The 115,343-nt window shown below is 62.4% G+C and carries 103 protein-coding genes, 1 tRNA gene and 1 pseudogene (1 of these 105 only partly in view); 42 read left to right on the forward strand and 63 right to left on the reverse strand.

The window, feature by feature from the left end; translation table 11 throughout:
* From NKH89_RS22685 to NKH89_RS22695, 3 genes are all read left to right on the forward strand, one after another.
* Positions 1–714: the 3' end of a transglycosylase domain-containing protein gene (locus NKH89_RS22685; RefSeq protein ID WP_023718399.1), read on the forward strand. The gene continues 1,446 nt to the left of window position 1, outside the view; only the last 714 of its 2,160 coding nucleotides appear in the window; the start codon falls outside the window, past its left edge; the stop codon is at positions 712–714.
* 97 nt (positions 715–811) lie between these two features.
* Positions 812–1,396: a DUF1214 domain-containing protein gene (locus tag NKH89_RS22690; RefSeq protein WP_023718400.1), complete on the forward strand. Its 585-nt coding sequence runs from the start codon at positions 812–814 to the stop codon at positions 1,394–1,396.
* Positions 1,389–1,937 carry a DUF1254 domain-containing protein gene (locus tag NKH89_RS22695; RefSeq protein ID WP_023718401.1) on the forward strand — a complete coding sequence of 183 codons (549 nt, stop codon included), beginning with the start codon at positions 1,389–1,391 and terminating at the stop codon, positions 1,935–1,937. Before NKH89_RS22690 ends, NKH89_RS22695 begins: the two co-directional genes overlap by 8 nt.
* Positions 1,938–1,951: 14 nt before the next feature.
* Here NKH89_RS22695 and NKH89_RS22700 read toward each other — a convergent pair whose 3' ends face one another.
* Positions 1,952–2,143: a hypothetical protein gene (locus NKH89_RS22700; RefSeq protein ID WP_031193791.1), complete on the reverse strand. Its 192-nt coding sequence runs from the start codon at positions 2,141–2,143 to the stop codon at positions 1,952–1,954.
* Positions 2,144–2,330: 187 nt separating this feature from the next.
* Between NKH89_RS22700 and NKH89_RS22705 the strand changes: the two genes are divergently transcribed.
* On the forward strand, positions 2,331–3,341 hold the full coding sequence (locus tag NKH89_RS22705; RefSeq protein ID WP_023718402.1) for a DUF2336 domain-containing protein: 1,011 nt from the start codon (positions 2,331–2,333) through the stop codon (positions 3,339–3,341).
* 4 nt (positions 3,342–3,345) lie between these two features.
* Here the strand turns inward: NKH89_RS22705 and NKH89_RS22710 are convergent, their stop codons facing one another.
* From NKH89_RS22710 to NKH89_RS22720, 3 genes are all read right to left on the reverse strand, one after another.
* Entirely contained in the window at positions 3,346–3,693 is a 348-nt protein-coding gene (locus NKH89_RS22710) for a DUF1491 family protein (RefSeq protein WP_023718403.1), read from the reverse strand.
* Positions 3,694–3,787: 94 nt separating this feature from the next.
* The gene (locus NKH89_RS22715) at positions 3,788–4,555 is read right to left on the reverse strand and encodes a peptidoglycan-binding domain-containing protein (RefSeq protein ID WP_023718404.1); all 768 of its coding nucleotides are present in this window, start codon (positions 4,553–4,555) and stop codon (positions 3,788–3,790) included.
* Entirely contained in the window at positions 4,530–6,275 is a 1,746-nt protein-coding gene (locus tag NKH89_RS22720; RefSeq protein ID WP_352588876.1) for an ATP-binding protein, read from the reverse strand. Before NKH89_RS22720 ends, NKH89_RS22715 begins: the two co-directional genes overlap by 26 nt.
* A gap of 518 nt (positions 6,276–6,793) precedes the next feature.
* Here NKH89_RS22720 and NKH89_RS22725 point away from each other — a divergent pair.
* Complete coding sequence (locus NKH89_RS22725) at positions 6,794–7,162, forward strand: DUF5330 domain-containing protein (RefSeq protein ID WP_352494881.1); 369 nt, start codon at positions 6,794–6,796, stop codon at positions 7,160–7,162.
* A 113-nt stretch (positions 7,163–7,275) separates the two neighbouring features.
* Positions 7,276–7,704, forward strand: a complete 429-nt coding sequence (locus NKH89_RS22730; RefSeq protein WP_023718407.1) for a SufE family protein — start codon at positions 7,276–7,278, stop codon at positions 7,702–7,704.
* A 113-nt stretch (positions 7,705–7,817) separates the two neighbouring features.
* Here the strand turns inward: NKH89_RS22730 and NKH89_RS22735 are convergent, their stop codons facing one another.
* Both NKH89_RS22735 and NKH89_RS22740 read right to left on the reverse strand, forming a co-directional pair.
* Positions 7,818–8,243, reverse strand: a complete 426-nt coding sequence (locus tag NKH89_RS22735; RefSeq protein WP_023677844.1) for a Ros/MucR family transcriptional regulator — start codon at positions 8,241–8,243, stop codon at positions 7,818–7,820.
* Positions 8,244–8,656: 413 nt separating this feature from the next.
* On the reverse strand, positions 8,657–9,028 hold the full coding sequence (locus NKH89_RS22740; protein ID WP_023718408.1) for an SH3 domain-containing protein: 372 nt from the start codon (positions 9,026–9,028) through the stop codon (positions 8,657–8,659).
* Positions 9,029–9,143: 115 nt separating this feature from the next.
* Between NKH89_RS22740 and NKH89_RS22745 the strand changes: the two genes are divergently transcribed.
* From NKH89_RS22745 to NKH89_RS22755, 3 genes are all read left to right on the forward strand, one after another.
* Positions 9,144–11,255: a S9 family peptidase gene (locus tag NKH89_RS22745; RefSeq protein ID WP_352588760.1), complete on the forward strand. Its 2,112-nt coding sequence runs from the start codon at positions 9,144–9,146 to the stop codon at positions 11,253–11,255.
* Between the two features lie 79 nt (positions 11,256–11,334).
* Positions 11,335–11,961 (forward strand): LysE family translocator, encoded by a 627-nt coding sequence (locus NKH89_RS22750; protein WP_352483644.1) that lies wholly within the window; start codon positions 11,335–11,337, stop codon positions 11,959–11,961.
* A gap of 142 nt (positions 11,962–12,103) precedes the next feature.
* The gene (locus NKH89_RS22755; RefSeq protein WP_023718410.1) at positions 12,104–12,487 is read left to right on the forward strand and encodes an SET domain-containing protein; all 384 of its coding nucleotides are present in this window, start codon (positions 12,104–12,106) and stop codon (positions 12,485–12,487) included.
* Positions 12,488–12,499: 12 nt separating this feature from the next.
* Here the strand turns inward: NKH89_RS22755 and NKH89_RS22760 are convergent, their stop codons facing one another.
* The 4 genes from NKH89_RS22760 to NKH89_RS22775 form a co-directional block, all read right to left on the reverse strand.
* The gene (locus NKH89_RS22760; protein ID WP_023718411.1) at positions 12,500–13,450 is read right to left on the reverse strand and encodes a cytochrome c; all 951 of its coding nucleotides are present in this window, start codon (positions 13,448–13,450) and stop codon (positions 12,500–12,502) included.
* Positions 13,451–13,459: 9 nt separating this feature from the next.
* Complete coding sequence (locus NKH89_RS22765) at positions 13,460–13,903, reverse strand: c-type cytochrome (RefSeq protein ID WP_023718412.1); 444 nt, start codon at positions 13,901–13,903, stop codon at positions 13,460–13,462.
* 174 nt (positions 13,904–14,077) lie between these two features.
* Positions 14,078–14,674: a superoxide dismutase gene (locus tag NKH89_RS22770; protein WP_023718413.1), complete on the reverse strand. Its 597-nt coding sequence runs from the start codon at positions 14,672–14,674 to the stop codon at positions 14,078–14,080.
* A gap of 108 nt (positions 14,675–14,782) precedes the next feature.
* Positions 14,783–15,661, reverse strand: a complete 879-nt coding sequence (locus NKH89_RS22775) for a branched-chain amino acid aminotransferase (RefSeq protein WP_023718414.1) — start codon at positions 15,659–15,661, stop codon at positions 14,783–14,785.
* 151 nt (positions 15,662–15,812) lie between these two features.
* Between NKH89_RS22775 and NKH89_RS22780 the strand changes: the two genes are divergently transcribed.
* The gene (locus NKH89_RS22780; protein ID WP_352910009.1) at positions 15,813–16,475 is read left to right on the forward strand and encodes a haloacid dehalogenase type II; all 663 of its coding nucleotides are present in this window, start codon (positions 15,813–15,815) and stop codon (positions 16,473–16,475) included.
* A 175-nt stretch (positions 16,476–16,650) separates the two neighbouring features.
* Positions 16,651–17,475 carry a L,D-transpeptidase gene (locus NKH89_RS22785; RefSeq protein WP_352910011.1) on the forward strand — a complete coding sequence of 275 codons (825 nt, stop codon included), beginning with the start codon at positions 16,651–16,653 and terminating at the stop codon, positions 17,473–17,475.
* A gap of 341 nt (positions 17,476–17,816) precedes the next feature.
* On the opposite strand, the gene NKH89_RS22790 is transcribed toward NKH89_RS22785, so the two are convergent.
* A complete protein-coding gene (locus tag NKH89_RS22790) occupies positions 17,817–19,307 on the reverse strand; it encodes a gamma-glutamylcyclotransferase (protein ID WP_352910013.1) in 1,491 nt (496 codons plus the stop codon).
* A 347-nt stretch (positions 19,308–19,654) separates the two neighbouring features.
* The gene (locus NKH89_RS22795; RefSeq protein WP_352910015.1) at positions 19,655–21,193 is read right to left on the reverse strand and encodes a helicase HerA-like C-terminal domain-containing protein; all 1,539 of its coding nucleotides are present in this window, start codon (positions 21,191–21,193) and stop codon (positions 19,655–19,657) included.
* Positions 21,194–21,469: 276 nt separating this feature from the next.
* On the opposite strand from NKH89_RS22795, the gene NKH89_RS22800 reads away from it, so the two are divergent.
* From NKH89_RS22800 to NKH89_RS22815, 4 genes are all read left to right on the forward strand, one after another.
* Positions 21,470–22,912 carry a methylmalonyl-CoA mutase subunit beta gene (locus tag NKH89_RS22800; protein WP_352483647.1) on the forward strand — a complete coding sequence of 481 codons (1,443 nt, stop codon included), beginning with the start codon at positions 21,470–21,472 and terminating at the stop codon, positions 22,910–22,912.
* A complete protein-coding gene (gene scpA, locus NKH89_RS22805) occupies positions 22,909–25,032 on the forward strand; it encodes a methylmalonyl-CoA mutase (RefSeq protein ID WP_023718424.1) in 2,124 nt (707 codons plus the stop codon). The genes NKH89_RS22800 and scpA overlap by 4 nt, the downstream gene beginning before the upstream one ends.
* A gap of 73 nt (positions 25,033–25,105) precedes the next feature.
* Entirely contained in the window at positions 25,106–25,327 is a 222-nt protein-coding gene (locus NKH89_RS22810; protein ID WP_023718425.1) for an AbrB/MazE/SpoVT family DNA-binding domain-containing protein, read from the forward strand.
* Positions 25,324–25,713, forward strand: coding sequence for a type II toxin-antitoxin system death-on-curing family toxin (locus NKH89_RS22815; protein WP_352856185.1), 390 nt, complete (start codon positions 25,324–25,326; stop codon positions 25,711–25,713). The genes NKH89_RS22810 and NKH89_RS22815 overlap by 4 nt, the downstream gene beginning before the upstream one ends.
* Here NKH89_RS22815 and NKH89_RS22820 read toward each other — a convergent pair.
* On the reverse strand, positions 25,710–26,183 hold the full coding sequence (locus tag NKH89_RS22820; protein WP_023718427.1) for a GreA/GreB family elongation factor: 474 nt from the start codon (positions 26,181–26,183) through the stop codon (positions 25,710–25,712). The genes NKH89_RS22815 and NKH89_RS22820 overlap by 4 nt on opposite strands.
* Before the next feature lie 122 nt (positions 26,184–26,305).
* On the opposite strand from NKH89_RS22820, the gene NKH89_RS22825 reads away from it, so the two are divergent.
* A complete protein-coding gene (locus NKH89_RS22825) occupies positions 26,306–27,682 on the forward strand; it encodes a TIGR03808 family TAT-translocated repetitive protein (RefSeq protein WP_023718428.1) in 1,377 nt (458 codons plus the stop codon).
* Here NKH89_RS22825 and NKH89_RS22830 read toward each other — a convergent pair.
* Both NKH89_RS22830 and NKH89_RS22835 read right to left on the reverse strand, forming a co-directional pair.
* Positions 27,675–28,679 (reverse strand): asparaginase, encoded by a 1,005-nt coding sequence (locus tag NKH89_RS22830; protein ID WP_023718429.1) that lies wholly within the window; start codon positions 28,677–28,679, stop codon positions 27,675–27,677. The two genes, NKH89_RS22825 and NKH89_RS22830, sit on opposite strands and share 8 nt — an antisense overlap.
* A gap of 130 nt (positions 28,680–28,809) precedes the next feature.
* Positions 28,810–29,976 carry an acetyl-CoA acetyltransferase gene (locus tag NKH89_RS22835; RefSeq protein ID WP_023718430.1) on the reverse strand — a complete coding sequence of 389 codons (1,167 nt, stop codon included), beginning with the start codon at positions 29,974–29,976 and terminating at the stop codon, positions 28,810–28,812.
* Between NKH89_RS22835 and NKH89_RS22840 the strand changes: the two genes are divergently transcribed.
* Genes NKH89_RS22840 through betB form a run of 6 tightly spaced genes read left to right on the forward strand, consistent with a single transcriptional unit; the run spans position 29,975 to position 36,498 of the window.
* On the forward strand, positions 29,975–30,154 hold the full coding sequence (locus tag NKH89_RS22840; protein WP_156948046.1) for a hypothetical protein: 180 nt from the start codon (positions 29,975–29,977) through the stop codon (positions 30,152–30,154). The genes NKH89_RS22835 and NKH89_RS22840 overlap by 2 nt on opposite strands.
* Positions 30,155–30,197: 43 nt before the next feature.
* Positions 30,198–30,788: a choline-binding transcriptional repressor BetI gene (gene betI / locus NKH89_RS22845; protein WP_023718431.1), complete on the forward strand. Its 591-nt coding sequence runs from the start codon at positions 30,198–30,200 to the stop codon at positions 30,786–30,788.
* Positions 30,785–32,314, forward strand: a complete 1,530-nt coding sequence (betC, locus tag NKH89_RS22850) for a choline-sulfatase (RefSeq protein WP_352850223.1) — start codon at positions 30,785–30,787, stop codon at positions 32,312–32,314. Before betI ends, betC begins: the two co-directional genes overlap by 4 nt.
* A complete protein-coding gene (locus tag NKH89_RS22855) occupies positions 32,314–33,321 on the forward strand; it encodes a threonine/serine dehydratase family protein (RefSeq protein WP_502895882.1) in 1,008 nt (335 codons plus the stop codon). Before betC ends, NKH89_RS22855 begins: the two co-directional genes overlap by 1 nt.
* A 3-nt stretch (positions 33,322–33,324) precedes the next feature.
* The gene (gene betA / locus NKH89_RS22860; protein WP_023718434.1) at positions 33,325–34,977 is read left to right on the forward strand and encodes a choline dehydrogenase; all 1,653 of its coding nucleotides are present in this window, start codon (positions 33,325–33,327) and stop codon (positions 34,975–34,977) included.
* A gap of 57 nt (positions 34,978–35,034) precedes the next feature.
* Positions 35,035–36,498, forward strand: a complete 1,464-nt coding sequence (betB, locus tag NKH89_RS22865; RefSeq protein ID WP_023718435.1) for a betaine-aldehyde dehydrogenase — start codon at positions 35,035–35,037, stop codon at positions 36,496–36,498.
* Here the strand turns inward: betB and NKH89_RS22870 are convergent.
* Both NKH89_RS22870 and NKH89_RS22875 read right to left on the reverse strand, forming a co-directional pair.
* Positions 36,462–38,732: an AGE family epimerase/isomerase gene (locus tag NKH89_RS22870; protein WP_023718436.1), complete on the reverse strand. Its 2,271-nt coding sequence runs from the start codon at positions 38,730–38,732 to the stop codon at positions 36,462–36,464. The two genes, betB and NKH89_RS22870, sit on opposite strands and share 37 nt — an antisense overlap.
* A gap of 15 nt (positions 38,733–38,747) precedes the next feature.
* Entirely contained in the window at positions 38,748–40,262 is a 1,515-nt protein-coding gene (locus NKH89_RS22875) for a phosphomannomutase/phosphoglucomutase (protein ID WP_502895881.1), read from the reverse strand.
* 205 nt (positions 40,263–40,467) lie between these two features.
* Here NKH89_RS22875 and NKH89_RS22880 point away from each other — a divergent pair.
* Positions 40,468–40,544, forward strand: a tRNA-Pro gene (locus NKH89_RS22880).
* Positions 40,545–40,614: 70 nt separating this feature from the next.
* Here the strand turns inward: NKH89_RS22880 and NKH89_RS22885 are convergent.
* The 4 genes from NKH89_RS22885 to NKH89_RS22900 all read right to left on the reverse strand — a co-directional run bounded on the left by NKH89_RS22885 (position 40,615) and on the right by NKH89_RS22900 (position 46,029).
* Entirely contained in the window at positions 40,615–42,234 is a 1,620-nt protein-coding gene (locus NKH89_RS22885) for an ABC transporter ATP-binding protein (protein WP_023718438.1), read from the reverse strand.
* Position 42,235: 1 nt separating this feature from the next.
* Positions 42,236–43,354, reverse strand: a complete 1,119-nt coding sequence (locus tag NKH89_RS22890) for an ABC transporter permease (protein WP_023718439.1) — start codon at positions 43,352–43,354, stop codon at positions 42,236–42,238.
* Complete coding sequence (locus NKH89_RS22895) at positions 43,347–44,270, reverse strand: ABC transporter permease subunit (RefSeq protein WP_023718440.1); 924 nt, start codon at positions 44,268–44,270, stop codon at positions 43,347–43,349. Before NKH89_RS22895 ends, NKH89_RS22890 begins: the two co-directional genes overlap by 8 nt.
* Positions 44,271–44,436: 166 nt before the next feature.
* Positions 44,437–46,029 (reverse strand): peptide ABC transporter substrate-binding protein, encoded by a 1,593-nt coding sequence (locus NKH89_RS22900; protein WP_023718441.1) that lies wholly within the window; start codon positions 46,027–46,029, stop codon positions 44,437–44,439.
* Between the two features lie 373 nt (positions 46,030–46,402).
* Between NKH89_RS22900 and NKH89_RS22905 the strand changes: the two genes are divergently transcribed.
* On the forward strand, positions 46,403–46,882 hold the full coding sequence (locus NKH89_RS22905) for a TadE family protein (protein ID WP_084642568.1): 480 nt from the start codon (positions 46,403–46,405) through the stop codon (positions 46,880–46,882).
* Between the two features lies 1 nt (position 46,883).
* Positions 46,884–48,668 (forward strand): pilus assembly protein TadG-related protein, encoded by a 1,785-nt coding sequence (locus tag NKH89_RS22910; protein WP_023718443.1) that lies wholly within the window; start codon positions 46,884–46,886, stop codon positions 48,666–48,668.
* A 13-nt stretch (positions 48,669–48,681) separates the two neighbouring features.
* On the opposite strand, the gene bglA is transcribed toward NKH89_RS22910, so the two are convergent.
* The 10 genes from bglA to NKH89_RS22960 form a co-directional block, all read right to left on the reverse strand.
* Positions 48,682–50,310: a beta-galactosidase BglA gene (gene bglA, locus NKH89_RS22915; protein ID WP_023718444.1), complete on the reverse strand. Its 1,629-nt coding sequence runs from the start codon at positions 50,308–50,310 to the stop codon at positions 48,682–48,684.
* Positions 50,300–52,303: a glycogen debranching protein GlgX gene (gene glgX / locus NKH89_RS22920; protein WP_352910019.1), complete on the reverse strand. Its 2,004-nt coding sequence runs from the start codon at positions 52,301–52,303 to the stop codon at positions 50,300–50,302. Before glgX ends, bglA begins: the two co-directional genes overlap by 11 nt.
* Before the next feature lie 253 nt (positions 52,304–52,556).
* Positions 52,557–54,185, reverse strand: coding sequence for an alpha-D-glucose phosphate-specific phosphoglucomutase (locus NKH89_RS22925; RefSeq protein WP_023718446.1), 1,629 nt, complete (start codon positions 54,183–54,185; stop codon positions 52,557–52,559).
* Between the two features lie 3 nt (positions 54,186–54,188).
* Positions 54,189–55,634, reverse strand: a complete 1,446-nt coding sequence (gene glgA / locus NKH89_RS22930) for a glycogen synthase GlgA (RefSeq protein WP_352549172.1) — start codon at positions 55,632–55,634, stop codon at positions 54,189–54,191.
* Positions 55,635–55,637: 3 nt separating this feature from the next.
* Complete coding sequence (gene glgC / locus NKH89_RS22935; protein ID WP_023718448.1) at positions 55,638–56,903, reverse strand: glucose-1-phosphate adenylyltransferase; 1,266 nt, start codon at positions 56,901–56,903, stop codon at positions 55,638–55,640.
* Positions 56,904–56,938: 35 nt separating this feature from the next.
* Positions 56,939–59,152, reverse strand: coding sequence for a 1,4-alpha-glucan branching protein GlgB (gene glgB / locus NKH89_RS22940; RefSeq protein ID WP_352483653.1), 2,214 nt, complete (start codon positions 59,150–59,152; stop codon positions 56,939–56,941).
* Between the two features lie 145 nt (positions 59,153–59,297).
* Positions 59,298–61,766 (reverse strand): glycogen/starch/alpha-glucan phosphorylase, encoded by a 2,469-nt coding sequence (locus NKH89_RS22945; protein ID WP_023718450.1) that lies wholly within the window; start codon positions 61,764–61,766, stop codon positions 59,298–59,300.
* Positions 61,767–61,932: 166 nt separating this feature from the next.
* The gene (locus NKH89_RS22950; RefSeq protein ID WP_352910022.1) at positions 61,933–62,721 is read right to left on the reverse strand and encodes an ATP-binding cassette domain-containing protein; all 789 of its coding nucleotides are present in this window, start codon (positions 62,719–62,721) and stop codon (positions 61,933–61,935) included.
* On the reverse strand, positions 62,718–63,800 hold the full coding sequence (locus tag NKH89_RS22955; protein ID WP_352910025.1) for an ABC transporter permease: 1,083 nt from the start codon (positions 63,798–63,800) through the stop codon (positions 62,718–62,720). Before NKH89_RS22955 ends, NKH89_RS22950 begins: the two co-directional genes overlap by 4 nt.
* Before the next feature lie 89 nt (positions 63,801–63,889).
* Entirely contained in the window at positions 63,890–64,906 is a 1,017-nt protein-coding gene (locus tag NKH89_RS22960) for a sugar ABC transporter substrate-binding protein (RefSeq protein WP_023718453.1), read from the reverse strand.
* A 229-nt stretch (positions 64,907–65,135) separates the two neighbouring features.
* On the opposite strand from NKH89_RS22960, the gene NKH89_RS22965 reads away from it, so the two are divergent.
* The 6 genes from NKH89_RS22965 to NKH89_RS22990 all read left to right on the forward strand — a co-directional run bounded on the left by NKH89_RS22965 (position 65,136) and on the right by NKH89_RS22990 (position 70,526).
* Positions 65,136–66,365 carry an ROK family transcriptional regulator gene (locus tag NKH89_RS22965; RefSeq protein WP_352494808.1) on the forward strand — a complete coding sequence of 410 codons (1,230 nt, stop codon included), beginning with the start codon at positions 65,136–65,138 and terminating at the stop codon, positions 66,363–66,365.
* Positions 66,366–66,367: 2 nt separating this feature from the next.
* Positions 66,368–66,814, forward strand: a complete 447-nt coding sequence (locus tag NKH89_RS22970; protein ID WP_023718455.1) for an RbsD/FucU family protein — start codon at positions 66,368–66,370, stop codon at positions 66,812–66,814.
* Positions 66,811–67,734 carry a carbohydrate kinase family protein gene (locus tag NKH89_RS22975; RefSeq protein ID WP_352483656.1) on the forward strand — a complete coding sequence of 308 codons (924 nt, stop codon included), beginning with the start codon at positions 66,811–66,813 and terminating at the stop codon, positions 67,732–67,734. The genes NKH89_RS22970 and NKH89_RS22975 overlap by 4 nt, the downstream gene beginning before the upstream one ends.
* A gap of 253 nt (positions 67,735–67,987) precedes the next feature.
* The gene (locus NKH89_RS22980; RefSeq protein ID WP_352483657.1) at positions 67,988–69,130 is read left to right on the forward strand and encodes a DegT/DnrJ/EryC1/StrS family aminotransferase; all 1,143 of its coding nucleotides are present in this window, start codon (positions 67,988–67,990) and stop codon (positions 69,128–69,130) included.
* Positions 69,131–69,147: 17 nt separating this feature from the next.
* Positions 69,148–69,351, forward strand: a complete 204-nt coding sequence (locus NKH89_RS22985) for a hypothetical protein (RefSeq protein ID WP_023718458.1) — start codon at positions 69,148–69,150, stop codon at positions 69,349–69,351.
* A 155-nt stretch (positions 69,352–69,506) separates the two neighbouring features.
* Entirely contained in the window at positions 69,507–70,526 is a 1,020-nt protein-coding gene (locus NKH89_RS22990; protein ID WP_352910029.1) for an LLM class flavin-dependent oxidoreductase, read from the forward strand.
* Between the two features lie 56 nt (positions 70,527–70,582).
* On the opposite strand, the gene NKH89_RS22995 is transcribed toward NKH89_RS22990, so the two are convergent.
* The gene (locus NKH89_RS22995) at positions 70,583–71,209 is read right to left on the reverse strand and encodes a CDP-alcohol phosphatidyltransferase family protein (protein ID WP_051409644.1); all 627 of its coding nucleotides are present in this window, start codon (positions 71,207–71,209) and stop codon (positions 70,583–70,585) included.
* Positions 71,210–71,222: 13 nt separating this feature from the next.
* On the opposite strand from NKH89_RS22995, the gene NKH89_RS23000 reads away from it, so the two are divergent.
* Together NKH89_RS23000 and NKH89_RS23005 are read left to right on the forward strand one after the other, a co-directional pair.
* Positions 71,223–71,516, forward strand: coding sequence for a hypothetical protein (locus NKH89_RS23000; RefSeq protein WP_352850207.1), 294 nt, complete (start codon positions 71,223–71,225; stop codon positions 71,514–71,516).
* Positions 71,517–71,557: 41 nt separating this feature from the next.
* Positions 71,558–72,031, forward strand: coding sequence for a phosphatidylglycerophosphatase A family protein (locus NKH89_RS23005; protein WP_031193801.1), 474 nt, complete (start codon positions 71,558–71,560; stop codon positions 72,029–72,031).
* 215 nt (positions 72,032–72,246) lie between these two features.
* Here NKH89_RS23005 and NKH89_RS23010 read toward each other — a convergent pair whose 3' ends face one another.
* Both NKH89_RS23010 and NKH89_RS23015 read right to left on the reverse strand, forming a co-directional pair.
* A complete protein-coding gene (locus NKH89_RS23010; protein ID WP_352910072.1) occupies positions 72,247–72,879 on the reverse strand; it encodes an aromatic-ring hydroxylase C-terminal domain-containing protein in 633 nt (210 codons plus the stop codon).
* Positions 72,853–73,883: pseudogene (locus NKH89_RS23015) on the reverse strand (FAD-dependent monooxygenase); the annotation flags it as partial. The pseudogene NKH89_RS23015 and the gene NKH89_RS23010, both read right to left, overlap by 27 nt.
* A 60-nt stretch (positions 73,884–73,943) precedes the next feature.
* On the opposite strand from NKH89_RS23015, the gene NKH89_RS23020 reads away from it, so the two are divergent.
* The gene (locus NKH89_RS23020; protein ID WP_031193803.1) at positions 73,944–74,387 is read left to right on the forward strand and encodes a MarR family winged helix-turn-helix transcriptional regulator; all 444 of its coding nucleotides are present in this window, start codon (positions 73,944–73,946) and stop codon (positions 74,385–74,387) included.
* Between the two features lie 89 nt (positions 74,388–74,476).
* On the opposite strand, the gene NKH89_RS23025 is transcribed toward NKH89_RS23020, so the two are convergent.
* The 6 genes from NKH89_RS23025 to NKH89_RS23050 form a co-directional block, all read right to left on the reverse strand.
* Positions 74,477–75,784 (reverse strand): type II toxin-antitoxin system HipA family toxin, encoded by a 1,308-nt coding sequence (locus NKH89_RS23025; RefSeq protein ID WP_023718463.1) that lies wholly within the window; start codon positions 75,782–75,784, stop codon positions 74,477–74,479.
* Positions 75,784–76,035, reverse strand: a complete 252-nt coding sequence (locus NKH89_RS23030; protein ID WP_023718464.1) for a helix-turn-helix domain-containing protein — start codon at positions 76,033–76,035, stop codon at positions 75,784–75,786. Before NKH89_RS23030 ends, NKH89_RS23025 begins: the two co-directional genes overlap by 1 nt.
* A gap of 265 nt (positions 76,036–76,300) precedes the next feature.
* Entirely contained in the window at positions 76,301–77,479 is a 1,179-nt protein-coding gene (locus tag NKH89_RS23035; protein ID WP_352910032.1) for a hypothetical protein, read from the reverse strand.
* 56 nt (positions 77,480–77,535) lie between these two features.
* Complete coding sequence (locus tag NKH89_RS23040) at positions 77,536–78,546, reverse strand: succinylglutamate desuccinylase/aspartoacylase family protein (RefSeq protein ID WP_352910034.1); 1,011 nt, start codon at positions 78,544–78,546, stop codon at positions 77,536–77,538.
* 9 nt (positions 78,547–78,555) lie between these two features.
* A complete protein-coding gene (locus NKH89_RS23045; protein ID WP_352588801.1) occupies positions 78,556–78,900 on the reverse strand; it encodes a RidA family protein in 345 nt (114 codons plus the stop codon).
* 40 nt (positions 78,901–78,940) lie between these two features.
* On the reverse strand, positions 78,941–80,260 hold the full coding sequence (locus NKH89_RS23050) for an alanine racemase (RefSeq protein WP_352910036.1): 1,320 nt from the start codon (positions 80,258–80,260) through the stop codon (positions 78,941–78,943).
* A gap of 74 nt (positions 80,261–80,334) precedes the next feature.
* Between NKH89_RS23050 and NKH89_RS23055 the strand changes: the two genes are divergently transcribed.
* Positions 80,335–81,276 carry an amidohydrolase family protein gene (locus NKH89_RS23055; protein WP_352910039.1) on the forward strand — a complete coding sequence of 314 codons (942 nt, stop codon included), beginning with the start codon at positions 80,335–80,337 and terminating at the stop codon, positions 81,274–81,276.
* Here the strand turns inward: NKH89_RS23055 and NKH89_RS23060 are convergent.
* Genes NKH89_RS23060 through NKH89_RS23075 form a run of 4 tightly spaced genes read right to left on the reverse strand, consistent with a single transcriptional unit; the run spans position 81,250 to position 85,759 of the window.
* Positions 81,250–82,221, reverse strand: coding sequence for an ABC transporter permease (locus NKH89_RS23060; RefSeq protein ID WP_156948048.1), 972 nt, complete (start codon positions 82,219–82,221; stop codon positions 81,250–81,252). The genes NKH89_RS23055 and NKH89_RS23060 overlap by 27 nt on opposite strands.
* Entirely contained in the window at positions 82,218–83,183 is a 966-nt protein-coding gene (locus tag NKH89_RS23065; RefSeq protein ID WP_023718471.1) for an ABC transporter permease, read from the reverse strand. The genes NKH89_RS23060 and NKH89_RS23065 overlap by 4 nt, the downstream gene beginning before the upstream one ends.
* Positions 83,180–84,688: a sugar ABC transporter ATP-binding protein gene (locus NKH89_RS23070; protein ID WP_023718472.1), complete on the reverse strand. Its 1,509-nt coding sequence runs from the start codon at positions 84,686–84,688 to the stop codon at positions 83,180–83,182. Before NKH89_RS23070 ends, NKH89_RS23065 begins: the two co-directional genes overlap by 4 nt.
* Positions 84,689–84,706: 18 nt before the next feature.
* Positions 84,707–85,759: a substrate-binding domain-containing protein gene (locus NKH89_RS23075; protein WP_031193806.1), complete on the reverse strand. Its 1,053-nt coding sequence runs from the start codon at positions 85,757–85,759 to the stop codon at positions 84,707–84,709.
* A 241-nt stretch (positions 85,760–86,000) separates the two neighbouring features.
* On the opposite strand from NKH89_RS23075, the gene NKH89_RS23080 reads away from it, so the two are divergent.
* On the forward strand, positions 86,001–86,801 hold the full coding sequence (locus NKH89_RS23080; RefSeq protein WP_352483665.1) for an IclR family transcriptional regulator: 801 nt from the start codon (positions 86,001–86,003) through the stop codon (positions 86,799–86,801).
* A 237-nt stretch (positions 86,802–87,038) separates the two neighbouring features.
* On the opposite strand, the gene NKH89_RS23085 is transcribed toward NKH89_RS23080, so the two are convergent.
* From NKH89_RS23085 to NKH89_RS23100, 4 genes are all read right to left on the reverse strand, one after another.
* A complete protein-coding gene (locus tag NKH89_RS23085) occupies positions 87,039–88,481 on the reverse strand; it encodes a hypothetical protein (protein ID WP_352910041.1) in 1,443 nt (480 codons plus the stop codon).
* A gap of 9 nt (positions 88,482–88,490) precedes the next feature.
* Complete coding sequence (locus tag NKH89_RS23090; RefSeq protein WP_352910044.1) at positions 88,491–90,302, reverse strand: hypothetical protein; 1,812 nt, start codon at positions 90,300–90,302, stop codon at positions 88,491–88,493.
* A gap of 277 nt (positions 90,303–90,579) precedes the next feature.
* Positions 90,580–90,948: a hypothetical protein gene (locus NKH89_RS23095; RefSeq protein ID WP_156948050.1), complete on the reverse strand. Its 369-nt coding sequence runs from the start codon at positions 90,946–90,948 to the stop codon at positions 90,580–90,582.
* Between the two features lie 540 nt (positions 90,949–91,488).
* Positions 91,489–94,566, reverse strand: a complete 3,078-nt coding sequence (locus NKH89_RS23100) for an AfsR/SARP family transcriptional regulator (protein ID WP_156948051.1) — start codon at positions 94,564–94,566, stop codon at positions 91,489–91,491.
* A 222-nt stretch (positions 94,567–94,788) separates the two neighbouring features.
* Between NKH89_RS23100 and NKH89_RS23105 the strand changes: the two genes are divergently transcribed.
* The 4 genes from NKH89_RS23105 to NKH89_RS23120 all read left to right on the forward strand — a co-directional run bounded on the left by NKH89_RS23105 (position 94,789) and on the right by NKH89_RS23120 (position 97,814).
* Entirely contained in the window at positions 94,789–95,295 is a 507-nt protein-coding gene (locus NKH89_RS23105; RefSeq protein WP_352910047.1) for a hypothetical protein, read from the forward strand.
* A gap of 140 nt (positions 95,296–95,435) precedes the next feature.
* Positions 95,436–95,768 carry a hypothetical protein gene (locus tag NKH89_RS23110; protein ID WP_023718481.1) on the forward strand — a complete coding sequence of 111 codons (333 nt, stop codon included), beginning with the start codon at positions 95,436–95,438 and terminating at the stop codon, positions 95,766–95,768.
* Between the two features lie 464 nt (positions 95,769–96,232).
* Positions 96,233–96,799, forward strand: a complete 567-nt coding sequence (locus tag NKH89_RS23115; RefSeq protein ID WP_352910048.1) for a hypothetical protein — start codon at positions 96,233–96,235, stop codon at positions 96,797–96,799.
* Positions 96,800–96,803: 4 nt separating this feature from the next.
* A complete protein-coding gene (locus NKH89_RS23120; protein ID WP_023718483.1) occupies positions 96,804–97,814 on the forward strand; it encodes a hypothetical protein in 1,011 nt (336 codons plus the stop codon).
* A gap of 268 nt (positions 97,815–98,082) precedes the next feature.
* On the opposite strand, the gene NKH89_RS23125 is transcribed toward NKH89_RS23120, so the two are convergent.
* From NKH89_RS23125 to NKH89_RS23195, 15 genes are all read right to left on the reverse strand, one after another.
* Entirely contained in the window at positions 98,083–98,904 is an 822-nt protein-coding gene (locus NKH89_RS23125) for an IclR family transcriptional regulator (protein ID WP_352910051.1), read from the reverse strand.
* 57 nt (positions 98,905–98,961) lie between these two features.
* A complete protein-coding gene (locus NKH89_RS23130; RefSeq protein WP_352910053.1) occupies positions 98,962–100,161 on the reverse strand; it encodes an aminotransferase class V-fold PLP-dependent enzyme in 1,200 nt (399 codons plus the stop codon).
* 28 nt (positions 100,162–100,189) lie between these two features.
* The gene (locus tag NKH89_RS23135; protein WP_023718486.1) at positions 100,190–100,681 is read right to left on the reverse strand and encodes a RidA family protein; all 492 of its coding nucleotides are present in this window, start codon (positions 100,679–100,681) and stop codon (positions 100,190–100,192) included.
* Positions 100,682–100,694: 13 nt separating this feature from the next.
* Entirely contained in the window at positions 100,695–101,687 is a 993-nt protein-coding gene (locus NKH89_RS23140; protein ID WP_352483667.1) for an ABC transporter ATP-binding protein, read from the reverse strand.
* Complete coding sequence (locus tag NKH89_RS23145; RefSeq protein WP_023718488.1) at positions 101,684–102,703, reverse strand: ABC transporter ATP-binding protein; 1,020 nt, start codon at positions 102,701–102,703, stop codon at positions 101,684–101,686. Before NKH89_RS23145 ends, NKH89_RS23140 begins: the two co-directional genes overlap by 4 nt.
* Entirely contained in the window at positions 102,700–103,923 is a 1,224-nt protein-coding gene (locus NKH89_RS23150) for an amidohydrolase/deacetylase family metallohydrolase (RefSeq protein ID WP_023718489.1), read from the reverse strand. Before NKH89_RS23150 ends, NKH89_RS23145 begins: the two co-directional genes overlap by 4 nt.
* Positions 103,923–104,786, reverse strand: a complete 864-nt coding sequence (locus NKH89_RS23155) for an ABC transporter permease (RefSeq protein WP_023718490.1) — start codon at positions 104,784–104,786, stop codon at positions 103,923–103,925. The genes NKH89_RS23150 and NKH89_RS23155 overlap by 1 nt, the downstream gene beginning before the upstream one ends.
* A complete protein-coding gene (locus tag NKH89_RS23160) occupies positions 104,786–105,727 on the reverse strand; it encodes an ABC transporter permease (RefSeq protein ID WP_352910055.1) in 942 nt (313 codons plus the stop codon). The genes NKH89_RS23155 and NKH89_RS23160 overlap by 1 nt, the downstream gene beginning before the upstream one ends.
* Before the next feature lie 114 nt (positions 105,728–105,841).
* Positions 105,842–107,380: an ABC transporter substrate-binding protein gene (locus NKH89_RS23165; RefSeq protein ID WP_502896929.1), complete on the reverse strand. Its 1,539-nt coding sequence runs from the start codon at positions 107,378–107,380 to the stop codon at positions 105,842–105,844.
* 397 nt (positions 107,381–107,777) lie between these two features.
* A complete protein-coding gene (locus NKH89_RS23170; RefSeq protein WP_352910056.1) occupies positions 107,778–109,067 on the reverse strand; it encodes an ABC transporter substrate-binding protein in 1,290 nt (429 codons plus the stop codon).
* Between the two features lie 28 nt (positions 109,068–109,095).
* Positions 109,096–109,932: a carbohydrate ABC transporter permease gene (locus NKH89_RS23175; RefSeq protein ID WP_023718495.1), complete on the reverse strand. Its 837-nt coding sequence runs from the start codon at positions 109,930–109,932 to the stop codon at positions 109,096–109,098.
* Positions 109,922–110,869: a carbohydrate ABC transporter permease gene (locus tag NKH89_RS23180; protein WP_023718496.1), complete on the reverse strand. Its 948-nt coding sequence runs from the start codon at positions 110,867–110,869 to the stop codon at positions 109,922–109,924. Before NKH89_RS23180 ends, NKH89_RS23175 begins: the two co-directional genes overlap by 11 nt.
* Positions 110,870–110,893: 24 nt before the next feature.
* Positions 110,894–111,757, reverse strand: a complete 864-nt coding sequence (locus NKH89_RS23185) for a TauD/TfdA dioxygenase family protein (RefSeq protein WP_023718497.1) — start codon at positions 111,755–111,757, stop codon at positions 110,894–110,896.
* 111 nt (positions 111,758–111,868) lie between these two features.
* A complete protein-coding gene (locus NKH89_RS23190) occupies positions 111,869–112,531 on the reverse strand; it encodes a TetR/AcrR family transcriptional regulator (protein ID WP_352910057.1) in 663 nt (220 codons plus the stop codon).
* A gap of 305 nt (positions 112,532–112,836) precedes the next feature.
* Complete coding sequence (locus NKH89_RS23195; RefSeq protein WP_352910060.1) at positions 112,837–113,331, reverse strand: Lrp/AsnC family transcriptional regulator; 495 nt, start codon at positions 113,329–113,331, stop codon at positions 112,837–112,839.
* 75 nt (positions 113,332–113,406) lie between these two features.
* Between NKH89_RS23195 and NKH89_RS23200 the strand changes: the two genes are divergently transcribed.
* Together NKH89_RS23200 and NKH89_RS23205 are read left to right on the forward strand one after the other, a co-directional pair.
* Positions 113,407–114,480: a pyridoxal-phosphate dependent enzyme gene (locus tag NKH89_RS23200; protein ID WP_031193821.1), complete on the forward strand. Its 1,074-nt coding sequence runs from the start codon at positions 113,407–113,409 to the stop codon at positions 114,478–114,480.
* Positions 114,481–114,575: 95 nt separating this feature from the next.
* Entirely contained in the window at positions 114,576–115,193 is a 618-nt protein-coding gene (locus NKH89_RS23205) for a glutathione S-transferase family protein (RefSeq protein ID WP_352483668.1), read from the forward strand.
* Positions 115,194–115,343 lie beyond the last annotated feature (150 nt).

Below are 115,343 nucleotides of genomic sequence, written 5' to 3' on the forward strand. Positions count from 1 at the left end.
ATGGGCGTCGAGTCGCCGCTGGAATCACACAAGACCATGGTGCTCGGCACGTCGGGCATGACCGTGATGGACCAGGCGACGGGCTACAGCGTGTTCGCCCAGAACGGCTTTGCCGGAACCCGGCACGGCGTCAGCCAACTCTTCACCCGCACCGGCGAGGTGGTCTACGACTTCGCCAAGGATGCGCCGCCGCCGCACCGGGTGCTGTCGGAGCAGGCGCTCAAATACATGAACACCATGCTGGCCGCCGTTCCGGTGATCGGTACGGCCCGGCGCGCGGCCCTTCCAAACATCGTCGTCGCCGGCAAGACCGGCACGACCCAGTCCTACCGCGATGCCTGGTTTGTCGGCTTTACCGGCAACTACACGGCCGCCGTCTGGCTTGGCAATGACGACTTCACCGCGACCAACAAGATGACCGGCGGCACCCTGCCGGCCATGGTGTGGCAGCGCCTGATGCTCTATGCGCACCAGAATATCGACCTCAGACCGATCCCTGGCCTCGATCACCCCTTCGTCGATGCCGAAATCGCTGCCAAGGCCGAGGAAGCGGAAAAGAAGAGCGCCGAACAGGCAGCAGCCGATGCCGCCGCCGAGCGTCCGCCGGTGCTGTCCAGCCGGACCACCCAGACCCTGAAGGAACTCACCAAGCTGTTCCAGGCGGCACCCGTGCTCGACGCGCCCGCTGCACCGGAGACCCTCTCGGCGCTCTGAGCGGTCAATTCCACAGGGCCGCTTGCCACAAGCCCCCGCACCGCGATATCCCGAGCGACAGTCTTTCAGTCCCCGGCCTTCGGTTCCCCGGCTCCTCATGCTCAAGAATGCCTTCCTGACACTGCTTTCGCTTGCCATCGCCGTCGTCGGCGGTGGCGGCAGCGTCTGGTATGCACTGAAGCTGCAGGACGGCGTCGGCGCCATCAGGATCGGCCAATGGACCGCCTTCCCCGATATCGGCACGCCGACGGCGGATCCTTATTCGAAGGCCCGCGTGGCGCGCGAAGGCGTGCTGGCGCTCGGACAGGCGGAAGGACTGTCCTTCATCGCCGAGCGCGATTCCGGCGGCGAGCAACTCAAGCGGCAATGTGCCTACAAGATTGCGGGCGGCTTTCCCACCGCCCGGTTCTGGACCCTCTATGCCGCAGATCGGTCGCTTGGCGTGATCGAGACCGGCAAGCCGAGGCTGGCTGCGCTGCAGTCCTATCAAGTGCTGCGCGAGGCCGACAATTCGGTGATCATTTCCGTCGGCAGCCGCCCGGCGCCCGACAACTGGCTGCTGACCAGCGGCGCCGGCGGGATGTACTTCGTGCTCACGTTCTATGACACGCCGATCGCCAGCAGCACCGGCCTCTCGGACGTCACGCTGCCGCAGATCCAGAAGGTCGGCTGCAATGCGTAGCCTGCTGCATGCCGTGCTGCTCGGCCTGCTTGGCGGCGGCATCGTGCACATCATCGTGCTGCTGCTCGTCCCCGAGTTTTCCGAACGCGACGCCTGGTCGCGATTGGCCATGGCTTCGGATCTCTACAAGATGACCAGGCTCGACGCGGAAGCCGGCGGCGCGCCGGTGGTGAAATCGGTCGATCCGCTGTTTTATGCGGCGGCTTGCCGCTTCGACCTTGCCGAGGGGATGGTGCGGGTCAAGGCGCCGGGAAAGGTGCCGTTCTGGTCGATATCGGTCTATGACCGCGGCGGCCACAACATCTACTCGTTCAACGACCGCAGCGCGACCGCAGGCGTGCTCGACACCGTGGTGCTGACGCCGGCGCAGATGATCGAGGTCCGCAAGAATCTTCCCGCGGAACTGCAAGGGGCGATCTTCGTCGAAGCGCCGATAGCGGAAGGCATGTTCGTCATCCGCTCGTTCGTGCCCGACGACAGCTGGAAGCCGATCGTCTCGCGGTTTCTCGAACAGAGTTCCTGCGAACTGCAGGATTTTTAACCCACTTCCGATGCTCAGTGATGCGGTACCGGCAATGTCCCCGAAGGTCCCGGCTTATCGGGGCCGACCGGCCGCGTCTCGCCGGTCAGCGGCCGCTGCTCGTAGCGGACCCCGGGAAAGATGATCACCGCCGCCGGCGTTCCCGCGGTTTGTTGTGCTCGATTGGTTGCCGCCGTTCGCGGCACGAAAGACAGTACCATGCCCATGGTTCGCGTATTCCTCTCGGTTGCCCCGGAGCACAACGCAACGCCTCCATAGTCGATTAAGGAGGCAGTAGGTTAACGGAGCGCTAACGGATCGCCGCTAAATTGATCTTTGTTCTTGGGAAACGCGAAACCGGTACAGCCCGGCAGAGCGCAGTCCAGATCGTGTCGAGTGTCGGGCGTATCCTTCGTGTCAGCTTCGGATTTCAGGCAAATCGCAGCAGGAGCTGAATCGGGAAAGGCCGAGAGGCTGTTCCGCGCCGCGGTGTCGGCGTTCTGTTCGCTCACCCGACCTTCACGCCGCGAGATCGCGCAGCTCGAAGACCTGACGCTGCCGCTTTTCGACAATGTCTCGGTCGAATCGCGCCGCTACGTCGCGGCAGCCCTTTCCGAATGCGAATATGCACCCGCCGCGCTGGTGCGGCGGCTTTGCCAGGAGCGGGTCGATATCGCCGCTCCGCTGCTCATCCGCTCGCGTGCCCTCAGCGACGTCGACCTCATCGCGCTGATCGGGCGCCACGGGCTGCCGCATGCCCGTGCCATTGCCCGCCGCAAGGATCTCAATCAAACGATCGCGGATCTCATCAAAGTGCTCGAAAGGCCGACGCTGGTGCGGTCGCAACAGCAGCCGGAAACAACCGCCAAAGCCGCGTCCGAAAACGCCGAAGTGGTTGCGAGCGATGCCAACAGGCAAGAGGCTTCCGATGCCGCCGAAACAGTACGCCGCCGGTTGCGATCCATGATGCGCGCCGAGAGCGGCACCGCTATCGGTCCGTTCGTCGAGCCGCAAACCTATGTCAAGCTGCGCGAGACCGCGCTGACCGGCAATGCGGCATTCTTCCAGACAGCGCTCGCCGATGCGCTCGAAGTCGATTTTTCAACGGCGCGGACGCTCACCACGAGCCAAAATTACACACCGCTGCTGGCCGCCTTGCGCGCGCTCGACCTCAGCGAAGACAAGGCGTTCCTGATCACGGCCACCATCTATCCGACCGAGTTTCCGCACCCGCAGGCGATCCGCATCTTCCTCGACCGCTACCGCCTGCTGCACCGCGACGCGGCGTTGGACAGGCTCCGCGGCTGGAAGGCCGACACCGTGTCGAAAATCGTTCGCAAGCCCGGGCGCGTCGCCGCAAACGCCGACCTGCGCAAGCCGAACAGCGCCGATGTTGCCGCTGTCCCAAAGGCGCGTCGCGTCTGAAAAGTTACGGCAACTTGACCGAGATAAGCTCCTCAACGGGAATGGCGCCCGCCTCGACCTCGACCACCCAGATATCGGGATCGAATTTCTTCTCGCGCTCCAGCCGCGCGTCGAAGATGGCGGCATCGTCGCCCTCGCCGAGAAGGCTGAAGAAACGGTCGTCCGGCCTGGCCGAATCGTAGCTCGTCTGCGGCGCCGGCCCGAACAGCGCCATCTCCCCCAGCCTGCCCCGCGCCAGCACGAAAACCGCGCCGGCTTCCGTCGCGCCGCGCTTGACCACGGCGGCAAAGCCGCCGGCGCTGAAAACCCGACGCAACAGCGCCGATACCCACAGGTCGGTGGTTACCCGCATGGAGAATTCCTGGCCATGCGGCGGTCCTTACAGCATTGGCCGGAAGACTGTAACCGGTCTTTGCCGAGCGACCGGCGTGCGGCCGTCACGACCCTCAGTTGGTCAGGCCGATCTCGCGCATCTTGACGTAGACGATCTCGTCGGGCTCGCCGGTCTCGGGCAGGCCGAAAAGCGCCTGGAATTCCTTGATCGCGGCCTTGGTGCGTGCGCCGACGACGCCGTCCAATTGCATGTCGTCATTGCCGAAAGCTTTCAGTCCGGCCTGGATCTTGACGATGCGGGGATCAGGTGCCGCCGCATTTGCCGGTGCGGACGCTGGAATGGCGGCTGGAACAGCGGCCGTTTCGACCGGCCGCGGCACGGGATGCGGCACCACGGCCGCGGTCGTCGGCGTGGCACCCAGTTGATCCAGCAGAATGCTGTCGATCTCGCCGGAGGCATTCAATCCGACCTTCTGCTGATAGGCCTGGATGGCCTTGCGCGTATTCGGTCCGGGAATGCCGTCGACGGTGCCGGAATAGAAATCGAGATCCTTCAATATGCCCTGGACCTGCTCGACGACCGGGTCGCTCTTGATCGGCGCAGCCGCCGGACGCACGATGTTGATGGTGGTTTCGGGCTCGTCGCTGTCCGCCCGGGGAAAGCGCTCGATGCTCCTGGTGACGAAAAACGCGCCGGCGTGCGGAAAGGGCTGGTACCAAAGAGCGTTCGCCGAGACGTAGAACAGCGTCACCAGGAATGCGGTGGAGCCGCCGACCACAACTGGATTGCGCGAGATCAGGCTGCCCAGAGCCATCGCTCCGTGCTCGAAGGCATTGCCGCGGCGTTTGACCGCCTTAGGCTGTTTTGCGGAGCGACCCATTGCTCTCCCCTTTGCCACCGTCCGCTCTGGCTTTGGCCGCGGACATCGGCACCACGCCGGTCTTCTCCGCCGAGTGGCCCGTCGGGCCGTTCACGGGAAGGCTGATCGTTACCGTGGTGCCCTCGCCCGGCATGCTTTCGATCGACATGGTGCCGTCGTGCAGCGCCACCAGCCCCTTCACCAGCGAAAGCCCGAGCCCGGTGCCTTCGAACCGGCGGGTATAGTCGTTCTGTATCTGCATGAACGGCTTGCCGAGATTGGCAAAATCTTCCTCGGCGATGCCAATGCCGGTGTCCCGGACCCAGAAATGCAGCCGCGAGCCGATCCGCTTGGCGCCGATGACGACGTTGCCGCCTTCGGGCGTGAACTTGATCGCGTTGGAGACGAGATTGATCAGGATCTGCTGCACGGCGCGACGGTCGGCATTTATTTCACCTGCGTCCGGCGCGATCTGGGCCTGCAGATCAATGGCTTTTGCCTCGGCTTGCAGGCGCATCATCGACTGGCACATCTCGACCGCTTCGCGGAAGCGGAACGGTTCCGGTTCGGTCGCATAGGCGCCCGATTCGATCCGCGATACGTCGAGTATCGAGGTGACGACGGCAAGCAGGTGCTGGCCCGAATCCCGTACCAAGCCGACATATTCCTTCTGGCGCGGATCCTTGAAGGTGCCGAACATCTCGTGCAGCAGCATGTCCGAAAAACCGATGATGGCATTGAGCGGGGTGCGCAGCTCGTGGCTGACGACGGCAAGGAAGCGTCCTTTCGCCACCTCGGCCGAGGCAGCCGCTTCATTGGCGGCGGCAAGCTCCTGGCGCAGTCCGGCCAGTTCATCATTCTCGCGCAGAACGAGCGTGAAGACAGTCTCCTGCCCCGGCGCGCGCATCATCTCGAGCGAGAACGGCCGGTAATTGTCGGCCGTCACGCCGCTGTTCTGCGGCAGCCGGACGCGAAGGTCGAGCCGGCGCGACAGAGCGCCATCGCGCATATCGGCCAGCGCGCTGAGATACGGGACGCGGTCGGACAGATGGATGCGATCGAAAAGCCCGGCGCCGAAAAGCAACTCCGGCGGCAGCCTCAGCATGGTGCGCGCCTTGGTCGAGGCGTCCAGAACCTCGCCATGCGCCGCTATTCGCAGCACGACAGCGTCGATCAGGTCTTCGAGCCGGTCGCTGCCGGCAGGATCGAGCTGTGCGTTGGCGGCGCCACGAAGTGGAGCGACACGCGGAAAGAGCGTGAGCGCCCAGGCCAGTGGTACCAGCCAGTGCCATGCGGCGATTTCGGTCTGGCCGAGCGGCAAGACGGAACCGGCGAAAGGCTGCAGCAAGACTGCGACAAGGGCCGATATGGCGCCCCAGATCACGGCACGGCGCGACTGGCCGATCCACCAGGCTTCAAACGGCAGCGCCACCGCAAGCACGGCAACCGGCGAGGCCACACCGCCGGCGGCAGCGACAAGGGAACCCAGGGCAACACTGCTCACGACCAAGGCTAGTTGGCCGGCCAGAGTGATCTTACCCGATGCAGCCACCAGCAGGGCGGCGAACCAGCAAAGGCCGAACGCGGCAAAGATCGCAGCCACAGTCACGGCCGCGCCCATGCCCGACGTGACCAGCGTCACCGCCGCACCTGCGCTGAAGAAAGGAGCCGCCAGCATGACGCCAATGAACCGGCTGTGGCGGCGTCGGTCGTCCTGGCCGAGGACGGACGGATGAACCATCCGTTCGCAACCGGCGGCTATCGCGCCCGGCAACTCGGCGTATCTGGCCTTGATCGCACTCAACTCAACGCACCCGGTCGTGAACGGCCCTGCTTTGCAGGTGGCTTTTGTCGATCCGAAACTCGCATCCAGCATTTAAGGAATGGATAAGGCTGGGCCGATCGTCCCCCGGCCGGCTGCAAATATCGGGATACCGGCGGCGAAAAACCGGGGCAATTGCCGCCATAGTAAACGGAGCGTTATCCGGACCGCCCGCGCCTGGACTTGGGCCGAGGGCATCAAACTGTCGCCGGGTCAAAAAACGAGCAGGAAAAACAACAGGTTGGATGGTTACCCTTTGCTGAATAAAATCTGTGCCTTTCGAGGCAAATGAATTTCAAAACACTTCGTTTCGAATCTGCCTAAAATTTGAGGAAAACTGTTGCTTTCGGGACAAGCCGTCCTTTGCGCGTCTGTGCCAATATCGCGGTACAAGGGTTGTGCGGTTCGGATGCATGACCGTCATAAAGGACAGACAGATGGGCTTTCTGATAAGAGCTGCTTTCTGGTTTTCGCTGGTGCTTCTGGCGCTGCCGCTGGGTGTCGGCTCCGATGATGCGGGCCGCGGAAGCGTCGGGCCGCTCCAGGCGCTGTTTGCCGCGCGCGAAGCCGTCGGCGACATCGCCGGCATCTGCGAGCGCAAGCCGGACGTCTGCGAGACCGGCAAATCGGCAATGCACACCATCACCGCCCGGGCAAAGGAGACCGCCAAGATCGCGGCCGCCATGCTGGACGACAAGGCCGCTGAACCCGATACGGTGACGACCACCGGCAGCGTGCCCGAGGAAATCGTCTTGCCGGCGAAAGTCGATTTGCCGGCGAAAGTGCACTTGCCGGCAAAGAACTGAGACTGTTTCGGCCGAATCCATCGCTAAACCGCAGGGCGCCCCGCTCTCGGCGCCTGCGGCGTTTCTCCTCTTTTTCCGTGACGCGGCCGCGCCGGATGACTATATCCGGGGAAATGACCACGACGATCCAGACCATCCGCGACGACTTTTCCCTGCTCGACGAGTGGGAAGACCGCTATCGGTATGTGATTGAACTGGGTGAAGCGCTGCCGCCATTTCCCGACGAGCAACGCATACAAGCCAACAAGGTGCCCGGCTGCGTCAGCCAGGTCTGGCTGACCACCGAGCAAGGCGAGGGTGCCAATCCCGTTATTACCTTCAAGGGCGATTCCGACGCCCATATCGTGCGCGGCCTGGTTGCCATCATGCTGGCGCTGTTTTCGGGACGGCCCGCCAGCGAAATCCAGAGGACCGACGCAGAGGCAACGCTAAAGGCACTCGGACTTGACGAGCACCTGTCGCCGCAGCGCGCCAATGGTCTTCGCTCGATGGTCAAGCGTATCAAGCGTGACGCCGAGGCAGCGCTGAAGCAGACCGCCTGACCGGACGGCAATTACCAGCAGTATGAAGAACTGGCGGCCCGAGCTTGGTCTCCCCCCAATACAAAACGGCGCCCGAAGGCGCCGCTTGAGTGTCAAACCGGAAGAGCCGCTTGTCAGCGTCCCTTGCGCTTGCGACCGAGACCCATCTTCTTGGCGAGCTGCGAACGGGCGGCCGCATAATTGGGCGCAACCATCGGATAGCTCGGGTCCAGGTTCCACTTTTCGCGATACTGGTCGGGCGTCAGATCATAGTGGGTCATCAAGTGACGCTTGAGCGACTTGAACTTCTTGCCGTCTTCGAGACAGATGATGTAGTCGTCATGCACCGAACGCTTCGGATTTACCGCCGGCTTCTGCTTGTCGGCAGGCGGCTGCTCGGCGGCCCCGCCGACGCGCCCGAGAGCGGCATGGACATCGGCGATGAGGTTCGGCAATTCGCCGACCGGCACGGGATTGTTGCTGACATAGGCGGCCACCACATCGGCGGTGAGCTCGATCAGCGCGTCACTGTTTCTGGAAGGTGTTTCGGTAATATCCATGGCGTTCAGGCCCCAACGAGAATTGTTTCTGTTTGCGCCCGTTTCGATAGTTGGGCATCGCGCGAACTTGTGCAGGAAAAAGCCTCCGCGATTCGCGTCGCGCCATCTTAATGGGCCTGAGCGTCAAGTAAGTCAATTCGCTTCTTGCGCTCTATTCAGCGATACAAGTCAAATCTTTCATATTCAGCTTCACTCTTTCGTGCAGAGTGTAACTTTGCCGTTTTTTCTGGTCAGACCAGCATCGACTGACGCCGCGGCAAGCAGCCATTACACAGACGGCAGCAGGTAAATAGAGCTCAATGCTTGATCCTGCCCGCAGCATTACAGCCTGGCCGATCGGCGGATTCAGTAAAATCATAGGTTGCGAAGCGTTACTGTTGCTCGTGAGCCGTCGGCCGGAGCGGCGTGCTGCGTCACTGAAACGGGGTGATGTATTTTCCGTAGACCCAGCCGGTGACGAACTGGCCGCTCTGTGCCGGATCGTGCCAGACTTCGCACCAGCGATGGCGGATCTTCTGTTTCTGCTGCCAGTAGGTTTGGCTGGTCATGTCGAGCAGGTTTATCCCACCGGTGCATTTGCCGGTCATCTGCAGAACCGTCCCGTTGGGATAGGCGGCCTGCTTCTGCGAAGTTCCTGAAGGATATTTGCGCACATTGAGCGTGTCGCCGAACGGCACATTGGCCACTTGCCAAGCCGCAAAGGCAGTTGCATGAGATTGACCGGCATTGGCCAGGGTCATCGCAGCGACGGCGAGGGCCGCGGCAGTCCGAGAAAAAATATTCATTGTCCTCTCCTCCAGCCCGTCCTCTTGAGCCACCACGACAATAGATCGTAGCCCTTGAACCCGCGCTGATCGGCGTGTTCATTCGCCATTCAAGTAACTTCCACAGCGAGACGCAATGACCAGAACTCCAGTGTTTCCGACCGCCACCCCGCCGCAGCCGGAGAAGCGGCCGATCTTCGACACGCATCACGGCATGACGCGGACGGACGACTATGCCTGGCTGAGGGCCGTGAATTGGCAAGAGATGTTCAGGGACCCGTCGCTGCTCGACGGCCAGATCCGCGCCCACCTCGAAGCCGAGAATGCTTACCAGGCGGCGCTGATGGCCGATACGGTCCAACTGCAGAAACAGCTTTTCGCGGAAATGAAGGGACGCATCAAGGAAGACGATTCTTCCGTGCCGATGAAGGACGGGCCTTACGCCTACGGCTCCTCCTTCAAGCTTGGCGGCCAGCAGCCGCGTTATTTCCGCACGGCGCGCGACGGCGGCGACAAGCAGATCTTGCTCGACGGCGATGCCGAGGCCGAGGGCAAGCCCTATTTCCGCCTGGGCGGCGTCGATCATTCGGACGACCACCGCAAGCTGCTCTGGGCCTTCGACGACAAGGGTTCCGAATTCTACACGCTGCGCGTCCGCGATTTCGCCGGCGGCAACGATCTGACGGACAGGGTCCCCGACACCGGCGGCGGCGGTGTGTGGGATGCCGGCAATGACGGTTTTTTCTACACCCGCCTCGACCCCAACCACCGTCCTTCCAAAGTGCTGTTCCATGCGCTTGGCGATAGTCCTGAAAACGACCGGCTGATCTACGAGGAAACCGATCCGGGCTTCTTCATGGATGTCGGCGGCACACGCTCCAACGAGTGGATCATGATCGGCATCAACGACCATGAGACCTCGGAATATCGCATCATGAACGCCAACGAACCGTCCGCAGAGCCGAAGCTGGTTGCGGCACGCCAGACCGGCTTGCAGTACGACCTTGAGGAAGGCGGCGACATCTTCTTCATCCTCACAAATGCCGACGGCGCCAAGGACTTCAAGATCATGACGGCGCCGGCCCATGATCCGGTGCGCGCCAACTGGCAGGAACTGGTGCCGCACGAAGCGGGCCGGCTGATCCTTTCGGTAATCGGCTTCAAGGACCACATGGTCCGGCTGGAGCGCAAGGAAGGCCTGCCACGCATCGTCGTGCGCGATCGCAAGAGCGGCGAAGAGCACCTGATCTCCTTCGACGAGGAAGCCTTCTCGCTCGGCCTGTCCGGCTCCTACGAATACGACACCGAAATCATGCGCTTTTCCTATTCGTCGATGACGACGCCGGCGCAGGTCTTCGATTACAACATGCGCACCCGCGAGCGCGTGCTGCTCAAGACCCAGGAAGTGCCGTCCGGCCATGACCCGGAGCACTATGTCACGCGCCGGCTGATGGCGCCTGCCGCCGACGGCGAACTGGTGCCGATCTCGCTCCTCCACCACCGCGACACGCCGCTCGACGGATCGGCGCCTTGCCTGCTTTACGGCTACGGATCTTACGGCATAGCCGTACCCGCCGCGTTCAACACCAATTTGTTTTCGCTGGTCGACCGCGGCTTTGTCTACGCGATTGCCCATGTCCGCGGCGGCAAGGACAAGGGCTATGGCTGGTACGACGACGGCAAGCGGGCGAACAAGATGAATACGTTCACCGATTTTGTCGCTGCCGCCCACCACCTCGTCGCCGAACGCTATACGCAGCATGACCGCATCGTCGCGCAAGGCGGCTCGGCCGGCGGCATGCTGATGGGCGCGGTCGCCAACATGGCGCCGCAATGCTTCGGCGGCATCGTCGCCGAGGTTCCCTTCGTCGACGTGCTCACCACCATGCTCGACGCAAGCTTGCCGCTGACGCCGCCGGAATGGCCGGAATGGGGCAACCCGATCGCTTCGGCGGAGGATTACCGGACCATCGCCGCCTACTCGCCCTACGACAATGTCGCCGCACTCGACTATCCACCGATCCTGGGGCTGGCCGGCCTGACCGACCCGCGCGTCACCTATTGGGAGCCGGCCAAATGGGTGGCGCGGTTGCGCGACCGCAAGACAGGGGGGAATCCGGTTCTGTTCAAGATCAACATGGATTCAGGCCACGCCGGCGCCTCCGGCCGGTTTTCCAGGCTGGAGGAAATCGCGTTCACCTATGCCTTCGCGCTCAAGGTAACAGGCAAGGCCGAACCAGCCGCGTGAAGTCGGGGGAGAGCGGTCATTGCCTTCCGTTCCGAGACGTGGCTTTCATTCGCGGTAAGAGTTGCGGAGACGCCCACCAATGATCGATCTCGCCACATTGATTGCGTATGTCGCGGTTGTGCTTGGCTTTGTCTTCATCCCCGGTCCGGCCACCCTTCTGACCGTGGCGCGGGCCACCAGTTCCGGAACCAGGGTTGGCATCGCGACCGGCGCGGGGATCGCGGCCGGCGACGTGGTTCACACCTTCATGGCGATCGTCGGCATTTCGGCGATCATTGCCACGTCGGCGGCGCTTTTCAGCATCGTGAAGTACATCGGCGCAGCCTACCTCATTTATCTCGGCATTCGCGCGATCATCGAGAAAACGCCTGCCTATCCGGCCGCCGGCGCACTTGCGATCCCCGCTACCAAAGCATTTCGGCAGGCTGTTTTGACCGAGGTTCTCAACCCCAAGACCGCGCTTTTCTTCCTTGCATTTCTTCCGCAGTTCGTGCGGCCTGAAAACGGATCGGTGATGCTTCAACTGGCGACATTGGGCGTGATCTTTGTTCTGTTGGGCCTCATCAGCACGCTGGTTTTCGCCGTGGGTGCGGGCGGCCTCGGTGCATTCCTGCGCCGAAACCCGACGGTGCTGAGATGGCAAGGCAAGGCTGTCGGCGGCATCTATTGCGCCTTGGGCATCCGGCCGGCGCTGCAACAGCGCTAGGACCTCGACAGGCGACGCCGTATGAGGCTTCGGATAATGGGCAGGCACAGCTGATTTTCCGCTCGCAATTGCAAAGGCCGCGCGCTACCCAGTGCGCGGCTTTTCACAGCCGCGCCAACACACAATCACCCAGGGATCTGCCATGTTGCTCGTCGATGTCTATCTCGACAAATCGCCCATCCAGGGCATCGGCGTCTTTGCCAAAAACCACATTGCCCGCGGCACGCTGGTCTGGAAGCTCGACCCGAAATACGACCGGCGCATCGAGGTGGAGACCTACGAGCGGGAAACCGGGCCGGTCAAAACCTATCTCGACCGCTACGCCTATCCGGACCGGCGCGACCCGAATTACATCGTCTTCGAAGCCGACGATGCGCGCTACATGAACCATGCCGACAGCCCGAATTGCGACGTCTCGCAGCCGGAGGAGACCTATGCCTTGCGCGACATTGCGCCCGGCGAGGAAATGACCTGCGACTACAATCACTTCTTCGAAACCGGCTTCGACTTCCTCGGCGACCGCTGACCCAACGGCCCGTCAGCTCGCCGGCTTCTTGCGCGCCGGATAGCCGTTGGGATGCGGCGGCACGGCTTTCAGATAGGCGGCGATCGCCGCGCGGTCCTCCCGGGTCAGCACGGCCATGTTCCGTTGCACGTCGACCATCGCGCCGCCGACCGTATCGAAGTCCGGCGTGAAGCCGGTTTCGAGATAGTTGGCGATGTCGGCTTCCGACCAGTCGGCGATGCCGCCCTCGCCCGACGTGATGTTGGGCACGATGCCGCTGCCTTCCGCGGCCGCGGCGCCTGCCAGCCACTGGCTCTTCCTGGTACCGCCGGTAAGGTCCCGCGGCGTGTGGCATTCGCCGCAATGGCCGGGGCCTTCGACCAAATAGCGGCCGGCCTGCACCGGCTGTGGCGTGCCTTCGGGAAAGGAAACGACCGGCTTGTCGCTCAGATAGAGCAATTTCCACAGACCAAGGCCGCGTCGGACGTTGAAGGGAAACCCCAGCGAATTGGCGGGTGCCTTGCCGGCGACCGCGGGCAAGGTCTTCAGGAACGCATAGAGATCGGCAATGTCGGCCGGCTTCATGCGCGCGTATGAAATATAGGGAAATGCTGGATAAAGATGCTCGCCCGACGGCGACACGCCCTTCAGCATGGCGTTGGCAAAGTCTTCGACCGACCAGGCGCCGATGCCGTCCTTGGTATCCTGCGAGATATTCGGCGGCACGAAGGTGCCGAATGGCGTCTTGAGCTCGAGGCCGCCGACCAGCTGAAGGCGAGCGTCGCCTTGCGAGCCAGGCTTGGCATGACAGGATGTGCAGCCGCCAGCGTAGAAGATGCGCTTGCCCCTGTCAGCGTCACCGGGGCCAAGCTGCGCCAGCGTGGCGGCACCGAGCCTGACCGGAGCCGACAGGAACCAGCCGGCAATCGCGGCGACGCCGCCCAGAACGAGGGCGGCGCCGACGAGTTTCTTCAGCAAGGGCATTGCCCGCTATCAGCCTTTTTTCACCCTGTAGCTTTGATGACAGTTGCCGCAGCCGCCGCCGATGGTGTTGAACTGTGCCTTCAACGCGTCGGCATCCGCAGGTGCCGCGGCGACCGCCGCCTTGACGTCGGCGAGGTACTTGCCTTCAGCCGTCTTGAAGCCGGCCATGTCCTGCCAGATCTTGGGAGACGCCGTGGTGTCGCCGATGTCGCTGCCCGCCGGGAACAGCGCGTCGACGCCGGCATGGAATTTCTCGGCATTGGCCTGCAGTGCCTGCAACGCCGTCAGCACCGAAGCTGCGTCGTAGGGCGTCTCGCCCTTGACCACTTTCGACAAGCCGGCGGCGATCTTGCCACGTTCCTTCATCAGGGCCTGCCGGTCAGCGACCGGGTCGGCAAATGCCGCCGAACCGGCGAAGGCGAGCATCGAGATGGCGAGGATAAGCTTTCTCATTCACTTGGCTCCATGTTGAAGGCAATTCAGGGTGCGGTCCCACCCCGATGACAAACGGCAAGGATGGCTTAAAAATTCCGACGCTTCGCCTCACGCTTGCGTGAAATTTTTGCAACTGTCGTTCTGATGCTGAAAAAGAAAAGCCCCGGTTCTGCCGGGGCTTTCTGGAACGGATCAGGCCTTTTCGTAGAGTTCGAGCACATAGTCCCAGTTGATGAGACTGTCGACGAAGGCTTCGAGATATTTCGGCCGGGCGTTGCGATAATCGATGTAGTAGGAATGTTCCCAGACATCGACGCCAAGGATCGGCGTCGCGCCATGGACGAGCGGGTTCTCGCCATTCGGCGTCTTCGAGATCGCCAGCTTGCCGTCCTTGACCGAGACCCAGGCCCAGCCCGAACCGAACTGGGTGGTGCCGGCGGCGATGAAGTCGGCCTTGAACTTGTCGTAGCCGCCAAGATCGCTGTCGACCGCTTTTTGCAAGGCGCCCGGCAGCTTGTTGCCGCCGCCGCCCTTCTTCATCCATTTCCAGAAATGGATATGATTGTAGTGCTGGGCGGCATTGTTGAAGAGCCCCGCATTCTTGCCGAAGGACTGTTTGACGGCCTCTTCGACCGACAAATCGCCCAGGCCCGCCTCGGCGGCCAGCTTGTTGCCGTTGTCGACGTAGGCCTTGTGGTGCTTGTCGTGATGATATTCCAGCGTTTCCTTGGACATATAAGGCTGCAAAGCCTCGTAATCATAGGGCAAGGCGGGCAATTCAAAAGCCATCGGTCGTACTCCCTCGTGGAAAAATCCGGTGTCGATACCGGACTAACATAGGACTGGATTGGTCTGGAACAACTCCGGAAACGAAGCGCCGGGCCGCTTTTTAGCGGGTCAGCCGGGCGAAGTCGAATGCGCCCATTCCCAATAGAGTTCGCGCGCCTTCTTGGCCACCGGCCCGGGCTGCAGATTGCGATCCTCGATACGGGTGACCGGCACGACTTTCGAGTGGTTTCCGGTCGAGAAGATTTCGTCCGCCTCCAGGAAATCGCGGATCGACAGCGTCTTTTCCGTCGTCGTGAAACCGTACTCGCCAAGCAGGGCCATGGTGCGCGCGCGAGTGATGCCGGACAGGAAGGTGCCGTTCGGCGCCGGCGTCAGGACATGGCCGTCCTTGACCAGGAAAATATTCGAGGTCCCGGTCTCGGCGACATTGCCCAGCATGTCGAGCACGAGCGCATTGTCGAAGCCGCGCATCTTGGCTTCGAGGATGGCCCTGCCGTTGTTGGGATAAAGGCAGCCGGCCTTGGCGTTAGTCGGCATGGTTTCGATTGTCGGGCGGCGGAACGGCGACACCGTCACCGAAAAACCCGCTGGCGAGATCATCGGCGATTCATAGAGGCAAAGGCAGAAACGCGTCGAGGCCGGGTCGGCCGGCACGCCCATATAGCCGCCATGCTCGGCCCAATACATCGGCCTGATGTAGACCGCTGTGTTGCCGTCGAACTTCTTCAGCCCGTCCCAGGTCAGGCCGACGATCTTGTCGGTGCTCATCGTCGGTTTCAGGCCGAGCGCGATCGCCGAGGCGTTCACCCTTGCTGCATGGCGATCGAGGTCGGGAGCGACGCCCTCGAACCAACGGGCGCCGTCGAACACGCTGGTGCCGAGCCACATGGCATGGCTGCGCGGCCCGAGGATGGCGACGTTGCCCTCATACCAGTCGCCGTCGACGAAGGTCCATGTCGCGGATTGCGCCGCAGTCGCCAGTGTCATTGCCAGGTTCCGTTCGATGCTTGTTGCGGCGCATTGGAAGATGCTTTGGCGGCCGCCGTCAACCGGTTTGGCTGAGATTTGTTGAGGCCAGCGGGCTGGCGGACTGCAATCAGCGCTTGCGCCTTGCCTTGCGCAGCCTCAAAACTGTCGCATGCACCATGCAGCTTACGTTTTCGACGCCTATGGCACGCTGTTCGACGTGCACGCGGCCGTGCGCCGTCACGCCGACCAGATCGGGCCGGACGGCCAGTTGCTGTCCGAGATCTGGCGCGCAAAGCAGCTGGAATATTCCTGGGTGCGGACGCTGATGGGGGCCTATGCCGATTTCTGGCAGCTCACCGAGCAGGCACTCGATTTCGCCCTGCGCAAGGTTCCGTCCGCCGATGCCGGGCTGAAGGCGAAGTTGCTCGAGGCCTATTGGCGGCTGGACTGCTATCCGGAGGTGCCGGCCGTGCTCAAGGCGCTCAAGGCATCGGGGGCAAGGCTGGCGATCCTGTCCAACGGTTCGCCTGAAATGCTGGGGGCGGCCGTCAAGTCCGCCGCGCTCGACCAGGTCCTGGACGACGTCTTTTCCGTCGACAGCGTCAGGCGCTTCAAGACCGACCCGTCGGTCTACGACATAGTCACCACGGGCTGGCGCCTCTATCCAGGCGCTGTCTCTTTCCAGTCCTCCAACCGCTGGGACGTTGCCGGCGCCACCAAATTCGGCTTCCGGACGGTGTGGATCAACCGCGCCAATCACCCAGAGGAATACCGGGATTTCCCACCGGCCCTGATCCTGCCGTCCCTTGAAGGTCTGGTTGCCGCGGTTTGACACCGGAAATGTTGCGTCGGCGCAACAGTGGCGATCCGGTCACAGCTTTGCCTTTGTTTGTCCACCCTGCGGCCAGAATTGGAACCGCCTATCGCGCCGGGCATTGCTCGGGCAACCGCGCACAACCGGGCGCATTCATGCTTTGTTGCGATTTGAGACTTAAAAAAAGGCAATCATGTTCACACCCCCATCGTCCTCTCTGCGCCTTAGCCGTCGCGGTTTCCTCAACGCCGCAGCCCTTGGCGCCGCCTCGGTCGCGGTCTCCAGTTGCACCACGCTGTCGCAACAACCGGTCGAGCCACCGCCGCCGACCTATGTCGAGCCGGCGCTCGGCGACTATGTGACGATGTATGGGCCGATGTCGGATGGCGGCTTCGAGCTGCCGGCGATACCGGTCGACAAGATCGACCCGCAGTTCCTGCGCCAGATCGTTGACGATCCGACCGGGCAGCAGCCGGGCACCATCGTCGTCGACACCACCAATCACTTCCTCTACCTGGTGCGCCCGGGCGGCCAGGCGATCCGCTACGGCGTCGGCCTCGGCCGCGCCGGTTTCGAATGGTCGGGCGATGCCGTGGTCCAATGGAAGCAGAAATGGCCGAAATGGACGCCGCCGGACGAAATGATCTCCCGGCAGCCGGAGTTGAAGCCGTACAGCGCCGATAATGGCGGCATGCCCGGCGGGCTCAAGAACCCGCTTGGCGCGCGGGCGCTCTATCTCTTCCAGGGCAACCAGGACACGCTCTACCGCTTGCACGGTTCGCCGGAATGGCGGTCGATCGGCAAATCGGTGTCGTCGGGCTGTGTTCGCCTGATGAACCAGGACATTATCGATCTCTACGACCGTGTGCCGAACAAGACCCCGGTCGTGGTGACGGCCGACATCGGTCAGCCGATGGTGGCGACAGCAAACCGCAAAGCCATCCCGATCGACGCCGGCGTGCCGGAAGGATCGATCCTGCTCGGCCCGATAAAATCGATCACAAATTCGATCTTCTGAATTGGTCGAAAGCGCGCGGGCGGGATCTTCCTCGCTCCTGCTGATTTTGCTGCGCGTTGGCTTGCCCGTGCCGGTGCCCGCCTTCAGGTCCGATGTTTACGCCGAGCAGCGGATTTTGCCGCGCTCTGTGCAGACGCCGCCGGTGGACAGCTCATGACCCAAATACGTCTTCCGCAGGCCAGGTCGGATGACCGCTTTGCGCCGCGATGCCGGCAGCAACGACGTTGATTGCGGTTGCCCAAAAGCAGACATCTGAATGCGGCGTCGCGTTGGACGCGTTGCGCTATAAGCGGACATCGGGTCCGCAGTCTGGACCGGGAACTCGCACCGACACCACAGTCTCACCGACCGAGACTTCCGAGCGTGGCCCGCTGCTTATTGTCCCGTGTCTTGTCGGGATCTTCGATCGCCTCAACCGACTGGATGTATTCGGCAATATACTCCGGCGACAGGGCGTGTTCCCTGCCACCTGCAAGGACAAAGTCCTTATACCAGCTATAGGGTTTGAGACTGTCGTCGATGTAGTCGGGGGTGGCGAGATAGGTAAGGACCTTTCGCCTGCGACCTTTGGCGTTAATGACCGTGACCGTCGCATGCTCGTAGCCGCTTCCGACGCCTTCGGCCTTATCTAGCTCGGCACGTTCGGCAGGATCGAAGCTGAACAGGACTCCGATCACGCTATTCTCATTGCCAGTGGCTAATGCGTTGCACTTCCCGGACTTGTCCACGCTACGTTTATGAAAACGGAGCGCATGACCCGGCAAGGTAGCGATGCCGAGTGGCTTGCAGCTCGGCATGCGTTCGCGCAGCCGGGCGGTCGACATGTTGGACCCGTAGGCAAAATAGACGACGTGCTCTGGGGGGCCGGTCTCTGTGTTCTTCAGCGCCTCGATGGTGGGATTTCCCGGCCTCAGGATCGTGCGTAGCGGTACCGTCATTATGCTGCACTCTTCGGTTTCTTCGCCTTCGCGTGTGATGATGGGCTGTCCATCCTGGAGGTCGAGGATTGGAACCGGCCTGCCGGCCCATCCGCAGTCGGCGCAGCGCGGTCGTTCCCAGAGTATACCGGGTGCCTCAGTATTCTCGCCATGTTCGGGTTCGAGATGCGGCGAGCCGCAGTTCGGGCATTCCCGAGGCACCCCGCGTAATTCGCGAATGATCAATGATGTCGCCATGCCGATGGCGTGTTGGATCAACGAGTGCGCCATCTCGGCATCAATCCAGGTGGCCGACTTTGAATGCGTCAGCCAGTTTGAAAACGTCCATGCGGACTCAAGCGCACTCTTGAGGGCCCCGCGACGCTCTTTGTTGGTGTCGCCCGGCAGAAGATCGTTGCAGATGATCTCCGTCCACGCGCGGAAGTTCGCACGTTGTGGCGGTGTATCTGTCCATATTGCCGAGTCCTGCGCGACGCCGATCAGTTCGAGAAGCGCCTCACGGCAGCGGACGCCTACGGCCTGATAGTCCGCGAGATTATGCGCCTGTGTCACGGCGGTGCCGGCTTCTTCCATCTTCTCGAATACGGGACCGAACGGGAGTATGCGTAGATCGTCTTCCTGTTGTTTTGCCGTACGCGGGATGCGAAGCATCAGGCCAATATGGAAGGTCAGAGCAAGGTCCATATTTGGGAACTGCTCCTGAGAGTAGAGGTTTGTGCCGCCGGTTATGACCCACCAGCGATCCTTGTTGGTGTGAATGTCCCACACGTCGTGACGGGTATTCAGGACGACTTCCGAGTAGACCTTCTGCATAAAGGTCACTTCGAGGTCGGGCGCCTGCCATTCAAAGTATTCTCGGACTTCCTCGACCTCCTCTTCGGTAACTTTCAACATGATCGTCTCCCGCGAAGGCTCGTCGCGCCGCGCTGCAAAGGATTGCGAAAGCCTCAACAATAGCCCGATGTCGCTAACTTTCAAAATCCGGCACGGCTACGCGGGATGTCCGCTTTGGGCTAATTCTGAGACGTTGTTCCGACCGGATTCAGCGTCCCTTGCCCCTTGCGGAGGTGCTGGAACCTGCCGGTCCGCTTCCGGCCCCGATCAAGACCTTCGGCGCATCGCCGCCAAGCGGCCGCTCTTTCCGCATAGCCCCTGTCCGCTGTCCTCCAGATCTGGCTACTGGCGCTTGATGCCAAGACAGAAGTTGCCAACACTGATCCCGCCCTTCGGTCCGATGCCCCTCACCGCCCCCTGGACAGGCTCCCCAAAATCCCGCGGACGATCGCCCGTCCGACCGACGAACCGACCGAGCGCACCACCGACTTGATTGCCGCCTCCGCCACCGTCTGGCGGTTGGATGGCCGCGGCGCCCGCCGGCCACCGCTGGGCTGAGGAGCGGGATCGTCATTGCCGAAGCCGGGAATGGTCCAGCGCGAACGGCCGCTCTCCTGCTGCTGCGCTTGTGCCTCCTGGGCGTCCTTGGCCTTTTTTTGCAGCATCTCGAAAGCCGATTCGCGATCGACGGTCTGGTCGTACTGTCCCGAAACCGGGCTCTCAGTGATCAGCTTGCGGCGCTCTTCGGGCGTGATCGGGCCAAGCCGCGAGGATGGCGGGCGGATCAGCGTGCGCTGTACCATGGACGGCACGCCCTTGGCTTCCAGCGTGGAGACGAGTGCCTCGCCGGTGCCGAGCTGCGTGATCACGGTTGCACAGTCGAAATCGGGATTGGGCCTGAACGTCTCGGCCGCCGTCTTGACGGCCTTCTGTTCGCGCGGCGTATAGGCACGCAGTGCGTGCTGCACGCGGTTGCCCAACTGCGCCAGCACCGTTTCAGGGATATCCAGCGGATTTTGCGTGACGAAATAAACGCCGACGCCCTTCGAACGGATCAGCCGGACCACCTGTTCGACGCGGTCGATCAGCACCTTCGGCGCGTCGTCGAACAGAAGATGCGCCTCGTCGAAGAAGAAGACCAGCTTCGGCTTGTCCGGGTCGCCGACCTCGGGCAGTTCCTCGAACAGTTCCGACATCAGCCACAGAAGGAACGTCGCATAGAGCCGCGGATTCATCATCAGTTTGTCGGCGGCGAGCACGCTGATGGCGCCGCGTCCATCGCGCGTGGTGCGCATGATGTCGGCGATCCGCAATGCCGGCTCGCCGAAGAAATTGGCAGCGCCCTGCTGCTCCAGGACCAGCAGCGTGCGCTGGATGGCGCCGACCGAAGGTTTCGTCACATTGCCGTAGCGGGCGCCGATCTCTTCGGCGCGGTCGGCGATGTTGGCAAGCAGTGACTGCAGGTCCTTCAAGTCGAGCAGCAAAAGGCCTTCCTCGTCGGCGATGCGGAAGGCGATGTTCATAATGCCTTCCTGCGCCTCGGAGAGGTTCATCAGCCGCGACAGAAGCAGCGGCCCCATCTCCGAGATGGTGGCGCGGATCGGGTGACCCTGCTCGCCGAACAGATCCCAGAAGATGACCGGAAATTCCTGGAACTCATAGGGATCGAGCTTGACCTGCTCGGCCCGCTTGACCAGAAAATCCTGCGCTGTGCCCATCATGGCGATACCCGACAGATCGCCCTTGATGTCGGCGCAGAATACCGGCACGCCGGCATTGGAGAAACCCTCGGCCAACATCTGCAGGGTCACCGTCTTGCCGGTGCCGGTCGCGCCGGTGACCAGGCCGTGACGATTGCCATATTGCAGCAAAAGCCGTTCCGGCCGCTGATAGCTGTCGTCCGGCTTGCGGCTGGCTCCCATGAAGATACCGGTGTCGTCGGCCATGTGTCCGGTCTCCGCAAACCTATAGGGTTGAATGCCCTGATCCCCTTGAAGAAAAGGGAGGCCCGCCGCAGGTATAGTGAGGCCATTGCGCAGCGACAATGGGCATCGTCGAAAATGGCTTTTGGAGCTTGCGGAACCTGCCCATGTTTGGCAATCGGTTGACGGTCACCGTCACGGAAGGCGAGTTGCACGGCATGTGTGCTGCATTGTGATATGGGACCGGGGACCGTAGACTGACATAGTAGGCTGACACGGCCACTAGAACGAGGAGAACGGATGGGCGCCGGTGCCTTGACCCATGATGCCGACCTTCCGAGCGCCGACCGGCAACGATGGCTGGCGCTGGCGGAGAAGGCGCTGGCCGGCGGTTCCTTCGAGGAAAAGCTCGTCTCGCATACGGACGACGCCATCCGCATCGAGCCGCTCTACGAGCGTTCGGTGACCGTCGAGCCTGTCGTGCGCGCCAACCCGGGATCACCGTGGATCGTCAGCCAGCGTATCGACGATCCGGACATAGGCCGCGCCAGGGCGCAGGCGCTGGAAGACGTCGCGCAGGGTGCTACCGGACTGTCGCTTGTCTTCGAAGGCGCGCCGAACGCCTTCGGCTATGGCTTGCCGAGGACGGCCGAGGCGCTGGAGAGCGTGCTCGACGGCGTGCCGCTCAACCGCATCCAGATCCGCATCGATGCCCATCCCTGGAGCCGCGCCGTGGCCGACTGGCTGGTGGCGTTCTTGACCAAGCGCCGCTCCGACCCGGCAAAGCTCAACCTCTCCTTCGGCATCGATCCGGCGGCGATATTTGCCGGGACCGGCAGGCTGCGCATGTCGATCGAAGCTTTGCAGGCATCGATGCCGCAGTCGCTCGCACATTTCTTTTCGATGGGGGTGCCCGGCGTGCTGCTGGAAGCCGACGGGCGGGTGTTCCACAATGCCGGCGCAACCGAGGCGCAGGAGCTTGGCACGATGCTCGCCTCGGCAGTCTCCTATTTGAGGCTGTTCGAGAAGGCGCGCCAGCCGCTTGTCTATGCGGCGCCGCATATCGGTTTTGCGCTCAGCGTCGACCAGGACCAGTTCGTGTCGACGGCCAAGGTCAGGGCGTTGCGGAGACTGTGGGCGCGTGTCCAGGAGGCCTGCTCGATACCGCCCTCCACCGCCAGCATCCATGCCGAAACCTCCTTCAGGATGATGACGGCGGCCGACCCGGAAACCAACATCCTGCGCACCACCATCGCCGCTTTTGCCGCTGCCGCCGGCGGGGCGGATTCGATCGCCATCCTGCCGCATACCATCGCGCACGGCCTGCCCGCGGGTTTTGCACGCCGCGTTGCCCGCAACGCGCAACTGATCATGGCCAATGAAAGCCACATCGACCACGTCGCCGATCCGGCTTGCGGTTCGGGCGCCGTCGAAACCCTGACTGCGGAGCTCTGCGCGGCGGCCTGGCAGGAGTTCCAGCAGATCGAGGCGGAAGGCGGCGTGCTGACCAGCCTCGAACAAGGCCACGTCCAGAGACGCGTGCAGGCAGCTTCCGCCCGCCGCAACGCTGCCTACCAGGCGGGCGAACGGGCGATCGTCGGCACGACGCTGCACCCGTCGAAAACCGAGCGTCCGGTCGAGACGCTGGCGGCGGAGCGGCGGCCAGCCTTCACCGAAGGCGTTGCGGTGTGCGAGCCGCTGTTTCCGATCCGCATCGATCAGTCGATCGGAGCCGTACCATGATCCCCGATTTCAGCCAGATCGGCTGGTCGCCGCCACGGCGGGCGCCGGTCGACGTCAAAGGCCAGCGGATGACGCCGGAAGGCATCGCCGTCAAGCATCTCTACAACCAGGGCGATCTCAAGGGCTTGCCGCATCTCGATACCTATCCGGGCCTGCCGCCCTTCATGCGCGGCCCCTATCCGACGATGTATGTCCAGCAACCCTGGACGATCCGGCAATATGCCGGCTTCTCGACGGCCGAAGAGTCCAACGCCTTCTACCGGCGCAACCTTGCCGCCGGCCAGAAAGGCCTGTCGGTCGCCTTCGATCTCGCCACGCATCGCGGCTACGACAGCGACCATCCGCGCGTCGCCGGCGATGTCGGAATGGCCGGCGTCGCCATCGATTCCATTCTCGACATGCGCCAGCTGTTCGAGGGCATCCCGCTTAACGAGATGACGGTATCGATGACGATGAACGGCGCGGTGCTGCCGATCATGGCGCTCTATATCGTGGCGGCGGAGGAACAGGGCGTCGCGCAGAAGGACCTCACTGGGACCATTCAGAACGACATCCTGAAAGAGTTCATGGTGCGCAACACCTACATCTATCCGCCCAAACCTTCGATGCGGATCGTGTCGGACATTTTTTCCTACACGTCGACGCATATGCCGAAGTTCAATTCGATCTCGATCTCCGGCTACCACATGCAGGAGGCGGGAGCGACGGCGGACCTCGAACTCGCCTACACGATTGCCGACGGTATCGAATATGCCCGCGCCGGCGTCGCGGCCGGCCTCGACATCGACCGTTTCGCGCCGCGCCTCTCGTTTTTCTGGGCGATCGGCATGAATTTCTTCATGGAAGTCGCGAAGCTGAGAGCAGCGCGCCTTTTGTGGGCCAGCCTGATGCTGAAGAACTTTTCGCCGAAGGACGAGCGCTCGCTGTCGCTGCGCACCCATTGCCAGACTTCGGGCTGGTCGCTGACGGCGCAGGACCCCTACAACAACATCATCCGCACCATGATAGAGGCGATGGCGGCGACTCAAGGCCACACGCAGTCGCTGCACACCAATTCCTTCGACGAGGCAATGGCGCTGCCGACCGATCATTCGGCCCGCATCGCCCGCAACACACAGCTCATCCTGCAGAAGGAATCCGGCACGACCCGGAGCATCGACCCGTGGGGCGGCTCTGCCTATGTCGAGCGGCTGACGCATGATCTGGCGGCGCGCGCGCTTGCCCATATCGAGGAGGTCGAGAGCCTCGGGGGCATGGCCGCGGCGATCGAAAAGGGCCTACCGAAGCTGCGCATCGAAGAGGCTGCCGCGCGCACCCAGGCGCGCATCGATTCCGGCGAACAGATCGTGGTCGGCGTCAATGCCCACCGTCCCGGCACGGACATCGAAGTCGACGTGCTGAGGATCGACAACGCGGAAGTCAGGGCGCGGCAATTGTCGAAGCTGCAGCGGCTGAAAGGCACGCGTGACGTCGCCGCCGTCGAGAGCGCGCTCGATGCGCTGACCCGTGCTGCCGGGAGTAACGAAAACCTGCTGGAATTCGCCATCCGGGCGGCGCGCGCCAATGCCACGGTCGGCGAGATTTCGCTGGCGCTGGAAAAGGTCTTCGGCCGCCATGTCGCCTCGGTGCAGACGATCTCCGGCGTCTATCGCAACGCGCTTGGCGACAATCCGGTGGTCGACCGGTTGCAGGACAAGGTCGTAGCGTTCGAGGAGAAGTCCGGCGGCAAGCCGCGTATTCTGGTCGCCAAGATGGGGCAAGACGGCCATGATCGCGGCCAGAAAGTGATCGCCACCGCCTTTGCCGATCTCGGCTTCGACGTCACCGTTGGGCCGATGTTCCAGACGCCGGACGAGATCGCCAAGCTGGCGGTCGAGCATGACGTGCACATCGTCGGCGCCTCGTCGTTGGCGGCAGGCCATTTGACGCTCATTCCCGAACTCAAACAGGCGCTGAAGAAGCTCGGCCGCGACGACATGCTGATCGTCGCCGGCGGCGTCATTCCACCGAAGGATTACGATGCAGTCCGGCAGGCAGGCGCAGCGGAGATCTTCCCGCCCGGCACGGTCATCCCGGAAGCGGCGGAGCGGCTGATGGACCGGCTGCTGCAGGCGGGCTGACGCTTTGTTATAATGCCCGTTGCAACGACCGACACGCTGAGTTATAACCAGCGTTGCAACAGGATGTCTCACCATGAACACGACCATTCGCAAGATCGGCAATTCCGAAGGCGTGATCCTGCCGAGGGAGATTCTCGATCGTCTGAACCTGAAGGCCGGCGACCAGCTTCAAATCGTTGAAACAGGTGACGGTCTTGCGCTGAAGCCGGTGGACGACAGCTTCGAGCGGCAAATGAAAGCTGCCCGCGAGGTCATGGACAAATACAAGGTCGCGCTTCAGAAGCTCGCCGAATGAGCTGGGAGTTTCTGACGCGGCGTGCAGTCGAAGCGATGCACGCCGAGCAGTTGCGCCGACACGGCGGAGCACAAGGCTTGAGGGATGAAAATGCCATTGAATCGGCGCTCGCCCGTGCGGAGAACAAAGCCAACTACGGAGACCCGTCGGTTGAAGAACTCGCCGCCGTCTATGTCTTCGGCATCGCCCGAAATCATGCCTTTGTCGACGGCAACAAACGCACCGCCATTGTCGCTGCCGGCGCATTTCTGATTGTGAATGGTTGTGCCCTGTCGGCCAATGACGGCATGCTTTACGAATTCGTCATGGGCGTCGCCGCCGGCGAAATCGACGAGGCCGGTGCCGCGGCGTTCTTCCGCGACCATGTCGTCAAGCTCGAAGACTAACTATCGGAGAGCTTGACGATCTCCCATTCCTTGCCGTTAACCACGGCAATTTCGCCGACCTTCTTGCCGAACAGCGCCATCGCCATCGGCGACATATGGGAAATTGACCCTTTGGCCGGGTTGGCCTCATCCTCGCCGACGATCTTCCAGTGCACCTTCTTGCCGTCGTCGCTCTCCAGTGTGACGCCCATACCGAAGCGAACCATGTCGCTGCCCGGTTCCGGCACCGAAAGCTCGGCGCTTTCACGCCGCGCCGTCCAATAGCGGAGATCACGCGACACCAGCGCGATGCGCTCGCGGTCGGCCCTCTTTTCGGCTCTGCCCAGTTCGTCGCGCAGAGCGGCCACCTCCGCATCGATCAGCGCCAGGCCGTGTTCCGTCACCAGATTGCGGTGATGGCTGATCGGCCGCTCGCCGATGCCGGCAATGGCGTTTTCGCTGTCTTCCTCGCGGGTGAAGGCCCTGCTCATCCGATGAACTTAGGCCCGGCGCGACGACTCCACAAGCCATAGCCGGCAAACCCGACCTCGGGGCCGATCCCGTCTGGCACGAATCCTGCCGCGTGAGCGTTGGACGCAAGGGATCTGTGCCGATGTTGAACAGAAGAACGCTGCTTACGCAGACCGCCGGCTTTGCCGTCATGGGGCTTTCGCTCGGCAAGGCAGCGGCGGAAAACCTGCACGGCATCGACAAAGCCGCGATGCGCGGGGCGATCAATGCGACCGATCTCGGCGTCCGGCCCGGCGCGCTTGAGGACCAGAGCAAGGCTTTCACCAAGCTGCTGCGCGAAGCGCACGTTCGCGACATGCCGGTGTTCCTGCCGCCGGGGACCTATATCGTTTCCAACCTGTCGCTGCCCGGCCGCGTGCGCCTGTCCGGCGTGGCGGGCGCATCGCGGATCGTCTATGGCGGCAACGGCCATCTCATCATGGCGGAACAGGCCGAGCATATCGTACTCAGTGGACTGGTGTTCGACGGCAGCAACCACTGGATGGGCGATTATACGCAAGGCCTGCTCGATCTGCGCCGCATCGCCCATCTCGTCGTCGACAATTGCCAGCTTACCGGCAGCGGCAAGAACGGTCTGGCGCTCGAACACGCCTCGGGCCGTATCGAACGCTCGGAGATATCCGATGCGGCCGATGCCGGCATCTATTCGGTCGAGGCCGATGGCCTGGAAATATCAGGCAATAGCGTCTCCGACTGCGCCAATGGCGGCATTCTGGTGCACCGCTGGCAGGCGGCGGAAGATGGTACCATCGTCAGCGGCAACCGCGTCGAACGCATCCAGGCGCGCAGCGGCGGAACCGGCCAGAACGGCAACGGCATCAATGCCTTCCGCGCCGGCAATGTCATCATCTCCGGCAATATTGTTTCGGATTGCGCGTTTTCGGCTATCCGCGCCAACAGTGCCAGCAATTTGCAGATCACCGGCAACACCTGCTCGCGCTCGGGCGAAACAGCCGTGTATTCCGAATTCTCATTCGAAGGCGCCATCATCAGCAACAACATCGTCGATAGTGCTGCGAACGGTATTTCGATCGTCAATTTCAACGAAGGCGGCCGCATGGGGGTCTGCTCCGGCAACATCGTCCGCAACCTGTCGACCAGCGGCCCCTACCCTGCCGATGCGCCCGGCTTCGGCGTCGGCATCAGCGTCGAGGCAGACACCACCGTTTCCGGCAATGTCGTTGAGAATGCGCCGCTCTACGGCATGCAGATCGGCTGGGGACCGTTCATGCGCAATGTGGTCGCCACGGGAAACGTCATCCGCAAGGCGGGGACCGGTATCGTCGTCACCGTGGTCGAAGGTGCCGGGACGGCAATCATCTCCGACAATGTCATCGACGGAGTCCAGAACGGCGCGATCGTCGGCCAGCGCTGGGCCGAGCCGGTGACCGGCGACCTCGCCGCGTCAGGCAATGCCGGCTATGCGCATTTGACCGTCGAGCGCAATCACGTCAGTTGAGGGCGGCGGTGGGCCGGAGCGCGCCGACTTTGGCGCCGATCCGGCTTTCGATAGGCGGATTTGCCTGTTCGATCAGCTTTGCCGCCAGCGGCTGGTCTGCGTGCAAAAGCTTTAACAGCACGGCCGCGAGCATGACTTCAGTTGCGCGGCCGGCGCCGTCGTCGCATTTCAGCGCGATGCCAAGGCCAAGCTCTGGAAGGGCGGCACAATGGACGCCCTCGGCGCCCCCCTTGGCAAAGATCCGGCCAGGCGCGGCCTCCATCATCGCGACGTCGGACCTGCCAGTGCCGGCGACGAAAAACGGCTCGGCCATGCAGGCGGAAAGCAGCCGCTTCGCCGCCCGGGCGCGCACCGGCTCGAAGCTGGCGCCTGTCGCCATGCGGGCAAAGCCAAGCGCAAAGCTGCGCAGCGGCACGGCATAGGTCGGAATCGAGCAACCGTCAGTGCCACGGTGATCGGCGTCATGGGCAGCACCGGTCACCGCCTGCATCGCTTCGCGCACCATCTCCTGCGAAGCATGGCCAGCCTTGACGTAACCGCGATGGGCGATGCCGCTGTGAACGCAGGTGCATAGGAAGCCTGAGTGCTTGCCGGAACAATTGTTGTGCAGCGCGTTCGGCACGCTGCCGGCGCGGGCAAGCGCCAGCGTCGCCCCATGGCTCGACGGCCAATGCGCGCCGCATTCGAGTGCCGTCTCGTCCAGGCCGGCCTTCGCCAGCATAGCCCTCGCGAGCTCGACATGTGGCGGCTCGCCGGAATGCGAGGCGCAGGCCAGTGCCAGCTCCCGGTCACCGAAGCCGTAGCCATCGGCAGCGCCGCTCTCGACCAGCGGCAACGCCTGGATCGCCTTGACCGCCGAACGCGGGAACACCGGTTGTGCCGTGTCGCCGATCTCCCAGACAGGCTTGCCGTCGGCGTCGAAGACGGCAACAGCGCCGCGATGCGCGCTCTCGACGATAGCGCCGCGCAAAACTTCGACCAGAACCGGATTTGTCATGAATTCCCCGCTAGCGCATGATCTCGAAACTCGGAATCAATTTTCGAAAAGGATCATGCGCAAAATCAAAGCGATATAGCGCCCTTTTGCGCGCGCGAAGCGGCGCGCGCGCTGTAATGCGGGGCCGCTTTTATCTGATCCGGTCGAGAATGGAAACGTAGTTGGCGACCGCCGCGCCGCCCATGTTGAAGATGCCGCCGAGCTTTGCTCCCGGCACCTGGATGCCGCCCGCCTCGCCGACGAGTTGCATGGCGGTAAGCACATGCATCGATACGCCGGTGGCACCGATCGGGTGGCCCTTGGCCTTCAGCCCGCCGGACGGATTGACCGGCAGCCTTCCGCCTTTCGCCGTATCGCCATCCAAGGCCAGCTTGGCGCCCTCGCCCGGCTTGGCCAGGCCCATCGCCTCATACTCGATCAGCTCGGCGATGGTGAAACAGTCATGCGTCTCGACGAAGGACAGGTCGCCGAGCGTCACGCCGGCCTGCTTCAGCGCCTGGTTCCAGGCCTGCTCGCAACCTTCGAACGCGAGGATGTCGCGCTTCGACATCGGCAGGAAATCCTGCACATGCTCATTGGCGCGGAAGGCGACGGCGCGGCGCATCTTCAGCGCCGTCGCCGTGTCGGCGAGGACAAGGGCGGCGGCGCCGTCCGAAACCAGCGAGCAGTCTGTGCGCTTCAGCGGACCGGCGACGAAGGGGTTTTTTTCGCTTTCCTGCCGGCAGAACTCGTAGCCGAAATCCTTGCGCATCTGCGCGTAGGGATTGTCGACGCCGTTCTTATGGTTCTTGGCGGCGATCATCGCCAGCGCATCCGACTGGTCGCCGTAGCGCTGGAAATAGGCTTGAGCGATCTTGCCGAAGACGCCAGCGAAGCCTGCCGGCGTGTCACCATCCTCCGGCAGATACGAGGCCTTGAGCAGGTTCTTGCCGATCTCAGGACCGGGCGTCGTCGTCATCTGCTCGGCGCCGACCACCAGCACGATACGGGCGGCATTTGCGTCGATGGCGCGGATGCCTTGCCTGACCGCCGCCGAGCCGGTGGCGCAGGCGTTCTCGACGCGGGTCGCCGGCTTGAAGCGCAGCCGGTCGTCTGCCTGGAGGACCAGGCTCGCGGTGAAATCCTGGGCGGAAAACCCGGCGTTGAAGTGGCCGAGCACGATCTCGTCGACGTCATCTGGACCGATGCCGGCATGATCGAGCGCCTCGACCGCCACCTTGGTGATCAGGCCCTCCAGCGTCTCGCCTTCGAGCTTGCCGAAGCGCGAATGCGCCCAACCGACGATGCATGCTGTCATGGCGATCCCCATCCTGCAGGCCCGGCTGCGCGATGTCGCGGCCGCTCGGCATTGTTCAAGGATGAACCGTTCCGCCGGTTTCGTGAAGGGGCCAGAACCGCACAATCGCTTGATCTTGATATCTGGTCATAACGCCTGGCATTTGCCAGCAAATCAGGCTGAATTTTTTGTTGATTGATGCGTCAATAAAAAATAAACTTACCCAACAGGCCGGAGCAAGAATGCCGAAACTCGGAATGGAGCCGTTGCGCCGCAAGGCGCTCATCGACGCAACGATCTCGGCGATCGGCGAGCGCGGTTCGCTTGATGTCACGATGTCGGAAATCGCCGGGCGCGCCGGCGTGTCCTCGGCGCTTGCCCACCATTATTTCGGCGCCAAGGACGAATTGCTGTTGGCGACGATGCGGCACATCCTGAGCGGGCTCACCGCCGATACGCGGCGCGCGCTTCGCACGGCCGGCACGGCGCGCCAGCGCGTCTCGGCAGTGGTCGCGGTCAATTTCTCCGACGTCCAGTTCCAGCCGGAAACGATCGCCGCCTGGCTCGCCTTCTATGTCGAGGCGCAGAAATCGGCAGCACTTCGCCGGCTGCTCAAGGTCTATGCACGGCGGCTGCATTCCAATCTGCTCAGCGGGCTGACCGGCATCCTGCCGAGAAGCGAGGCCGACCGGGTTGCCGAAGCGACGGCGGCGCTGATCGACGGGCTCTATATCAGGCGCGCGCTGAAGGACGGCGTGCCCGATGCCGCGACCGCGATCGCACTGGTTGAGGACTATCTCGAAATGAAGCTTAGCGGACGGCAGAAGCAGTGACATCCAAGCGACCCAACATCCTGATCGTTATGGTCGATCAGCTCAACGGAACGCTGTTTCCAGACGGGCCGGCAGACTTCCTGCACGCGCCGCATCTGAAGGCGCTCGCCGCGCGTTCGGCGCGTTTTTGCAACAACTACACGGCCTCGCCGCTCTGCGCGCCGGGCCGCGCCGCATTCATGAGCGGCCAATTGCCGTCACGCACCGGGGTCTATGACAACGCCGCCGAATTCACCTCGTCGATCCCGACCTTTGCCCATCATCTGCGCGCCGCCGGCTATCACACCTGCCTCTCCGGCAAGATGCATTTCGTCGGGCCGGACCAGTTGCACGGCTTCGAGGAACGGCTGACTACCGACATCTATCCGGCCGATTTCGGCTGGACGCCGGACTATCGCAAGCCCGGCGAGCGGATCGACTGGTGGTATCACAATCTGGGCTCAGTGAGCGGTGCCGGAACTGCCGAAATCACCAACCAGCTGGAATATGACGACGAGGTCGCCTTCCATGCGGTGCAGAAGCTCTACGATCTTGCCCGCGTCTCCGACGACGTCGCACATCGGCCCTGGTGCTTGACGGTTTCCTTCACCCATCCGCACGATCCCTACGTCGCACGGCGGCGCTACTGGGACCTCTACGAGGATTGCCCGGCACTCGAGCCCGAGATCGGCTTCATTCCCTACGACAGGCAGGACCCGCATTCGCAGCGGCTCTACCGCGCCAGCGACTATGATAGTTTTGACATCACCGCGGAGCAGATCCGCCGCGCGCGGCGCGGCTATTTCGCCAATATCTCCTATCTCGACGACAAGCTCGGCGAGTTGCTGTCGGTGCTCGAGCGCACGCACATGCTCGACGGCACGGTCATCCTGTTCTGCTCGGACCACGGCGACATGCTCGGCGAGCGCGGCCTGTGGTTCAAGATGTGCTTCTTCGAAGGTTCGGCGCGGGTGCCGCTGATGATCGCCGGCAAGAGCATACACACCGGGCTGATCGACACGCCGGTCTCCAACCTCGACGTGACGCCGACGCTTTGCGATCTCGCCGGCATCGACATCAGCGCGATTGCGCCGTGGACCGACGGCCAGTCGCTACTGCCGCTGCTGAACGGAAGGAAACGCTCCGCGCCGGTGCTGATGGAATATGCAGCCGAAGGCTCGAACGCGCCGATGGTGGCGATGCGCGAGGGCCGCTACAAATTCATCCATTGCGAGATCGATCCGCCGCAACTGTTTGATCTTGAATCGGATCCGCTGGAATTGACCAACCTCGCCGCCGATCCGGCCAATGCGGCTTTGGTGGCGGCTTTCACCGGCAAGGTGCGGGAGCGCTGGGACGTGGCGGCGTTCGATGCCGCGGTGCGTGCCAGCCAGGCACGCCGCTGGGTGGTCTACCCGGCGCTGCGCAACGGCACCCACTACCCTTGGGAATTCCAGCCGCTGCAGAAAGCATCGGAGCGCTACATGCGCAATCACATGAACCTCGACCTGCTCGAAGAGCAGAAGCGCTTTCCGCGAGGCAAATGATGGCAGACAGTCTCGTCCCCTCGCTCGACCATCTCAGGCAGGCCTATGCTGCCACCTCCAAGGCGACGCAGATCACGCCGCTGCTGGAATCGGCGGCACTCGCCCGCGAGACCGGCGCCGCCCGCGTCTTCGTCAAGGCCGAGTCGCTGCAATGGGCCGGATCGTTCAAGGTGCGCGGCGCCTATTGGCGGCTGAAGCGGCTATCGCCCGATGAAGCCAAAAAGGGCGTCGTCGCCTATTCCTCCGGCAATTTTGCGCAAGGGCTAGCGGCGGCTGGCCAAGCGCTTGGCATTCCCGTCACCATCGTCATGCCGATCGACGCGCCGGCCGCCAAGCGCGACGCCACATCGGGCTACGGCGCGCGCGTCGTGCTGACCGACCATGGCGAGCGCGCGCGTGAGGAGGTTGCCGCTGCCAAGGCTCGCGAGATCGCCGCGAGCAACGGCCTGGCGCTGCTGCACCCGTTCGACGATCCGGAGATCGTCGCCGGCCAGGCCGGAGCCGGACTGGAGGCACTCGACCAGCTCGCCGCCAGGCAAGCGGAGGCCGATCTCTTGTTATGCTCGGTCGGCGGTGGCGGGCTGATCGGTGGCGTTTCGCTGGCCTTCCACTATCTGTCGCCCGCCACCGAGATCATTGGCGTCGAGCCCGAAGGTTTTGACGGCATGGGCTCGTCGCTGGCGCATGGCGCCATCGAAACCATGCCGATCGGGCCGAAATCGATCTGCGACGGGCTGATGTCGCGGCGGCCTGGCGACGCGCCGTTCGCAGCGGTGAAGACCGCCGGCGTTCGCGGCGTCACCGTCGACGATGCTTCGGTGCGGCGCGCTATGCGGATCGCCTTCGAGCGGCTGAAGCTGGTGCTCGAGCCTTCGGGCGCTGCTTCACTCGCGGCGTTGCTCGGCGGCAAGGTCGACGTGACCGGCAAGACCGTTCTCGTAGTGGCAACCGGCGGCAACGTCTCGCTGGCCGATTTCATTGCGCATATGAACCATGGGCGCGCATGAACCATGCTTGAAGCGGATTTCGTCATCATCGGCTCCGGCTCGGCCGGCTCGGCCATGGCCTACCGGCTGTCGGAGGACGGCAAGCATTCGGTGATCGTCATCGAATATGGCGGCAGCGATATCGGGCCGCTGATCCAGATGCCGTCGGCGCTGTCGATCCCGCTCAACATGAGCCTCTACGACTGGGGCTTTGCCAGCGAGCCGGAGCCGCATCTCGGCGGCCGCGTGCTGGCAACGCCTCGCGGCAAGGTCATCGGCGGCTCATCCTCTATCAACGGCATGGTCTATGTGCGCGGCCATGCCCGCGACTTCGACCATTGGGCCGAACAGGGCGCGGCCGGCTGGGGCTTCGCAGACGTGCTCCCGTACTTCAAGCGAATGGAGGACAGCAATGGCGGCGAGAATGGCTGGCGCGGCCATGGCGGCCCGCTGACTGTGCAGCGCGGCTCGCGGACCAATCCACTCTACGGCGCCTTTGTCGAGGCAGGCCGTCAGGCCGGTTTCGAGCTAACCGATGATTACAATGGCGCGAAGCAGGAAGGTTTTGGGCCGATGGAGCAGACCATTCGTGGCGGTCGCCGCTGGTCGGCGGCGAGCGCCTATCTCAGGCCGGCACTCAGGCGGAAAAATGTCAGCTTGGTCAAGGGGTTCGCCCGACGGGTAATCATCGAGAATCAACGCGCCACCGGAGTCGAGATCGAAGCGCGCAAGCGGATTCAGGTGATCAGAGCGCGGCGTGAGGTGATCGTTGCCGCGTCCTCGATCAACTCGCCCAAGATCCTGATGCTGTCCGGCATCGGCCCCGGCCAGCACCTCAAAGAGAACGGCATTCCGGTGATTGTCGACCGGCCCGGCGTCGGCCGCAATCTGCAGGACCACATGGAACTCTACATCCAGCAGGAATCGACAAAGCCGATCACGCTGAACTCCATCTTGAACCCGTTCTCGAAGGCATTGATCGGCGCGCAGTGGCTGTTCTTCAAGTCCGGCCTCGGCGCCACCAATCATTTCGAGGCGGCCGCCTTTGTGCGCTCGCGCGCCGGCGTCGATTATCCCGATATCCAGTATCACTTCATACCGGCAGCAGTCCGCTATGACGGCAAGGCGGCGGCGAAGGCGCATGGCTTCCAGGCGCATGTCGGGCCGATGCGGTCGAAGTCGCGCGGTTCGGTCACGCTGCGCTCGCCCGATCCCAAATCGAAGCCGGTGATCCGCTTCAACTACATGTCGCATCCGGACGACTGGACGGAGTTCCGCCACTGCATCCGGCTGACCCGTGAGATCTTCGGGCAAGCGGCCTTCGATCCTTACCGCGGCAAGGAACTGTCGCCGGGTTCGCACGTACAATCGGACGACGAGCTCGACGCCTTCATCCGCGACCACGCCGAAAGCGCCTATCACCCTTGCGGCACCTGCAAGATGGGCCGTGCCGACGATGCGATGAGCGTCGTCGATCCGGAATGCCGCGTCATCGGCGTCGAAGGGCTGCGGGTCGCCGATTCCTCGATCTTCCCGCGCGTCACCAATGGCAATCTCAACGCGCCGTCGATCATGACTGGCGAGAAGGCCGCCGACCACGTTCTCGGGCGCTCGCCGCTGGCGCCGTCCAACCAGGAACCATGGATCAATCCGCGCTGGCAGGCGTCGGACAGATAGGCCATGATCCGGCGGACGCACATTCCGCCTGCCGCGAAAGACGATTGGAGAACAGTCATGCGCGCCCAGCCAACGGCATCGCATTATGTCAACGGCCGCTATATCGACGACGAGCGCGGCGCGCCGCTGCCGGTCATCTATCCGGCGACCGGCGAGACCATTGCCATGCTGCGCTCGGCGACGCCGAACGTGCTTGAACTCGCGATCGAAGCCGCGCGTGCGGCACAGCCGGCCTGGGCACGGCTGAAGCCGGTCGAGCGCGGCCGCATACTGCGCCGTGCCGCCGACATTTTGCGCGCCCGCAATGCCGATTTGGCGCGTATCGAGACGCTCGACACCGGCAAGCCGATCCAGGAGACGCTGGTTGCGGACGCCCCTTCGGCGGCGGATTGCCTCGAATATTTCGGCGGCGCGGTCGCCGCCTTTAATGGCGAGGCCGTCGATCTCGGCGGTCCCTTTGCCTATACCAGGCGCGAGGCGCTCGGCGTCTGCGTCGGCATCGGCGCGTGGAACTACCCGATCCAGATCGCCGGCTGGAAATCCGCACCCGCCCTCGCCATGGGCAATGCGATGGTGTTCAAACCGTCGGAAAACACGCCGCTTTCAGCGCTGGCGCTCGCCGAAATCTACACCGAGGCCGGGCTGCCCGACGGGCTGTTCAATGTCGTGCAAGGTTTTGGCGATGTCGGCGCCGGCCTTGTCGGCCATGAGGTCGTCGCCAAAGTCTCGGTGACCGGCTCAGTGCCGACCGGCCGCAAGGTGCTGTCGCTCGCCGGCTCGAAGATGAAGCACGCGACGATGGAGCTCGGCGGCAAGTCGCCGCTGATCGTCTTCGAAGACGCCAACCTCGAAAACGCCATCGGCGGCGCGATGCTCGGCAATTTCTATTCGACCGGTCAGATCTGCTCCAACGGCACACGGGTCTTCGTGCAGCGCAGCATCCATGACCGTTTCGTCGAAAGGCTGACCGAGCGGACCAAGAAAATCCGCATCGGCGACCCGCTCGACCAGGACACGCAGATGGGGCCGCTGGTCTCGAAGGCGCAGCACGACAAGGTCGTCTCATACATCGAGGCCGGCAAGCAGGATGGTGCGGTGCTCGCCTGCGGCGGCAATGTGCCTTCGCTGCAGGGTTTTCAGGGCGGCTTCTTCGTCGAGCCGACGGTGTTCACCGGTGTCACCGACACGATGCGCATCGCCCGCGAGGAGATTTTCGGGCCTGTCATGAGCGTGCTGAAGTTCGACAGCGAGGACGAGGTGATCGAGCGCGCCAACGACACCGAATTCGGCCTCGCTGCAGGCGTGTTCACGCGCGACCTGGCGCGCGCCCACCGTGTCATCGCCGAATTGCAGGCCGGCACCTGCTGGATCAACGCCTACAATCTGACGCCGGTCGAAATCCCGTTCGGCGGCTTCAAGCAGTCCGGCATCGGCCGCGAGAATTCGCTCGCGGCATTGGCACTCTATTCGCAGCTAAAGTCGGTCTACGTCGAGACCGGTGATGTCGCCAGCCCGTACTGATCCTTGCGGGCCGTACCGTCCAGATACTGCGTCAGCGCACAGACCAGATGGTAGAAGATGCTGGCCGGCACCTCGCTTGCCAGCGAGCGGCCACGCTCGTCGATGCGGTCGATCCACAGGCCGAGCGGTGCCGGATTGATGTGCCAGCGGAACAGCCGGCCGACACGCGCCTCGATTTCCGGCTTCAGGTCGGGACCGCCCGAGCCGTCCAGCGCGATCGCTGCCTTGATTGCTTCGGCCTGCGGCCAACTGCGCGAGACGCGGTCGAGCGGCAGCCCTTGCCGCGAGACGGCGCCGTAGGCGAGGCCTGTGGCGCGGTTCAGGCCATTGGCAATCGCCGACGCGTAGAGTTTCCTGGCGAGGCCGGTCAAGCCGCTTTGGCCGCTGCGGCCCGCGAAGTCGACCAGCAGCGAGGCCCATTCGAAATGATGGCCCGGTTCGGTCCACGTGCCTTTCTCGCCAGGGGCTGGCCGCCATTCATTGTCGAAATACTCACCCAGCGTCCAGCTTTCCGGGTCGAAGAAATGGCTGCGGAACAGATCGACGATGCGCGCGGCGCGGCGAAGATAGGCGCGCTCGCCGGTCGCCTGATGCCAGGCCAAAAACGCCTCGAGCAGATGCATGTGCGGGTTGGAGCGGCGTTCGCCCTCGCCGCTCGAGGTCTCGCGGAAGCCGGTCAGGCGTTCGTCCTCGAGATGCGCGTCGATGAACGCAAAGGTCTCCTCGCCAAGCCGCAATGCATCCGGATTGCCGCACATATGGGCATGCGCCAGCGCCAGAAGCACGCAGGAATGGTCATAGGCATCCTCGGCGGCATCGGCGACGGTGCCGTCGACGTTGAGCGTGCGCACCCAGCCGCCATTATCGGTGCGGCCGTTCCTGGCCATGAATTCGAGGCCGTGGCTAATCAGCCGATCGGCCGGGCCGTTCCAGCCGCGCGCCTTGGCGACGGCGAAGGCATAGATCTGCCTGGCCTGCGTGCGCATGCGCTTGGGTTTCATCAGCGGGGTGGCGTCGAAACCGAGCGCCTCATGGAACCCGCCATGGCGCTCATCGACGCCGATCGTCGACCACAGCGGCACCGTCTCCTCGAACAGCCAATGGTGCACGCGGCGTTGCCAGGCGCCGCTTTCGATGACGCGATCGTCGGCGGGCGTGAACCTGGTCTCCAGGCGGCCGCTCTTTTCGAGCTGCTCGACGATCTTCTTGACGTTCTGGCTGTGGCTGACCGGCGCGACGAAAGTGGCGTCGGCGGTCGAGACGATGGCGACGTCCTTCAGGCCAATGGCCGACAGCAGGCGGCCGTCGCTGCGGATATAGGAGTTCTCGCAATCGATGGCGACGACGTCGCCGACAATGACGTTGCCCTGCTTGTCGGACGGCCCGACATCGAGCAGCGATTGCCAGGAACCGAGATCGTTCCAGCGAAAGCCGGCCGGCACCATGGCGATGCCGCTGGCGCGCTCCATGATCGCATAGTCGATCGATGTCGAAGGGATGGCGGCATAGAGCTCCAGAGGCATGTAGAGGCCGGAAAGATCCGATGTCGCAGCCTGGTAGGCAGCCTCTGTGGCGCTCCAGATGTCTGGCTGGAAAGCCATGAACGCGTCGCGCATGGCACTGGCGCGAAACAGGAAGATGCCGGTGTTCCAGTAGAAATTGCCGGCCTCAAGATAGCTCTGCGCGGTGGCGAGATCGGGTTTTTCGACGAAACGCGAGACATCGCAGATGCCATCGCGCTCGCCGGCCACCTCGATGTAGCCATACCCGGTCTCCGGTTGGGTGGGCTTGATGCCGAACACCACCAGCCTGCCTTCGCGCGCCGCCGCCGTGCCGGCCTCGACGCTCCGCCAGAATTGCTGCGCGGTCGCGATCTCATGGTCGGACGGCACCACCAGCACCAGGCTGTCGCCGAATTCGGACAAAGTGCGCAGGCTTGCCAAAGCGACGGCCGCGGCAGTGTTGCGTCCGGTCGGCTCGAACAGCGGGCCGCCGCCGGAAAGCTCGTGGCCGGCAATGTCGGCATGAACGCGGTCGGCGTGCCTTTCCGAGGCAATCAGGAAAACCGGCGTTTCGCCTTCCGGCCGCGCAGTCAGCCGGCGTAGCGTCTTGGCCAGCATCGAGCCGTCGCCGGAGAAATCATGGAACTGCTTGGGATTGTCCTCGCGCGACAGCGGCCACAGCCGCGAGCCGATGCCGCCGCTCATCACAAAACTGACGATCCGTTCGGTCATGAAAATAAGTCCCGCTCAAAAGGTCTGATTGTAGGCGCCGACTTCCGGGCTGCGGCGCAGCACCGCGTCGACGGCTTCGAACATCTGGCGACGCCGCTCGGACGATACCGGGCTTTCGACCACCACCACAAGCTCCGGCTTGTTCGATGATGCCCGCACCAGCCCCCAAGTACCATCCTCCGCCACGACCCTGACGCCGTTGACGGTGATCAGCTCGGCGATCTTCTGGCCGGCGAAGACTGCGCCCTCGTCCTTCATCTTGCGAACATCGCCTACGACCCGCTCGACGACGCCGTATTTGAGCTCGTCGGCGCAGTGTGGCGACATGGTCGGCGTGCCGAACGTCAGCGGCAGATCGCGGTAGAGGTCGGCCATGCTGCTTTGCGGGCTGCGATCCAGCATCTGGCATATAGCAATGGCCGTGACCAGGCCATCGTCATAACCGCGGCCAATCGGCGGATTGAAGAAGAAGTGGCCCGATTTCTCAAAACCGGCGACAGCGCCGAGTTCGGCGACGCGCCGTTTGATGTAGGAATGACCGGTTTTCCAATAGTCGGTGACCGCGCCATTTTCCCGCAACACCTTGTCGGTCATGAACAATCCGGTCGACTTGACGTCGACGACGAAAGTCGAGCCGGGATAGAGGTGTGAGATGTCGCGCGCAAGCATGACGCCGACCTTGTCGGCGAAGATCTCGTTGCCTTCATTGTCGACCACGCCGCAGCGGTCGCCGTCGCCGTCGAAGCCGAGCCCAACATCGGCGCCAGTTTCCAGCACCTTGTCGCGAATGGCGTGCAGCATCTTCATGTCTTCGGGGTTGGGATTGTAATTCGGAAACGTATGATCGAGCGCGACGTCGAGCGGAATCACCTCGCAGCCGATCCTTTTCAGTGCCTCGGGAGCGAAAGCCCCGGCGGTGCCGTTGCCGCAGGCGGCCACCACCTTGAGCTTCCTCGAGATACGCTTTCCCGCTGTCAGATCGTCGAGGTAGGTTTTGCGGAAATCCGCAACGAAGTCATAGGAGCCGCCACCGACAAGGTCGAAATCGCCTGAGAGCACGATCGCCTTCAGCGCGCTCATCTCCTCCGTACCAAAAGTCAGCGGGCGCGCCGCGCCCATCTTGACGCCGGTCCAGCCATTCTCGTTATGCGAGGCGGTGACCATGGCGACGGACGGCGTGTCGAGCGCGAATTGGGCGAAATAGGCCATCGGCGACAAGGCCAGCCCGACATCCTTGACCCGCGCGCCGGCGGCCATCAGCCCGGAAACCAGCGCCAGCTTGATGGCAAGCGAATAAGAGCGGAAATCGTGACCGGTGACGATGTCGGGTCCGGCACCCAGACGGCGGATCAGCGTGCCGAGCCCCATGCCGAGCGCCTGGACGCCGATCAGATTGAGCTCCGGCGGCTCGTTCGAACCGGGATGGCCAAACCACCAGCGCGCATCATATTCGCGAAACCCGGATGGCTTGATCAACGCCGAGGTTTCGAACTCAAAAGTGTTTGGTTTGACATCGCTAACGATCTTCATCGACAAGGCTGCAACTCCAGGCGGCTGAATCAGATGCTTCGAGGCAAGTGGACGGTTACCTAGAAGCCCCTTTAAGCCGTGTTTGTGCGACAGGAAACTGAAACCTGTATGACGTAGCGGCTAAAGCGAAAGAAATGCGACGGAAGCGCTGCCATTGGCGCTTGCAGTAACCAAATGCGGCGGCTATAAGCCCGCGGTCTGGTCACGGAGTGTAGCGCAGCCTGGTAGCGCACATCGTTCGGGACGATGGGGTCGCAGGTTCAAATCCTGCCACTCCGACCAGAAAAAACAGCGGCTTAGCTGTTCTTGTTCCCGAAACAACCACCTTCCGCCGCAGTTCTGACCAATCGCGCTATGCGCTCAGGCGAAATCGCGTCACATCGATGGCCGCGGCCATCAGTGTCTGCGTATAGGTTGCCTGCGGATTGCTGAAGATCGCCTCGGACGGCCCCTCCTCGACGATCTTGCCCTGCTTCATGACGATGATGTAGTCGGCCATGGCGCGCACGACCGCGAGATCGTGGCTGATGAACAGATAGGACAGTTCGTGGTCGGCCTGCAGCTTGCGCAGCAATTCGACGATCTGCTTCTGCACGGAGCGGTCCAGCGCCGAGGTCGGCTCGTCCAGCACCACCACTTTCGGCTTCAGTATCATGGCGCGCGCAATGGCGATGCGCTGCCGCTGACCACCGGAGAATTCGTGCGGATAGCGGTTGCGCGTGTTCGGGTCGAGCCCGACTTCGAGCAAGGCATCGACGGCGCGGAGATCGCGCTGCCTGCCCGACAGATTGGGCTCGTGGACCAGGAGCCCTTCGGTGATGATCTGGCCGACGGTCATGCGCGGCGACAGCGAGCCGAACGGGTCCTGGAAGACCAGCTGCAATTCGCGCCGCAGCGGCCGCATCGCCTGGCGGTCGGCGTGGGAGATGTCGCGGTCGCCAAGCCGGATGATGCCGTCGCTGGGCAGGAGCCGCAGCAAGGCGCGGCCGAGCGTCGACTTTCCCGAACCGGATTCGCCGACGATGCCGATGGTCTGGTTGCGCTTCAGCCGGATCGAAATGCTATCGACAGCGCGCAATATCAGCGGTTCTCCACCAAGAAAGCCGCCGCCGATCTTGAAGGTCACTTCGACGTTCCTGCCTTCGAGCAGGACGGGGGCATTCGGAGGCGGCGGGGCCTTGGTGCCGGTCGGCTCGGCGGCAAGCAACATCTTGGTGTAGGCGTGCTGCGGGTTGACGAAGATTGCTTCCGCCTCGCCCTCCTCGACGACCTCGCCATAGCGCATCACATAGACCCGGTCGGCAAAGCGCCTGACGATTCCGAGATCGTGGGTGATGAAGACGATCGCCATGCCGAGCTTGCGCTGCAGTTCGGCGAGCAGCATGAGGATCTGCGCCTGGATGGTCACGTCGAGCGCCGTCGTCGGCTCGTCGGCGATCAATATGTCGGGGTCATTGGCCAGCGCCATGGCAATCATGACGCGCTGGCGCTGACCGCCCGACATCTCGTGCGGATAGGATTTCATCCGCCGCTCCGGATCTGGAATATGGACCAGCCGCAGCAGCTTGAGCGCCTCTTCGCGCGCCTCGGCGGCGCCAAGCCCGCGATGCTTGCGGATCGGTTCGATCAACTGGCTACCGATCGAATAGAGCGGGTCGAGCGAAGTCATCGGCTCCTGGAAGATCATGCTGATCTTGCGGCCGCGGATCTTGTTGAGCTCGGGCTTGCTCAGGGTCAAAAGATTGCGGCCGCGGTAGTCGACGCTCCCGGTGGCTTCGCCGTTCGAGGCCAGCAGGCTCATCGCCGCCATCATCGTCTGGCTCTTGCCGGAGCCGGATTCGCCGACGACGGCTACCGTCTCGCCTGATTTAACATGGATATTGATGCCCTTCACCGCCTCCACCACGCCGTCGAGCGTGCGGAAGCGGACGCGAAGATCCTTGACGCTGAGAATGGTTTCGGAAGCAGCCATCTCAACGATCCCTCGGGTCGAGCGCGTCGCGCAGCCCATCGCCGACGAAATTCAGCGCGAACAATGTCGAGACGAGAAAGAAGGCCGGGAACAAAAGCAGCCAGTTGGCCGAGCCGATATTCTGGGCGCCGACCGAAATCAGCACGCCCCAGCTGGTCATCGGCTCCTGGACGCCGAGCCCGAGGAACGACAAAAAACTCTCCAGGATGATGACCTGCGGCACCAGCAGCGTCATGTAGATCACCACCGGCCCGAGCAAATTGGGGATCACATGGCGCAGCAGAATGCCGCGCTGCCCGACGCCCATCGCCTCCGCCGCCTGGACATATTCCTGCCGGCGGATCGATAGCGCCTGTCCGCGCACGATGCGCGCCATGTCGAGCCACAGCACGGCGCCGACGGCCAGGAACATCAGCACGAAGTTCCTGCCGAAGAACACCACCAGCATGATGACGAAGAAGATGAACGGCAAAGAATAAAGCACGTCGACGATACGCATCATCACCTCGTCGACCCTGCCGCCGGCAAAGCCGGCGGTGGCGCCATAGAGCACGCCGATCACCACCGCCACAATGCCGGCAAGCAGGCCGATGGCCAGCGATATGCGCCCGGCCATCAGCGTTCGCGACAGGAGATCGCGGCCGGTATTGTCGGTGCCGAACAGGAAATATTGCTGCTTGATCGATGCACTCATCACCATTTCGAGACCGTCCGGCGATTTGCTCTCGATCTTTGTGTCATCGAAGGTATCGGAACGATCAAGGTAGCGAATGTTGCGGTCGTCGATCGGCTTGGACGATCTGACGGTAACGAACACACGGCTGCCCTCCTGCCGCCACTCCTTGATGTCGACGCGCATACGCCTGATCGCCTCGTCGAGAGCGCCTTCGATCATGTCGGCCTTTGGATAGGCGGAGAAGCTCGGCGGCGTGCGGACGTAGTCGCCATAGATGGTGGTGTATTGGTGCGGCACGAAAGAGGGTCCAAACACGCTGATGACGGCGATGAAGGCAAGATAATAGAGGCTGAACATGGCCGCGCGGTTGGCCTTGAGGCGCGCCCACGCATCCCCCCACAGGGATCGGCCGACGACCGGTGCTGCAACTGCGATATCAGTCATAGCGCACCCTCGGATCAACGACACCATAGAGGACGTCGACGATCAGGTTGAAGACAATGGTGAAGAGCGCGATGACCACCACCGTCCCCATCACCAGTGTGTAGTCGCGATTGAGTGCGGCAACGACAAAATGGCGGCCGATGCCCGGGATAGAGAAGATGGTCTCGACGATGATCGAGCCGGTGAGAAGGGCTGCGGCCGCCGGACCGGTGAAGGAGACGATCGGCAGGATGGCGCCGCGCAGCGCATGCTTGACGACGACCGACCAGTTCGACAACCCAAGCGCGCGGGCGGTGCGGATGTGATGCGAGTGCAGCGATTCGATCATCGAGCCGCGCATCAATCGAGCGACGATGGCGATCTGCGGCAGAGCGAGCGTCAGCACCGGGCCGACCTTATTGATGACGGCTCCATCGCCCCAGCCGCCGATCGGCAGCAGCTTCCAGGTCAATCCGAATACAAGCTGGATCACCGGAGCGATGACGAAGGTCGGAATGGTGCTGCCGGCGGTCGCCAACGCGATCACCGAATAGTCGGCAAGCTTGTTCTGGTTGAGCGCGGCAACAGTGCCGAGCACGCTGCCGAGAAGCAGCGCCAGAACGAGCGCCGAAGCGCCGAGTTGGATCGAGATAGGCAGGCCTTCCCTGAACAACTCGCCGACGGTGAAATCCGGCATGTTGTAGCTGGGGCCGAAATTGCCGCGCAGAAGATTGCCTAAATAATGGAGGTACTGCAGCCAGAGCGGGTCGTTGAGCCCGAACTGGGCTTCGAGATTGGCCCTGATCTCGGGGCTCAGGCCCCGCTCCTGGTTGAACGGGCCGCCCGGCGCGACGCGTATCAGGAAGAACGCTATGGTCACGATGACGAACAGCGTCGGGATGGCGGTCAGCAGCCGCCGAAATACGTAACGCAGCATCGGTGCCCCGCTTGATCCAGAGCAGCGCGCGTCCAACTGGACGATTGCGCTCTAGCCTTCAAATCTTCGCACCGACATTGTCGAAAATCGAATCCGGTTCCCGGGCCGATGCGATGGCAAACCAGCGCCGCCGCGCATCGAGTTGCGCGGCGGCCTGGCTAAGGGATCAGTCCTTGCTGATGAAGCGGGACGGATGGATGTCCATCACATTGTCGTCGAAGCCGTGCAGCTTCGAGGAAACGATGTCGTGGTAGCTGTAGTAGAGAAGCGGGATGTTACCGACATCGTCGACGAGGATGCGCTCGGCCTTGGCGAGTTCCTTCATGCGCTCTTCGGGCTTGCCGCCGGCGGCGGCGGCCTTGTCCATGGCCTCTTCGTATTTCGGGCTGACGTAGCTCGAATAGTTGTTGCCGCTGGCCTTGCGGGTGATGCCAAGGAAGGTTTCCGGATCCTTGTAGTCGGCGATCCACGCGGCACGCGCCACATCATAGTCGCCCTTCTGCTCAAGGAAGGAGTAGTGGGTCTTGGTATCGGTGTTGAGCAGCGTGACCTCGACACCAAGCGGCTTCAGCTGTTCCTGGATGGCGACAGCGGTGTTCTTGTGGTTTTCCGAGGTGTTGTAGCGGATCTGCATCTTCAACGGATGCTCGGGCGTATAGCCGAGCTTCTCCAGGATTTTCTTGGCTTCATCCTCGCGGTCGATCTGCGGCATGTCAGCGTATTTGGCCAGTGCCGGCGTGTAGCCCTCGATGCCCGGAGGCACCATCGAATAGCCGGGCAGCATCGAATTCTGCCAGACTTTTTCGGCGAGAAAGTCGCGATCGATCGCCATCGAGATGGCGTTGCGCAGTTCGACATTGTCCCACGGCGCCTTGTCGGTCTTGATCGCATAATAGTAGGTGCCGAGATATGGCCCGACACGGACCTGGTCGCCGAATTTGGACTTGAGATCGGCGAGCTGTTCCGTCGGCAGGTCACCGTAACTGTCGAATTCGCCGGCCTCGAAGCGCTTCATCGCAGACGAGCGATCCTCGGTCGGGATGTAGTTGACCACGTCTAACTTGACGCTGGCGGCGTCCCAGAATTTCGGATTCTTCACCAGCTTGAGATGGTCGTTGGGAATCCACTCCGCCGCTGTAAAGGCCCCGTTGGAGACCAGCTTGCCTGCCTTGATCCAGTCGGCGCCAAGCTTTTCGATGGACGCCTTGTTAACCGGAAAGGTCGCCTGATGGGTCAGCATCTCCAGGAAGTAAGGCGTTGGCGCCTTGAGGGTGACTTCGAGGGTATTTGCGTCAATCGCCTTGACGCCCATATCCTCCGGCTTTCCCTTCTTGGTGTTGACTTCCTCGGCACCCTTCACCGGATAGAGCATGGAAGCGTATTCGGCAGCGGTGGCCGGATCTTCCAGCCGACGGAACGAATAAACGAAGTCGTCCGCCGTCACCGGGCTGCCATCCGACCAGAGGCCGTCCTTGCGCAGCTTGAAGGTGTAGACAGTGCCGTCGTCGGACACCGTCCAGCTTTCGGCTGCGCCCGGAATGAGGTTCGTCTTCTGGTCATGCATGACGAGGCCCTGGAACAGGTCGCGTATGATATCGGCTTCGTAGACCGTCGAGGTCTTGTGCGGATCGAGCGTCTCCGCTTCGGCGGCGGCTCCGCGGTTGTAGACGGTTTCGGCGAAAGCCGGCGTGTAGAACGTACCGGCGGCCAAGACCATGGTCGTGGCGAGTACCGTCGCCTTCAGCACATGTTTCAGCATGGAGTTCTCCCTAATGACGTCGCCCTTCAGCTACGTCTCTAAGTGTTGACGCCCCGAAACCGATTGGCTGGTTCCTTTCGAGCGCGCAGCCGGTTCCCTTTCCGGCAGCTGGTGGCCAAACAGTAACGTGGAGATTTTTTATTTCAACAGACTCTCGGGGTCACCCAAAGTAAGGGGGCCGGGGCAGCCGCTTTGCGAACCGCCAATCAATGATCGAAAGCATGAGTTTGGCTGGGTTTCCTGGCCAGAACGCCGATAATCTGGCTGATCATTTCAGTTTACCGGAATGTATTAATTGGTTCTTAGGCAACCAAGGGTTACAAATCCCGATGGGTTCGGCACATCGACCTTTATGGTCCAACGGGCAAGGGCAATGAACAAGATAGACAGTAATACTGTCACATTAAAGCGTAAAATATTGCGCCCAATAAGGGCAAATCTACGCAAAATTGGAGAAGAATCCGGAACTTCCGCGGTCGAATTCGCCCTGCTTTCCCCGATCTTTATCCTGCTCGTACTCGGAATGGTTGCATATGGTATCTATTTTGGTGCAAGCAACTCGTTGCAGCAAATCGCCGCCGATGCCGCCCGTACTGCAATTGCCGGATTGAACCAAACCGAGCGCCAGGCGCTGGTGGCGGGTTTCGTCAAAAACAATGCCAGTGGATACCCGTTCGTCGATTCCGGCAAGCTGACCTATCAGGCGACGGACAGCACGGCCGACGGAAATCAGTTCGTCGTGTCGATCCAGTACGATGCCAGCAACCTGCCGATCTGGAACCTGTTGCCCAGCCTTGCGATGCCGCAAACCACGATCTCGCGCAGGTCTACCATCAGGATTGGAGGCATTTGAAATGTCGCAGTTCTTGCTGAGGGGCATCGGGCGGATCGCTCGCTCCATCGTTGGCGACAAGAAGGCGAACTTTGCCGTCATGACTGCGCTGATAGCGCCATTCGCGCTGGGGCTGGCGGCCTTCGCTGTCGACGAAGGTTCGATCTACACGGAGCGCAGGGAAGCCCAGGCGATGACCGATCTGGCGGCGATCACCGCGGCGTCGAACATCAACAATATGGAAGCCGCGGCGGTAACCACGCTCAGTGACAACCGAATGCCCGGCATCATTGTTCAAAAGCCGGGTGAGACAATCGTTCCCACGGTTGGGAAAACCGTCGTGTCCGTCACCGGCGGCCGATACTCAGCGGCGTCCTCGGTCGGGGTCGACAAGCGCTTCGAAGCCGGTAAAACGCCTTACAACGCCGTTCGCGTCACTCTACACAAAATCCCCGCCCGGTATTTCGCCAGTTCGCTCATCCCTACTCCGGTTGTCGGCACCGAAGCCATTGCCAGCATGACGCCGCAAGCGATGTTCTCGGTCGGATCCAGGCTTCTCAGCGTCAACGGCGGCATCCTCAACGCGCTTCTCAGTAAGCTGCTGGGCGGAAACATCTCGCTCAGCGTCATGGACTACAACGCGCTGATTTCGGCCGACGTCAACGTGCTTTCGTTCGTCGATGCCCTTGCGGTGCAGTTGCAACTGACCGGCGTCAGCTATTCCGAAGTGCTGGCCTCGAAAGCGACGGTAGGCCAGATCGCGACCGCCATGGCCAATGCTTCGGGGACGGGCAGCGCCAGCAAACTTGTCCTACAGACAATCGCGTCGAGGGCTACCAACACGGCCAAGATACCGCTCAATCATCTTGTCGACCTTGGTTCGATCGGCAAGCTCGGCCTCGGACAAAAGTCTCCAGGCTTTTCCGTCGACGCAAGCGCGATGGGCATGCTGGGTGCCGCCGCCTCGCTGGCCAATGGCTCAAACCAGGTCCAGGTCGATCTCGGCGCCACTATTCCGGGACTTACCTCCACCACGCTCGCCGTCGCCATCGGTGAACCGATGCAATATTCACCCTGGCTGGCCGTCGGGGAAAAAGGCACCGTGGTGCGCACTGCGCAGACACGAATCAAGCTGGTCACCACAGTCGGCATCGGCAATTCCAATCTCGGCGGCGGCATCAGTCTGCTGTCCGTCAACCTGCCTCTGCATGTCGAAGTCGCCTATGCGGAAGCCAAACTAACCGACATCAGCTGCCCGACGGGCCGGCCGGATAGCATCAAGGTCTCGATCGCCGCGCAGCCTGGCGTGGCCTCGCTGCACCTTGCCGCCAGCGACGCCGACAACAACCCATCGGCCTTCGCCGATTTCAGCAATCCGCAATCGTTCTCCGATGCCACGATTGCACAGGTAAGCGTGAAGCTCCTGCTGCTCACCCTCAATCTGCTCGATGTGAAGGGTTCTTCAGCACTTGCGATCACCAACAACGATCCGACCACATTGACGTTCGACAGCACCGATATCGCCAACAAGACGATAAAGACGGTTTCGACGAAGAACCTGACGCAATCGCTCACCACGTCACTGGTCAGCGGGCTGTCGCTCTCGGTCAATGCGCTGGGCCTCGGGCTGGACGTGACGGCTCTGCTCGGAACGGTGAAGCCGGCGGTGGTAACGGTTCTGAACGGCGTGACGGCGCCTGTCGACGCACTGGTTTATAACGTTCTTGCAGCGCTTGGCGTGCATGTCGGCGAGGCCGATGTCCGGGTTGTCGGCGCGACTTGCGGGCGCTCCGTACTCGTTCAATGAGATCAAATAGAGATCAGCCGATCCGGCCGAGAAAGCAGCCGAGCGGCGGCAGGGATAGAGCTCCTTCCTGCAAGACGCCGGTAGTACTGCCAAGATCTATCGGCTCTATCACATCCAGATCCGGCGGCGATTGCCAGCCGGCCGGCTCATCGGCAAAATTGAAGACGCAGAGCAGCTTTTCGTCACCGCCTTCGCGAATGAAGGCAAGGACGTCGCCCTCAGCATCGAGAAACCGGATCGAGCCTCGAACCAGCGCCGGATGCTGCTTGCGCAAGGCCAGCATCGCCCGGTAGCTCGCCAGGACGGAGGTTTGCTCGCCGTCCTGGACATCGACCGCGCGGGCGCGATGGTTTGCCGGGACCGGAAGCCACGGCTTGCCGGTTGAAAAGCCGGCATTATCGGCGCCAGCCTCCCAGACCATCGGCGTGCGGCACCCATCCCGCCCCTTGATCTCCGGCCAGAAGCGGATGCCGAAAGGATCGCGCAAATCCTCGAACGCCAGCTCGGCCTCCTCCAGCCCGAGCTCCTCGCCCTGATAGAGGCAGATCGACCCGCGCAGGCAAGAAAGCAGCACGATTGAGAATTTCGCCACCCTGTCCGGATCGCCGCCCGGCCTTGTCCAGCGGCTGACATGGCGCACGACATCGTGGTTGGAGAATGCCCAGCAAACCCAGCCGTCGAACACCGTACTCTCGAAGGCCTCGACACAACCGCGCACATGCGCCGCGGAGAATTGCGGGCCAAGCAGGTCGAACGTGTAGGACATTTGGAGCTTGTCGCCGCCGCCCGTGTAGGCGGCAAGCGTCTGCAACGAACGGCTTTCGTCACCAATCTCGCCGACCGCGGCGCGGCCTTCGTACTCGTCAAGCAACGCCCGGAAGCGCCTGAGAAAAGCAAGGTTTTCCGGCTGCGTCTTGTCGAACAGATGCTCCTGGTAAAAATAGGGGCTGGTTGCCGTATTGGTGCCGGCGACGCTTTCCGCCAAAGGCGGGTTGCTGCGGAGCCAGCGGTCGTGGACGTAATAGTTGACCGTATCCAGCCGGAAACCGTCGACGCCACGCTCGAGCCAGAACCGCACCGTTTCCAGCAAGGCGTCCTGCACCTGCGGATTGTGGAAATTCAGGTCCGGCTGCGAGGCGAGGAAATTATGCAGGTAATATTGCCTGCGCGTTGCGTCCCATTCCCAGGCGGGGCCGCCGAAAAGCGACAGCCAGTTGTTGGGCGCGGTGCCGTCGGGCTTCGCATCGGCCCAGACGTACCAGTCGGCCTTGGCGTTATCGCGGCTCGTTCGGCTTTCGACGAACCATTCGTGCCGATCCGACGAATGTGACAAGACCTGGTCGATGATCACTTTCAGGCCGAGCCGGTGCGCCTCTGCAATCAGCGCGTCGAAATCCTCTGATGTGCCGAACATCGGATCGACGGCGCAGTAATCCGATACGTCGTAGCCCATGTCGGCCATTGGCGACTTGAAGAAAGGCGACAGCCAAACGGCGTCGACACCGAGCGATGCGACATGGGCAAGCCTCGAGGTGATGCCGAGGAGATCGCCGCTACCGTCGCCTGTCGTGTCCTGGAAGGAGCGCGGGTAGATCTGGTAGATGACGCAGCCGCGCCACCATTCGGCATTGTCACCCATCATGGCTCTCCCCTGCGCCCGCCTGCGCGGCCCTGCTTTCGATCATGAATATGACCGTTCGCCCCAAAACCGGCCGTGAGATATCGCCACTATCCGTTTCGATGGCTGGGCACCAATGAAAACCCGCCCGTTCCGGCAGCGTGAACATGCAGGCCCGACGGTCACCATTGATGATCACGGCAAGGCGACCGTCCTCATCGCCGAGAACCATGACCAGCCGATGCCGCCTAGGATCGTGCCAGGCTGCTTCGTCGAGCGGCACGCCGGTTTCGCTCAGCCAGACGACGTCAGCTATTTCCGAGCCGGCCGCAGGCTCGCCGGTGAGAAAGCTTGCGTCCAAAAGCGCCGGCGCGGCACGACGCATCTTGGCGAGCAGAGCCGTGTACCGCTCCAGCGCCCGGTCGCGCCCGGCCCAGTCGAGCCAGGTGATGTCATTGTCCTGCGCGTAGGCGTTGTTGTTGCCGCGCTGCGTGCGGCCGAATTCGTCGCCGGCCGTCAGCATGATCGTGCCGCGCGAGGCAAAGAGCGTCGCCAGCAGTGCGCGTTGGTCATCGAAACGGGCCGTAACGATTGACTGGTCGTCGGTCTGGCCCTCGACGCCATTGTTCCAGGACAGGTTGTCGTCGTGGCCGTCGCGGTTTTGTTCGCCATTGGCCTCGTTGTGCTTGTGTTCATAGGCAACGATGTCGGCCAGTGTCATCCCGTCATGTGCGGCGATGAAATTGATGCTGCGGACCGTTGCCTGGCCTGGTTTGGCAAAGACATCGGACGACCCCGCAAGCCGCGTCGCCAGCGTACCGATCATGCCGCCGTCGCCGCGCCAGAAGCGGCGGATATCATCACGGTATTTGTCGTTCCATTCGAGGAAGGGCGGCGGAAGATTGCCGAGCTGATAGCCATCCGGTCCGATGTCCCAGGGCTCAGCGACCAGCACACGGTCGGCAAGAACTGGGTCGTTGCGAATGGCGTTCAGCAGCGGCGCATCGGCGTCGAAAACGCCGTCGACGCGGCCAAGGATCGGCGCCAGGTCAAAGCGGAACCCGTCGACACCGGCGTGCTGGACAAAGTGGCGAAGCGTGTCGAGGACCATTTCCCGGACGACCGGATGATCGCAGGCAACCATATTGCCGGTTCCGGTGTCATTGACCAGAGCGCCGTCGGCCTCGTGCCGGTAGTAGGCGCGGTTGTCGAGCCCGCGCAGCGACAATGTCGGGCCGAGCCGGTCGCTTTCGCCGGTGTGGTTGAACACCAGGTCGAGAATGGTACCGATGCCAGCCTCGCGCAGCGCGGCGACCGTTTCGCGCAGCTCAGCCAGACCGCCGGGCGCCAGTCGCGGATCCAGCGCCATGAAGGTCACGGGATTGTAGCCCCAGGCGTTGCCCAGCCCGAGCGGCGGCAAATGCCGTTCGTCGATCGATGCAGTCACCGGCATCAACTCCACGGCTGCAACGCCGAGTTTTTGCAGATGCTCGACAACAAGAGGATGAGCGAGGGCTGCAATGGTGCCGCGTTGCTTCTCGGGAATGTCGGGATGCAGCTTTGTGAAGGCGCGCACCTGCACCTCGTAGATGAGGCCGCCGGGCCTAAACAGAGGCGGCAAGGCGGGCAAGGGTTCCGGCAAGGCGCCGGCAATGGCCTTCGGCATCAGCGACGCCGTGTCGCCCCCCTCGCCCTGGCGTGCGGCGAGCCGGCCGTCATAGGCATAGGGTCTGTCGATCTCGACGGCATAGGGATCGGCCAGCAGCTTGTCGGGATCGAACCAGAGCCCCTGTTCCGGCGCGTAGTCGCCATCGGCGCGGAACCCGTATCGGGTGCCGGCGGCGAGACCGGCAACAAAAAGCGTATGCACGCCGTCGCCCTCGGGCTGCAGTTCAAGCCGGTCGATCTCGCGCCTTCCTCGCTCGTCGAAAATCGAGACCCAGATGCGCCGAGCCGACGAGGACCATACGGCGAAGCGAATGCCTTCTTTGGTGATGGTTGCGCCGAGTTGGCTCACGCGCGCTCACAGCAGCAGGTCGTAGACAGTTTGAGGCGTTGCCAGGTTAGCTCCCCCTTCTCCCCTTGTGGGAGAAGGTGTCGCCGAAGGCGACGGATGAGGGGTGCTCCAGCTTGGCGCGGACGGCATTCCTTCCAACACCCCTCATCCGTCTCGGCGCTTCGCGCCGATCCACCGCCCGGGGGCGAGCCACGGGTCTCGCCCCGTCCTTCGGACCCCACAAGGGGAGAAGGAAAGGCGCGCCGCTCCAAGCTCACGTAATCACGCTCGGCTTGGCGCGGCCGGTATGGCTGCGAATCCCGGCAATGTCGTCGGCCGCCGCAATCAGATCGGCAAGCGCCTCCTGGGTGTCGAGATCGTGGCGGCTCTTGTCTGGCTCGTAGCGCTCGAAATAAAGGCGCAGCGTCGCGCCCGAGGTGCCGGTGCCGGACAGGCGGAAGACGACGCGCGAGCCGCCTTCGAACAATACTCTTATGCCCTGGTTCTTGCTGACCGAGCCGTCGACCGGATCGTGATAGGCGAAATCGTCGGCGCTGGCGATTGTCATGCCGCGCACGCTGGTGCCCGGCAGCGAGCCAAGTTTGCCGCGCAGTTCGTCGACAAGCGCATTGGCGCGATCGGTCTCGACCTCCTCGTAATCGTGGCGCGAATAGTAGTTGCGCCCATAGGCCGCCCAATGCTCGGTGACGATCTGCCTGGCGCTTTCGCCGCGCGCGGCAAGGATGTTGAGCCACAAAAGCACGGCCCACAGGCCGTCCTTTTCGCGGACATGATTGGAGCCGGTCCCCGCACTCTCCTCGCCGCAGATCGTCGCCATGCCGGCATCGAGCAGATTGCCGAAAAACTTCCAGCCGGTTGGCGTTTCATAGATGCCGATGCCGAGCTTTTCGGCGACCCGGTCGGCAGCACCGCTGGTCGGCATCGAACGGGCGATGCCTTTCAGCCCGGCCTTGTAACCCGGAGCCAGATGGGCATTGGCGGCGAGCATCGCCACCGAATCCGACGGGGTGATGAAAATGCCCTTGCCGATGATCAGGTTGCGGTCGCCGTCGCCGTCGGAGGCCGCGCCAAAGTCGGGCGCATCCGGCCCCATCATCTCGTCGTAGAGGTGTTTTGCATGCACCAGATTGGGATCGGGATGGTGGCCGCCGAAATCCGGCAGCGGGATAAAATTACGAGCGGTGCCGTTCGGCGCCCCTAGCCGGTTTTCGAGGATCTCCTTGGCATAGGGGCCGGTCACCGCATGCATGGCGTCGAAGCGCATGCGGAAGCCTGATTTGAACAACGCCCGCAAGGCATTGAAATCGAACAGGCTTTCCATCAGTTCGGCATAGTCGGCGACCGGATCGATGATCTCGACGGTCATGTCTCCTGCCTCGACCGTGCCGATCGTGTCGATGTCGACCGGTCGGATATCGGCGATCTTGAAGCTCGAAATCACCTTGGTTTTTTCGAAGATCGCGTCGGTCAGCTTTTCCGGCGCCGGGCCGCCATTGCCGGCATTGTACTTGATGCCGAAATCCTCATGCGGGCCACCCGGATTGTGGCTGGCGGACAGGATGATGCCGCCGAAGGTCTTGTATTTGCGGATGACATGCGAAGCGGCCGGCGTGGATAAGATACCGCCCTGCCCGACCATCACCTTGCCGAAGCCGTTTGCCGCGGCCATGGCGATGGCCTTCTGGATGACCTCGCGGTTATAAAAGCGGCCGTCGCCGCCGATCACCAGGGTCTTGCCTTCGAACCCGTCCAGCGCGTCGAAGATCGACTGGATGAAGTTCTCGGCATAGTGCTCCTGCTGGAACACCGGGACCTTTTTACGCAGCCCGGAGGTGCCGGGCTTCTGGTCGGGATAGGGTTTGGTGGCGACAGTGCGGATCATCAGTCAGGCAGCCCTTTTCGAAAGCAACAAGCGATAGAGTTGGACATATTTTTCGGCGCTTTTGTCCCACGACACGTCGGCCTTCATGCCTTGCCGCTGCATCGACGCCCACACCGCGGGATTGGCATGCGCTTCGACAAGGCGGCGGATGGCGTGCAGCAGGGCGCCAGCAATGGGGGGCGCAAACTGGAAGCCGGTCGCCACGCCGGCAGAGATGGCGGCTTCGTTGGCATCGATAACCGTGTCGGCAAGGCCGCCGGTACGCGCGACGACCGGCACGCAGCCATAGCGCAGGCCGTAAAGCTGCGTCAGCCCGCAAGGTTCGAAGCGCGACGGGATAATGATGGCGTCGCAGCCGCCCTGCATGGTGTGGGAGAGCCCCTCGTCATAGCCGACGACGACGCCAATGCGACCACGATGGCGGGCTGCGGCGGCAAGCAACGCGCCTTCGAGCCCGGCGTCGCCAGACCCAAGGATTGCCAGCCGTGCACCTGCCGCGACGATACCGTCGACGGCGGCCGCCAATATGTCCATGCCCTTTTGCCAGGTCAGCCGGCTGACAACGCAGACGATCGGGCTGTCATCGCGATCGAGGCTGAAACGGTCCTCGACCGCGGCCTTGTTGGGCATTCGCGCCTTAAGCGTCTTTGCCGTGTAGTTGGAGACCAGATGCGTGTCGGTTTCCGGGTTCCAGATCTCGGTATCGATGCCGTTGACGATGCCATGGAGATCGACGGAGCGCATGTTGATCAGGCCGTCGAGGCCCATGCCGAATTCGGGCAAGCGGATTTCCTGCGCATAGGTCGGGCTGACCGTGGTGATCGCCCAGGCGGCCTGCAGGCCGGCCTTGAGGAAGCCGACGCCGCCATAATATTCGACGCCGTCGAGCGCCATCGCCGCCGCCGGCAGGCCAAGCTCGCCAAAGATGCCGGCGCCGAACTGGCCCTGGAAGGCGAGGTTATGGACGGTGATCATCGACGGCGTGCCGACCGCCTTGCCGTAGCGCATATAGGCGAGTGTCATTGCCGACTGCCAGTCATGGGCATGGACGATATCGGGCAGGTAGCCGGAGATGGCGCCGGCAGCAATATCACCGCCGACCTGGCTCAAGGCCGCGAACCGCCGCCAATTGTCCGGCCAGTCGGCGCCGGCCGCGTTGCCGTACGGGCCGCCGGGACGGTCGAAAAGATGCGGCGCGTCGAGCACAAACAGGTCGAGCCCGGCGATCTGGACGGCATGCACCGAAGCCTTCCCACCCTGCAGCAATGGATATTGCTGAACCGCCTTCTTTTTCCTGAAGGCGCCCATCACCTGAGGATAGCCGGGGACGAGCGTGCGCATGTTGACGCCGTTGCCGGCCAATGCCACGGGCAAGGCGCCAGTCACGTCGGCGAGCCCTCCGGTTTTGACCAGCGGAAAGATCTCGGGCGCCACCGACAGAACCTGCATGCACTACGATCCCAGCCTGTTGACCATGTCCTGCGTGACCAGGCAGATGCCTTTTTCCGAAACGCGGAAACGCTTGGCGTCGAGGACAGGATCCTCGCCGACCACCAGCCCCTCCGGGATCCTGACGCCGTGATCGATGACCACGCGCTTCAGCCTGGCGTTGCGGCCGACATGGACGTCGGGCAGCATGACGACCTCCTCCAGCGTCGAATAGGAATTGATGCGCGCGCCGGTGAAGATCAGGCTTCGCTTCAGCGAAGCGCCCGAAACGATGCAATCGCCCGACACGAGAGACGACACGGCCGACCCGCGGCGGCCATCTTCGTCATGCACGAACTTTGCCGGCGGCTTCAACTCGGCGTAGGTCCAGATCGGCCAGTCGCGGTCGTAGAGGTCGAGTTCCGGCGTGATGTCGGTCAGGTCGATATTGGCTTCCCAATAGGCGTCGACCGTGCCGACGTCGCGCCAATAGGCTTCGTTCTCGGCGGTCGAGCGCACGCATGATTTGGCGAAGCGATGCGCGATCGCCTTTCCGTGTTCGACGATGTAGGGGATGATGTCCTTGCCGAAGTCGCGGCTGGAGCCGGGCTCCGCCGCATCGCGACGCAATTGCTCCATCAGGAACTTGGTCTTGAACACATAGATGCCCATCGAGGCCAGCGCAAAATCCGGCTTGTCGGGAATGCCCGGCGGATCGGCGGGCTTTTCGATGAAGGAGATGATGGTGTCCTTGGTGTCGACATGCATGACGCCGAAGCCGGTGGCTTCCATGCGCGGCACTTCGAGGCAGCCGACGGTGACATCGGCGCCGGCCTCTACATGCTGGCGCAGCATCAATTCGTAATCCATCTTGTAGACGTGGTCGCCGGCCAGGATGACCATGTATTCCGGCCCATAGGCCTCGATGATGTCGATGTTCTGGTACACGGCGTCGGCGGTGCCCTCATACCACTGTGTTTCCGACACACGCTGGCTGGCCGGCAAGATGTCGAAACTCTCGTTGCGCTCGGGCCGCAGGAAGTTCCAGCCGCGCTGCAGGTGGCGGATCAGCGAATGCGCCTTGTACTGGGTGGCGACGCCGAGGCGGCGGATACCGGAATTGAGCGCATTGGACAGCGCGAAATCGATGATGCGGGTCTTGCCGCCGAAATAGACCGCCGGCTTGGCGCGGCGGTCGGTCAGTTCCTTGAGCCGGCTGCCACGGCCGCCGGCCAGCACATAAGCCATGGCGTCGCGTGCCAGCGGCTGTGTTCGTTTTGTTTCAGCCATTCCTATCCTCCCAGGTTAGATGCTCCAGACATAGCTCAGTCCGGGACGAATTCGAGCATGATCGTCGACAGCGGCGGCAAAAGCATCGTCGCCGAAATGCCTCCTCCTTCCGCCCGAGCCTCGACGAGGCCGCTGTTGCCCTTGCCGGAACCGCCATAGTCCGTGGCGTCGGTGTTGATGATCTCGCGCCATTTTCCGGTCTGCGGCAACGGCACGCGGTAATTGTCGCGCGGCACCGGCGTGAAGTTGGAAATGACGGCGACCGGGTTGCCGCCCGGCGCGCTGCGCAGCCAAGCGAACACCGAATTCGCGCTGTCATCGACGATCAGCCAGGAAAAGCCCTCCGGCTCGCAGTCGCGGGCATGCAGCGCCGGGCGCGAGCGGTAGAGATAGTTGAGATCGCGCACCGTCTGCCAGACACCACGGTGGAGCCGGAAATCGAGCAGGTTCCAGTCGAGCGCGCGCGCCTCGCTCCACTCGCGGCGTTGCGCGAACTCCTGGCCCATGAACAACAGCTTCTTGCCGGGATAGCCCCACATGAAGGCGTAATAGGCGCGCAGCGTCGCGAATTTCTGCCAGTCGTCGCCGGCCATCTTGTTAAGCAGCGTTCCCTTGCCGTGCACCACCTCGTCATGGGACAGCGGCAGCACGAAGTTCTCGCTGAAGGCGTAGACCAGGCCGAAGGTGATGTCGTTGTGGTGATGCTTGCGGAAGATCGGCTCCTTGGAGAAATACTCCAGAGTGTCGTGCATGAAGCCCATGTTCCACTTGAAACCGAAGCCCAGTCCGCCCTCGTGCACCGGCTGCGAGACTTTCGGCCACGAGGTCGATTCCTCGGCGATGGTCATCACACCCGGATGGTGGCCGTAGACCTCCTTGTTCATCCGTTGCAGGAAGCTGACCGCTTCCAGGTTCTCGCGCCCGCCCCTCTCGTTGGGAATCCATTCACCAGCCTTGCGCGAATAATCGAGATAAAGCATCGAGGCGACCGCATCGACGCGCAGACCGTCGACGTGATATTTCTCTGCCCAGAACAGCGCATTGTTGACAAGAAACGAGACCACCTCGCGACGACCAAAATTGTAGATCGCGGTGTTCCAGTCGGGATGGAAGCCCTTGCGCGGATCGGCATGTTCGTAGAGTGCGGTGCCGTCGAACTTTGCCAGACCGTGTTCGTCAACCGGGAAATGCGCCGGCACCCAGTCGAGGATGACGCCGATGCCGGCGCGGTGGGCACCGTCGACGAAGCGGGCAAAACCGTCCGGATCGCCAAAGCGGGCGCTCGGCGCATAGAGACCGGTCGTCTGGTAGCCCCAGGACGGGTCATAGGGGTGTTCGGAGATCGGCATGAATTCGATATGGGTGAAACCCGTCTCGACCACATAGGGGATCAGCCGGTCGGCGAGCTCGTCCCATGACAGGAAGCTGCCGTCGTCGTGAAGCCGCCATGAGCCGGCATGGACCTCGTAGATCGATACGGCTTCGCGCCTGTGGTCGGCATTGCGCCAGTAGTTCCGGTGCGCCTCGTCGCCCCATTCATGCACCGGCGGCAGCGCCGTCACCGAGGCGGTAGCCGGGCGCAGTTCGGATTTGAAGGCGAACGGATCTGCCTTGAGCGGCAATCTCACGCCATCCGGCCCGATGATCTCGTATTTATAAGGGCGGCCGGCGCCGATGTCGGGAATGAACAGCTCCCAGATACCGGTATCGCGGCGGTCGCGCATGGTGTGCCTGCGGCCGTCCCACTCGTTGAAGTCGCCGACCACCGAGACACGCCTTGCATTGGGCGCCCACACCGCAAAATGTACGCCCGATGCACCCTCATGGTCGATGAGATGAGCGCCGAGCTTGTCGAACAGCCTGAGATGCGATCCTTCGGCGATGTAATAATCGTCCAGCGGGCCGAGCACGGGGCCGAAGGAATATGGATCGGTCAGCCACCAGTCGCCGCCGGCGTTCCTGGCGTGATAGCGCAGCGGCTGGCGTTTGCGCAGCGACAGTTTGCCCTCGAAGAAGCCGCGATCGTCGCGTCTCGACAGCTCGCCGGCCTTCTTGCCGGTCAGCGTATAGGCGGTGACGGACTCGGCATGAGGGACGAAGCAGCGGCCGACAAAGCCCTTCCCCGCCTCATGCACGCCAAGCACGGAGAACGGGTCGCCATGCGTGCCGGCGACAATCGCCGCGACATCGCCGGCTGGCGCCAGTCCGTCCGGCCCGCTTGTCGCAACGGTCGCGCGCGGCTTGCTCATCAGGCAGTGTCCCTCCTCGGGCACCAAGTGCGTGTTTCTAGTGAAGTTTTGAATTCGACAGTCGCAGGCCGCCTGACCTTCCAAGGGATGCGAAGGTCAAATCACTCCACTAGGGCCACATTGTTCCTGGTCTCATGCAATCACATCAGGCGGGCACGTGCCAGATGTCTTTCGCATATTGGCGGATCGTGCGGTCGGACGAGAACCAGCCGACGCGGGCGACATTGCGGATGGCTCTGGCGTACCAGTCCGGGCTGTTGCGCCAGACGGCATCGACGTCGCGCTGGGTGGCGGCGTAGGCATCGAAATCCGCAGCGACCATGAACCAGTCGCTCTGGTAAAGGCCGTTGATCAGGTCGCGATAACGGTCCGGATCGTCAGGCGAAAAGACCCCGGACGAAACCGCGGCAAGCGCCTGCGCCAATTCAGGCGATCCCTCGATTACGGCGCGCGGATCGTAACCATTGTTGCGCCGCTCGGCGACCTCATCGGTGGTCAGGCCGAAGATGAAGATGTTGTCGTCGCCGACGCATTCCTTGATCTCGACATTGGCGCCGTCGAGCGTGCCGATGGTCAGCGCGCCGTTCAGCGCGAACTTCATGTTGCCGGTGCCGGACGCTTCCATGCCGGCGGTCGATATCTGCTCCGAAAGATCGGCGGCCGGCATCATGATCTCGGCTAGGCTGACATTGTAGTTCGGCACGAACACCACTTTCAGCAAGCCGCGCACCGCCGGGTCGCGGTTGATGACCCGGGCGACGTCGTTGGCAAGTTTGATGATCAGCTTGGCGTTGTGATAGCTGGGCGCCGCCTTGCCGCCGAAGAACTTGACGCGGGGCATCCAGTCGCGCTCCGGATGCGAGCGGATCTGGTCGTAAAGCGCGACCGCTTCGAGAATGTTCAAGAGCTGGCGCTTGTATTCGTGGATGCGCTTGACCTGGATGTCGAACAGCGCCGAGGGGTCCACCTTGATGCCGAGCCGGTCGGCAACGAGATTGGCAAGCCTCGTCTTGTTCGCCCGTTTGACAGCGGCGAACTTGTCGCGGAAGGCAGCGTCCTCGGCGAAAGGATCGAGCAGCTTTATCTCGTCGATGTCGTCGAGGAAGCCGTCGCCGATCGCCTCTCGGGTGAGTGCCGTGAGGCCGGGATTGCACTGTATCAGCCAGCGCCGCGGTGTGATCCCGTTGGTCTTGTTGTTGATGCGGTCCGGGTAGAGCCTGTGGAGGTCGGCAAACACCGTCTCCTTCATCAATTCCGTATGCAGTGCCGAGACGCCGTTGATCGAGTGCGAGCCGACAAAGGCCAGATTGCCCATACGCACGCGGCGATCGCCATTTTCCTGGATCAGCGAGATGCGGCTGATCTGCTCGTCCGAGAACTGGTCGGAGACGCGCGCCTCGAGCAGCACCTCGGCGTTGATGGCGTAGACGATCTGCATGTGGCGCGGCAACAGCCGCTCGAATAGCGGCACGGGCCAGCTTTCCAGCGCTTCGGGCAGCAGCGTGTGGTTGGTGTAGCCGAAGGTGCGCTTGGTGATGCTCCACGCCTGGTCGAAATCCATGCCGTGGACATCCATCAACAGGCGCATCAGCTCGGGGACGGCGATGGCCGGATGGGTGTCGTTGAGATGGATCGCCGCCTTGTCGGGCAGCGATTGCAGGTCGCCATACTGGCTGAGATGACGCTGAAGGATGTCCTGCAGCGAGGCGGTGGAGAAGAAATACTCCTGCCTGAGCCGCAACTCCTGGCCTGCCTTGTGGGAATCGGCCGGGTAAAGGACGCGCGACAGCGCATCGGCCTTGTTGCTCTCGGCGAGCGCGCCGATGTGATCGCCGGCGTTGAACTTGTCGAGCAGGATCGGATCGACCGGCATGCCGGACCACAGACGCAGCGTGTTGACGCGGTTGGCCCGCCAGCCAACCACCGGGGTATCGTAAGCAACGGCCAGAACATGTTCGGTCGGCTTCCAGACATGGCGCTCGAGCCTGCCATCCTTCGAGGTGATCGATTCCACCGAGCCGCCGAAGCCGACCTCGAAGGAGCGTTCGCGGCGTTCGAACTCCCAAGGATTGCCGTGATCGAGCCATGTCTCGGGCAGTTCGACTTGCCAGCCGTCATGGATCTCCTGCCGAAACATGCCGTTGGCGTAGCGAATGCCATAGCCATGCGCGGGGATATCGACGGTAGCCATGCTTTCCATGAAGCAGGCGGCGAGCCGGCCAAGGCCGCCATTGCCAAGGGCAGCGTCCGGTTCGAGCGCAGCAATGATGTCGAGGTCGACGCCAAGTGACGACAGCGCCTCGCGCATATTGTCCATCAGGCCGAGATTGGAGAAGGCATCGCGCATCAAGCGGCCGATGAGGAATTCCAGTGACAGGTAATAGACGCGCTTTTCCTGCTGGGCGTAGGCCTCTTGGGTCGCCTGCATCCAATGATCGACGATGCGGTCGCGCACAACCTTGATCGAGGCGGTGAGCCAATCGTACTGGGTTGCAACGTTGGTGCCCTTGCCGACCCTGTATTTGAGGGCCTGCAAGACTTCGTCGGCGAGCGTCTTGGGATCCGGGTTTTCGAGGGTGGGCAGAGGAGCTTCGGTTGTCATCGCGCGCGTCATGCTGCCTCTCGTGACGTTGCCAGGATCATGCGGCTTTCACCATCTCCGCCAATGCTAATGCATCCCACCGGATGTTCAATGGATTCAGGCGACCGCAAGCCGGGTTGCCCTGCGGCAATTTGGCATTGAAACACCGCGCCCTCAGCGGCGGGCCTCAAGTTCTTGTTCAGGCCGCCAGCGCCGCCTCCGGCGGGACCTTGGCGCCGGTCATGAAGGCGACCGCGTCGGACATCGTATATTGCTTCGGATCGATGACGCACAGGCGACGGCCGAGCCGATGAATGTGAATGCGGTCCGCCACCTCGAAGACATGCGGCATATTGTGTGAAATCAGCACGATCGGCAGGCCTCGGCGTTTGACGTCGAGTATCAGTTCGAGCACGCGGCGGCTCTCCTTGACGCCGAGCGCGGCCGTCGGCTCATCCATGATGACCATCTTCGAGCCGAACGCCGCGGCGCGCGCCACCGCCACGCCCTGGCGTTGACCGCCGGAGAGAGTTTCCACCGCCTGGCTGATGTTCTGGATGGTCATCAGGCCAAGTTCGGTCAGCTTGTCGCGGGCGCGCTTTTCCATCGCCGGACGGTCGAGCATGCGCAGCCAGCTGCCAAGAAAGCCCGGCTTGCGGATCTCGCGGCCGAGAAACATGTTGTCGGCGATGGACAGCGCCGGCGACAGCGCCAGGTTCTGGTAGACGGTCTCGATGCCGGCTTCGCGGGCCTCCATCGGCGATTTGAATGCAATAGGCTTGCCTTCAAGCCGGATCTCGCCTTCGTCGGGCACGACCGCGCCGGAAATCGCCTTGATAAGCGACGACTTGCCGGCGCCGTTGTCGCCGATGACAGCAAGGATTTCGCCCGGATAGAGATCGAAATCGGCATTGTCGAGGGCGGTGACGCGACCGTAGCGTTTGATCAGGCTGCGGGCGGTAAGGATCGGTTCCTGAGTCTGGTTCATGCCGAGATCTTCCTGATCCACTGGTCGATACCAACAGCGATGATGATAAGGGCGCCGACAGACAATTGCGTCCATTGGGGATCTGTCCCCCAAAGCCTGAGGCCGAGCGCGAACACCCCGACGATCAGCGCACCGAAGATGGTCCCGAGGATGGAACCGCGGCCGCCGAACAGTGATGTGCCGCCAATCACCACGGCGGTAATCGAATTGATGTTCTCGAACTGCCCGGCCTGCGGCGAGACCGATCCGATGCGTCCGATCAAGGCCCAGCCGGCGATGGCACAAATGATGCCGGTCAGGGTATAGACCGTGACCAGCATCCGGCTGACGCGCACCCCCGACAGTTCCGCGGCTTCCGGGTCGTCGCCGACTGCGTAGACATGCCGGCCCCATGCGGTGTGATGGAGCACGTACCAGGCAATTGCCCCCATGATCAGCACCAACAGCACGCCATAGGTGAAGACTGCGCCGCCGATCCTGAACGAGCCGCCGAAAAACTGCAGCAGCGGTGCCGTCGCCTCGAGATCCTGGCTGCGGATGGTCTCGTTGCCGGAATAGATGAAGTTGATGGCAGCGTAGATCGACCAGGTGCCGAGCGTCACGATGAAGGGCGGCAGTTTCACCCAGGCGATGAGAATGCCGTTGATCAAGCCGCAAATCGCGCCGACAAGCAGCCCGATGGCAACGGCGACCGGCGCTGGAACACCGTAATGCATGGCAAACTGGCCCATAACAACCGAGCTCAGCACCATGATGGCGCCGACTGACAGGTCGATGCCGGCGGTGAGCACCACCAGTGTCTGCGCGATGCCGACCATGCCGGTTATCGCCACCTGCTGGAGGATCAGGGTGAGGGTGAAGGGAGAAAAGAAGCGTCCGCCGACGACGACTGCGAACAGAACCACCGAGATGAGCAGGATGATCAGCGGCACCATGGCCGGGCTTTTATGCAAGCGGTGCTGGATGCTCTCCAACGTCGAGCGGGAATGCGCCTCGAATGATGCGACGCTGGCGTCGCTAGCGGCCAGGACCGTCTCGAATTCCTGCGGTCCCTTGCTCCTGGTTGTTTCGACGCTCAAGTCGGCCTCCCCGCCTGTGATGTGGAGCGGCCGAAACCGCTCCACATTCCCTATTGTTCTTTTGAAGTTGAGCCGATCAGGGGATCAAATCAACCCCAGCACTTGCTGAGGCCTTGCTTCGTATCGATGGATTCGATGCCGGCGGCAGGCTTGTCGGTGATCAGCGTGACGCCGGTGTTGTAGAAGTTCAGACCGGGCGACGGCTCAGGCTTCTTGCCGGTGTCGGCAAAGGTCTTGATCGCCTCGATGCCGAGCGAGGCCATGAGCAATGGATATTGCTGTGAAGTGGCGCCGATCACGCCCTCGGCAACGTTCTTGACACCGGGGCAGCCGCCATCGACCGAGACAATCAGGACGTCCTTCTCCTTGCCGACGGCTTTCAGCGCCTGGTAGGCGCCCGCGGCCGCAGGTTCGTTGATGGTGTAGACGACGTTGATATCCGGATCCTTCTGCAGGCAATTCTCCATGGCAGTATGCCCGCCATCCTCATTGCCGCTCGACAGATCGTGACAGACGTTGCGTGCGTCGGTTTCGTCGCCGATCTTCTTGGGATCGCCGAGGTCGATGCCGAAGCCCTTCATGAAGCCTTGATCACGCTGGACGTCGACGGAGGGCTGGCTGGCGATCAGATCCATGTAGGCAATGTGCGCATCCTTGGCCTTGTCGCCCAAGGTAGCCTTTGCCCAGGAGCCGATAAGCTCGCCGGCCTTGAAATTGTCGGTCGCAAACGTCGCATCCGCGGCATCGGCAGGCTCGAGCTGCGTGTCGAGAGCGATCACCAGCACCCCTGCATCGCGCGCCTTCTTCACCGCCGGCACGATGGCCGCAGTGTCGGTGGCGGTGATCAAAATGCCCTTGGCGCCGTCGGCGATGCAGGATTCGATCGCCGCAACCTGGCCCTCATTGTCACCTTCCGCCTTGCCGGCATAGGCTTTCAGATCGACACCGATTTCCTTGGCTTTCGCGGCGGCACCTTCCTTCATCTTCACGAAGAAGGGATTGGTGTCGGTCTTGGTGATCAAGCAGGCGCCGACCCCGGCGGCCGATGCCGTCGACGCAAACGCCATCAGGCTCAGTCCGGCCGCGGCAAACACGGTGGATTTCAACAGTTTTGACGTGGTCACGATTTTCCTCCCATTGAACCATTTAGGATGCCGGCCAACCGGCATCTGCAGCGCGTCCGACGAAATCTCCCAGTGTCGACGCCGATCTCAAGAGACACCAGTCCGCCAGCACTGTCAATAATTAAATCACTCTTATTTATTATTGACAACGCAGGATTGTTCACTCACTCTAGACCAAAAGCATTGAGGGGAAACGACGGGAGGAACAGGGGTGGAGACCGGCATTACAAGGCACGGCTCGCCCGATGCGGCCGAAAGCCGCCTGCACCGCGGCACCAATCAAAGCGGCATGCGGGACCACAATGAGCGGCTGGTGCTGTCGCTGGTGCGCCAGCACGGCAGCCTGGCCAAATCCGACATCGCACGCATGACTGGCCTCTCGGCGCAGACAGTATCAGTCATCATGCGCGAGCTGGAGGAGGACGACCTGCTCGTTCGCCAGGCGCCGTTGCGCGGCAAGATTGGCCAGCCCTCGATACCCATGGCGCTCAATCCCGACGGCGCCTATTTCATCGGCCTGAAGATCGGCCGGCGCAGCGCCGAGCTCGTGCTGATCGATTTCCTCGGCAATGTGCGCTCGATGCTGCAGCATTCGTACCGCTATCCGGCGCCGCGCGAGACGGTGGAATTCGTTACGAGCGGCATGAAGAAGATGCGCGGCGAGCTCACTCCTGCGCAGGACAAGCGCATCGCCGGGCTTGGCATCGCCATGCCGTTCGAATTGTGGAACTGGGCCGATACCGCCGGCGCGCCGCGTGAAATCATGGACGAATGGCGCCATCGCGACATCCGCGCCGACATCCAGGCGCAATGCGAATTTCCGGTCTACCTGCAAAACGATGCCACCTCGGCCTGCGGCGCCGAGCTCGTGTTCGGCCAGGCGGCGGGTGCGGCGCGCGATTTCGTCTATTTCTACATCGGTGCCTTTGCCGGCGGCGGCATCGTGCTGAACGGCCGGCTGTTTGGCGGCCCAACCGGCAATGCCGGCGCGCTGGGCTCAATGCCAGTGCCCGGGCCTGACGGCAAGCCGACGCAGTTGATCGACGTTGCATCGATCGCCACGCTGGAGAAGGCGCTCAACGCACGCGGCGTCGAGGCCTCGCATCTGTGGACATCACCGGGGGACTGGGGCGAGATCGGTGCCGAGCTTGACGACTGGATCGCCAGCGCCTCGCAGGCGCTCGCCTATGCCATCGTTGCGGCGTCGTCCGTCATCGATTTCGAAGCCGCGGTGATCGACGGATGGATGCCGCTCGCCGTGCGCAGGCGGCTTGTCGATGCCGTCATCCAGGCCATCGGCAGGATCGACGGCGAAGGCCTGAGGCTGCCGGCCGTCCGCGAGGGAACGGTCGGCATCCATGCGCGGGCGCTGGGTGGCGCCAGTCTGCCGCTATCGGAGCGCTTCCTCATCGGCTCGACCACGATTTCCCGGAGCTTCTGAGCATGCTGATCGGTATCCCGGCGCTGCTCGGCCCGGAGCTTCTGGCGATGTTGCGCGCCATGGGCCATGGCGACGAGATCGCGCTGGTCGACGGCAACTACCCGGCCGAACAGCAGGCACAGCGGCTGATCCGCGCCGACGGTCATCATCTCGTCCCGGTGCTGGATGCCGTATTGAGCGTGTTGCCTGTCGACGACGCCGTGCCGCAGGCGCTGTTTCGCGCCTCGGCTAAAGGCGATCCCCTGCTCGCCGATCCGGTTCATCATGAGATTGAAGCGATCTGCGCCAGGCATGCGCCGGGCCGCAAGGTGGTTGCGCTTGCCGGCGCCGACTTCTATGCACGGGTCAAGGCCGCGCACGCGATCGTCGCGACGAGCGAGCCGCGGCTTTACGCCAACATCATCATTCGCAAGGGCGTGATCTATCCGCCGGAAAGCAAGACTTCATGATCCTCTGCTGCGGCGAAGCCCTGATCGACATGCTGCCGCGCACCACGACGGAGGGCGAAGCGGCCTTTGCCCCCTATGTCGGTGGTGCCGTCTTCAACTCGGCCATTGCGCTCGGCCGACTCGGCGCGCCGGCCGGCTTCTTCTCCGGCCTGTCGTCGGATCTGTTCGGCGGGCAGTTCAGGGAGGCGCTGGGGGCCAGCAAGGTCAGTTCCACCTATGCGCACACCTCGCCGCGGCCGACCACGCTCGCCTTCGTGCGGCTCACCAACGGCCAGGCGACCTATACATTCTATGACGAGAACACCGCCGGGCGCATGCTGACCATCGAGGACCTGCCGGAGCTCGGCAGCGAGATCGAGGCCATGCTGTTCGGCGCCATCAGCCTGATCTCGGAACCGGCCGGATCGGCCTATGAGGAGTTCATGCGACGTGAGCATGAGCGCCGCGTGATGATGCTCGACCCCAACATCCGGCCAAACTTCATTCCCGACAAGGCCAGGCATCTCAGGCGCATCCGCAACATGATGGCGATGGCCGACATCGTGAAACTGTCGGACGAGGATTTGAACTGGTTCGACGAAGCCGGCTCGCATGAGGACGTCGTCCGCAACTGGCTGGACCGCGGCCCGAAGCTGATCGTCGTCACCCACGGCAGCGAGGGCGCGGTTGGTTACAGCAGCCAGCACCGGGTCACGGTCGTGCCGGACAAGGTCGAGGTGGTCGATACGGTCGGCGCCGGCGACACGTTCAATGCCGGCATCCTTGCCTCCTTGCACGAGCAGGGCCTGCTGTCGAAGACGGCAATCGCCGGCCTGCCGAAAGAAGCCATCCATAAGGCGCTGACGCTCGGCGCCAAGGCCGCGGCGGTGACGGTCTCGCGGGCCGGCGCCAATCCGCCATGGCGGCATGAACTCGCCTGACCGGCTGGCAACCGCCTCACGGACTGCCTGCCGGCGATCACTTTATGTTTCGCCTAACCTGGCGGGCGGGATGCGCAGCCCATATCAAGCATGCCGAAGCCCGGATTTTCCCGCGTTTAAGAGGGCAGATCGGAAACCAGAGGTAACAGGCTGCGACACTTGAGCAATTCAGGGCTTTGCCCTGCGGCTTTCTCGGCCGTGCCAAGTCTGCTACCAGCGGCCGGTTATCTGGCTAAAACCGTTTGAGGCCGACATGCAGTTCATCGATCTTGGCGCACAGCGCGAACGCATCCGCGACAGGCTGAAGGCGGCAATCGACCGCGTCGTCGACGAAGGTCGTTATATTCTTGGACCGCAGGTCACCGAATTCGAAAACAAGCTCGCCGCCTATATCGGCACCAAGCACGTGGTCGCTTGCGCCAACGGCACCGACGCGCTGCTGTTGCCGCTGTTTGCCGCCGGCATCGGCCCGGGCGACGCGGTATTCGTGCCGAGCTTCACCTTCGCCGCCACGGCCGAAGTGGTGGCGCTGACCAAGGCCGAGCCGGTGTTCGTCGATGTCGATGCTGACAGCTACAATATCGACATCGCCAGCCTCGAGGCGGCAATCGCCATGATCAAGGCGGAGGGGCGGCTGAGGCCGAAGGCAATCATTCCCGTCGACCTGTTCGGCCTCGCCGCCGATTACGAAGCAATCATGGCCATCGCCAATCGCGAAGGCCTGATGGTCATCGAGGATGCGGCGCAGGCGACCGGCGGCTCGGCTGACGGCAAGATGTGCGGCTCGTTCGGCACCGTCGGCTCGACCAGCTTCTATCCGGCAAAACCGCTCGGCTGCTACGGCGACGGCGGTGCGATGTTCACCAATGACGATCCGCTGGCCGAACAGCTGCGCTCGTTCGCCTTTCACGGCAAGGGCGAAACGCAATACGACAATGTCCGCGTCGGCATCAATTCACGGCTCGATACACTGCAGGCGGCGATCCTAATCGAGAAGCTGGCCATCCTCGAGGACGAGATGGTGGCGCGGCAAGCGGTCGCCAATCGCTATGCCGAAGGTCTCGGCGATATAGTCAAGACGGCGCGCAATCTGGGCGGCGGCCGCTCGGCCTGGGCGCAATACGCCATCGAAACGCCGAAGCGCGACGGGCTCAAGGCACATCTCGGTGAAAAGGGCATTCCGTCGGTCATCTACTATGTGAAACCGCTGCACAGCCAGATTGCCTATCGCGATTACCCGCGCACGCCGACCGGCCTTGCCGTTTCGGAAGAGCTGCCGAAGCGCATCCTGTGCCTGCCGATGCATCCCTATCTGAGCGAGGCCGACCAGGACCGGATCATCGAAACGATCCGTAACTATATCGGCTCGAATTCGGCGCACGTGGCGGCGGCATAATTCGAAAGTTGCGGAACATGGTCGCGGATTACATCGACGAGTTCATCATGTTCTGCGCCGGGTTGTGGATGGCTGGCATCGGCTTCGGATTTCTCGCGGACCCGTTCCAAGCTCGCCCCGGCCAGCAAGCATGGTGGACCAACTTTGGAACCCATTTTAAATGGATGGGGCCGCTGTTGATCCTCATCGCGATAGTGCTCGCGTTCGCGGCACCTTCCTAGATGCGCTCGCGCCAGCAACAGGCTCGCCATTGACGGCATCGCTGATCAACAACGGACCGTTCACCTCAAACTGGGCCGTCGGTACCGATTTCGGGATGCTTTGCTCTGCGCCGAAGCATAGTCTGCACCTGTCTTCCCTCTAGGCTGGCTATTTCATGAAGAAGATTGGTTTCCTGTCGTTCGGGCACTGGACGCCCTCGCCGCAATCGCAGACGCGGACGGCATCCGATGCGCTTTTGCAGTCCGTCGAGCTGGCCGTCGCCGCCGAGGAGCTGGGTGCGGACGGCGCGTATTTCCGCGTGCATCACTTCGCCCGCCAGTTCGCCTCGCCCTTCCCGCTGCTCGCAGCGGTTGGGGCGAAGACCAGCCGAATCGAGATCGGCACGGCGGTGATCGACATGCGTTACGAGAACCCGCTCTACATGGCCGAGGACGCCGGCGCCGCCGATCTGATCGCCGGAGGGCGTCTGCAGCTAGGCATCAGCCGCGGCTCGCCGGAGCAGGTGATCGACGGATGGCGCTACTTCGGCTACGCCCCGCAAGAGGGCGAGAGCGATGCCGACATGGCCCGCAGACACACCGGAGTGCTGCTCGAAGTGTTGCTGGGCAAAGGCTTTGCCCAGCCCAATCCGCGGCCGATGTTTCCCAACCCGCCCGGCCTGCTTCGCGTCGAGCCACACTCGGAGGGCCTGCGCGAGCGCATCTGGTGGGGCGCCGCCACAAACGCCACCGCAGAATGGGCGGCGAAACTTGGGATGAACCTGCAGAGCTCCACGCTCAAATTCGATGAAGGCGGAAAGCCGTTTCACATCCAGCAAGCCGAACAGATCAAGGCTTTTCGCGAAGCCTGGAAGGCGGCCGGCCACACGCGCGAGCCGCGGGTGTCGGTGAGCCGCAGCATTTTTGCGCTGGTCGACGATCGCGACCGCGCGTATTTCGGCGGCAACCAGGGCGGAGATCAGTTCGGCTATATCGAGGCAGACAGGCTTGCCGTGTTCGGCCGCTCCTATGCCGCCGAGCCAGACGTCCTGATCGAGCAGCTAAAGGGCGACGAAGCCATCGCTGAGGCCGATACGCTGCTGCTTACAGTCCCCAACCAGCTCGGTGTCGACTATAATGTCCATGCCATCGAGGCGATCCTGACCCACGTCGCCCCAGGCTTGGGCTGGCGCTGACGCGACTTTGTTGGAAAAGCCACGGCGGTCAATACGATGCTCGCGTTCTAGCGGTCTCACGGCTGCTTCCCGTCGGCTCGTTTCAGCATCGCAAATGCGCGACTGATCCGTTGCAGGGCCGTCGCGTTGGCCAGCACTGCGTACAACGCGAACCCGCCTGCCAGAATCCAGGGCGAAGCCGCGCCCATGGCAGTCGCGACTCCGTCGGCGGCGAGCAGCACGCAAATGAACACCAGACGTTCCATCCGCTCGAAGAAATCCGGCCAACCATGGTTTTCCACAGGGATTTCCAGCGCCGTCCGCGCCTTGGCGTAACTGGTGAGGATCCCGCCGGCGAACGCGAACATTGCGATCGCCCACAGATCGGCGACCCAGCCTATTGCCGCAAAGACGGCCAATTCCTGATAACGGTCGACGATAGCGTCGAAATAGCCACCGGCCTTGGTGCTCATATTTGTCCGGCGGGCGACCGCACCGTCCAGCGCGTCGAAGCTGAAGGCAAACGCCAGGCACAAGCCAAAGGCAAGACTTGAATGGTGATACGCGTAGGCGGCCGAAGACAAAGCCACGAGCACGAGCCCGCTGGCCGTAACCTGGTTCGGCGTCATGCCGATCCCGATCAGCGGAGAGGCGGCCTGCTCCCATAGCGGGTCGATGCGACTTTTCATGAGACCGGCGATCATGGCGGCTCCTCTGATGATGTCGTTTGACGGAGCTTTACCAGCAATTTGCGGGTTTGTTCCACCATCGCCACCGTTTCAGTTGGCCAATGCGGGCCGAGACCGGGCTCAGGAACGTTCTCAACTCGCCGCAAAAGCGATCTCGTTTGGCGAATGTGGCCGGCGGATTAAGATGCTCGCCAAGCTGACGGCGAAACAGAACTTCCGGTCGCAGCGACAGCTGCCCGACAGCATTTCACGGTTTGGGCGATGCCTTGTGACCGGTGTGCAAATCGAGCGGCGGTCTGGCGGCAACACCCGAACGATGTGACTATGATTGCTTGCGACCCGTCGGAAGCCGGCCGAAACGCGATGCATAAATTTCTACCCAAGTTCGCCTACCTGCTCGCGACCTCTGTCGGCGTGGGATTATCTCCAACATGGCCGGGCACGGCCGGCGCAATGGTTGGAGTGGCTGTTGCCGCGGCTCTGATACCCGCATCGCCTTGGCTGACGGTGCTTGCCTATGCGGCCCTGTTCGCCGTCGGCGTATGGGCGTCGTCGCATGTTATCTCCCATACCGGGACGGAGGACCCGCAAATCGTCGTCATCGATGAGACCTTCGGCGCCGCCGTGACACTTTCCATGCTGCCACTCGACCCACTCTGGTGGGCAACAGGCTTCCTTGCTTTCCGGTTTTTCGACGTCGTCAAGCCTTGGCCCATCCGTATCATGCATGACAAGGTAAGGGGTGGGGCCGGCATCATGCTGGACGACGCGGCCGCGGCTGTCGTCGCTGGGGCGTTGCTGCTCCTGCTGAACGAGTTGATTGATCATTTGCCGTAACGGCGACATTCGGGCTCCAATGCCAAAGGCCAGCACGATGGTCCATGCGAGTTTAGCGACACAAGGGGAGGACCGAAGCGGTTGGCGCGGCCCTACTCGGTGACAACGAGTAGGAAGGAGGCATGACGAGACGGGCAAACGGCTGAACATCGCCGGCATTCCCGGCGACGACATCGGCAAGGAAGTCGTGCCGGAAGACCGGAGGCATCCGCCCCTCACTGATGATGTTCGCACGCCTGCGTGCGGAAACCCAAGCCGTCAAGTATTTCGATCAGCATCTGTACAGGATCAGGCACACCGTGCGTTGACCGCCACGCGACAAACCCGTCCGGCCTGACCAAGGCGGCACCGCCGCTTTCAACCCCGAGCGCGGAAGGCCACCGATGGTCCAAATCAATCAGACCCCCATTGGCACCCAAGGCGTGGCAGGTCAGCGGCATGCGGAGGCGCTGGCTTACGGCGTCAGCGGCCTGACACCATGCGTCGTCGGCGCAGAGGAGAAGAGGGTCGCGATCGCACAAATCGAGACTCGAAATCCGTTGGCCGGCACGCCCGACCGCGAAATGCGGTAAACGCGTGCCAGGGCGGCCCGATAACTCCGTGGATTTTTGGAATGGGTGATCGTCCCGCATGGCTTCCTGAGCCACGACACCGGCAGCGTAGCGTTGGCCAAATACCACGTCGTAATCCTCGACGATCGCGACTGGGGGAGGCAATCGCTTCGACGGATCGTCGAACCATTTCTGAAGGCGGGCGAGCGCTTGCGCCAACGTAGCCTCGATGACCGGCCGGCGCTCCATGTCATAGCTATCCAGCAACGAGGGACCGGCATGCCCGCCTGTTACCATCGCAAGCTTCCAGGCAAGGTTATGGGCGTCGTGGATACCTGAATTGCCACCGAAAGCGCCTGTTGGGGGCATCACATGTGCGGCATCCCCCACAAGAAACGCGCGGCCTCGGCGGAATTGGCGCGCTGTCATCGCGGCCACTTCCCAGGAGCGCGCATCGACAAGCCTAGTCGTGATATCCGACCGGCCCGCACCTCGTATGATCAGTTCCCTGCACCTGGCTTCATCAAAATCCTGGGGTTTCTCGCCCTTTTCGGGAAAGTACTGGAGCGCCAGAAGCCATCGTCCACCCTCCCTGGGCGTGAAGGTCCCGTTGAGGTCCGTCACGAAGCACGACGTGAAACGCTTGCCGCCGATCGTCGGAGGCATGTCCGTGTCAAAGACGACATTTATCCAGTGCTGAAGGCCGCCTGCCCCGCTGCGGCTGATCTCCAACTCTCTCGCATCGAGCCGTTCGCACCGTCCGCGACGATCAGATAGTCGGCCGAGATGGCGTCCTTTGCGCCGGTCGCGATATCGCGAATTTCCGCGCGGACGACATTCTCATCCTGTTCGAAAGCCACCAGTTCCGTGCTGAAACGTATGTCTGCACCGTTCCGCTCGGCGTAGCGGCGCAGAATCGGTTCCAGGACGTGCTGATCACACGTCGCCGGTTGCGTGGGGCTGAGGGCACTTGCATCCGGCCACGCCGGTCCGCCCCATTGAATCTCGGGATCGGTGAGATTCCTGGCGCGCGCAATAGCGCCTGCCTGCTGGTCCCCCGTACGATTTGCACGAATCTCCTCCTCGAGGCCGAGGCTTCGAAAGATCTCCATGCTGCGCGGGGAAATGCCGGCAAATTTGTACTGGATTGACGTGTCGGGATGGCGCTCGACGAGGACGCACGGAATGTCGTTGTGAGCCAAAAGGGCGGCCGCCGTCAGACCGTTCAGGCCGCCCCCGACGACGAGAACCGTGGTGTTGGTCATCTCGGATCTCCTCTCATTGCTTTGATCACCAAACATTTTGATTGATCAAATCATATGATTGGTCCAAATATGTGTCAAGACACGAAGGAGCGTGGAATGGGACCGGGCCAAGATCGCTTGCAGCACGCCACCGAGGCCTGGCGCCTGATGTTTGATTTCCTGATGCGGTCCGCGCCGGACCGGTTGGCGATCCAGCAGAAATTGGGTCTGACGCCCAACGACTCGCGCGCCCTCTTCACCCTCGACAAAGATGCGGGCAAGCCGATCGGCGCATTGGCCGCTCAATGGCACTGCGACCCTTCGACGGCGACCTGGCTGGTCGACCGGTTGGAGCAGGCGGGGCTCGCCGAACGGGTTCCGTCGCCAAGCGATCGCCGTGTCAAACGTGTCAAGCTTACGGCCAAGGGTGTTGCAACCATTGAGGAATTGACAAGGGAATATCACAAACCCCCTGCGGAGATGCTTGCGCTTACACGCGCGGACCTGGATCAGCTGATCGGCCTGGTCAGAAAGTTACAGGCTGGCAAGTCCGTGGGTTGATTACATCCCGCGCGGCGTTGCTGCTGCTAAAAGAAGATCATTTGGACGTCCCAATGGCTATCAGTCTGGTTGTGCCTCGATCTTAAGCATCACACCTCTTCCAGTCTGCGCACGCGAGCTTTGACCCCATTGCCAATGGCATCTGCGACTTGCGAAGGGAAACCCTTTGGGAGCGATGCACAAACCAGTTCGATTGCCGCTAGCGCCCGTTGGCGCAGCTCGTCAAAGATCGCTGTGACGGGTTTTGGACCAATTCCTGCCTTGGCGGCGGTCTGGATGAAATGGCGCGGCATGACGCTATCGATAAGGTAGTGGCGTGCGTCGCCTATAGCCATCGCCAACTTCATTTTGTTGCGCCTGATCTGTCCCGCATCAAGGCTGGTCTGCGCTGAGATCACATCATATAACGGCGTCATGCGGAACCGGCCGCCGGGAGAAAGAAAGACGCTAAAATTCTTGGCATGTCCATCTGTGGCGCCGAGCAGCCAAAAGGCGACCACGGCCTTCAGAACCGCAGCTTGATCTAGCTCCGGTTGGTCGCTTCCCTTCATCAGACCAAGGATAGCCGGAACCCCAGGCCCGCCATCGGATTCGTATTTCAGCGACGGAGGCACAGACAGAGCCTGGCAGCAGTCTTCCTGGGGCAAGCGCAGGAGACGGTTGTCACTCGTCCATCGGCGATCGAAACGTTCGACTACGAGCACGCGATTGCCTTCGAATTCCTCGATTGCGGCGACGGCGCACGGGAGTCCCAGGGCGGCTGTCATCTTGAGGCAGAAAAATTCGTTTTCAACACTGAAGGAAAGGTCGATGCCATTTGGCAAGCGTCCAATCTGTGGCTTGAGGATGTGCGTTGTAGCAGTCGTCGCCAGCGGCTTGTACCAACGTCCTTTCCAGAACAAGAGCGCAGTCTTTTCCTGAGCGCCAGCGATCGAGATCCGGAAATCTTCATCCTCGCCCAGCCCGAGGGGGGCCGATGCCAGATCGCGGACGAGACGAGCAATTTCGATATCGTCAACGGGTTTGCCGTCGACAATACCGGCGGGGCCCGGCTCGACATCATCCGGCAGGAATTGCAGTGCGCCGACACAATCCCGTCCGACAGCGGCAAGCAAGTCGTAGGCGTCTATCCCTCGGGCATGAACACGCTCAGCCATACGGCGGCGAATCGGGATGCTGTCGGGCAGGAGATTGTCGAACACGGCAATGACGGGTGCACCGATATAGCGATCTTCACGTAGGGGCAGAGATAGCGAGACTGGTAGCGCATGCTCCCAGGCAAGCCAGGACGGATCATACTGAAAATCGATCGCGCCGCTGGATTGTCTATTCAGCCGCCCGACGAGACGGCTGTTCAAGAAGACGTTGAGCGGGAGGTGCCGCCGCGGACGAGCCATCAAAAGACGTCCTCGATCTCGGTCGACTTTGCTCTGGTCCGAGAGCGGACAACCAATTCAAGGTCGAGCGCTGCGAGAATGTCGCAAAGCGTTCCGAGCTGTGTCCCGGGCGCTCCATTCTCGACGGCCGAGATGGTCGCTTGGCGTAGCATCGTGTGCTCCCCGACAGTGGCCTGGTTCAGGCCGAGCTTGCGGCGCCGCCGGCGGATGGCATCTCCGAGTTGCTTAGGCGTTCGGGCGATTTGGTCCACAGCGTACCTCTCCAGCTATGAGATATACGCTCAGAAGATAGATTTCAATATGCGCTAGAGCGAATAAATTGGAAGATGCGCTCCACCGTATAACCCGCCTCCCTCCCGCGTGGCCCTCACAGCCATGCCTCGATTTTCAGCTAGGCTGCTGGCCGCCGGCCAAAGCAATGCGAGGATCCATGCGGGAAGTCCTCCGAACGCCTCTCCATTACGCGCAATGCTCGAGGCAAAATTAGGCCTATTGGGTCGGCAGTGGATCGATTGTTCACACAGATCGTGCGGCACTCACCCAATCGAGGCGTGCGGCAGGTACAAGGCCGTAATTGTAGAAATTGATGCCATCGACGCCCGCCGCCAGCGCCGGTTTCACTTTGGCGGCGAGAATGTCCGGGCCTGCCATTTCCGGATGGAACAGCCGGTAACCGGTCCCAAGGAATTTCTCTGCTCCGAGCGTGGCACGGCCAGTGGCCATCAGATCTGCGACATCGCTGGCCTGCATATCGTAGGCGCACAGGATCGCGCCGTCGCAAGCCTGGCCGAGAGCCGCCAGATCGCAGCCGCCCAACCAGCCGTCCTTCAGGTCAATGATGAGGACACGTGTGCCCGGATCGGCAACGTCGCGCAGCTCGGCAACCAAGCTGGTCACCGGCTCGAACCGCCACAGCAGAAAGTCGTATAATTCTGGCCAGGGCTGGAAGGTATCGAAGCTACCGTTCGGAAAGTCCGGAAAACGCGGTGCCGGAACGGCACGATCACAGGTCTCGACGATCCACCCTCTGACCAGTTTGCGCGCCGCCTCGCCGTCAATGCCGGCACAAGCGGCGCGGGCGAGGCAGGACGGGCAAAAGCACAGCGACAGAAGGAATTCATCTTCCGCGGTCAGCCCGACACCGTCTTTCTCGTGATGATATTCGTGGGCGAAGCTCATGAATGACGGGCTTTCGAGCTCGATTCTGTCCGGCTTGTAGGTGTGCGTAACGTCGGCGACCAGCGCGCGAACATAGGCGCGCGCATCCGGATGCGAGGGACAAAGGTTGTAATAATTGGGATCGCCGAAGGCATTTCGGGTAACCACCTGCGGATAAAGCATGCCGGCGCGGGTGTTGTGCAGGCACACCGTCCAGCACGAAACACCGAGCCCATTGGCGTCTCGTCTGCGGACGAGCTCGCCAAGCACGTCGCCTCCCTGCGAGATCACGTCCGCCACCTTGGGCTGAATTGCGAGGTCGGCCCATCGCGCGGCGGTTGGCTTGAAGTAGATCGTGCCGTCCTCCGGGAAATAGGCTTTGCGGCGCGGGCTGCGCGGCTGAAGGAAGCGTCCCGCATGATACGAGGCAGCAAGGCTGATCATGTTGAGTCCCGCGCGTTCGACCAGATCGCGTTCGACCATCTCGAAACCGAGATCCTGGACATCCCAGGGGTAGGTCCACATGGAAAGCTGCATAAGATATCCTCAGTTCTCCAGAGTGGCGCAGCAGCTAGACGCCGTGCGGTTTCCCTTTAGGTTTCTACGGGTTCGGCGACTTGCATGAGGCAGTCTCCTGCCTCGCACATTGTATGCAGCCGCCGCGAAAGCACGATGCCGTTTTCGGCAAAATGCAAGGCTTCCTCGGCAAGATCGAGCCTTTCGAGATCGTGATACCAGCCAGCCAATTGTCCGGCGTTCACGCTGTCGCCAACCCTCACGGCGGGTTCAAACCAGCCGCGGCGGGCGGCGTAGAGGCCCTGGCTATGCCGCGAAAGCGAAAGCAGTCGCGTCGGCATCGAATGCATTGACTCCGCGCCAACAACTGGCCCGTCGACCAGGCCTAGTGCAATCAGCAGATTGTCGATCGCGCGAGCGGTGATCGCCATCGTGTCGACCGTGGCGGTGCCGCCGCCCCCGAACTCACCGCTGACGCCGATGGCGCCGGCACGGCGCGCTGCACCCATGGAGGTCGGCGAGGCCTGGCCATTGTCGGCCACGAACCCATAGGGCATGCAGAGCGCCCGCATCAGCTCCACCCCGCGCCTGTGGCGCTCGGGATCGGCATTGCGCTCGACGAGTGCAGTCGGCAGATGTTCCATCGAAGTGCCCCCCGAATGAATGTCGAAGACGATGTCGTGTCGGGGGAACAGGTCTGTCTCGAGAAAGTTGGCGAGCCGGCTTGTCGGCGTGCCCGACGGATCTCCGGGAAAGGCGCGATTGAGATTGCCGCCATCGAGCGGCGAGCAGCGTTTGGCGGCCATCACCGCCGGCACATTGGCCATCGGCAGGATGGTGACGCGGCCCCTGACTCGCGCTGGATCGAGCCGGCGGACCAGCTTTGCCAAGCACAGCTCGCCTTCATATTCATCGCCGTGATTACCGGCCATAAGAAGCAGCGACGTACCCTCACCATTGCGCATGAGGCAGATCGGGACCTTGATTTGGAAATATGGCGAACGGTCTATCGAGAACGGGATGCTCAGATGGCTGAGCGTCTTGCCGTCCCGATCGAAATCGAGCGAATGGCTGATGCCGGTGTGCATGGCGGCGGTTCACACAGCCGCGACGGCGGTGACCTCAATGCGGAGGTCAGGATCAGCGAGACGCGCCTCGACGCAGGCACGCGCCGGCAGACGGGCGGAATCCACCCAGGCATCGTAGATACTGTTCATGGCGTCGAAATCGCCAATCTGTGGCAGGAAGATGTTGACCGCCACGAGCTTCGACTTGCTGCTGCCGGCCTCGACCAGGAGCGCCTCGATCTTGGAGAGTACCTCGCTCGTCTGACCCTCGATGCCGGCCTTGCGATCGTCTGCGACCTGGCCCGCTATGTGCACGAGGCCGCCATAGACGACCGCCTGCGACATGCGGGAGCCGGATTGCAAGTACTTGATCATATCGGATCCTTTCGTTCTTTTTTGGAAAGCGCGACGATGGTCAGCCGAAATAGGTGGGAAAGGCGTGGCTGACATATCCGGCCGCGTCGACGCCGAAGATCACGCGATAGCGATCAAGGCAGGTGCAGGGATGGGAGATGCCGAATTCAACGGTGTCGCCGACGGCAATGTCGTCGCCCGACGCAATTGTCAGGAAGGCGTGCTGGTCGTTGAGCTTGAAGACCTCGGCACGCGCTATCGGCAGCTGCTTGCCGGCACGAAAGATGGTCAGGACCATTGGAAAGCCCTGGTCGAACGACACGTCGCGCATGCCCATGCCGCAGATCGCAAGGCCGGGCTCCGGCCGCGACAGTACCTCGGCCCATAGGCGCAAAGCCGGACGGAACGAATTTCGTGCGGACGCATTGAAGCCGCCGACTGCAAAACCCTCGCGTGCGTCGAGTGTGCCGAGCGAGCGGTCGTAGACGCCATGGTCGTGGAAGAAGATGGCGCCGCTGCGCAGCACCAGCGTCGCGCTGCTGTCCCTAGAAACGAGAGGCGAAAGCGCTGCGACCACTTTGTCGAAGTAGACCGAGCCGCCTGCCGTGACAATCAGCGGGGTGTCGCCGCCGACGCGGGCGCGGAGCCGCAGGAACATGTCGGCTGTCATTGTCAGCAGGGCGGATATCGCCTCATCGGTGCGGTCAGGATCGGGCTGCGCCGCGACACCTTCATAGGTTGCGACGCCGGCGATCAGCAGTCGGCCGCCGGCTGCTACAATCGCGTCGGCAATCGCCTCGGCTTCGCCGGTGGTCCGGGCGCCTGCCCTGCCCGCACCAAGTTCGACGAGCACGCGCAATGGCGGCAGCGTCGCATTGGCCCGCCAGGCTTCGGCAAGCGCATTCACGGCGGCGATCGAGTCGGCGAAAACGTAGAACTCAGCGCTTGGCCAGGCGCTGACAAGAACCGCAAGCCGGTTCGCACCACCTGGTCCGCCGACCTCATTGGCGATGATCAGCCGACAGAGTCCGGCTCTGAGCATCACCGTGGCCTGCCTTATGTCGGCGACGGTCGTGCCCCATGCTCCGGCCTCGATCAGGGACCGGGCAAGATCAGGCGCCATCGGGGTCTTGGCATGCGGGGCGATCACGGCGCCCTGCTCTCGCGCATAGCGCAGGAACAGGTCACGATTGGCGATGAAGGCCCCCTCGTCGACGGTCAACACCGGCAACGACATACGCCCATCCGCTGGATGCCAGCGCTCAGATGCGACAAGGCTGCTGTCCAAGCCGAGGGTGCCAGGCGGCACGCCGCGGATACGGTCATCGAGCAGGAAATTTTCTCGGGTCGCCAGCGACAGTACGGGTGAGCTTTCGGTCATCCGATGCTAGTCCTTCCTTTACAGGATGAAGTCCGGATCGATTTCCGATTCCGGCCACACCATGAGAGAGATGCGTGCCAACACCTTACCGCGGACCGATCATCGATGCCCACCATCACCTTTGGGATCTCGGCCTCAGCCGGCACCCCTGGCTCGCCACAACGGCTGGCGAACGCGGCGGTCTGGGGGAGCTTGGCCGCTTGCGGCGAAACTACCTTCCTGAAGATTATTTGCGCGACGCCGGCCGGCACAATGTCGTCGCAACCGTCCATGTCGAAGCCGGCTGGACCGGGGATGACTGCGTCGGCGAAACGCGGTGGCTTGAAACGCTCGACAAGTCGCGCGGCGTGGCCGCCCGTTATGTTGTTCACATACCGCTGGCGAGCCGCCAAGCGCCGGCGCTGGTCGAGGCGCAGGCGGCATTCGACCGTGTCGTCGGTGTGCGCGACATACTGAGCTGGGATCCGGATCCTGCCCGCCGTTTTGCTGCCCGTGACGGCATCATGGACGATCAGGCCTGGCGTGCCGGCCTGTCCCTGCTTGGGCGCCACCGGCTGGTTTTCGACCTGATGGTGTTTCCGCGCCAGCTCGCCGGTGCGGCGCGCCTCGCAGCGGCCTTTCCGGACCAACTCTTTGTTCTCAACCACTGCGGCAGCCCGATCGATCGCGATGCAGACGGGATGCGGGTGTGGCGCGAAGGGCTGCGGCTTTTGTCGGAGTGCGACAACGCTGCCATCAAGATATCGGATCTGGTCGCCTACGATCATGATTGGACACTCGACAGCCTGAAGCCGGTTGTCATGCATTGCATCGACTGTTTCGGTACGCAGCGAGCGATGTTCGGCAGTGACTTCCCAGTCGCCGGCCTGCATGCGTCATTCGATGCAGTATATGACAGCTTCAAAGCCATTGCAGGAGAGCTTTCCGCGGACGAGCAAACGGCGCTGTTCTTCGGCAACGCAAGGCGTATCTACCGGCTGCACGATATTTCATCGGCGGGCCTGCTCCCTGCCTGAGAGAAGCAGCAGCCCCAGAATCAGCGACCCGAACAGGATACTGCGCCAGCCGGGCGATGCGTTGACGACGGTGATCAGCGCCGTGATCGTGACCAGCAGGATCGCGCCGGGGATAGTACCGGCATAGGTGCCGAGCCCGCCCAGTATCGAGGTGCCGCCGAGCACCACGGCGGCAATCGACGCGAGGAGATAGGGATCTCCGATCCCGACATAGCCTTGGCCGTTCATGCCGAGGACCAACACACCGGCAAGTCCCGAACAGAAGCCGCTGATGCCGTAGACGGCGAGCGTGGTCGAGGCGACGGAAACTCCGGACAGCGCCGCGGCAAGCGGATTGGCGCCCATCGCGAAAATCCGGGCGCCGAGGGATGTCGCATGCATCGTGGTCAGAACGATCACGGAAATGACCACCCACAAAAGCACGCCTGCCGGAATACCGGCTGGCCGCGCATTGCCGAGCCAGCTGACCAGCGGGTTCTCGGCGGTCACGGCGCTGCCGCCGGCGATGATGATCAGGAGGCCCTGCAGGAATGTCGCCATCGCCAGTGTCATGATCATTGGATGAACGCGCAACAGCGCCACGCCCAGCCCGTTTACGAGACCTATCGCGGTCGTCAACGCAAGTACTGCAAGAACGGCTGTGAGCCCGGTCGGATCCGCCTGCAATGAGAGCAGCGGGAGGCTGACGGCACTGACCGTGACGATCGCCGCGACGGAAAGGTCAATGCCGCCGGCAATCACCACGAAGGTCTGGCCCGCCGCGACCAGGCCGATCACCGCGCCCAACTCGACCAAATAGCGCAAATGACCATAAGCGCCGAAGCCACGTGAAGCGAAGCTCGCCGCGATCCACACCGCGGCAACGATAGCGACCGTGAGGAAGGGCCGGCTGCGCAGGATCGTCAACGCCCGCCCGCCGCGCGCGCTCTCTTTCCGTGCTGTCATTGCTGCACCTTGCGGAATTGCGGGATGGCGACCGCCCCGATGATGATGAGGCCTTGGGCGACATACTGAGCAACTGGCGTGAAGCCGAGGAAGAACATGACACTGATCATCAGGCTGAGCAGCAGGCTGCCGGCAAGCGCGCCGCGCATCGTGCCCTGGCCGCCGAGGAAGCCGATTCCGCCGAGCACCGCGGCGGCAATGGAATTCAGCGTGAAGGCTGTGCCTATGACCGGGTCGCCCGAACCCGTTTGCGCGGCGACGAACAGGCCGGCGCCTGTGCAAAGCAGACCGCTGATCGCATAGGCCGCGATCCGCGCGCCGTCGACCGGCACGCCGGAGCGATAGGCGCCGACCGGATTCTCACCGGCGGCATAGAGGCTCAACCCAAGCGGGGTGGCGAGATAGAGTTTCCACAAAAGCACGACGAGCACCAGCAACACGAATGCCGCCGGCGTGTTGCCGGCAAGCAGGTCCGACAGCCACTCCGGAATGGCGCCGCCCGGCCTCGGCAGGATGAGCAACGCAGCACCGCCGATGATGAAGGAGCCGGCGAGCGTCACCACGATGGCCGGCAACCGAAGTTTCACGACGATGAACCCCGTCGCGGCACCGATGCCGATACCGGTCAGCGCCACCACGGCGGTGCCGCCGGCTACGCCCAGCGGCCCGATCATCGTCGTCGCGGCGATTACCGCGCCGAGACTGACCATTGCGCCGATTGCCAAGCTGATGCCGCCGGTGAGCATGAGGATCGCCTGGGCCATCGCGACCAGCGCCAGCGGAAACCAGCTCTGGGTGAATTTGGCGAAGCCGGACGCCGTCAAGAGGCCGGGGAACAACACGCCGTAGGCAACGAGGAACGCCAGAACCACGGCAAACAGGCTGCGCACGCCAACATTTCGGCGCAGCTGAACTCGCCAGTAGAGGGCGCCGGCTTGGCTTGAGGATACAACCGTGCTCATGCCGCAACTTTCTGCTGTTCGGCGCCCATTGCGGCGGAGACGATGACTTCCTCGCTCAGTGCCTCGCGCTCGAGCATGGCCTTGATGCGACCTTCTCGGACCACGGCGACGCGGTCGCAAAGGTGCACCAGTTCGGGTGTGTCGGAACTGAGCAGGACGATCGCCTTGCCGGCGGCAGCGAGATTGCGAAGCATCATGTAGATCTCACGCTTGGTCTCGACATCGACGCCGCGCGTCGGATCGTTGAGGAGAAGCACAAGCGGATCGTGTGGCATCCATTTCGCCAGCGCGACTTTCTGCTGGTTGCCACCTGAGAGTGCCTGCGCCGGGCGATCGAGGTCGCCCTTGATGGCAAGCTGGGCGGCGAGTCCCCTCGCCAAATCGCGCTCGGCACGCCGGCTGCGCAGCTTCAACGCCGGCAGCCTTGCGAAGGCTGGTAGCATCATGTTGGTGATGATGGGATGGATCAAGTGCAGGCCTTCGCGCTTGCGGTCGGCCGGGACATAGGCGAGGCCGAGCGCATTGGCTTTCGGCACGCCGCCCGGCAGACCCGAAGCAGCGTTTACGGTCGCGGATGCCGACCTAGCCGGGATCGCGCCGTAGAGGCCAAGCAGCAGATCTTCCTGCCCCTGCCCGACCAGGCCGCCGATCCCAAGCACCTCGCCTGTCCTGATGTCGAGATCGACGTCGCGCATCAGGCCGGCCGAAAAATTACGAACCGAGATGGCGTTGGCTGGCGATGGCGAAGGCTGCCATCGTGGAAAGAGATCGCCGGGGTCGCGGCCGACCATCAGCCGCACCAGCCCGGCGGCATCAGTTTCTTCCAGCGAGCGGTCCGCCGTGCAGGCGCCGTCCTTCAGTACGGTGACATGCTGGCACAGTGTCATCACTTCGTTCAGCCGGTGTGAGATGTAGAGAATGGCGATGCCCTCGGCCCGAAGCCTTTCCAGCAAGTCCGTGAGGGTTTTTGTCTCGGTTGCCGATAGCGATGAGGTGGGTTCGTCGAGAATGAGCACGCGCGGCCGCCGGTAGAGCGCCTTGGCGATCTCCACCATCTGACGCCGGCCGAGTGACAGATGCCCCACCGGCGTAGACAGCGGTTCGCGAAGGCCGACAAGATCACATGCGGCCCTGGCCCGTGCGGCAAGTTCCGTGTAATCGACCAAGCCGAATCTCTTGGGATAGGCGCCGAGCCCGATATTTTCGGCGATCGAGAGGCTGGCCGTCAGGCTGAGTTCCTGTTGGACAACGGCGATCCCGGCATGCCGCGCATGAGCGGGGCTCATGCGCGATACCGGGCGTCCATCAACCTCGATCGCCCCGCCGTCCGGGCGCAGGGCGCCGGATAAAAGGTTGATCAGCGTCGACTTCCCCGCGCCGTTCTCGCCGAGCAGCGCATGCACGCGGCCCGGCTGCAGAGCGATGGAAACGTTGCGCAGGACGGGGTTGCCGAAGAAGGACTTCGACACCCCCCGCGCGGCGAGAAGCGTAGCCGTGGTTGTCAATGTTGCAACCCTTCAGGCTTATTTCTGGGCCAGCAGCTTCTTGAACAGATCCTCATCGAACGGCGAATAGATGTAACCGTCAGCCGGGAAATCCTTAGCCCGGGCGAGATATTCGTCGACGTTGGAATTGTCGATCACGGGCAGCGGGATCTTGACGAAAGCCGGCACATCCTTGCCGTCCAGCGCCTGTACGGCGGTGTAGGTGGCGAAAGCGCCGAGCCAGTTCGGCTGCATCGTCGCCCAGCTCTTCAAGCCCTTTTCCTTCCACAGTTCGAGGAACTGGCGCGCATTCTCGCCGGTGATCGGCACCTGGTCGCGACCCTGCTTGTCGAGCGCGAGCACGGCACCCGCCGACAGAGCGCCGCCGAGCGACAGGATGCCGTCGATTTCGGGATTGGCGAAAAGCAGACTGGTGACCGCTTCCTGGGCGGGCGCGACATTGTAGGGCGTGTTCGTTTCGGCAAGCACTTTCACATCGGGATGAGCCTTAAGCTCGGCATCGGCGCCTTTGCGCCGGTCGTCACTGACCGAAACGCCGGCTGGGCCATTGAGGATCAGAATTTTGCCCTTGCCTCCGATGGCGTCGATCAGGAACTTGGCCGCCTGATCGCCCCACTGTGAGGAATCGGTGTTGACCTTGGCGGTCACCTGGTCGGTGTCGACGAGGCTGTCGAAATTGATGATCGCGATGCCTTTGGCGCAGGCGTCCGCCAGCACGCGCGCCGGCGCGGTCGACGAGCCAGCGATCAGGATGATGGCATCGACATCGGAATCGATCATCGACTGGATCTGCTGAATCTGGACGTTGGCGTCGCCTTGGGCGTCGGTCACGACGAGCTTGTCGACCAAGCCTTGCTTCTTCAAAGTTTCGACTTCGGCTTCGATCGTGCCCTGTGTCTGCTTCATCCAGGTCGGAACTGAATAGATGTTGGCCCAGCCGATCGTATACGGCGCCTTGCGGTCGCCCTTGATGCATTTAGCGGCGGCGTTGGCCTGCGAACCGGCGCCAACGCTGAGGAGAAGACCGAGGCAAAGGGCGCTGGCGGATGCGAAAAACGATGATTTGGTCATGATTGTTCCCTTCTGAGGTTATGCCTGGACGTGCGGGGTCGAGACGAGAAAACCCGCCGGTTGCCGCATCTCGGAAACCGCCCTTTTTCTCGTCAGGACTCTCTGCGCCTGGCTCTTTATTGTCCGATATTCCAGACAAGAGGCCTGTATATCGGACAGATGGGATGCTAGACTGAGCCTTGACATCTTTCAAGCGTCTTGAGACGAGGGCCGAAATGATTTTGCGCGGGGTGCGGCCCACATGAGCGATGGCGTCACTGGTTTGATCGAAAGGGAAGTCCGCGCCGAGCCGCGCAATGGCGAACGGCGCCGCGGGATTGACCGCGTCATCACGCTGCTTGAAGCGCTTCTGCGGCAGCGCGCGCCGATGCGCGTCGGCGATATCGCCAAGATGATCGGCGCGCCGCGTTCGACCACTTATGAGATCGTCAACAGCCTGCTGGAAGCCGAAATGCTCGAGAACGTCGGGACGGAAGGCTATGTCTATTTCGGAAAGGCGATGCATCTGTTCGGCTGGGCCTACTCACATCATAATGCCCATTATCGACGCATCATCGAAACCCTGGACAGACTAGGCGCGGAGACGGGCGAGACCGTCCAACTGTGTGGCCTGCGCGGAAACAAATACGTCGTCCTTGATTGCCGGGACTCGCCCGGCCCGTTCCGGATTTCAAGCGATGTCGGAGTCGAGGTGCCGATCCCGTGGACGGCGTCCGGAAGGCTGCTGCTCGGCCATATGAGCGCGCAGGAAATACAGGACTTCATTCCGCCTGGCGACTACAAGCTTCCCGACGGCCGCGTCATTGCGCCAGCCGAGTTCTTCGGCGATGTGGCTCTGGCGCGCCAGCAAGGTTTCAGCGAGACCGCCGCTCTGGCTGACCGCTTCACCTGGTGCATGGCCGCGCCCATCCGCGATGGCGACGGGGCCATCAACAAGACGCTTTGTTTCGTGTTGCCCGTCGACACGCCGGAAGCCAGGCGCAGCGAATTGCTTGCCCTGCTATGCGAGCGCGCCCGTGGATTGTCGCTGGCGGGAAGCTAGTAAAAATCGGCGCGCGAAGGTTCGGGATAGGCTCCGCTCGTTCAGCCGCAGCAGCGAGGCCGGAACCGGTATTCCGGTGGGTATGGCAAAGGCGGCAGCGCGCTCCCGCGACCACCTTTGCCCACAGTCCGCAGCGTGCCAGCACCGCAGAGTGCACGCGATGATACCGGTGCCTGGGACACCTCGTCCGGCCCGGCCACAACGCACTTACCCTCTTCATTGAGCGTCGTTGATTGCTTAGACAACGGGACGTTCCGATTCCGCCGGATCATCCATCGGCGGGAGCGGCGGCAATGGAAAGCAAAGCTCGCCTATTACCTGAACGCCCACGCCAAGCACACTTATCTGTTCGAGGTCGGACGTGCTGGATGTAGAGCCGGTTGGCGCCTGCATCAGGAAGGGACCCAGAAACGAGACGGCGTTTTGCATCGTCGTGCGGGCTTCGGCGGTCCACGAGCCGCTGAATTCCACGTTACGAACCAGAAGCAGGCCCTGAGGCAGGCAATGCGCATAGGTCTCGTCGGTCGAAGCCTTGATCATGTCGCCGCGCTTCATTCCCGGTACGTACCAATCCTCCTCGTCGACGAGGTCGGGATGCCACCATCTCGTGCCGGCGATCCGCCGGGTGATGGTGAGCATGCAATACTCGAAATGCACATGCAGTTCACTGTCCGAGGTAGTTACCTCCGTTACGACCGGGTTTTTAATGAGATCGTGAAGCTGGATTGTGGCCAATCGGTTCACGAGCGAGGTGTCCAACTGCATTTGCGTGCTGGAAGCATTTGGCTGCTCTCTGGGCGGCGAGACGTGATCTGCCTCGGCTGTGAAGTGTCGCCGGGCAGCGCGAATTCGACTGAATGTTGGCAGGGTGGCGGCCAGCGCCCGGGCGTGGAGCGGCGAAGCGGTGAGGCCACCCAGATGGTTCGCGCTGAACTGGCTCAGATTGACCGCGGTGCTTGCTGCATCCTGGATACCGAGAAACTCGACTGGCTGGGTAGCGTAGTCCGTGAGATGTGGCTGCATGCGCAGCTTTCTGACCGCTTCAACCCTTGGCACAACAGCTAATTCGGCGGCAAATGCCTTGCGCCGTTCGACCGCCTCGGAAACTGCGGTGAGGTTCGACACCACCTCTTTTGTCAACACTCGCATCTTCCATAAGTGGGGATTTGCCTTAATGGCGCCGGGTGTCTCGGTCGTGGTTGCGGTAGTGCGGGATATCCTTTGATCGAAGACATGCCAGGCCGTGCAGCTGGGCTCGGCGAAATCTGTCGGCTCGCAGCTGAATGGCAGCGCATCGGGATTGTCCCCGATATCTTTTCGTGCCTCGGCAACCATCGCGGCGATGCGCGCATAGGAAGGAGCATCAACCGGAACCCCCGGTTGCGCCCATGGGATCATCGCCAAATAGGCAGACTTGGCGGTAAGACTGCCGACAGACGAGGCGGAAACGGGGGAGGCATCGGACCGTTTCAGCCATAGCGGGTAGTCGTACTGGTCTTCCAGCCACTCCGACAGCCGCAGCGGATTGGTCACGCCATTTTGCACGATGCCATCGGCTAGCGCCTGCCCCGGATGAATGGCAAGCGCCAACGACGGGTCATTGTTGGGGTTGTAGGTCGCGATTAACGTGTCCACCACTTGCTGGCCAAGGATCGCGAGCTGATCGCTGTTCGTGCTCACAGGGACACCTCAGCCTTGCGGAGCAGCGGGCGCGTCAGCCGGTATCGCAGGCACTCCGGCATTGGCGGCTGTCGCAGGGTTGGCCACGACTTCGGCGCTGAGTGCAGGGTCGTCCTTGCGCGGTGCGGCCGGCTGTATCTGGCCTACCCAGCCGACGATCTGCGAACCGAAAAGTTCAAGCGTTCCACCGTGTTCATTGCTGCTGAAGGAAAAACCCTGAGATGCATCGTGCTGGTTGCTGAATGCGCCGCTGCTGTCCGAATTGGAATGTTGGACCGATCCGCCGATACCGCACCAACCAACCTTGCCGCCATAGGAGGTGGAGCTGCTTTCCGTGTGTCCGCTAGCGCTGTCGACGGCGCTCTGGAATGCGCTGCCCATGCTGCCCCAGGAATTAGCGGTAATCTTCACGTTTCGAACAATCAGAAAACCCTTCGGGATCATCGGGAGCAGCTTGGGCACGTCGCCGATCTGACCTTCGATGGTCCCGTCGCTGATCGCATTCTTCTTCTGACCGGCGAGATACCAGCCGTCCATGTGGAAAAGGTCGCCAAGCAGCCATGGCCGTTCGATGCTGGCCATGAACCACTCGAATGTGACAGTTGCCGAAGAACTGCTGTCCTGATGCGACTGCCAGGAGGACTGGTCGGCATTCCAACCGTCGTTGTGGCTGGTCTCGCTGTGCGATGCATTGGCTGAGGCGCCGAAACCCAGAACGCTGTAGCCGACGCTGCCCGATGTTGATGACGACTCGTTGTTGTAGAAACTGTGTCCGAAGCTGTGTTGGCCGCCGCCACCGCTCGCCTGGTACTGTTTCGATGTGGCGGTGATTTTCATCACCCCGAAGTCATGGTTGGTGTGATCCCACCAGGAGACCGGATCGATATACGACCACGGCACCTTGATTGCCACGGCGCCACCGAGACCAACGCTATACTCGTCGTACATCTTGCGGGCCTTGGCAATCAGGGCGGCCGCGGCGCTGCCGCCGACGGACTGAAGGGTTGCAATCGCGTCGTCGATCTGTTGCCCGCCCATATCCTTGAAGTCGTTATAGGCTTGGTCGACGGCGTTCTGGTATCTGGCGCTGGTGACCGGCCATGCCTGTCCCTGGATAGGATCGGACATGGCTTGGGAGTAAGCGAGCGCGAACTCGCTGCGTGCATCTGCCAGCACCTTCTGGTTGTGTCTGTAGGCGGTGTGGCGCGGCGTATAGCCGGTAAAATTGCCGTCGGCATCCATCAGATACAATGTCTTCTGGGCATCGGCGATGCGTTTCTTGATATCGGTCGAGGGCTCAGGGATCGGTTCCGCCTGCATGCCGGCCAGGGCTGTGAAATACTCGATACTGACGGTTCGCTGGGGCCACGACACCGCAACCCCCTTGTTGGTGACCATCAACATGTCGTCAACCCGTTGAGCCGTGTTGAAGGCGCTGCTGATCGCCAATTGCAGCCTGGGATCTGGTGCCGGCATTGCCGCCAGCTGACCGGCCGGCGTCGCGGGCGTTCCGGCAGAAGGGGGAGCGGGTGGTGCTGAGAAAGCGCCCGTGGTGGAAACCGCGCCGTAGGCGCTGCCGCCGGCGGGCGTCCAGGGATTGGCATACATCTTCGGGTCGATCGGCTGGCCGACTGGAAGGTGCATGTAGACTGCCGAGCCAGACGGCGTGCCGTCGGGATTCACAAGCTGGGCCGCAACGGCGGTGTGTATCTGGTTCAGCGCGTCAAGCAGTGCTTGCGTGATGCCGCCGGTGACCTGAAGATCGTTACCAGGCATGAGAACTCTCCTTGTTTGTTGCGGCGTTGGACCATGGATCGTCACGCGGACGGGGAAAGACCAACGTCAGATTGCGGATGTGCAAGGCCCGCGCTCCGTCGATCCGGGAGCCCTGGCCCAAGAGCAAGTTACGTCTCGTTCAGACATCGGCCGAGCAGACAATCACCAGGTCAGGAATGCCCTTGCCGGGCCCAGCCGCCTCCTTGGCTGCCGAGCATCTCCCAGCCGAAGTCTGCGGCTGTGCCTTCCGGGCACGCGTCACTAGGGCGATGGCTTCCCGCGGACCTGTGCCTGTGACAAAACCCGTGAGTGTCTGAGCCGGCTAGGCATCGACAAGGTAATCGTGATACAGCGAGTGGATACTCCGGCCATTGTCGCGGGCCTGCAGAATTCTCTCCCATAGTCCGAGATGAACCTCGCCGGGAGCGCCTTGGTGGACCACTCCGTTGAGGAACCGGATATGCCGGCGAATGTTGTCGTCGAAAGAGAGGCCTGCCGTGCGAATGTCATCATCGCCAAGCCCCTCGTCGAAGCTTCCGCCTTGCAGCTCGTCCCTGACATGACCGGACACCGCTGACAGGAAGACTTCGAAGCTGACGCCTTCCGGCAGCCCGCCTGCGGTCTGCTGGACGTTGTAGAAGTCTCTGCTGATGTAGTCGTCCTGATTGTTCTCGTCGAGAACGTGGTTCATAATCTGCCAGGTCCGGTCGCCAGCTTCGTCGGCCGAACCCTCGAAAAGATTTAATATCCGGTATGCTCTATCCTGCCATGTAGACATGTTTTGATCCTCATCGGGCTGCTTGCATGCGCGGTTTCGCGAGCGGGGTAGCCCCTCGAGGGGCCGGACGAAGCGGTTGTTTGTTTTCGACGGATTGAGTTTCTCTGACCGCAGCTTACGGATGGCTTACAGATCGAAATTTTTTGGATTCATTCGCTCTGGAAGAAACCACACGCAAGTGGATTGCATCGAAAGCCCGGTTCCGCCGGTCTATCACCCGCTCGCAGCGCGAGTAGTCTTGAACGCCGCTGGGGACACGCAGGTACGCTGCCCAAGCGCAGAGTCTATCGCTCCGGTCTCTCAGTGTTTCCGATCCCGGATTGCTGGTTAGACAAAACCGCCCCGCACACGATCGACCTGGGATTGCCCGTGAAGTTATCGGGCCGTGCAAAGAAGAGGTTCGGAGCACGCTGGCAAGACGCAGCTCACGGATGGCTTACGGGTTTTGGGCGTTCAAGATCTCAGATACGGACGCACCAGCGTGCGGATCACGTGTGAGGATTTGTATTCCCCGTTCGCTCCAACCGCCCTTTCGTAGCGCGAGAAGTCGTCTACAGCTGCGGCAGGATCACTGCTGGACAGACGTTCCCTGATGAGGGCTTGGTACACTCTTTCCGAATCTGGGTAGTACTCGAGTGCTCTCAGATAGGCTTCTCGCGCCCGGAAACCTTCTCCGGCATTCTCCCAATGTCTTCCGACGTTGATCGCCAGGTCGATATAGCCGTCCCGAACCTTGTCGGCCACCGGTATCGCCCAAGACGGAAGAGAACCCGGTGACAGTGGCGGGCCGGGGAATCTCGCCAGAAGCTGTTCCTTTTCGGGGGCTGTCGTATCCCCTTTCCTGGAAAGACCGCGGTTGAGACGGGCTTCCCAATCAGCAAGGTCGACCCACACCTTATCCGGGGGCAGACTGATCCGCCCCTCCCTCTGGACGATGAAGTCGCCCTTGCCGAGCGTCTTGCGCAGGCGGTGAAGGGCTTGCTCGCACGCCGGTTTGGCTTGATCCCCGTCGAGATCGGGCCAAAGCCAGTCATGAATGCTTTCGAGGGGACAGGTCTGGTCGCGCGCCAGGGCGAGAACCCGCAGGATATCGAGGGCACGCGTCGGCGATTTCGATCCGAGATCGAATTGAGTTCCGTCGAGCTCGATCCTGAAGCCGCCCAGTACAAAGATCTTCAGTGGCCATGGCCATTTAGCAGGCCGTCTCATTGGCGGGACGAGACGCCGCGTCTGAATGACCGAATGGCAGAGATCCGCTTCAATTCCGCGGTCAAGTGCATCCGCCAGCAGTTCGGCGAGGAGATCGGGCAGGTTGAGTAGGATTGCAGACGGGTTGACGGCCCTCAGGGCTGCCATGAACTCCGTCAGTTTCTCTTCATAAGCGGCTCCGCCCCTCCATTTCTCTTCAAAAGCGGCAGCGGCAAGAATGCAAATCTTCACCCGTTCCCGCGGGCCGCCGTCCAGCCGATCGACGACATCTGCCAACAGCGAGGCGGCCTCAGCCGGTCTTCTGTCGGCGAGAAGAACCTGGAATTTGGTGACATAATGCGGCCAGCGCTCGACCATCGGCTCGTTCGCCTCTTCGATCGCGGTCATGAACGTGTCGCAATCCCTGTAGGCTTCGACGAAGCTGCCTTGCCGCGCATGCATGGCGGCTCGGCAATCTGCGACTACGGCCACCTGAGTTGTGAAGCGGCTGTCCGCGATTTCGCCGAGCCTTGTCACGAGATCTGCGAAGCCGGCGAAATCATTGCGCAGCTTGAGCAGCAGCTGGAGATGGTAGAGACCGCTGAACTCGACGCTTTTCAGGGCTTCCCTCTCGCCCATCTCGATCGCCTTGCGAAGGGCGTCTTCGGCCGAGGCATATGGAAACCCGCGCCTCGAGAATGAAAAATACCTGCCGCTGGCGGCGCCGAAAGAGACCAACCACATGCCAAGCACCCAAGGCGTCACCTTCGGGTCGTTCAATTCGGAAGCGACGCTGTCGACCGCCTGTTCGAAGATGTCCTGCCGCCCTGACCAGACCGCATGATCAACAAGGGCTTCACTGGCAAGCAATCTCAGGTCAACCGGAACTTCACCAGTCGGATTCGACAGCTGTTGCAGGAGCTCGTCGGCGATCTTCACTCCTGCCTGTGCGGTCTCTTCGTCGGCCTCGCCGTAGTCAACCGCGCGCAACATGCCGACACCAACCAGCATCCGCTCTCTCGGGACAAGATCGGGTTGCCTCCCGCGAAGGATGGCGGCTGCCCTTCGCGTCCACCCGTCCAGGCCCCCGTGCGTCCGCCAGCTGCTTGTCTTTACGAGCACGGCGCGGATTACGGTCAGCCACTGCCCCCGCAAATCGCCGTCCTTCTCGAACGCCTCCCAAGCCCGTGAGAACCATCGCTCGGCTGCGGCGTCGTCAGGAACGTGAGCGGCCCCGATCCAGTGGAGAAGCCAGCCTTCCAGTTCTTCAGCAGGAAATCTGGTGCCCCATTCGATCAAGGTAGCCCTGCGGCCTTGGGACAGCATCGCCTCGGCGTGCTCGATGACCAACTCGCGGGCAAGCGGCCAGGCTTCTGCTTGGAGAGCCATCGATACGGCAGCGTCGACCAATCCTGCGTCGCGCAGGACCCGAGCTGCCCTTTCGCGCAAACTTGCCTGCTCTTCCGGCGGCAGCCGCGCTTCGAAGAGCCTGGACAGGTAGTCGCGCAGGAGGTCGTGGAACTGGAATCCTCCGCCTCTGAGGCCTGTTCGGGTGACCAACAGCTGCATTTGAAAGAGCCGCTCCAGCACCGGGCCGCCGACTCTGGGTCCGAGCAAGGCGTCGGCAAGACCGGAATTGATTTCGGGAAGCAGATTAAGCTTCAACAGGGTGTTCTGGTCGTCGCCTGGAACGTTCTGCAGGAACAGTCTGCCGACCACCTCCTGGAAATTTCCCTGCCCCAGAGGCATGGCGCTCATCAACTGTGGGGTACTTGATTTCTGGTTGGCGATCATGACCAGGCCGACCGCCCACCCCTTGGCGGCGGCGACCTCGATCCCCTTCTCATGGCCTGGTTCCCTGAGACCGACGAGGCAGCGTGCTTCGTCCTCCGAGAATTCCAGTGCCGTCTGGCCGATGACCGGCAGCTTGCCTGCGAGCGCGAGTTCGGCCACGCCCCCACCAGGCAGTGTACGCGATATGCAGATGCACCGGACCGTGTTGGGCAATTCCCGCAGCAGGACAGCCAGAATTTCGCGGAATTCTGGTGTATCGGCACGGTGAATATCGTCGAGGACGATGACCGTGTCCGGCACCATCTGCGCCAAGTAAGCGCGGAAGAACAGACGCGCGAATGCAGCAGCATCCTCCGCATATTCGGTTCCGAAAACAGGAAGGCTGAGTTCCCGCGCCCCAGGCGACATCGCCAGATAGTAGAACAGCCGGGCGATATCCTGGTCCTCGTCATCGACGCGATACCAGACATGCGGAGCCCGCTTTTCCTGGAGGTAATCGATGACTGCGGTGGTCTTCCCGTATCCGCCAGGGGCAGCAATCCAGCACATGCCGGATTCCAGGCACCTGTCGACCAGTGCAGCAATGCGCGGCCGCCGCGAGATTCCCGCGGGTCTTGGCATTGAAAGTTTTGCTATCGTGCCGCCGTGCACCGCCGCATCCAGATCCACCAGGCTGCACTCTTATAGCAGATGATGGGCCGGGTGCGCGTCATTTCAGCATGTAAGCCAAACGTAAGCGCGGCTCGGTCACTGTCGACATCGTTCCAACTTATGGAGGAAACCATGCCGACCGCAACCGTTCAAACCATCTATTGTGTCCAGCCCGCCACCGGAACCGACTTCGCGGCCAACCAGGCGCTAGTCGACGCCATCATGGGCCTGACGCCGCAATTCATCCACAACGACTTCGCCGGCAGCCTGCTGCAAGGGATCAAGTCACTGCCAAGCGTTCTTGGAGCGATCGACGCCATACGGGCCGATCCGGACAACCTGTTCATCACCACCGGGACTGAAGGCAATGTCGATGACGCTGTCTGGCCCTCTCCCGGAGCCACCAGGGAAGTCAATGCGGACCAGTCGTTCGAACCTGGCCTCGTGCTGCCGTTCGAGTATAGCCAGAATCTCTCTCTTTGGGATGAAGACGGCCCTCTTAATGGCAACGATCCACTCGGCTCCGTCACCATGGACAAGGAAGAACAAGGCATGGGTCCAATCGCCAAGATCGCCCGCTCAGCGATTGAGGGTTCGGCCTACTACGTCATTTACCGGATTGACTGACCGCGCGACAGGCATCGGGTGATGTCCACGGTCGCCGACAACACCTCAGCGAGCAGAAAGCAGCGGGCCGTGACCACCCCGTAAGCCATTCGTAAGCTCGGGCAGGTGAGCATTCCGTCTCGCAACAAGTTGATGGAGCAATGACCATGCGTCCCTACTCTCTGAACATAAGCCGCATCAAATGTCATTCGACGAACGACTATACAGGTTCTGACGACCTTGTTGGAGTGATGGGTCCTGTTCGCTTCCCGATTGGATCCTTCACTCCGGGAAACGACTACAATCTCGACATCAAACAGATCGTTCCAGCCGGTGAATTCTACCTTAATATTATCGAGACCGACCTTTCAGGCGATGACGAGATAGGGATGATCGACCTGTCCGCGATCATGGATTTCCAAACCGTGAAAAACGTGCAGGGCGCGGATGCCAGTTACGACATCACCATCCTCGTCCAATCCGTATCAGACTAGCTCTAGCATGCGCGATCCGCACTCGAAGCAGGATCGCGCCTGCTCCGCCTTGGATGTCTGGTGCCTCCGGCGAGGGTGGCCTCTCCGCGCCAGGAACTGCTCCGAACTCAAGCTCGGCGAGCGATCCGGTTCCGATCGAGCTTCTTGACATGCATGGATCGGTTTCGGTCGGACCGTTCTTTGAAGACCTTGCAGAGAAGGTCATGGACATCAAAGACGTCTGGGAGCTGTTCCCGGGGCGGAGCGCCCGGCCCTGTAATTTTGGTTCCGAAACGGGAACTCGACAGATGGCTTGGGGTAGCGCCTCCCGACGACGCTTGAGCCTTCCTGCTAGGAATGTGGGGAGGACGCCGCCAACTAGCCCCTTAGACTGCACTCTGGCGGCCAGATAGAATCATGCAGATTATACTCTGCTGAACTGGTTTATTTAAGAGTAATGCCAATAGGCCCATCAGGAGATTGAAATGCTTACTCAAGTAACCGTACCTTACTCTCCCGGCTACGACTATGGAAAAGGTGTCGATCTTGCGACGGGTAGTCCGATGGGTCATGTCGTCGATGGCGCATTTTCCGGCGTCGACGATGCAATGGGGTCCATATCTTCATTCGACATACGCCGTATTCACACCACCGCCGAACTCGAAAAGTCGCTGAGCATCAATGTCGAAGCGAGCGGCGGGTGCGGGTGCTTCTCCGCGTCCGGAAGGTTTGACTTCGCCCAAAGTTCCAAGATCCAGAGCAGTTCCCTGTTCCTGCTCATCTCCGCCAAAGTAACGCTGCCCTTTCACGGCATCGACGAACCAAAGCTGAGCGGCTCGGCGGCGGCGATATCGAGCAATCCCGAGCTCTTCCAATCACGCTACGGGAACATGTTCGTGAACGGGGTAGGACGCGGCGGGATGTTCCTGGCCGTCCTGCAGATGGATACAGCCAGTTTCGAGGAGGCCCAAGCCGTTTCGATGGAGTTGTCGGGGTCCTACGGGCTGTTTTCTGCCGACGCCAAGATGAAAATGGCAGAGGCATTTCCATGAAGACGTGCGCACGACCGTCTACCACGAAGGCGGCCCGATCAATCTGATCATGGGGGACGTAACGGATCCCAGCCAGATGTATGGGCTTCTCCAGCAATGGCTGAACGCATTCCAGACCGATCCGAACGCCAATGCCGTTCCTTATTTCGTCACCCTAGCTCCAATCTCCATCGCAGATGGACCGATCCCGCCGAACGCAGCGCAGGTCCGGCAAGCCCAGGATGTTCTGGTTGAGTGCGCGAAGGAGCGCAGCAGCCGGCTAGACCAGATGAACCTGATGGACTTCATTACGCTCAATCCAGGCAAGTTCACCTTCACGGCACCGACAACCCTGCAGATGGTTCAGGAGGCATTCCGTGGTTTCCAAGTCGATATAGACATCATCGCGCAAGCCGCCGCCGCGGCGATCAACGATCCTAAAACAGCGTGCCTGCCGGTTGATTTCGCCGCGAAGCAGACGCCGGCCCGGCGTTTCCCGCAAGGGCTGACGCCCGATCCATTTCCGGAAGGCGCGAAGGGGCTGAAAAGCGTTTATGCAGACAAGGGAAAAATGATGGTCAGCCGCGACGCGTTGTTGAGCGGGATGCGAGAACTAGAGCCAGACGGCCCCGCCAAGACCGGGTTTGATATTGGCGTCGCGATGCCCGGAGCAGACACGCTATGGGGCCCGGGAAAGCAGCTTTTCATGGATGGCCTTGATGCTGACGAGCGCGTTGGCTGCGAGGATTCAGCGTTCTTCATTGTCGCCCGGAATGCGCAACTCGGCCTCGCGACCGTCGGCGCGAAGATCGCGGAGAAGACCTCGACGGATGCCTTTAAGGCTGCCCGCACTGCAGAGCCGCCCGGCATGTACACTCTGGGCTTCGACATCGCCTCGGGCCTCTTCGGCGACGCGAGGCTCGGCGCGCGCGGCCACACCGCACGGGGCCCCGGATCCCTGGGGATCAGGGCAGCCCTCGACCCGAGAGGTCAGCGCGGCTTTGATGCAGCGATGACGCTGTACTCGGTTGCCTGACGACGGGAGCGTCTGATCAACAGGCCAGAGAGCACATTCTCGTTTCACTGCTCAAGCCTGTCAGGCACCGAAAACCACCAGATCGGCCAGCTTGAAGAGCGAGCGCAGGCTTGATTGGAACGGCTGGAGACTCGGCGCCCGTCGGTTCAATGCGTCAAATTTTCGTCTGGACGGGCTGCTGAGCCCAATGGGATCATTTCTGGTTCGGTGAGCGGGATGTGCAGAAGCGCACCATCCCGCGATTTTGCCAACTCGCGCCGGGCGTTCGTTATGGCCGGTCGGCTCGCCAACCGAGCCGCGACTCGATGCGGCGCGCACTGGTCTTGACCATCGTAATCAAATCCGGGTTCTTTTGCTTCAGCTTCATATCCGGGACGACGATCGAGATCGTCGCACGGCAGGCTCCTTGATTGTCACGGATGGGAGCCGCAATGCAGGCAACTGAAAAGTCAGATTCACCAGCCTGGATGGACAGGCCCAGCTCCAGTGCTGTGGCGGCCGCCCGAGCGAGCACATCCTCGTCCGTCTCGGCTCGACCGGTCGGAGAGGCGATCGCGGATCGGGCGAAAATGGCGCGGCGTTCGGCTTCCGGCAAATGGCCGACGAGCAGCCGGCCCGACGCGGTCCAGTTCAGCGGCGTCCGGGTCCCGACGCGAGATGTAACCTGGAAATGATCTTTGCCCTCTTCCATCGCAAGCACGACCATATGGTCACCGTCACGGCCGCATAGCTGGATCGTCTCTTTCGAACTCTGAGCCAGTTCGTGCATCTCCTGCGTTGCCACGTTGAGCAGGTCCAATGTGCGAGCGTAGGTCAGGCCGTACTGATAGAGCCGCGGACCCAGCCAGAGCAGGCCGCCGTCCTTGCGGTCCAGCAGTTCCTTTTCGACCAGATCGTCGACGATGACGTAGATCGTCGACAGGGGGGCGCCGATGTCGTGCGCAATCTCATATGCAGTTGCTGGCCGCCCCTGCTTTTGCAGATAGTCGAGTATCTGCAGCGCACGGTCGATACCGCTGGTGCGCGAGCGGCGGGGTTCCCGCGGGTCTTCGGCGGGGTTCAGGTGCAGGTCGGGCGCTATCGTGGGCATGGCATTCTCGGTTTTGCGGGCACTGTAAGGCAGCCGGGGCATTTACCACAGCCAGCCTCAATCCGGCCAGTTGAGGATCGCAGCCTCGCGGGCCATGAGACGCTCGTTCCATGGTGTGGCGATGATCGCATTCGACTTGCGCGCGCCATCAAGCTCCTCGGCAAGCCGTGCCGCCACAATGAATTCTTCGTCGGGATGCAAATTGCATGGATCGAGGAAGAAATAGCCGTGCTCGACTTCATGATCGCGGACGACCACCGGCGGATTGCCAGCTGCCAGCCGGTCGGCCAGATCCCAGGCTGTAATGCGCGATTCGGCGGCATTCACCCACACCTTCAAGCGATCGAGCGGATTGCTGGTCGGGTCGGGTACGATAGCGGCGGTGACGCCAGGCCGCCCCTCGAGTGCTTGCGCCCAGCAGTCGAGCGCTCGGCGTTCGCGAGCGCGAATACCCGCATGGTCACGCGTTTTCCAGGCCTGGAGAGCAGCGAGCGCACCGACGATGCCTTCCTTGCCGACCTTCATGCCGCGCCCGATGCCCCGGTTCTGCAAGTAGACGTCGCGCACCCGCGCCTTCGTGCCTGCGACGATACCGGATGTCGGGCCGCCCAGGAATTTGTGACCCGAATACAGCACCAGATCGGCTCCGCTGGCGAGAAAGCCCGCCAGATCGTATTCGGACGCTGCGTCGACGATGACCGGGACCCCGCGTGCACGGGCGGTTTCGACGAACATCTTCAGCGGGATTTGCCCATACTCGACGACATGGTGCGACACGACGTAGATTGCTGCAGCAGTGCGCTCGGTGATAGCGCCTGAGAGCTGATACGCCGAGGCGCTGGTCGCCTGACCGACCGGCACGACCTTGGCGCCGGCGAGACGGATCGCCTGTTCGATCGGTGCGCCGTAGCTGACCATGTGGCCGGACTGGATGACGATCTCGTCTTTCAGTCCAGCGGTATCCGGCAGCCGTTCGATCGCGGCAAGGTCCGGGCCCGTCATGCTGGCCGCCACGGCCAGGCTGATTGCCGCGGAACAGGAGGCGGTGATGAAACCGGCCTCCGCGCCCGTCAATTCGGCGATCACGGCGCTGGCCTTGCGATGCAGATCGGCCATTTCGACAAACTCGGTGAGAATGCCGGACACAGCCTCGACAGCCGTGGGAACGACAATGGAGGCGCCGAGCGAGGTCATCGTGCCTGAGACGTTGATGACGGGCCTGAGGCCCAACTGGCTGCGGATATCTTCGACAGGCATGGTCTTGTGCTCCGACTATTCGATGCGACTAATCAACGGCGATGACGGCTTCAATTTCGACGCTGATCCCTCCCGGCAGTGATCCGTGACCGACCGCAGAGCGGGCATGGGTGCCGCGCTCGCCGAAAACGTCGATGAGCAGGTCCGAGCAGCCGTTGATCACTGCGGGGTGATCGGCGAAATCCGGCGTGGCGTTTACCATGCCGAACAGCTTTACCACACGTCGCACGCGGCACAGATCGCCGAGCGCTGCGTGCATGACGGCAATGAGGTTGACACCGGTCAGCCGCGCATGGGCATAGGCCTGATCCACGGTCACGTCGGCACCGACCTTGCCCGTATAGACCCGGCCGTCGGCCTCACTCGGCCCCTGGCCGGACAGGAACAGCAGCTTGCCCTCCTGCACGTGTGTGACAAAATTGGCGATCGGCGGCGGCGCCTCGGGCAGCGTTATTCCAAGCGCCAAAAGCCGGTCGTAGGGCGTGCTTTCCGGTCGCTTCATGAGCTCGGAAAAAGTCATACACAAACTCCAATCAGATCGTTTTTTGGTTGTGCCGGATGCAGGCCACGTGATGCCCGCCGCCGATATCGTCGACGGGCGGAATGATCCCGGCGCAGGCAGCAATTGCGTCCGGACAGCGGGTGCGGAAGACGCAGCCGGAAGGCGGGTCAATCGGGCTTGGAATGTCACCACGCAAGGCGACGTGAGTGCGTCGGCGGGTCGGGTCGGGCACGGGTGCTGTCGCCAGCAATGCCTTGGTGTATGGGTGCCGCGGCGCGGCGTAGAGAAGACGGCTCGGACCACGCTCCATGACGCGGCCGAGATACATCACCACCACTTCGTCGCAAAGGTATTCGACCACCGAGAGGTCATGCGCGATGAACAGCAGCGTCAGGCCGAGCCGCTTTTGCAACTCACCGAGCAAGTTGAGCACCTGCGCCTGCACCGACACGTCAAGCGCCGAGACCGGCTCGTCGGCGACGACGAATTCCGGCTCGACGGCGAGCGCGCGTGCAATGCCGATGCGCTGGCGCTGGCCGCCGGAGAATTCGTGCGGGTAGCGCGTGGCGTGATCAGGCGACAGGCCGACCAGGGTCAGCAGTTCGGCGACCCTGTCGGCACGTCGCTTGCCTCGCGGAAAGCCGCGCGCGTCGAGTGCCTCGCCGATGATGGCGGCGATGCGCATGCGCGGGTTGAGGCTGGAGAATGGATCCTGGAACACGATCTGCAGCTTTTGCCGATAGCCGCGCATTTCACGTGCGGACAGCGAAAACAGATCGACGCCGTCGAACAGCGCTTTGCCTCTGGTCGGCTCCACCAGCCTGAGGATGGCGCGCCCGGCGGTGGTCTTGCCGGAGCCGGACTCGCCGACCAGCCCGACCGTCGAGCCGCGTCCGACATCGAAGCTGACATCCTCGACAGCATGAACGATGCGGCCATTGCGGGCGGGAAAGTGCTTTGTCAGACCCTGCACGCTGAGCAATGGCGCAGTCGCCGCACGACTTGGTATCACCCCGGCGCTCACAGCTCTGCACTCCTGATGCAACGGGAAGCGCCGTGCAGTCCTGCCGGCATCAATGGCGGCGGTGCCGCGCGACACGGCGCAATGGCGAAGTCACAGCGCGGCTCGAAGGCGCAACCCGGCGGCAATGCGGTGATCGGCGGCACGCTGCCGGGAATGGAATAGAGCGCCCGGCGCTTGCCGTCGTCACCGATGTCGCGCGCGGCATTGGGCGTGCAGGCCAGCAGCCCTCTCGTGTAGGGATGGCGCTGGTGCGCAAACAGGTGGTTGACCGGTGCCTGCTCGACGACACGGCCGCCGTACATGACGACGACATCATGGGCGATCTCGGCGACGACACCGAGATTGTGGGTGATGAAAAGGATCGACATGCCCATCTCGACCTGCAGGCGACGCAAGAGATCGAGGATCTGCGCCTGGATGGTGACGTCGAGGGCCGTAGTCGGCTCGTCGGCGATCAGCAGCGACGGACTGCAGGCGAGTGCCATGGCGATCATGACGCGCTGGCGCATGCCGCCGGACATCTGGTGCGGATAGTCGTCGAGCCGCGAGACGGCGTCCGGAATCTCGACATGCTTCAGCATGGCGAGCGCACGGCTGCGCGCTTGCTCCCGGGTCACCGGCTCGTGCAGCGCGATCATTTCGCCGATCTGATCGCCGACCGTTAAGAGCGGGTTGAGGCTGGTCATCGGCTCTTGGAAAATCATCGCGATTTCCCGACCGCGGACCTTGCGGAATTCCTTCTGGGTAAATCCGGCGAGGTCGTGGACACGCTCCTGCCGATCGCGGAACAATATCTGGCCGCCGGCGATCCTTCCGGGCCGTGACAGCAGGCCCATGATCGACAGGCTGGTCACCGACTTGCCGGAACCGGATTCTCCGACCACGGCCAGAGTCTTGCCGTGCTTCAGGTCGAAGGTGACGCCATCGACCGCCTTGGCGGTAAGACGGCGGGTCTGAAACCAGGTCCGCAAGTCCCGAACCGACAGGATGACGTCGCTGGCGATCGCGCCGCTCATGATTTCCACCCGCAATGCGGACAGACGTGCACACTGCCCGCAGAACCTTCCGGCGGCAGGTGGCGGTGGGCAATGATCGCCTCGGCACCGAGGATAGCGTGGCGAGGCTCGAACAGCCGGTGCAGCGTACTTGTCGCCCCTTGCGAATCCTTCACGGTGAGCTCGGCGTCGGCGAGGTCGAACAAAGTGAATTCTGCCGGCCTGCCCTTTTCCAGCAGTCCGTCGGCGGGCAACCGGATGGCGCGGCGCGGCGCCGTCGTCGAGGCCGTCACCACATCGTCGAATGCCATGCCGAGCGACAACAGCTTCGACATGGTGGTTGCCATATCCCACACCGCGCCGTCGAGCGAGCGGTTGTGCAGATCGGTCGAGATCGTCTTCGGCGGCAGACCGCGCTCGAGCGCCGCCTTGGCGACATCGAAGGAGAACGAGGCGCCGCCGTGGCCGACATCAAGCACAATGCCGCGCTGCGCCGCATCCTCGGCGAGCCGATAAAGATCGTCGTCCTCGATGATCGAGCCGCCGGCCTTGCCATTGAAGCAATGAGTGACGATGTCGCCTTCGCTCAGCAGGCCGAGAACATCGTCATAGAGTGGCGGCGGCTCACCAACGTGCACCATCAGCGGCAGCTTGAGGATGCGGCTGAGCTTCTTCGCCAGCCGGACCGGCGTCAGGTCCCAGCCGCCGGTAATGACGTGGCTGGCACGCACCTTCAGTCCGACGATGACGTCGCGGTTGGCCTCGACGGTTGCAATGGTGCGGTCGATGTCGATCGAGCGCATGTCGGTCAGCTCGCTGACACGGTTGCAGGCGACGAGACCGATCGAACCTATGTTCAGGAACGCGTATATATTCTCTCGCGCCGGCTCTATAATGAACTCGCGAAAGCCGTGGAAATTGGCTTCGCCGGCTGAGCCGGCATCGACCATCGTGGTGACGCCTCGGGCGGCGCCACATTGCTGCGGCCGCAGCGAAATGTCGGTGCCGCCGTACCAGACATGCACGTGAAGATCGGTCCAGCCGGGCGACAGGAACGCGCCATTGGCGTCAAGCATCGTCACATCCTCGCCGGCGGCAATGGTCGAACCGGTTTCGGCGATACGGCCATCCTTGCCGATCAGCACGTCGATCGTCTGGCCAAACTCGCCGCCGAAGCCGACTGGTTTTGCGCCCCGGATCAACAGCGGCCTTTCGGTTTGGGAAGAGCGATTGCTGAACATCAGATGTCCTTTGCGAGACGAGGGTCGAGAAGATCGCGCAAGCCGTCGCCGACGAGCTGCAGCGACAGCACGGTGATGACGATGGCGCCGCCCGGAAACATCATGATCCAGCCGGCCTGATCCATGTATTGACGGCCGGTGGCGATCATTGTGCCCCAGGTCGGGATGTCGGGCGATATGCCAACGCCGAGGAAGGACAGACCGGCCTCGGCCAGGATGGCGTTGGCGAAGATGAAGGTTGCCTGCACCAGCAATGGAGAGGTGACGTTGCGCAGTACGTGCCGCACCAGGATAATCGGCGTCGGCACGCCGAGTGCGCGGGCCGCCTCGACATAGGGCAGTTCGCGAATGACCAGCGTCGAGGCGCGCACGACGCGTGCGAGCCGCGGCGCATAAACCACGCCGAGGGCGACCACGACATTGACGGCGGTGGCGCCAAGTGCCGCCACGAGTGCAATTGCGAGCAATATGTCGGGAAAAGCCATCATGGCGTCGATCAACCGCGACACCGGCGCGTCGAGCCTTCTGAAGAAGCCGGAAGTCAGTCCCAAAACGACACCGATGATCGAGGCGAAGATCACGACAGCAAAGCCGACCGCCAGCGAAGTGCGCGCGGCGTAGAGCGTGCGGGTAAAGATATCGCGCCCGAGATCGTCGGTGCCGAACAGGTGGTCGAGGCTCGGCGGATGCAGCCGACTGGCAATGGAGAGCTTAGTCGGTGCGTAGGGGGCGATGACCGGCGCGAGGATCGCGGCGAGCACGATGGCGATCAGTACGGCGATGCCCACCGCCGCCGTCGGCCGCGTCATCAGCCGCGAAAGCATATTTGGCTCCGCCTGGAGCGGCACCGAGATAGCGGCCATCAGTAGCGAACCCTCGGATCGACAGCCAGATAGAGCATGTCGATGGCGAAATTGACCAGGACGTACAGCCCGGCAATGACCAGCAGCGCGCCTTGGATAACCGGATAGTCGCGCCGTAACACCGCCGAGACGACCAAGCTGCCGACGCCGGGCAGGCCGAACACCGTCTCGGTCACCACCGCACCGGAAATGAGCAGTGCCGCGGTCAGGCCGATGACGGTGAGGATGGGGATCAAGGCATTTCTGAAGGCATGCTTCAGCACCACACGCCATTCGCTCATGCCTTTGGATCGGGCGGTCCGCACATAGTCGTCATTGAGCACGTCGAGCATCGAGGCACGCGTGAAGCGGGTGATCAGTGCCGAGCTTATGAGACCGAGCGCCAGCGCCGGCAGCACCAGATGGTCAAGCCGGTCGGCAAACGAAGCTCCCGGCCCGCCATAGCCAGATGTGTCGAACCAGCCGAGCTTCACGGCGAAGAACTGAATGAACACAAGGCCGAGCCAGAAGCTCGGCACGCTGGCTGCGAACATGGCAATGGTGGTTGCTGCCTGGTCGAAGATAGAGCCGCGCTTATAGGCCGACAGGATTCCGACCGGCAGCGCGATGAGCGTTGCGATTACCAGGGAGAAGACGGTGAGAAAAAACGTCGGTTCGGCGCGTTGGGCGAGCGCGGTCGTGACCGGCTCGCCGAGGAAGATCGACTGGCCGAAGTCGCCTTGGACGACATCGAGAACGTAGCGCCCGAATTGTTCGAGGATGGAACCGTCGAGCCCGAGCTTGGACCGCAGCGCGGTTATATCGGCGGCCGTGGCGTCTGGACCCAGCATGACTGCCGCCGGATCGCCGGGCGTCACCCGTACGATGACGAACACGATCGTGACGACCAGCGCCATGACGACGATCATGCCGAGAAGTCTGTTGAGGATTGAGCGCAGCATCTGCGTTATAGTCCCTGAGCAATCATCGAACGGTTTGCCGGGCGCCACGGTTCTTTGTCGGCCGGCACCCGGCCGCCTATCCTTGGGTTGAGGCGGAAGGTGGGAGGAGCCGTCTCAGTTGCCTTCCAGATAAGCGTTCCAGAAATAGGGCCATGGCGCCGGCGTCACGCCTTTCAGCTTGGGAGCCTGGGCGGCCAAGGCGTTGAAGTCGCCGACCTTGAACGCTGGAACCTCGTCGTAGATCGCCTTCTGGACATCTGCGAACAGCGCGACGCGCTTGGCCGGATCGGCTTCGGCGTTGAACGCATCAAGCACCTGGTGCTTGCGATCCGAAACCCACCAACCCGGAGAGGAGTCCGACATTATGCCGGTCAGCGACGGCTCGGGCAGGAACGGACTGTGGCTAATGTAGATGTCCCACAGCGCCGGGTCGGTGCGGTTCTTGGTCAGCGTCGCCCATTCGACCACGTCGAGCTGGACCTGGAAGCCGGCGGCTTTCAGATACTCGGCCGCGACCTGCGCCAGCTTGTAGTGGAACTCGTATTGGCGGCTGGTGAGGATGCGCAAAGGCTTGCCGTCATAGCCGGCTTCCTTCAGCAGCGCCGCAGCCGCCTCAGTGTCGCCATCGGGCTTGTAGGGCTCGGTGCCGGCGTCCGTGTGCCAGGCAAAGCCTTCGGGATATATGTCGCCGTCGGCTGCGAAGAACTCCTTCGATCCGAATGCGGCGAGCAGCATGTCGTTCGGCGCCAGCGCTGCTTGTATCGCCTTGCGGATGCGAATGTCGGAATTCAGCCCCTGCTTGGTATTGAGGACGAATACCGGCCAACCGAACGGCTTCAAGATGACCGGCTGGGTCTTGCCACCCGAGATCTTGTCAAAGGACTCGACCGGCAGCGAGTCAACATAGGCGAACTGGCCGGAGACAGCGCCTTCGACGCGCGTGTTCGCATCGGGAACCGGCACGAAACGGATTTCGTCGAGATACTGTTTTCTGGCGCCACCATAGCCGTTGGGTTCGCCGTCGCGCGACTTGTAGCCGTCGAACCGGGCAAGCTGGATGTACTGGTCCGGCTTGCGTTCCTTCAACATATAGGGGCCGGTACCGACGAAGCTGGTCAGCGGCTCCTGTCCCACGTTTTCGGACGGGATGATGATTGCGGCCGCATTGTTGAGTGAGAGCAGCGACAGAAGTGGCGCGAACGGCTTTTTCAGGGTGAGCTTGACGGTGTGGTCGTCAACGGCGTCGACCGTGGCGATGACTTCGGCTGCCTGCTTGCCGCGCGTGGCAATCTTCATCCAACGCTGCAGCGAAGCGACCACGTCGGCCGAATTCATATCGCTGCCGTCGTGGAACTTAACGCCGGTTCTGAGCGCGATGGTGTAGGTACGGCCATCCGGTGAAATCTGTGGCATTTCGGCGGCCAACAGCGGCGTGATGCCCCAGTCCTTGTCGAAGGTATAGAGCGTCTCGTAGATGTGCTGCGTGACAATGCCAACCAGATCGGCGGTCGAGGCCATCGGATCCAGTGTCGGCGGCTCCCCAATGGTCGCCACATCAATCACTCCACCTCTAGCGGGCTCGGCCCAGGCAGCGCCTGTCGCCGGCAGCATAAGCGCGGCGAGTGAAGCGACGATTTGCAAGAAACGCTTCATCTTGGTTCCCTTCGCTCTGTTCCATAGTAATGGAATTTATATCCTAGTTACGGACGAAGTAAACGCATCCGAATATGATGTCGTCAAGCTTTTTTCGCCCAGAGGACGTCGCGCGGCTGGAGTCGCTGATGATCCTCGTGCGCCAAGGCGTGGCCTCGCCGTAAGGCCTGCATCACGCGATCGCCCAGGCGCCTAGGCCGCGTGGTGGGATATCGGTGGCGGCGCGCTGAACCTGCTGTCTGCCGCCAGCGCACTGCTAAGCAGTCCTGAGCTCGCGCGATCGAACTCAGGTCCATGGAACACCGCCTCACCCGACGACGACTTTACGACCGCGCTGATCCTCGCCGGTTGGTCGCCTGGCAAGTAGCAGGCGACATGGCCACGTCAGTCCATACGATCAAGCTGGCATTAGCGGCTTGACGCGATCGACAATGGCGGCGACCGCTTCCTTCGGGCTCTTGCGACCGAGGACGGCGAGCTGAACCTCCTCGAGAAACGTCGACTGAGCGCGAGCGGCTTCGGGAAAAGCCGGAAAGGCCGGTCGCGCCTTGGCAAGGGCGGCTGCCTCGACCGTCGCCTGTGGCAGCGCCCCGGCGAACGACGGCTCGGCATAGGTCGAAGCGCGGACGGGGCCATTGCCGTTGCGCGCCATGTCGAGTGTGGCGGCCTTGCTCGCTACGAAGCGGATGTAGCTCCAGGAGAGCCTCTTGTCCGCCGAATTGGCGGGAATGGCCATTGCCCAGGATTCGACGACTGGGTGCATTTCCTGACCGGTGCCGAGGGTCTTGGAGCCGGGAAACTCGATCGGCTTGATCTTTCCCGGCGCAGTCGACTGTTCCTTGCTGTTGAGCTGCGCGTAGCGGGCGAAAGGCAGCACCGCGAAGGCAGCGCGTCCCTGCTGCATCCACGTCGCCATGTCGTCGTTGCGCGTTGTGGCGTAGCTGCGGGGAAGCGCCCCGGCCTTGAAGAGGTCGGCGAGCACGGACAGGCCCTTTTCCATCGCCTCCGGATCGGGAACCACCTTGAACTGCTTGTCGATGAAATCACCGCCGAACGCGCGGGCGAACATGACCGGGAAGACGGCGAGGTCGCTCGCAAGGATCATGCCGACGGCCGGCGTACCGGACTTGGAGGTGAAGGTCAGCTTCTTCGCCTGCTCGACCAGCTCCTCCAATGTGTTCGGTGGCGCCGAAATGCCGGCCTCCTGAAGCAGCTCCTCGTTGTAGAAAAGCCCCTGCGTGGCATGGCGCACGGGGATGCCGACGAGCTTGCCGCCGACGGTCATCGATTGGCGCAGGCCCTCGGCGATATCGTCGAAATCGTCGATCGGCTCGGCGTTCTTGAGGTCGTCGAGCGGCTCGAACAGCGAGGCGATCTGCGACGTCATGCGGTTGTCGATGACATAGCCGACGTTGAAATCGGTCTCGCTCAGGCTCGCCTCCCGGAATAACCGGTCCTGGAGCGGATTGCTGTCAAGCGTAGTCCAGGAGATCTGGGCGTTGTTCTTGTCCTCCCAGGGCTTGATGACATTGCCGGCGGCGCCGGTCGTCAGGTTGGCTTGGTGGACGCGATGGCAAAGCACGTTCAGCGTCTTTACCTGGGCATGGGCCAACCGACCCAATGCGCCCGTCGCGCCGGCGGCCATCGCGGTCGTCAGCAGGGCTCTGCGTGTCATGTGCAAAGGCATTGTCTTCCTCCCTTTCTCGGTGACGTCGTCACCCCTTGGTCGCGCCGGCGGTCAATCCGGCGACCAGAAACCGGTTCATCAGGACCACGAAGACGAGAACCGGCAGCAATTGGACGGTAGAGGCCGCAAAGAGCACGCCCCAGTCGACGCCGTCGATCGAACTGATCATCTCCGAAAGGACCAGAGGCGCGGTCTTGGCGTGGTTGGCGGTGAAGATATAGGCGAACAGAAACTCGTTCCACGCGAAGACGACTACGAAGACGGCGACGGCGAGCATGCCGGGCGCTACGAGCGGCAAGATGATCTTGACAAGGATCGTCAGCGGCCGCGCGCCATCGAGGACAGCCGCCTCGTCGAGTTCGCGCGGTACCTGATCGATGAACGTGCGCATCAAGAGCGTGCCGAGCGAGACAAAGAACGTCGCGTAGAGCAGGATCAGCACCAGATGGGTGTCGTTGAGCCCGAGCCGATTGACGACCGGGAACAGTGGCAGCGTCACGACGATCGGCGGGATCAGCCGCGATCCGATCAGAAACATCACCGATCCTTCCAGGAAACGGACGCCCCGATAGCGTGAGTAGGCAAAACCGGCGAGCATACTTGCCATGACGGCAAGCGCCGTCGCCCCGGTGGTGATGATCAGGCTGTTGACGAGCCCGTCGAAAAAGGCCGGCCAGCGCTGCCACAGCGAGGCGTAGTGCTCCAAGGTCGGTTCGAAGAAGAGCTCCGGTGGAACCGCGAAAATCTCGCGACCGGGTTTGAACGACGAGAGCACGATGAAGCCGATCGGAAACAGTGACCAGACGACGATTGCCGCAACAGCGAGCATCTTTCCGGCACCGATGGCGAGACGCCTAGAACGCATTGGCCAGGGATTCCTTGCGCAGCCGCCATACATAGCCAGTCGCAAGCAGCAGCGAGATGACGACCATCATCCACGCCGTCGCGGCCGCCGTGCCGAACGAGTTGTAGCGGAAGCCTTCCTGATAAAGATAAACGGAAACGACCTCGGTCGTGCGTGCCGGGCCGCCCTGGGTCAGGAGCCAGACCTCGGAAAAGAGGCGGAAGGCGAAGATGTAGCGGAAGAGCAGCGCGATGAGCATCGCTGGCGCCAGGAGCGGCAGCGTGATGTTGCGGAAGAGCTGGAACGCATTGGCCCCGTCGGTGCGCCCAGCCTCGTAGAGCTCCTTCGGAACCGCGAGTCGTGCCGCATAGAGGATGATGAATGTGAATGGCAGGTGCAGCCAGATCGTGAGCAGGCCGACGAGGACGAGGCCGTGGGAAGGGATGAACGTCCAGTCGAGCGTCGGCAGACCGGTATATCGCAGCATCAGCGTGATTGGGCCGACGTCCGGATCGAACAGGAAGCGCCACATTGCGACCGCCGTCACCTCGCTGATGGCGTAGGGAGCGAGCACCACGACGAGCATGACGCGCTGGAGGGGAAGCCCGGAAGCGAAAAGCAGGGCCAGGCCAAGGCCGAGCAGCAGTTCGATGTGAACCGCCACGGCGACGACGAGGACGGTGTTCCAGACCGAACACCAAAAATAGGGATCGGTGAGGACGCGGATGTAGTTATCGAACCCAACGAAGGTTGCCGATTGGCCGAATGACGAGGCTTCGAAACTCAGCCACAGGACGAAGATGGCGGGGAGCACGATGATCCCAAGCACCAGGAGGTGTACGGGCGTCGCATAGAGGTAGGCAGGCGAAAACGCGAAGCGCCGCCTCTTGGTCTCGCCAGCCGCTTCCGCCGTCCCCTCCCCCCTGTGGCCGACGGATGCCTCGGAACCAAATGCCATTGCTCCTCCCTGAGCGGTTGCGCGTCAGCCGTCCCTGGCGGCAAGTGGAACGGTGCCCTCCACCGTTGTCCTGTACATCACCCGGCGATATCCGGGATAATCGTTGATGGCGGTGTGCAGGACATGGGGATTGTTCCACATACCGAGCGTCTTCGGTTCCCAACGCAGCCTGCAGTTGAACTCGGGCCGGACAGCCCGCGCCATCAGGAAGTCGATCATCGGCTTGCTTTCTTCCTCCGTCATCCCCTTGAAATTGGTCATCACGCTGCTGACGAAGACATAGCGCCGGCCAGTCTCGGGGTGGCGACAGATCACAGGATGCTCGACGACGGCATTCTCGATCGCCTCGACATCGGCCTTGACGCCGAGCCGGCTGTGGGCCGCGTTGATGGCGAAGACCCCGCGGCCGCTATGGACGCCCGTCAGGCCTTGCAGGATCTCGACCAGCCGCGGCGAAAGCGAGTCATATGCCTTCTCGAGGCTGGAGAAGCAGGTGTCGCCGCCAACCGGCGGCACCTCCTCACCGTAGAGGATCGTAATGCCCGGCGGCTTCGGTAGCCAGGCGAGGTCCATGTGCCAGTCCTCGCCGATCACCTTGCCCGTGTCGTCCGGCTCGCGCACGAAGCGCACGATATCGTTAAAGCCGTCGATCGGCGTGTGCACCGGATTGCCGCTAAATGGTCCGAACCGGCGGGCGACCTTGTGGACGCCGGCGGCGTCAAGCTCCTGATCGCGCACGGCGAGCGCATGATACTTGTAGAGCGCGCGGCGAACGTCCTGGAAGGCATCCTCGCTCGCGCTCGCCAGATCGATCCCACGAATTTCTGCACCGAGCGCTCCAGTGAAGGGGCTGACCTCGAAACGAGTGAATGCGTCATCGCGCAGCACGTGATCCTCCCTAATACGCGCCTCGTCGCCATCATGGGCTGACTTACCTGCAAGTAAGTAACTTGAAAGCCAAAGGCTGTCAACTCACCCTCGCTTTGATCCACTGGATATCTAGCCTCGACCCGAGCCCTTCCCCGCATCATGCCAAGCGGCGCGGATGATCGCGGCGAGCGCTGCGAAGGTCCTGGCGACCTCGTCGAAGCTTCCGGTGTCCTGCGTCATTGGTGGACAGGACAGAAGGGTAATGCGCAGCATGTGCACGAGCTCGTCGCTGAGTGTGTGGGAGGAAAGCTCTCCGTCCTTCACCGCCTGGTCTACCGCATGACGCAGGCTCTGATCATAGACCCGGTTGACGCGCTCCAGGGCACGTTCCGCTGGTTCGCCGAGAACCGGGAGGTCGTGGCGAAGGCGCGAAAGCGGGCTCCACATATTGCGGGCTCCCTTGTCAGCATTGAAACGTTCGTAGAAACGGCGCAGATCCTCGAGCTGCATATCGAGACGGTCGAAGAACCGGATATCGGGGGTCGTCCAGAAGCGCTTGATGCGGGCCTCGGCGTTGGCGGCGAAGTCTGCGATCAATTCCTCCATCAGCTGACGCTTGTTGCCGAAGTGATGATGGATGTTGGCGCGCGTCGTGCCGATTGCCGTCGCTATATCGCCGAAGCTGAAACCATCGTGGCCGCGCAGGACATAGAACTCGGCCGCGACCTCTTTGATTCTGGTCCGCGTAGAGTGCGCCTCGTCACCGGGAGATCCTGAAATGTTGGCTCTCATATGCCTTCCGAAATTCATGCCGCTCGCTGCCGCGACGATCACTATGCCGGAACGAGCCGCAACCGCCCACCGACCGGCACCAGACGCGATCAGCGTTGCTATCACAAATTGCCATGCGATGTACCCGTCGTACTAGAGTCTCTTTCTACGCACTGGCGGAACTAATTTGCGCCAGGTGCAGACATTCGCGGTGGGGCGGGTGAGTAGATACGGGAACGCGTATATCGACCTTCAACCTGGTTCGCGCCCTTGACTGATATTACCGGTCAAAAGGGCAATGACCTTGCTGGGGACACGCCACAAACTCAGGCAGTGGATAGCGGCTGCGCATCGGCTGCGCCGATCACTTCTCGCATCGTCACGATGGTGCGAAACGCCTTCACGTTCGAATCGGCGTGGAAGACTTCCCGCGTGAAGACATCGTACGCCTCCATCCCTGGCAATTGCAGGAGGAGCACGAAATCGGTTTCACCGGTGACATACCAAGCCTGACGAACCTCCGAGCGCCCGCGAAGCTTGCCGATGAAGGCGTCCAACTCGACAGCGCTCTCCCGTTCCAGGGAAACGAGCACATGGATGGTTAGCGGCAGGCCCACGGCCCCCGGGCGAACGACGGCAATGTCTGCTGCGATCACGCCATCCTTCCGCAGCCGGCGCAGGCGGCGCAGAACCGCGCTCTGGGAAAGCCCGACCTGCTCGGCGAGACGCCGCGCCGGGATCTGGTTGTCGCGCTGAACCAGCGACAGCAGCACATAGTCGAAGCGATCGAGGACGGCAGTTTTCGTCATGACGACAGGCATGTATGACGAAATCAGGCAGGCGAGCAACGATAATAGGCGCCAACCGGCGTGGTTTCCGGGATAGAACTTCGCCTCATGGCCATAGACACACAGCCGGGCCTTGACCCTGATCAGATCGCGGCGCTGTTACAGCGCCTGTCGCCATTTTATGCACCGACACCGTTGCTCGACCTGCCAAACCTCGCTGCGAGCCTGGATGTGGCCCAGGTGCTTGCCAAGAACGAGGGACACCGTGCCCTGGGCAGCTTCAAGTCCCTCGGCGGCACTTATGCTGGTCTGTGTGCTCTGGCCCGGGCTACCGGGATGGATATCGACGAATTGCTCGATCCAGAGCGGGCCAGGACGCCGTTGCCGGCGTTAATCACGGCCAGCGCCGGCAATCACGGACTTGCCGTTGCCGCGGCGGCGAAGTTTGCCGGTGGGACGGCAAAAATATACCTCCACACGGGCGTTCCTGCGGCGCGGGTCAGGCGTATCGAATCACAAGGCGCCGAAATCGTGTGGGTCGACGGCACCTACGACGATGCCGTCGATCGGGCCTCCGCGGCGGCCCGGGCCGGAGAAGGCATTCTGGTGGCCGACACCTCTAGCGACCCGGACGACCTAGCTGTAGCAGATGTCGTCGCTGGCTATGGCGTGCTTGCTGCGGAAATTCGTCGCCAGGTCAACGAGATCGGCCATCTGAGGCCAACCCACCTCTTCGTGCAGGCCGGTGTCGGCGGACTTGCCGCCGCCCTGACGACTGGGCTGAAGGACTGGTTGATGCCTCCAGCCATGATCGTCGTAGTAGAACCAGAGGCCGCAGCCTGCGTCGCGGCCGGGCTGTCGCAAGCACGGTCCGTGCGGATATCCGGCGATCTCAAGACGTCGGCAGACATGCTCGCCTGTGGCGAAGCAGCCGCATCGGCGCTCGACGTACTCCGCCAAGGCAACGCTCGGGTCATAACCGTGTCCGAAGCGGCGCTTGCCGACGCGAAGAGCCGACTTCGCGAGGCAAACGGTCCAGGCACAACCCCGTCGGGTGCGGCCGGCCTCGCCGGCCTCGCCACCGCCGTCGCGACTTCCGGCCCATCGCGGGAGCTTGCGCTCGACGAATCGAGCCGGGTGCTGATCATCGTGACCGAGGCCGAACTGGAGAAGGACGCATGACGATGGCGCCAAACCCCGGACCATTGAACAAAAGAGCGGCTGGGCCGCGGACTGCTCGAGATGCCCGCGCTTCAGACTCAACGCAGAACGGGTCCATGAAGCTCATCTACCAGACCCACTCCCCCTACGCGCGCAAGGTTCTGGTCTTTGCCCACGAGGCCGGGCTTGCCGGACGTCTGCGCGTCATTCATCACGAGACGAGCCCCATCAATCGCAACGATGATGTGTTTGCGATCAATCCGCTTGGCAAGGTGCCCGCTCTCGTTCTCGACGACGGCTATGCGATCTTCGATTCGAGCGTAATCTGCAGCTATCTCGACAGTCTCGAAAGCAGTCCTCGGCTCATCCCCGAAACAGGGCGAGCAAAATGGTCCGCCTTGCGCCTCCAGGCGCTCGCCGGCGGCATGTGCGACGCAGGCATTTCCATCCGCTGGGAAAACGAGCGCCGCCCTGAACATCTGCGTTATCCTGCCTTGGGCGCAGGCATGACGATGAAGCTCATCGAATCCTATAACTTCGTGGAACGCGAGGTCGAATTCGACGCACCGCTCCATGTCGGCCACATCGCGCTCGCCACTTGTCTAAGCTGGCTGGAATTCCGGGGACTGCCCGACTTCTTGCAGGGAAGGCCACGACTGACACGATGGTATAGATCCTTCGTGGAACGCCCTTCAATGCGTGCCACACCCTACGACGGCGACACGCGTGATTGATATCGATCGCTAGGCTTTCGAAATCCAGTATGTGTCGGTCACCAGCCAAGCGTGTGACCTTGCCTCGGGCAGCCTTGAGGGCGGCCATCAAGGCCTTTTCTTCGTCACTGCGCCTAGCTCCGCTGCAGGGGTAAAACCCGCATGGCACAA

The organism is Mesorhizobium sp. M0923 (genome assembly GCF_040319365.1).
Lineage (GTDB): Bacteria > Pseudomonadota > Alphaproteobacteria > Rhizobiales > Rhizobiaceae > Mesorhizobium.

Coding starts and splice junctions, on each gene's coding strand:
- NKH89_RS22760 (WP_023718411.1), bottom strand. CDS start 13,450: ATGCCCTTGCTGAAGAAACTCGTCGGCGCCGCCCTCGTTCTGGGCGGC.
- NKH89_RS22765 (WP_023718412.1), bottom strand. CDS start 13,903: ATGAGAAAGCTTATCCTCGCCATCTCGATGCTCGCCTTCGCCGGTTCG.
- NKH89_RS22745 (WP_352588760.1), top strand. CDS start 9,144: ATGACCAGAACTCCAGTGTTTCCGACCGCCACCCCGCCGCAGCCGGAG.
- NKH89_RS22730 (WP_023718407.1), top strand. CDS start 7,276: ATGACCACGACGATCCAGACCATCCGCGACGACTTTTCCCTGCTCGAC.
- glgB (WP_352483653.1), bottom strand. CDS start 59,152: ATGAGCAAGCCGCGCGCGACCGTTGCGACAAGCGGGCCGGACGGACTG.
- NKH89_RS22990 (WP_352910029.1), top strand. CDS start 69,507: ATGAAGAAGATTGGTTTCCTGTCGTTCGGGCACTGGACGCCCTCGCCG.
- NKH89_RS22725 (WP_352494881.1), top strand. CDS start 6,794: ATGGGCTTTCTGATAAGAGCTGCTTTCTGGTTTTCGCTGGTGCTTCTG.
- NKH89_RS22815 (WP_352856185.1), top strand. CDS start 25,324: ATGAGCTGGGAGTTTCTGACGCGGCGTGCAGTCGAAGCGATGCACGCC.
- NKH89_RS23080 (WP_352483665.1), top strand. CDS start 86,001: ATGAGCGATGGCGTCACTGGTTTGATCGAAAGGGAAGTCCGCGCCGAG.
- NKH89_RS22795 (WP_352910015.1), bottom strand. CDS start 21,193: ATGGCCGACGACACCGGTATCTTCATGGGAGCCAGCCGCAAGCCGGAC.
- NKH89_RS22775 (WP_023718414.1), bottom strand. CDS start 15,661: ATGACACTGGCGACTGCGGCGCAATCCGCGACATGGACCTTCGTCGAC.
- bglA (WP_023718444.1), bottom strand. CDS start 50,310: ATGATGGGTGACAATGCCGAATGGTGGCGCGGCTGCGTCATCTACCAG.
- NKH89_RS23065 (WP_023718471.1), bottom strand. CDS start 83,183: ATGAGCACGGTTGTATCCTCAAGCCAAGCCGGCGCCCTCTACTGGCGA.
- NKH89_RS23165 (WP_502896929.1), bottom strand. CDS start 107,380: ATGAAGCGTTTCTTGCAAATCGTCGCTTCACTCGCCGCGCTTATGCTG.
- NKH89_RS22905 (WP_084642568.1), top strand. CDS start 46,403: ATGAACAAGATAGACAGTAATACTGTCACATTAAAGCGTAAAATATTG.
- NKH89_RS23105 (WP_352910047.1), top strand. CDS start 94,789: ATGGAGGAAACCATGCCGACCGCAACCGTTCAAACCATCTATTGTGTC.
- NKH89_RS23040 (WP_352910034.1), bottom strand. CDS start 78,546: ATGCACACCGGCATCAGCCATTCGCTCGATTTCGATCGGGACGGCAAG.
- NKH89_RS23170 (WP_352910056.1), bottom strand. CDS start 109,067: ATGCCTTTGCACATGACACGCAGAGCCCTGCTGACGACCGCGATGGCC.
- NKH89_RS22975 (WP_352483656.1), top strand. CDS start 66,811: ATGATCCTCTGCTGCGGCGAAGCCCTGATCGACATGCTGCCGCGCACC.
- NKH89_RS22995 (WP_051409644.1), bottom strand. CDS start 71,209: ATGATCGCCGGTCTCATGAAAAGTCGCATCGACCCGCTATGGGAGCAG.
- NKH89_RS23190 (WP_352910057.1), bottom strand. CDS start 112,531: ATGAGAGCCAACATTTCAGGATCTCCCGGTGACGAGGCGCACTCTACG.
- NKH89_RS22820 (WP_023718427.1), bottom strand. CDS start 26,183: ATGAGCAGGGCCTTCACCCGCGAGGAAGACAGCGAAAACGCCATTGCC.
- NKH89_RS22925 (WP_023718446.1), bottom strand. CDS start 54,185: ATGATCCGCACTGTCGCCACCAAACCCTATCCCGACCAGAAGCCCGGC.
- NKH89_RS23005 (WP_031193801.1), top strand. CDS start 71,558: ATGCATAAATTTCTACCCAAGTTCGCCTACCTGCTCGCGACCTCTGTC.
- NKH89_RS23130 (WP_352910053.1), bottom strand. CDS start 100,161: ATGCCTGTCGAAGATATCCGCAGCCAGTTGGGCCTCAGGCCCGTCATC.
- NKH89_RS22970 (WP_023718455.1), top strand. CDS start 66,368: ATGCTGATCGGTATCCCGGCGCTGCTCGGCCCGGAGCTTCTGGCGATG.
- NKH89_RS23100 (WP_156948051.1), bottom strand. CDS start 94,566: ATGTGCTGGATTGCTGCCCCTGGCGGATACGGGAAGACCACCGCAGTC.
- NKH89_RS22755 (WP_023718410.1), top strand. CDS start 12,104: ATGTTGCTCGTCGATGTCTATCTCGACAAATCGCCCATCCAGGGCATC.
- NKH89_RS23115 (WP_352910048.1), top strand. CDS start 96,233: ATGCTTACTCAAGTAACCGTACCTTACTCTCCCGGCTACGACTATGGA.
- NKH89_RS22740 (WP_023718408.1), bottom strand. CDS start 9,028: ATGAATATTTTTTCTCGGACTGCCGCGGCCCTCGCCGTCGCTGCGATG.
- NKH89_RS22840 (WP_156948046.1), top strand. CDS start 29,975: ATGGCGATCCCCATCCTGCAGGCCCGGCTGCGCGATGTCGCGGCCGCT.
- NKH89_RS23150 (WP_023718489.1), bottom strand. CDS start 103,923: ATGTTCAGCAATCGCTCTTCCCAAACCGAAAGGCCGCTGTTGATCCGG.
- NKH89_RS23135 (WP_023718486.1), bottom strand. CDS start 100,681: ATGACTTTTTCCGAGCTCATGAAGCGACCGGAAAGCACGCCCTACGAC.
- NKH89_RS22715 (WP_023718404.1), bottom strand. CDS start 4,555: ATGGGTCGCTCCGCAAAACAGCCTAAGGCGGTCAAACGCCGCGGCAAT.
- NKH89_RS23010 (WP_352910072.1), bottom strand. CDS start 72,879: ATGGTAACAGGCGGGCATGCCGGTCCCTCGTTGCTGGATAGCTATGAC.
- NKH89_RS23155 (WP_023718490.1), bottom strand. CDS start 104,786: ATGGCCGCTATCTCGGTGCCGCTCCAGGCGGAGCCAAATATGCTTTCG.
- NKH89_RS22885 (WP_023718438.1), bottom strand. CDS start 42,234: ATGGCTGCTTCCGAAACCATTCTCAGCGTCAAGGATCTTCGCGTCCGC.
- betA (WP_023718434.1), top strand. CDS start 33,325: ATGCTTGAAGCGGATTTCGTCATCATCGGCTCCGGCTCGGCCGGCTCG.
- NKH89_RS22855 (WP_502895882.1), top strand. CDS start 32,314: ATGGCAGACAGTCTCGTCCCCTCGCTCGACCATCTCAGGCAGGCCTAT.
- NKH89_RS23145 (WP_023718488.1), bottom strand. CDS start 102,703: ATGAGCGGCGCGATCGCCAGCGACGTCATCCTGTCGGTTCGGGACTTG.
- NKH89_RS22800 (WP_352483647.1), top strand. CDS start 21,470: ATGGGCGCCGGTGCCTTGACCCATGATGCCGACCTTCCGAGCGCCGAC.
- scpA (WP_023718424.1), top strand. CDS start 22,909: ATGATCCCCGATTTCAGCCAGATCGGCTGGTCGCCGCCACGGCGGGCG.
- betI (WP_023718431.1), top strand. CDS start 30,198: ATGCCGAAACTCGGAATGGAGCCGTTGCGCCGCAAGGCGCTCATCGAC.
- glgA (WP_352549172.1), bottom strand. CDS start 55,634: ATGCAGGTTCTGTCGGTGGCGCCCGAGATCTTTCCGCTGGTCAAAACC.
- NKH89_RS22910 (WP_023718443.1), top strand. CDS start 46,884: ATGTCGCAGTTCTTGCTGAGGGGCATCGGGCGGATCGCTCGCTCCATC.
- NKH89_RS23095 (WP_156948050.1), bottom strand. CDS start 90,948: ATGAACCACGTTCTCGACGAGAACAATCAGGACGACTACATCAGCAGA.
- NKH89_RS22870 (WP_023718436.1), bottom strand. CDS start 38,732: ATGACCGAACGGATCGTCAGTTTTGTGATGAGCGGCGGCATCGGCTCG.
- NKH89_RS22950 (WP_352910022.1), bottom strand. CDS start 62,721: ATGAACCAGACTCAGGAACCGATCCTTACCGCCCGCAGCCTGATCAAA.
- NKH89_RS23195 (WP_352910060.1), bottom strand. CDS start 113,331: ATGCCTGTCGTCATGACGAAAACTGCCGTCCTCGATCGCTTCGACTAT.
- NKH89_RS22695 (WP_023718401.1), top strand. CDS start 1,389: ATGCGTAGCCTGCTGCATGCCGTGCTGCTCGGCCTGCTTGGCGGCGGC.
- NKH89_RS23110 (WP_023718481.1), top strand. CDS start 95,436: ATGACCATGCGTCCCTACTCTCTGAACATAAGCCGCATCAAATGTCAT.
- NKH89_RS23180 (WP_023718496.1), bottom strand. CDS start 110,869: ATGGCATTTGGTTCCGAGGCATCCGTCGGCCACAGGGGGGAGGGGACG.
- NKH89_RS22710 (WP_023718403.1), bottom strand. CDS start 3,693: ATGCGGGTAACCACCGACCTGTGGGTATCGGCGCTGTTGCGTCGGGTT.
- NKH89_RS22895 (WP_023718440.1), bottom strand. CDS start 44,270: ATGCTGCGTTACGTATTTCGGCGGCTGCTGACCGCCATCCCGACGCTG.
- NKH89_RS22790 (WP_352910013.1), bottom strand. CDS start 19,307: ATGTTGAAAGTTACCGAAGAGGAGGTCGAGGAAGTCCGAGAATACTTT.
- NKH89_RS23075 (WP_031193806.1), bottom strand. CDS start 85,759: ATGACCAAATCATCGTTTTTCGCATCCGCCAGCGCCCTTTGCCTCGGT.
- NKH89_RS22785 (WP_352910011.1), top strand. CDS start 16,651: ATGTTCACACCCCCATCGTCCTCTCTGCGCCTTAGCCGTCGCGGTTTC.
- NKH89_RS23200 (WP_031193821.1), top strand. CDS start 113,407: ATGGCCATAGACACACAGCCGGGCCTTGACCCTGATCAGATCGCGGCG.
- betB (WP_023718435.1), top strand. CDS start 35,035: ATGCGCGCCCAGCCAACGGCATCGCATTATGTCAACGGCCGCTATATC.
- NKH89_RS23000 (WP_352850207.1), top strand. CDS start 71,223: ATGATGTCGTTTGACGGAGCTTTACCAGCAATTTGCGGGTTTGTTCCA.
- NKH89_RS23205 (WP_352483668.1), top strand. CDS start 114,576: ATGAAGCTCATCTACCAGACCCACTCCCCCTACGCGCGCAAGGTTCTG.
- NKH89_RS22980 (WP_352483657.1), top strand. CDS start 67,988: ATGCAGTTCATCGATCTTGGCGCACAGCGCGAACGCATCCGCGACAGG.
- NKH89_RS22700 (WP_031193791.1), bottom strand. CDS start 2,143: ATGGGCATGGTACTGTCTTTCGTGCCGCGAACGGCGGCAACCAATCGA.
- NKH89_RS23050 (WP_352910036.1), bottom strand. CDS start 80,260: ATGACCGAAAGCTCACCCGTACTGTCGCTGGCGACCCGAGAAAATTTC.
- NKH89_RS23045 (WP_352588801.1), bottom strand. CDS start 78,900: ATGATCAAGTACTTGCAATCCGGCTCCCGCATGTCGCAGGCGGTCGTC.
- NKH89_RS23035 (WP_352910032.1), bottom strand. CDS start 77,479: ATGCAGCTTTCCATGTGGACCTACCCCTGGGATGTCCAGGATCTCGGT.
- NKH89_RS22830 (WP_023718429.1), bottom strand. CDS start 28,679: ATGACAAATCCGGTTCTGGTCGAAGTTTTGCGCGGCGCTATCGTCGAG.
- NKH89_RS22825 (WP_023718428.1), top strand. CDS start 26,306: ATGTTGAACAGAAGAACGCTGCTTACGCAGACCGCCGGCTTTGCCGTC.
- NKH89_RS22780 (WP_352910009.1), top strand. CDS start 15,813: ATGCACCATGCAGCTTACGTTTTCGACGCCTATGGCACGCTGTTCGAC.
- NKH89_RS23060 (WP_156948048.1), bottom strand. CDS start 82,221: ATGACAGCACGGAAAGAGAGCGCGCGCGGCGGGCGGGCGTTGACGATC.
- NKH89_RS22945 (WP_023718450.1), bottom strand. CDS start 61,766: ATGACGCGCGCGATGACAACCGAAGCTCCTCTGCCCACCCTCGAAAAC.
- NKH89_RS23025 (WP_023718463.1), bottom strand. CDS start 75,784: ATGGCTCGTCCGCGGCGGCACCTCCCGCTCAACGTCTTCTTGAACAGC.
- NKH89_RS22875 (WP_502895881.1), bottom strand. CDS start 40,262: ATGAAGATCGTTAGCGATGTCAAACCAAACACTTTTGAGTTCGAAACC.
- NKH89_RS22900 (WP_023718441.1), bottom strand. CDS start 46,029: ATGCTGAAACATGTGCTGAAGGCGACGGTACTCGCCACGACCATGGTC.
- NKH89_RS22690 (WP_023718400.1), top strand. CDS start 812: ATGCTCAAGAATGCCTTCCTGACACTGCTTTCGCTTGCCATCGCCGTC.
- NKH89_RS22890 (WP_023718439.1), bottom strand. CDS start 43,354: ATGACTGATATCGCAGTTGCAGCACCGGTCGTCGGCCGATCCCTGTGG.
- NKH89_RS23020 (WP_031193803.1), top strand. CDS start 73,944: ATGGGACCGGGCCAAGATCGCTTGCAGCACGCCACCGAGGCCTGGCGC.
- NKH89_RS23160 (WP_352910055.1), bottom strand. CDS start 105,727: ATGCTGCGCTCAATCCTCAACAGACTTCTCGGCATGATCGTCGTCATG.
- NKH89_RS22985 (WP_023718458.1), top strand. CDS start 69,148: ATGGTCGCGGATTACATCGACGAGTTCATCATGTTCTGCGCCGGGTTG.
- NKH89_RS22735 (WP_023677844.1), bottom strand. CDS start 8,243: ATGGATATTACCGAAACACCTTCCAGAAACAGTGACGCGCTGATCGAG.
- NKH89_RS22770 (WP_023718413.1), bottom strand. CDS start 14,674: ATGGCTTTTGAATTGCCCGCCTTGCCCTATGATTACGAGGCTTTGCAG.
- NKH89_RS22835 (WP_023718430.1), bottom strand. CDS start 29,976: ATGACAGCATGCATCGTCGGTTGGGCGCATTCGCGCTTCGGCAAGCTC.
- NKH89_RS22810 (WP_023718425.1), top strand. CDS start 25,106: ATGAACACGACCATTCGCAAGATCGGCAATTCCGAAGGCGTGATCCTG.
- NKH89_RS22750 (WP_352483644.1), top strand. CDS start 11,335: ATGATCGATCTCGCCACATTGATTGCGTATGTCGCGGTTGTGCTTGGC.
- NKH89_RS23125 (WP_352910051.1), bottom strand. CDS start 98,904: ATGCCCACGATAGCGCCCGACCTGCACCTGAACCCCGCCGAAGACCCG.
- NKH89_RS23175 (WP_023718495.1), bottom strand. CDS start 109,932: ATGCGTTCTAGGCGTCTCGCCATCGGTGCCGGAAAGATGCTCGCTGTT.
- glgC (WP_023718448.1), bottom strand. CDS start 56,903: ATGGCTGAAACAAAACGAACACAGCCGCTGGCACGCGACGCCATGGCT.
- NKH89_RS22720 (WP_352588876.1), bottom strand. CDS start 6,275: ATGGTTCATCCGTCCGTCCTCGGCCAGGACGACCGACGCCGCCACAGC.